Genomic DNA, 113,436 nt, shown 5'->3' on the forward strand with positions numbered 1-113,436 from the left:
GAGGAGCTCTCCACGGTCAACCCCCGCCTCGTGCTCGCCCGGGTCACCGGCTTCGGCCAGTTCGGGCCGTACGCCCACCGCCCCGGCTTCGGCACCCTCGCCGAGGCGATGAGCGGCTTCGCCGCGATCACCGGCGAGCCGGACGGCCCGCCCACCCTGCCCCCCTTCGGCCTCGCCGACTCGATCGCCGCCCTCGCCACCGCGTACGCGGTGATGACGGCGCTCGCCGCGAGGACCACCACCGGCCACGGCCAGGTCGTCGACATGGCCATCATCGAACCGATGCTCTCCGTCATCGGCCCCCACCCGCTCTGGTACGACCAGCTCGGCTACGTCCAGCCGCGCACCGGCAACCGCTCCCGCAACAACGCCCCCCGCAACACCTACCGGACCTCCGACGGCTCCTGGGTGGCCGTCTCCACCTCGGCGCAGTCCATCGCCGAACGCGTGATGCGCCTGGTGGACCGCGCCGAGCTGATCGACGAGCCGTGGTTCGCCGACGGCGCGGGCCGGGCCGCGCACGCCGACGTCCTCGACGAGGCCGTCGGCTCGTGGATCTCCCGCCACACCCGCGACGAGGCGATGGCCGCCTTCGAGAAGGCGGAGGCCGCGATCGCCCCCGTCTACGACGTCCGGGACGTCCTGGCCGACCCCCAGTACCAGGCGCTCGGCACGGTCACCGAGGTGCCCGACCCGGAACTCGGCCCGATCCGCATGCAGAACGTGCTCTTCCGGCTCTCCGAGACGCCCGGCGGGATCCGCTGGGCCGGCCGCCCGCACGGCGCCGACACCGACGAGGTCCTGACCGCGGCCGGCTTCGCCCCGGCCGAGATCAGCGCCCTGCGCGCCCAGGGGGCGGTATGAGCGCCCCCGGCGTCGTGGAGAACGGCCTGCGCCGGCGCGGCAGGCTCCCCCTCACCTGGCTGTACGCCCCCGGCGACCGCCCCGAGGTGGTCGGCAAGGCGCTCCGCTCGGGCGCCGACGTGGTCATCGTGGACCTGGAGGACGCGGTCGCCCCGGACCGCAGGGCGTACGCCCTCGACGCCACCGCCGATCTGCTCTCCGACGTCCACCCGGTCCCGGTGCACGTCCGCATCCACTCCCCGCGCGACATCCCCGTCCTGGCCTCCCTCCCCGGCCTCGGCGGTCTCCGTGTCCCCAAGGTGACACACCCCTCCGACATCCACCGGATCAGCGAGCTCGCGCCCGGCCTGCCGCTGTACCCGCTCCTGGAGAACGCCCTGGCCGTGGAGCACGCGTACGCCATCGCCACCGCCCATCCGGCGGTGCGCGGGCTCGCCCTCGGCGAGGCCGACCTCCGCGCGGATCTGGGGGTGCGCGAGGACGGCGGGCTCGACTGGCCGCGCAGCCGGATCGTGGTCGCCGCCCGGGCGGCGCGGCTGCCGCCGCCGGTGCAGTCGGTCCACGCCGACGTCGGCGACCTCGACGCGCTCGCCGCCGGCTGCGCCCGGGGCCGGGCGCTGGGCTTCCTCGGCCGGGCCGCCATCCACCCCCGGCAGCTCCCGGTGATCGAGCGGGCCTACCTGCCGACCCCGCAGGAGGTCGACGCGGCCCGCGCGGTGGTGGCGGCGGCCGAGACCGACCGGGGCGCGCTGGCCCTGGCGGACGGCCGGTTCGTGGACGCCGCGGTGGTGGCGGGCGCCCACCGGGTCCTGGCCCTCGCGGACCGGGTCCGCTGACCCGTACCGGGGCATGCGCGAGGGCCGCCGGGACCTGTTCGGTCCCGGCGGCCCTCGCGGCGTTCGGAAGGGGTGTCAGCCCCGTGAGGGAGCTCAGCCCTTGGCGGCCGACCCGGCGCCGTTCCCGGCGCCGTTCTCCACGTCGTCGGCGGCACCGGCGCCGTCGGAGCCCTCGGGAGCGGCGTCGGCGTCCCCGGCCCCGTCCGTCTTCTCGGTCTTCTCCGTCTTCACCGCCTGCTCGGACCGCCCGGCCTTCTCGGTCTCTTCCGTCTCCTCGGCCGTCACCGGCTTGCGGGAGCGCGGCTCGACGATCTCCTCGCGGCCCGGGCGCTTCCGCGCCGAGAGGACCATGTAGACGACGGCGAGGAGGAAGACGACGATCGCGGTCCACACGTTGAGCCGCAGGCCCAGGATGTGGTGGGCCTCGTCGACCCGCATGTACTCGATCCAGCCGCGGCCGGCGCAGTAGGCGGCCACGTACAGGGCGAAGGCGCGGCCGTGGCCGAGCGTGAAGCGGCGGTCGGCCCAGATGACGAGGAGGGCGACGCCGACGCACCAGAGGGACTCGTAGAGGAAGGTCGGGTGGTAGAGCCCGGCCTCGCGGTTGGCGCTCTCGGTGATCTTCAGGGCCCACGGCAAGTCGGTGGGCTTGCCGTACAGCTCCTGGTTGAACCAGTTGCCCCAGCGGCCGACGGCCTGCGCGAGGGCGATGCCGGGCGCGATGGCGTCCGCGTACGCCGGGAGCGGGATGCCCCGGCGGCGGCAGCCGATCCAGGCGCCGACGGCGCCGAAGGCGATGGCGCCCCAGATGCCGAGGCCGCCCTCCCAGATCTTGAAGGCGTCGACCCAGTTCTCACCCTCGCTGAAGTACAGCTGGTAGTCGGTGATCACGTGGTACAGGCGTCCGCCGACGAGGCCGAACGGCACCGCCCAGACGGCGATGTCGGCGACGGTGCCGGCGGTGCCGCCCCGGGCGATCCAGCGCTTGTTGCCGAGCCAGACGGCGACGAAGACACCGAGGATGATGCAGAAGGCATAGCCGCGCAGCGGGACCGGTCCGAGGTGGAGGACACCGGTCGACGGGCTGGGAATGTAGGCAAGGTCCATGGCAGGTCCGACGCTACCCTGCCGGGCGGGCGGACCGGCAGCCCGCCCGGCAACGTCTGGGTAACTAACCCGCCGGCACTACCCGGCCGAGGGGGAGGCCGTGCCCGGCTTCTTGCCCCGGTTGGCCTCGGCGACCCACTTCTTCAGGTTCTCCGGCGACATCTGCTCGCCGCCCTTGGTCGGGAAGATGGACTCCCCGTTGAGCAGCACGGTCGGTGTGCCGCGGAAGCCGCCGTTCTGGAAGGCCTCGTCGGACTTCTCCACCCAGCTGTCGTGCGTGCCGTCCTGGACGCAGGAGCGGAACGAGGGCGTGTCGAGGCCGGGGACCTTGGCGGCCAGCTCGATCAGCTTGTCGTTCTTGCCGAAGGCGTCGTCGGTCTCCTGCGGCTGGTTGGTGTAGAGCGTGTCGTGGTACGGGGTGAACTTGCCCGCGTCCTGGGCGCAGGCCGCCGCGTTCGCCGCGCGCAGCGAGCCGCTGCCGCCCATGTTGCCGTCGATGAGGGTGGCGAGGTGGTACTCGGTCTTGAGCGCCCCGGCGGCCTCCAGTTCGTGGATGGAGTCCCGCATCACGTTCTCGAACTGGGCGCAGGCCGGGCAGCGGAAGTCCTCCCAGATCTGGAGGGTGGACGGGGCGTCCGCCCTGCCGGTGGGGATGGCCGGCTTGTCGCCCTCCAGGGAGCCGGTGGGTGCGACGACGGGCCCGGCCTTGTCGGACCCGGAGTCCTTGTCGGCGCTGGCGGCGATCACGCCGACGACGGCGGCGAGGCCGAGGACGCCGACCACCCCCGCCGTCACGATCAGGACCCGCCGCTGCTTCTCGCGGGCCTTCTCGCGCTCGCGCTGCTGCTGGAGGCGCTCCCGCGCGCTCTTGTTACTACCGTCACGGTTGTTCTCGCTCACGCCCTCAGCAACGAACCGGGGAGGCGCGTCCGCGCCTCCCCGGTCCCAGTTCCACCCGAACGGACTACGTCGGGCGATCAGTCGCGGCGCACGCCGTCCGCCAGTTCGGCCGCCAGTTCCTTCACGGCGGCGAGTCCGGCGGCCTCGTCGCCGTCGGCGTCCAGGATCCGCTGGACGAAGGCCGAGCCGACGATGACGCCGTCGGCGAAGGCGGCGACCTCGCGGGCCTGGACGGCGTTGGAGACGCCGAGGCCGACGCAGACCGGGATCCTGGAGGTGACCCGGGTGCGGCGGACCAGGTCGGCCGCCTGCTCGCCGACCGACTCGCGGGTGCCGGTGACGCCCATGAGGGAGGCGGCGTAGACGAAGCCGGAGCCGGCCGCGGTGATGGTGGCGAGCCGCTCGTCCTTGCTGCTGGGGGCGACGACGAAGACGGTGGCCAGACCGTGTGCGTCGGCGTGCTCCCGCCACAGGGCGGACTCCTGGACCGGCAGGTCGGGCAGGATGCAGCCGGCGCCGCCCGCCTCGGCGAGCTCCCGGACGAAGCGCTCGACGCCGTACCGGTCGATCGGGTTCCAGTACGTCATGACGAGGACCGGCTTGCCGGTGGCCTCGTGGGCCTCCTTCACCGTCCGCATGACGTCGGCGATCCGCACGCCGCCGCGCAGGGCGATGTCGTCGGCGGTCTGGATGACGGGGCCGTCCAGGACCGGGTCGCTGTGCGGGAGGCCGACCTCGACGATGTCGGCGCCGCCGTCGAAGGCGGCCTTGACGGCCTTGATGCCGCCGTCCACGGTCGGGAACCCGGCCGGGAGGTAGGCGATGAGCGCGGCCCGGTCCTCGGCCTTCGCGCGCTCCAGGGTGTCGCCGAGCAGCTGGATGTTCCCGGTCACTTGGCGTCCCCCTCGATCTCGGCGGTGCCGGCCCGGTCGGCGGCCACCTCGGCGTCCGTCTCGTACAGGCCGAAGTAGCGGGCGGCCGTGTCCATGTCCTTGTCGCCGCGGCCGGAGAGGTTCACGACGAGGAGCGCGTCCTCGCCGAGCTCCCTGCCGACCTCCAGGGCCCCGGCGAGCGCGTGCGCCGACTCGATGGCCGGGATGATGCCCTCGGTACGGGAGAGGAGTCGCAGCGCCTGCATGGCGGCGTCGTCGGTGACGGCCCGGTACTCGCCGCGGCCGCTGTCCTTGAGGTACGAGTGCTCCGGGCCGATGCCGGGGTAGTCGAGGCCCGCGGAGATGGAGTACGGCTCGGTGATCTGGCCCTCGTCGTCCTGGAGGACGTACGACCGGGAGCCGTGCAGGATGCCGGGCTCGCCGGCGGTGAGGGTGGCCGCGTGCTCGCCGGTCTCGACGCCGTGGCCGGCCGGCTCGCAGCCGATGAGCCGGACGCCGGTGTCGGGCAGGAAGGCGTGGAAGAGGCCGATGGCGTTGGAGCCGCCGCCGACGCAGGCGATCGCCGCGTCGGGGAGGCGGCCGGCCCGCTCCAGGAGCTGGCGGCGGGCCTCGACGCCGATGACCCGGTGGAAGTCGCGGACCATCGCGGGGAAGGGGTGCGGTCCCGCGACGGTGCCGAAGAGGTAGTGCGTGCGGTCGACGTTGGCGACCCAGTCGCGGAACGCCTCGTTGATGGCGTCCTTGAGGGTGCGGCTGCCGGACTTCACGGCGACGACCTCGGCGCCGAGCATCCGCATCCGGGCCACGTTGAGGGCCTGACGTCGGGTGTCGACCTCGCCCATGTAGATGGTGCAGTCGAGGCCGAAGAGGGCGCAGGCGGTGGCGGTGGCGACGCCGTGCTGGCCGGCGCCGGTCTCCGCGATGACCCGGGTCTTGCCCATGCGCTTGGTCAGCAGGGCCTGACCGAGCACGTTGTTGATCTTGTGCGAGCCGGTGTGGTTGAGGTCCTCGCGCTTGAGGAAGATCCGGGCGCCGCCGGCGTGCTCGGCGAACCGGGGCACCTCGGTGAGGGCGCTGGGGCGGCCGGTGTAGTGGGCCATGAGGTCGCCGAGCTCGCGGGCGAACTCGGGGTCGTTCTTGGCCTTCTCGTACTCGACGGCGACCTCGTCGACGGCGGCGACGAGGGCCTCGGGGATGAACTTGCCGCCGAAGGCGCCGAAGTAGCCCTCGGGCGACGGGACCTGACCCTCCGGGTCCGGGATGAAGAACTCGCTGGTCATGCTGGTGCTGCTCCTCGCGGGGCGATGCGGTCGTGAAAGGACGTGACTCGCTTCGTACGCGCGCGGTGCGCCCCCTGCCGGGCCGAGGCCTTCCGGGCCTGGACCCGCACCCGAGGTACGGCTCCGTACGGGTGCGGTTTCGGGCACCGGTGCGGAGACACCCGCGAGGGGTGCCCCCGGAAGAGGTCCGTCAGAGGAGCGCGCGCGTCTCGCGGGCGCGCCATCGCATGCCCGGGATCGTGCCCGGTTCGGAGCCGATGCAGTGGCGGACCCGGCGGCCGTGGACCCGGCGGGCGGGCGCCCGGCAGCCGCGGGGCCGACAGCCCCGGGCGAGCCGCGCGTGGGCCGCCACGGCGACCGCGCGCACGCCGACGGGCCCGCGGGCTGCGGAGCCCGGGGCGGTCGGCACGGCGCGGCGCGGGGTCACGGGTCGGCTCAGCTCCGCCCGTGCCGCAGGGCGGGATGCGTGCCGGCTGCGACCAGGTCGGCGACGGCGGTCTTCGGGTCGCGGCCGGTGACCAGCGACTCGCCGACCAGCACCGCGTCGGCGCCGGCGTTGGCGTAGGCGATGAGGTCGTGCGGGCCGCGCACGCCGGACTCGGCGACCTTGACGATGCCGGCCGGGATCTCCGGGGCGACGCGCTCGAAGGTGGAGCGGTCCACCTTCAGGGTCTTGAGGTCGCGGGCGTTGACGCCGATGATCCGGGCGCCGGCGTCGACCGCGCGCTCGACCTCCTCCTCGTCGTGGACCTCGACGAGCGGGGTGAGCCCGATGGACTCGGCGCGCTCGATGAGGGAGACGAGGGCCTCCTGCTCCAGGGCGGCGACGATGAGGAGCGCGAGATCCGCTCCGTACGCCCGGGCCTCCCAGAGCTGGTAGGCGGTGACGATGAAGTCCTTGCGCAGGACCGGGATGTCCACCCGGGCGCGCACGGCCTCCAGGTCGGCGAGCGAGCCGCCGAAGCGGCGCTGCTCGGTGAGGACGGAGATGACGGCGGCGCCGCCCACCTCGTAGTCGGCGGCGAGCCCCGCCGGGTCGGCGATGGCCGCGAGGGCTCCCTTGGACGGGCTGGAGCGCTTGACCTCGCAGATCACCGTGACGCCGTCGCCGCGCAGCGCGGCGACCCCGTCCTTGGCCTGCGGGGCCTTGGCGGCCCGCTCCTTGAGCTCGTCGAGGGAGACCCGCGCCTGCCGCTCTGCGAGGTCGGCGCGCACGCCTTCGATGATCTCGTCGAGCACACTCACGCGAGAGGCCCCCTTCCGGGACGGTGACGGTTCCACGGAACCTGAATGAACACGGTTCAGCCATGTCGATGGTATCCGCAGCGGAGCCTCCGATCCGCATCGAGCGGCGCGGCGTCCCACGGGCTGGGACTTCAGGGGACCAGCGCGGAGCCGCCGGGGAGGTTCCGGACCACCGTGAAAAGGGCGGTCAGCGCCCCGGCCACCCACCACCAGGCCGGTTTCGGGGCGAACCGGGTCGGCCTGCCGCGGACGGCGTGAACCAGCCAGACCGCCATGAGGACCGCGCAGACGGCGTAGCCGGCGACGGCGACGGCGTTGGCACCGAGCGCGGTCGCGAGGTCGCCGTGGGCGACGGCGTGGGCGCTGCGCAGGCCGCCGCAGCCGGGGCAGTACAGGCCGGTGAAGCGGAGCAGCGGGCAGACCGGGTAGTGGCCGGGTTCGTTGGGGTCGACGAGGCCGACGTACGTGAAGGCGGCGCCGACGCCGGCGAGGGTGGCGAGCGGGGCGAGCAGCCGCCGGCCGAGCGGCCTGCGCCGGAACTCCTCGGCCTCGTGGGGCCGGGGGGCGGTCTGGGGGGTGGGCTCGGCGGTCACGCCGTGATTGTCGCCCGGGCGGCCCGGGGACGCACGACGGCGCGGCCCGGCCGTGCCGGACTGCGCCGTTCGCGTGGTTCGGGGCCCGCGCGTGTCACGCGGCGGGCCCGGGGACCGGGCCGGGGGTCAGGCGCGGGACCTGATCGCGGCGGTCGCGGACTCGCGGGCCGTGGCGACGGCCTCGGACTCCTTGGGCATGCCGAGGCCGGCGATCTTCATCGCGCCGCCGACGACACCGCCGAGGACGATGACGCCGATGCCGGCCCAGAAGCCGGGGATGTTCGCCGCCACCATGAAGACTCCGGCGATGCAGAAGCCGATGAAGGAGATGATGACACCGGTCCAGGCGGCCGGGGTGTGTCCGTGGGCGCTGCCCGCCATGAGTTGCTCCTCGTAGATGTTGCTCGGTGGTGACGGCTGTCGGTGATGACGGGCGTCATTCTTCCGCACATGACCCCGCCGAGGTGACTCGGGGGGGTCCCGGACGATCACGCGTCGCGCGTCGGGTCCTCGCCGCGGTCGAGCGCCTTCCACAGGTCCTCGGGGCGGTCGGGGTCGCCGGCGGCGGTCCGGCGGGCCGGCCGGGGGGCGCCGGAGCGCTCGTAGCGGCCGCCCATCGCGGGCCAGGTCTTGCCGTAACGGAGGGCGAAGAGGCCGGCGAGGAGGATGAGGAGGGCCCCGGCGGCGGCGACGTACGGCCAGGCCGTATGGGTGAGGCCGGCGACGGCCGCGGCGGTGTCGCCACTGATCCGGGCGGCCTCCGCGTCGAGGGCGGCGCTGTCGGAGGCGCCGAGGAAGGCGGCGACGGCGGCGCCGGCGCCGCTGAGCGCGAGCAGCCCGGCGACGAGGGTGCGGCCGGCGCGGCGGACGGCGAAGACGGCGACGAGGGCGGCGAGCCCGACGATCGCGAGGGCGGTCGGGACGCCGGTGACGGTGCCGCCGTCGGCTTCGACGGGGACGGTGCCCCCGGCGACCGACGCGGTGCCCTGGGCCCAGATCTGGCCGGCGGAGAGCAGTACGACGGTGGCCCCGAGGGCACCGAGGAGAAGGGCGAGGGCGAGGCTCCGCCGACCGCCGGAGGTGACGGCCGCGCGGGCGGCTCGGGGCTGGGGTACGGGTACGGCACTCACGTACCCCACTATCCCCTACGGCCTCGCCGAACCGTTCATCCGGTTGGCGGTGTGCACGGCGCGGAGCACGGCGGCGGCCTTGTTGCGGCACTCGGCGTCCTCGGCGGCCGGGTCGGAGTCGGCGACGACCCCCGCCCCCGCCTGCACGTACGCCGTGCCGTCGCGGAGCAGCGCGGTGCGGATGGCGATGGCGGTGTCGGAGTCGCCGGCGAAGTCGAGATACCCGACACACCCGCCGTACAGGCCGCGCCGGGAGGGCTCGAGCTCCTCGATGATCTGCATCGCGCGGGGCTTGGGCGCGCCGGAGAGGGTGCCGGCGGGGAAGCAGGCGGTGAGGACGTCGAAGGCGGTCTTCCCCTCGGCGACGCGGCCGGTGACGGTGGAGACGATGTGCATGACGTGGGAGTACCGCTCGATCGACATGAAATCGACGACCTCGACGGAGCCGGGGGCGCAGACCCGGCCCAGGTCGTTGCGGCCCAGGTCGACCAGCATGAGGTGCTCGGCGCGCTCCTTGGGGTCGGCGAGCAGTTCCTCGGCGAGGTCGTTGTCCTCCTGCGGGGTGGCACCGCGGTGCCGGGTGCCGGCGATGGGGTGGAGCATCGCCCGCCCGTCCTCGACCTTGACGAGGGCCTCGGGGCTGGAGCCGACGACGTCGAAGCCGTTCTCGAACCGGAAGAGGTACATGTACGGGGACGGGTTGGTGGCCCGCAGGACCCGGTAGACGTCGAGCGCGGAGGCGGTACAGGGGGTCTCGAAGCGCTGCGAGGGGACCACCTGGAAGGCCTCGCCCGCCCGGATCCGCTCCTTGATGTCCTCGACGGCGTCCTGGTAGGCCGGGCCGCCCCAGAGCGCGGAGTACTCGGGGAGCTCGGAGGGCGGGAGGGCGGTGGGGGTGGTGGCGACGGGGCGGGCCAGGTCGGCCTCCATCGCGTCGAGGCGGGCGACGGCGTGGGCGTACGCCTCGTCGACGCCGGTCTCCAGGTCGTTGTGGTTGATCGCGTTGGCGATCAGCAGGACCGAGCCGTCCCCGTGGTCGAGGACGGCGAGGTCGCTGGTGAGCAGCATGGTGAGCTCGGGGAGCTCCAGGTCGTCGCGGGTGGAGTCGCCGATGCGCTCCAGGCGGCGGACGACGTCGTAGCCGAGGTAGCCGACCATGCCGCCGGTGAAGGGCGGCAGGTCGCCGGCCAGGTCGCGCGGGGTGTGGAGGGTCTCGACGGTGGCGCGCAGCGCGGCGAGCGGGTCGCCGTCGACGGGGACGCCGACGGGCGGGGTGCCGAGCCAGTGGGCCTCGCCGTCCTTCACCGTCAGCGTGGCGTCGCTGCGGACGCCGATGAAGGAGTAGCGGGACCAGGTGCGGCCGTTCTCCGCGGATTCGAGGAGGAAGGTGCCGGGGCGTTCGGCGGCGAGCTTGCGGTAGAGCCCGACCGGGGTGTCGCCGTCCGCGAGGAGCCTGCGGCTGACGGGGATGACGCGGCGGTCGGCCGCCAGCTTGCGGAAGGTCTCGAGATCCATGGCGCCAGACCCTACTCGGATGCGGGGAGCCCTGCGGCGGGCAGCAGCACGTCGGCGTCGAAGCAGGTGCGGGCGCCGGTGTGGCAGGCGGCGCCGGTCTGGTCGACCCGGACGAGGATCGTGTCGGCGTCGCAGTCGAGCGCGACCGACTTGACGTGCTGGACGTGCCCGGAGGTGTCGCCCTTGACCCAGTACTCGTTCCGGCTGCGGGACCAGTAGGTGCAGCGGCCGGTGGTGAGGGTGCGGTGCAGGGCCTCGTCGTCCATCCAGCCCAGCATGAGCACCTCGCCGGTGTCGTACTGCTGGGCGATGGCGGGGACCAGGCCGTCGGCGCCGCGCTTGAGGCGGGCGGCGATGGCCGGGTCGAGGGCGCTGGGGGTCCGGGGCGTGCTGCTCATGCCGCCATTGTGCCGTGGCGCGGCGGCCCGTCCGGGCGGGCGTCCACTGGGCGGACGGCGCGGCGAGATCGTACGCTGGCGGACATGTCGACCCATGCCAAACGTGAACGGCTTCTGCTCGCTGATCTGTTGGAGGCGGCCGGTCCCGACGCCCCGACGCTGTGCGAGGGCTGGCGGACCCGGGACCTCGCGGCGCACGTGGTGGTGCGGGAGCGGCGCCCGGACGCGGCGGCCGGGACGGTCGTACCGGTGCTGAAGGACCGGCTGGAGCGGGTGCAGGAGGAGTTCGCCGCGAAGCCGTACGAGGAGCTGATCGGGCTCATCCGCACGGGGCCGCCGCGCTTCTCCCCGTTCACGATCAAGCAGGTGGACGAGGGCGCGAACGTCGTGGAGTTCTACGTCCACGCGGAGGACGTCCGGCGGGCCCAGGCGGGCTGGTCGGCCCGCGAACTGGACCCCGTCTTCTCGGACGCCCTCTGGTCCCGCCTGGAGAAGACCGCCCGCCTCCTCGGCCGCAAGGCCCCGGTGGGCCTGGTCCTGCGCCGCCCGAACGGCCAGACGGTCGTCGCCCACCGCGGCACTCCGGTCGTGACGGTCTCCGGGGAACCGGCCGAGCTGACGATGTACCTGTACGGACGCACCGACGTCGCGAAGGTCGGCCTGGAGGGCGAGCCGGACGCGATCGAGCTGCTGAACGCGACGAAGCAGCTGGGTCTCTAGGGCCTGTCGTCAAACTCCCGCCGTCGCCCGGAGGGCGGCCCCGCGGCGTCAGGTGCGTGCTCTCGGCGTGCCGGGCGCGAGGCCTCGTACGGGACGTACTCGGCCTTGTGCCCGGTGCGGCGAGAGCGCGTGCATGGCGTCGTGGGGCAGGCGAGAGTTTGACGACAGGCCCTAGGCCTTCGGGAGTTCGGCGCGGCGGTCGTCCACGTCGATCACCGTCCTGGCCATCCCAGCCTCCCGAGGGGTGCGGCTCGATGTACGACCCGGTATCAGGGGATCGAGCCGCACCCGACGGGCTCCGGGTTTCAGCGGACCTCGTGTCCCGCCTCCCGCAGGGCTCCCTTGACCTCGCCGATGCGCAGGTCGCCGAAGTGGAAGACGGAGGCGGCGAGCACCGCGTCCGCGCCGGCGGCGACGGCCGGGGCGAAGTCGGCGAGCTTGCCGGCGCCGCCCGAGGCGATGACCGGGATCGTGACGTGCTTGCGGACGGCCGCGATCATCTCGGTGTCGTAGCCGTCCTTGGTGCCGTCCGCGTCCATCGAGTTGAGCAGGATCTCGCCCGCGCCGAGTTCGGCGGCGCGGTGGGCCCACTCGACGGCGTCGATGCCGGTGCCCTGGCGGCCGCCGTGCGTCGTCACCTCGAAGGAACCGGAGGGCGTCCGGCGGGCGTCGACCGAGAGGACGAGGACCTGGCGGCCGAAGCGCTCGGCGATCTCCTGGATCAGCTCGGGGCGGGCGATGGCGGCGGTGTTGACGCCCACCTTGTCCGCGCCGGCCCGCAGCAGCTTGTCGACGTCCTCCGCCGAGCGGACGCCGCCGCCGACGGTGAGCGGGATGAAGACCTGCTCGGCGGTGCGGCGCACCACGTCGTAGGTGGTCTCGCGGTTGCCGGAGGAGGCGGTGATGTCGAGGAAGGTCAGCTCGTCGGCGCCCTCGGCGTCGTACAGCTTGGCCATCTCGACGGGGTCGCCGGCGTCCCGCAGGTTCTGGAAGTTGACGCCCTTGACGACCCGGCCGTTGTCCACGTCCAGGCAGGGGATCACGCGTACGGCGAGGCTCATGCCGTTTCACTCCTGTAGGCCTCGACCTCGACCTCGACCACCAGGCGGGGGTCGACGAAGCCCGAGACGATGATCATCGAGGCGGCCGGGCGGACCGCGTCGAACAGCTCCTTGTGGGCGCGGCCCACCTCGTCCACGTCCCGTGCGTGGGTGAGGTACATGCGGGTGCGGACGACGTCCTCGGCGCCGAGGCCCAGCTGCTTCAGCGCCGCGAAGGCGACGTCGAAGGAGTTGACGGCCTGCTCGTACGGGCCGCCGTCGGCGATCTGGCCGTCCACGACCGAGGTGCAGCCGGAGACCAGGACGGTGCCGTTGGGCAGCTCGACCGCGCGGGAGTAGCCGAACTGCTCCTCCCAGGGGGCGCCGGTGACGACCTTGCGCGGGGATCCGGTCATGCGGCGGCCACCGCCTGGAGGGCCTCCTCCAGGGTGAACGCCTTGGCGTAGAGCGCCTTGCCGACGATCGCGCCCTCGACGCCCAGGTGGGTGAGGCCGGCGAGGGCCCGCAGGTCGTCCAGGGAGGAGACGCCGCCGGAGGCGACGACCGGCTTGTCGGTGGCCGCGCAGACGTTCTTCAGCAGCTCGGTGTTGGGGCCGGTGAGGGTGCCGTCGCGGCCGATGTCGGTGACGACGTACCGGGCGCAGCCCTCGGAGTCGAGGCGGGCGAGGGTCTCGTAGAGGTCGCCGCCCTCGCTGGTCCAGCCGCGGCCCTTGAGGGTGGTGCCGCGGACGTCGAGGCCGACGGCGATCTTGTCGCCGTGCTCGGCGATGACCTTGGCGACCCACTCGGGGGTCTCCAGGGCGGCGGTGCCGAGGTTGACGCGGGTGCAGCCGGTCGCGAGGGCTGCGGCGAGCGAGGCGTCGTCGCGGATGCCGCCGGAGAGCTCGACCTTGATGTCCATGGCCTCGGTGATCTGCCGGACCAGCTCGCGGTTGTCGCCGGTGCCGAAGGCGGCGTCCAGGTCGACGAGGTGGAGCCACTCGGCTCCGGAGCGCTGCCAGGCCAGGGCGGCCTCCAGCGGGGAGCCGTAGGAGGTCTCGCTGCCGGACTCGCCGTGGACGAGCCGGACGGCCTGGCCGTCACGGACGTCGACGGCGGGGAGGAGTTCGAGAGTGCTCACAGGGTTCCGATCCAGTTGGTGAGGAGCTGGGCTCCGGCGTCGCCGGACTTCTCGGGGTGGAACTGGGTGGCCCACAGGGCGCCGTTCTCCACGGCGGCGACGAAGGGCTCGCCGTGGGTGGCCCAGGTGACCTTGGGGGCGCGGATGTTCGGGTTGCCGACCTCCAGGCTCCACTCGCGCACCGCGTAGGAGTGCACGAAGTAGAAGCGGGCGTCGGCGTCGAGGCCGGCGAAGAGCTCGGTGTCCTCGGGCGCGTCGACCGTGTTCCAGCCCATGTGGGGGACGACGGGGGCGTCCAGCGGCTCGACGGTGCCGGGCCACTCGTCGAGGCCCTCGGTCTCGACGCCGTGCTCGATGCCGCGCTCGAAGAGGATCTGCATGCCGACGCAGATGCCCATGACGGGGCGGCCGCCGGCGAGGCGGCGGCCGACGATCCAGTCGCCGCGGGCTTCCTTGAGCCCCTGCATGCAGGCGGAGAAGGCGCCGACGCCGGGGACGAGGAGCCCGTCGGCGTTCATCGCCTTCTCGTAGTCGCGGGTGATCTCGACGTCGGCGCCGACGCGGGCGAGCGCGCGCTCGGCGGAGCGGACGTTGCCGAAGCCGTAGTCGAAGACGACGACCTTCTTCTGCGGAGTCGTGCTCATGACCACACGTCCAGTCGCAGCACGCCGGCGGCGAGGCAGAGGGCGGCGCCGAGGGAGAGCAGCACGATGAGGCCCTTGGGCATCTGCTGCTTGACGAAGGAGTAGATGCCGCCGAGCAGGAAGAGCCCGACGACGATCAGGATGGTGGAGAGGCCGGTCACGGTTACAGCGCGCCCTTCGTGGAGGGGAGGATTCCGGCGGCGCGCGGGTCACGCTCGGAGGCGTAGCGCAGGGCCCGGGCGAGCGCCTTGAACTGGCACTCCACGATGTGGTGGGCGTTGCGGCCGTACGGCACGTGCACGTGCAGCGCGATCTGCGCCTGGGCCACGAAGGACTCCAGGATGTGGCGCGTCATGGTGGTGTCGTAGGAGCCGATCATCGGCGCCATGTTCTCCGGCTCGGTGTGCACCAGGTAGGGGCGGCCGGAGAGGTCGACGGTCACCTGGGCGAGGGACTCGTCCAGGGGGACCGTGCAGTTGCCGAAGCGGTAGATGCCGACCTTGTCGCCGAGCGCCTGCTTGAAGGCGGCGCCCAGGGCGAGGGCGGTGTCCTCGATGGTGTGGTGGGAGTCGATGTGGAGGTCGCCGTCGGTCTTGACCGTGAGGTCGAAGAGGCCGTGGCGGCCGAGCTGGTCGAGCATGTGGTCGTAGAAGCCGACCCCGGTCGACACGTCGACCTTCCCGGTGCCGTCGAGGTCTATCTCGACGACGACGGAGGTCTCCTTGGTGGTGCGCTCCACGCGGCCTACGCGGCTCATGCGTTCTGCTCCTTCTTCAGCTCACGAACCGCGTCGAGGAACGCGTCGTTCTCTTCGGGGGTGCCTGCGGTGACCCGCAGCCAGCCGGGTACGCCGTTGTCCCGGACCAGGACGCCCCGGTCGAGGATCTTCCGCCACGCCTCCCGCGTGTCCGGGAAGCGCCCGAACTGGACGAAGTTGGCGTCGGACTCGGTGACCTCGTAGCCGGCCGCCCGCAGCTCGGCGACGAGCCGGTCGCGCTCGGCCTTGAGCTGTTCGACGTACCCGAGGAGGGTGTCGGTGTGCTCCAGGGCGGCGAGCGCGGTGGCCTGGGTGACGGCGGAGAGGTGGTACGGCAACCGGACCAGCTGCACGGCGTCGACGACGGCCGGGTGGGCGGCGAGGTAGCCGAGGCGGAGCCCGGCGGCGCCGAAGGCCTTGGACATGGTCCGGGAGACCACCAGGTGGGGCCTGCCCTCCAGGAGCGGCAGCAGCGAGGCGCGGTGGCTGAACTCCACGTACGCCTCGTCGACCACGACCAGGGAGGGCTTCGCGGCCTGGGCGGCCTCGTACAGCCGCTCCACGACCGCGGCCTCGACCGCGGTGCCGGTGGGGTTGTTGGGCGAGGTGACGAAGACGACGTCGGGCCGGTGCTCGGCGATCGCGGCCTCGGCGGCCTCGACGTCGATGGTGAAGTCGTCGTTGCGCGGCCCGGAGATCCAACCGGTGCCGGTGCCGCGGGCGATCAGGGAGTGCATCGAGTACGAGGGCTCGAAGCCGATCGCGGTGCGGCCCGGGCCGCCGAAGGTCTGGAGGAGCTGCTGGAGGACCTCGTTGGAGCCGTTGGCGGCCCAGACGTTCCCGACGGCGACCGGGTGGCCACCGGTGCGGGTGAGGTAGCGGGCCAGCTCGGTCCTGAGTTCCACCGCGTCCCGGTCGGGGTAGCGGTTGAGGTTCCGGGCGGCCTCGGCGACCCGCTCCGCGATCCGGGCCACCAGGGCCTCGGGCAGCGGGTAGGGGTTCTCGTTGGTGTTCAGCTGGACGGGCACGTCGAGCTGGGGGGCGCCGTAGGGCGACTTGCCCTTCAGCTCCTCGCGGATCGGCAGGTCGTCGATCCCGATCTTGTCGTACGCGTTCACTTGTTCTCGGGCACCTTCCAGCCGAACCTGGCCTTGATCGCCGCGCCGTGGGCCGGGAGGTCCTCCGCCTCGGCGAGGGTGACCACGTGGTGGGCCACGTCGGCGAGCGCGTCGCGGGTGTAGTCCACGATGTGCACCCCGCGCAGGAAGGACTGCACGGAGAGGCCCGAGGAGTGGCAGGCGCAGCCGCCGGTGGGCAGCACGTGGTTGGAGCCGGCGCAGTAGTCGCCGAGGGAGACCGGCGACCACGGGCCGACGAAGATCGCGCCGGCGTTGCGGACCCGGTCGGCGAGGGCGGCGGCGTCGGCCGTCTGGACCTCCAGGTGTTCGGCGCCGTAGGCGTCGACGACCTTGAGGCCGTCCTCCAGGTCGGTGACGAGGACGATCGCGGACTGCTTGCCGGCCAGGGCCGGGGCGATCCGGTCGTCGACGTGCTTGGAGGCGGCGACCTGGGTCTCCAGCTCGGCCTCGACGGCCTCGGCGAGCGCCTCGGAGTCGGTGACGAGGACGGAGGCGGCCATCGGGTCGTGCTCGGCCTGGCTGATCAGGTCGGCGGCGACGTGCGCCGGGTCGGCGGTGGCGTCGGCGAGGACCGCGATCTCCGTCGGGCCGGCCTCGGCGTCGATGCCGATGCGGCCCTTGAGGAGGCGCTTGGCCGCGGCGACGTAGATGTTGCCGGGGCCGGTGACCAGGTTGACCGGGGCGCAGCCGGGCTCGTCCGCGGTGGCCTCGGTGCCGTAGGCGAACATGGCGATCGCCTGGGCGCCGCCGGCCGCGTAGACCTCGTCGACGCCGAGGAGGGCGCAGGCGGCGAGGATCGTCGGGTGTGGCAGGCCGCCGAACTCCTTCTGCGGGGGCGAGGCGACGGCCAGGCCCTCGACGCCGGCCTCCTGGGCCGGGACGACGTTCATCACGACGGAGGACGGGTAGACGGCGCGGCCGCCCGGCACGTACAGGCCGACGCGCTCGACCGGGATCCACTTCTCGGTGACCGTGCCGCCGGGCACGACCTGGGTGGTGTGGGTGGCGCGGCGCTGTTCGCGGTGGACCAGGCGGGCGCGCCGGATGGACTCCTCCAGGGCCGCGCGGACGGCCGGGTCGAGCTCGTCGAGGGCGCGGGCGATCGCCTCGGCGGGCACCCGGAGGGCCGGGACCCGCACGCCGTCGAATTTCTCCCCGTACTCGATCACCGCCGCCGCGCCATGATGCCGGACGTCCTCGCAGATGGGCCGCACCGTCTCCAGGGCGGCTTCCACGTCGAACTCGGCACGGGGCAGCAGGTCGCGCAGGGCGGAACCCTCGGGGAGGGCCTCGCCGCGCAGATCGATTCGAGAGATCACGGGTCAATTCTCGCAGACGGCCCACGGGGCCGGACTTCCGTATCACTGGCTGATACACCGCTTGCCGTACGTCGATACGCGCCACTGTGGCGTCTCCTCGCCACTCCTGACCGTTAGCGTTCAGCCCGTCACAGTGCGGGAAGAACGACTGTACGAATCCATCACTCCCGCTGAGCGGAGTGGTGGGAGCGCATCGGGGAGAGCGAGGGGGCGGCAGTGACCGAGCCGCACGAGGACGGGATGCCGGACGGTCTCACGGGCCCGGAGCGGGCCGTGTGGCAGGCGTTCCGGATCGGCAGGACCTGCGATCTGACGGAGGGGGTGCCGGAGCGGGACGACCCGTTCGGAGCGGCGGTGTGGGGGCCGGAGCGGAGCGTGCGCGCGGACGTGGTGGCGGCGCTGCTGCTGGGCGGGCCGGCCGCCCTGCCGGGCCGGGTGGCCGCGATGAAGCTGCGCGGGGTGCGGATCACCGGCGTGCTCGACCTGGCGGGCGGTTCCATAGGGCCGTACGTGGAGCTGCGGGGCTGCCGCTTCGACGACGAGGTGCTGCTGCCCGAGGCCAGGTTCGGCACGCTGCGGCTGGTCGACTGCGCGCTCCCCCGCCTGGAGGCGGCCCGGCTGCACACCGAGGGCGACCTCCACCTGCCGCGCTGCCGGGTGCTGCGCGGCATCCGGCTGACGGACGCGCAGATCGGCACGGACCTGCTGCTCAACCAGATCCAGGTGTGGCCGGACGGCCAGGGCCGGGCGATCGCGGCGGACGGCCTGTCGGTGGCGCAGGACCTCCAGGCCGAGCTGATCGAGACGCACGGCGAGTTCAGCCTGCGCGGGGCGAAGGTCGGGGTCTCGCTCAGCCTGCGGGGCAGCACGCTGCGCGGGGACCGCGGCCGGCGCGCGCTGAACGCTCCGCAGCTGACGGTGGAGCGGACCCTCCACCTCAACGCCGCCTGGGTGTACGTGGGCGACGGCCCGTCCACGGCGACCCCGCCGTACGGCGTGGCGCCGCTCCGGGACGCCCGGCGCCGGCCCACCGAGTTCCACGGCGGGGTGCGGCTCGACGACGGGCGGTTCGGGGACGCGGTGGACCTGAACCACGCCCGCTTCCTGCTGAGCGGGGCCGGCCGGGAGGAGCTGTCGCTGCGCCGGATCGTCACCCCGGAGCTGAGGTTCAGCGGCGAGCGGCCGGAGGAGGGCCGCGTGGTGCTGAACGGCGCGAAGGTGGTGACGCTGATCGACCTGTCGACCAGCTGGCCGGACCCCGGCGGCCTGGCGATGAGCGGCTTCGTCTACGAGAACCTGGTGCCGTACGGCCACTTCCCCCTGGCCCGGCGGATCGCCTGGGTCGCGGCGGCGACCCCCGAGTACGCCCCGGAGCCGTACGAGCGCCTCGCGGCCGTGCTGCGGGCCAGCGGGGAGGACGCCGACGCCCGGGAGGTGCTGCTGGCCAAGCAGCGGCGCAGACGGGAGACGCTGCCGCTCGCCGGGAAGCTGTGGGGGTACGTCCAGGACTGGACGGTGGCGTACGGCTACCGGCCCGGCCGGGCCGCGCTGTGGATGGCGGTGCTGTGGGCGGCGGGCACGCTGGCCTTCTCCCGGTACGACCCGGTGCCGATCAAACAGGGCGAGGGCCCGGCGTGGAACGGCACGCTGTACGCCCTGGACCTGCTCCTCCCGGTGATCACCCTGGGCCAGGACGGCTACTGGAAGCTGGAGGGCGGCTGGCAGTGGACGGCGGCCGTCCTGATCCTGCTCGGCTGGATCCTCGCCACCGCGGTGGCGGCGGGCGCGACCCGGCTGCTCAGCCGGGGGTGAGCCCCTCCGCCGGGCCGCCGCCGTGACGGCCGGGGGGAGAGCGGGTGTGCTCCGGGTGAAGGCGGGGCGGACGGCGGGCCTCCGGCCCCGTCCGGTGGGAAGATGCGAGCTGACATGTCCTTTCTCCGCGCCCTCGTCGGCACCGCCCGCTCGGCCCGGCACGCCCCGCGTCTCGCCGCCGGGCTCACGCCGGACGACGACGTGTTGCTGGACGCCCCCGACGGGCGGCTCTCCCCCGCCCTGGTGGCCGCCGCGCTCGGCGACCCGGAGCCCGCGGCGAAGCTGCTCGCGACCACCCGGGACGCCGCGGAGTGGGAGGACCGGGACCGCTACGTGGGCCGGCTCGCCGCCTTCGCGTACCACCGGGGCGAGTGGCTGGACCGGTGGCGGGAGGCCGCGCCGCGGGACCCGGACGCGCTCCTCGTGGCCGCGCAGCTCGCGGTGCGCCGCGCCTGGGAGTCGCCGGCCAGGGCCGAGCGGCTGCGCGAGCTCGACCCGCTGCTGCGGCCGCTCACCGAGGAGGCCGGACGGGACCCGGTGCCGTGGCGGCTCGCCCTCGACCACGCGCGCGGGGCGCACGCCGGGCACGCGGTCTTCGAGGGGCTCTGGGAGCAGGCGCTGCTCCGCTCCCCGCACCACTACGGCTGCCACGTCGCCGCCCTGAAGTACCTGTCGGCGCAGTGGTACGGCTCACAGCGGGCCGCCTTCGACTTCGCGGAGCAGGCCGCCGACGACGCGGCGCCCGGGTCGCTGGTGCGGGCGCTGCCGGTGCGCGCCGCCCACGAGGCGCTGCGCCCGCCGCCGGGTCCTGGCCGGGAGCGACCGGCCGGCTCCGGGACGGCGGGCACGGAGGCCGAGCCCGCGGCGGCGGACGGCGCGCGGATCGACCGGGCCGCGGACCGGGGGCTGGCGCTGTCGGCGGCGTTCGCGCCCGGTGACCCGTGGCCGGCGGAGGTGCGGAACCTGCTGGCGTACGTGCTGGTGGAGCGCGAGCGGTGGGAGGAGGCGCTGGCCGAGTTCGGCCGCGCGGGGCCGTACGCCACCTCCTTCCCGTGGGCGGTCGGCGGGCACGATCCGCTGCGCCGGTTCCTCTCCGCCCGGGACCGGAGCCGGGCGGAGCTGGCGCGCCGGACCCCGCTGTGGGGGCGGGCTCGGGCAATCCCCGGACGGAGCGGTCCGCGCGGCCATTAGGCTTGGCCGCTGTGACCTCCGCTCGCCTGCCCCTCTTCCCGCTCAACGCGGTGCTGTTCCCGGGCCTCGTGCTGCCTCTCAACGTCTTCGAGGAGCGATATCGCGCCATGATGCGCGCGCTCCTCGACATCGACGCCGCCGAGCCGCGCCGGTTCGCCGTGGTGGCGATCCGGGACGGGTCCGAGGTCGCGCCGACCGCGCCCGGGATGCCGGACCAGACGGCCCTGCCCGAGAAGGGACCGGCGGCCGGTTTCGGACCGGACCCGATCAAGAGCTTCCACCCGGTGGGGTGCGTCGCGGACGCGGCCAGCATCCGGCAGCGCGGGGACGGCTCGTACGAGGTGATGGTCACCGGCACCACGCGGGTGCGGCTGCTCTCGGTGGACGCGGGCGGCCCCTTCCTGACGGCCGAGACCGAGGATCTGCCGGAGGACCCGGGCGAGGAGGCGGAGGCGCTGGCCGAGGGCGTGCTGCGGGCCTTCCGCTCCTACCAGAAGCGGCTGGCGGGGGCGCGGGAGCGCTCGCTGACCACCACGGAGCTGCCCGACGACCCCTCGGTGGTGTCGTATCTGGTCGCGGCGGCGGCCCTGGTGGACGTGCCGACGAAGCAGCGGCTCCTGGAGGCGCCGGACACCGCGACCCGGCTGCGCGAGGAGCTGGCGCTGCTGCGCGCGGAGACGGCGGTGCTGCGCCACCTCCCGTCGCTGCCGGCGGTGGAGCTGACGCAGGCGCCGACCCACCCGAACTGACGGACCGAGGGAACGACCGAGGAAACCCCGTGGCGAAGAAGAAGCAGAAGAACGCCGGAGGCACCCCGGCGACGGTGGCGCTGGCCGCGGCCGGGACCGCGTACACCCTGCACGCCTACGAGCACGATCCGGCGACGCCCTCGTACGGCGAGGAGGCGGCGGAGGCGCTCGGCGTCACGCCCGACCGGGTCTTCAAGACGCTGGTGGCGGACGTCGACGGCGAGCTGACGGTGGCGGTGGTGCCGGTCGCCGGCCAGCTGGACCTGAAGGCGCTGGCGACGGCGGTCGGCGGCAAGCGGGCGGCGATGGCCGACCCGGCGGCGGCCGAGCGGACCACCGGCTACGTGCGGGGCGGGATCTCCCCGCTGGGGCAGCGCAAGCGGCTGCGCACGGTGCTCGACTCCTCGGCGTCGGGGCACGAGACGATCTGCGTCTCGGCCGGACGGCGGGGTCTGGAGGTCGAGCTCTCCCCCGCCGACCTGGCCGCGCTGACCTCGGCGGTGCTCGCGCCGATCGGCCGCGGCTGATCCCGGGTCAGCGCCGGTACGCGTCCCAGGGGCCCTGCTCCGGGTCGCGGGGGCCGAAGACCCCGGTCAGGAGCAGGTGGACGACGGTCGCGGCGAGCGGCCAGGCCAGCATCGCCGCGGCGCCCATGCGGAGCTTCAGCGGTGCGTCGAAGACCACGTTCGGGCCGACGGCCTTGGCGTGCGCGATCACGTCGGCGGTGGGCCCCAGCTTCGTCCCCAGCCACCAGGCGAGCAGCGAGCCGAGGACGCCGCCGATCGCCAGACCGAGGACGAGCGGCACCCCGCCCTTGCGGCGGGCCAGGAAGACGACGAGCCCGGCGACCGCGCCGAAGGCGAGCGCGAGGAGGACGAAGGTGCCGTCGGCGCCGATCGCGGCCTCCCCCTCGGAGTTCCGCAGATAGACCCCCTCGCCGTCGGAGATCAGCTGGACGGCGGGCGCCAGCCACACCCACAGCGCGCCGAGCACCGCTCCCGCGACCGCGGAGGCGGCCGTCACCACCAGTCCCTGGACGACCTCGGCCGCGGTGATCGGGTCTCCGGCGGGCCCCTGGTGCGGCGGGGGCGGGGGCCACCCGGAATCGTGCGGCGGCTGCTGGGAGGGAGTCAGGGGTGCGGTCACCCCGCCATGGTGCCAGGTGTCCCCGCGACCCGCCTCAGCGGACCGCCGCCCTGCGGTACGCCCAGGTCGCGAGGGCCAGCGACAGCACGCCGACGACGCCGCAGACGGCGAGGTCGAGGGCGACGGCCGCCCAGTCGGGGCGCGGGTCGAAGGCCCGGGCCAGGGCCTCGACGCCGTACGTGGACGGCAGCAGGTCCCGTGCCCAGGCGATCGGCTGGGGCATCCGCTCGGCCGGCAGCACCCCGAGGAGGAGGGCCGCGGACATGCCGAGCTGGCCGAGGAGGGTGGCCAGTTCCTGGCGGGGGGCGAGCAGGCCGAGGGCGGCGCCGAGACCGGACAGGGCGGCGCCGGAGAGCGGCACGACGGCGGCGAGCAGCCACAGGTGGCCGAGCGGCAGGCCGAAGAGGACGGCGCCCGTGACGGCGGTGACGAGCGTGCCGGGGACGGTGAAGGAGGCGTACGCCCCGGCGGCGCCGAGCACCACGGCGGCGGGCGGCACCGGCAGGGTGGCGTAGTGGTCGAGCCCGCCGTCGGCGCGGAGCCGCCCGAAGTACTGGGCGAGCAGGTTGAGGGCGACGAAGGCGACGACGAGGACCGTGGAGCCCGCCACGACGGCGCGGGCCTCGGAGCCGCCGTCGACGACCCCCCGCATCATGATCATGATGCCGATGGACTGGAAGGTGGCGACGAAGAGCAGCGGGATCCGGGCCACCCGGGCGCGGCTGAGCTGCGCCCGGTAGACGGCGGCGAGGGAGGGCAGCAGCCGGGCGGGCGGGGCGAGGGGCGCGGCCTCCTCGGCGCCCTGGGCCCGGGCGGCCTTCACGCCGGCCGGCAGGGCCTCGGCGGGCAGGGTGCTCAACGCGGACAGCTCCTGGGGGTGACGTGCGGCAGGTGGGGGGTCACGCCGGGGGCGGGAGGGGTGGGGCTCATGCCTTCACCAGTCCTTCGCGGGCGGCGCCGCCGAGGGCGAGGTAGACGTCCTCCAGGCTGGGCGTGGCGAGCGTGAAGTCGTCGAGGGCCGCGAAGGCGGCGCCGCCGGTGACGGTGGCGACGGCGGCGCGGGCGGCGTCGGGGGCGAGGCGGAGGACCCAGCGGCGGCCGGACTCCTGGGCGAGCCCGCGCAGCGCGGCGACCTCGGGGAGGTCGAGCGGGGCGGTCTCGCGCCACAGCAGCTCGACGCGGACCTCGTCGGCGACGCGTTCCTTCAGGCCGGCGGGGGTGTCACAGGCGATCACCCGGCCGCGGTCGAGGACGGCGACCCGGTCGAGGACGGTCTCGGCCTCGATGACGTTGTGGGTGACGAGGAGGACGGTGGTGCCGTCCTCGGCGCGGCGGCGGTCGACGGCGGCCCAGACGGCGCGGCGGGCGACCGGGTCCATGCCGGTGGTGGGCTCGTCGAGGACGAGGACGGGGCGGGGGCCGACCAGGGCGGTGGCGAAGCAGGCGAGTCGGCGCTGGCCGCCGGAGAGCTTCCGCAGCGGCCGGTCGGCGAGCTCGCCGAGGCCCAGCTCGTCGAGGACGGCGTCCCGGCCGGCGCGGGCGTCCGCGGCGCTCAGGCCGCGGAGGCGGCCGGTGGTCTCGGCGGCGAGCGAGACGGTCAGCTCGTCGAGGGCGGTGGACTCCTGGCCGAGGTGGGCGAGGAGGCGGGCGGCGCGTTCCGGGTGGCGGACGAGGTCGTGGCCGAGGAGGGTGACGGAGCCGGAGTCGGGGCGCATCAGCCCGGTCAGCTGCCGGACCAGGGTGGACTTGCCCGCCCCGTTGGGGCCGAGCAGCCCGAAGATCTCGCCGCCGCGCACGTCGAGGCTGATCCCGTCGGTGGCGCGCACCTCGGGAGTCGCGGGCGCTCCGCGCCTGCCGCGCGTGGCGGGGTACGTCTTGACCAGATCCCGCACCACGCACACCGTACTCACGGGGGGAGAGCCTACGGGGTCGCCGGCCCCGGGGCGGGCGCGGGGGCGGTTTCGGCGGCGGCGCGGACGTCGATCTCGCGCCAGAAGCCGGCGCGGATGGCGTAGCGGTCGTGCTCGTCGATCTGGTCGTCCTTGTGGGCGAGGAGACCGAACCGGGCGGCGTAGCGGAGGAGTTCGCCGTCGATGCGGTGCGGGATGCGCGGGTAGAGGACGGAGAGCCGCTGGACGTGGGACTGCTCGGGGAGCCTCTCCAGCCACCGGCGGGCGAACACCTGTCCGACTTCGAAGGGGTCGCCGCCGACGGTGGTGATGTCCTCCTCGCGGTCGGCCCAGCGCTGCTCGGCGCTGGTGAGGTGGGCCAGGGTGGGCAGCGAGGCGGTCTCGGCGGGCTCGCCGAGGGCGGTCGGGGGCCGCTCGACCCAGCCCCGGTCGGAGGACCAGCGCAGGGCGCTCGCGGGCTGGGGCGCGGCGGGGTGCGGGGCGGCGGCGGGCCGCAGGCCGGCGAGGTCCTTGGGGGTGGGGACGGGCTTCCCGGCGGAGGGCGGCGGGACGGCGGCGGGCCCCCGGCCGTCCGGGTGGCCGTCCGCGTGGCCGTCGGCGGCGGGGGTGCCGGTGGGGGCCGGGCCGCCGTTCCGCGCGGCGGCGGACTCGGCGGCGCGTTCGGCGGAGGCGAGGGCGGCCTCGGGCAGCGGCGCCGAGAGGATGGCGGCGATCTCGGGGCGGGGCGCCGGCGGGGGGGCGCAGAGACCGGCGAGGTCCTTGGCGCGGACCGCCCGGGTGATCCAGCTCCGGTCCAGGACGCGCCGCTCGTCGGCCTCGGCGACCAGGTCCTCCGACTGGTTGTAGTCGCCGTCGGCGGCCTGGACGGCCCAGAGGTGGACGGCGACGCCGTGCTCCTTGGCGGACATGAGGCCGGGCAGCAGGTCGCCGTCGCCGGTGACGAGGACGATGTCGGAGCAGGCGCGGTTGCGCGCCAGCTCGGTGAGCTCGGTGTGCATGGCCGCGTCGACGCCCTTCTGCGCCCAGCGGCCGTCGCTGCGGGTCAGGGCGCCGAGCCGGACGGTGACCCGGGGCATCACGCGCAGCCTGCGGTGCTCGGGCTGGGGCACCCGGTCGGGGGCGCCGTCGAACCAGTAGATCCGCAGCAGCGGGAGCCCGGTCTCGTCCTCGGCCCGCTCCCTGAGCTGCCGGATGAGGCCCGCGTGGTCGACGGTGATGCGGGAGCGGGCCGGTTCGCCGGCGAGCAGGCTGGCGGCGGCTCCCAGCAGATAGCCGGCGTCCACCAGGACGACGCATCGGTCCACGTGCTCCACCTTCTTTCGGATCTCGGCCCTGTCGGGATCTCAGGTGTTCCGGGTGCCTTCGAGTCTGCCCGACGGCCCGGGGGTTGACGGCCGGAACTGGATCATCGGCGTGGCGGAGCCGGAACCCTCCCCCGGGAGAGGCGGCCTCACGCGCCGTAATGATCCAACATGCGGTGGTTTCTCCCGTGTGTGAGTCTGACAGCGGCCCTGGCCCCTAGATCCCTTCGAGGAGGCATCATCCCCATGGCCAAGAACCGCAACCAGAACCGTCAGAAGCAGCAGTCGCCGGCCGAGCGCGGCGCCCAGCAGGCGCAGCAGTCGTCGATGGAGTCCCAGGCCGAGAGCCGCGCCGCCCAGGTCACCCCCGGTGACATGGCGCGGAAGGGCCGTCAGAAGCGCTTCGGGCACAACTGACGCCCGGCCGACGCCGGGAGTATCGGCAAAGGGGCGCGCCCGTGACGACGGGCGCGCCCCTTGCGCGTGCGGTGCGGGACCGGGTCAGCCGGCCAGGCAGGACGGGCCGAGCAGCACCTTCAGGTCGCCGAAGAGGGCCGGGTCGGGCTGGACCCGGTGCCGGTCGAGGCGGAGCACGGTGGTGGAGCGGGGGCCCTGGAGCTTGATCCGCACCTCGGTGTTGCCCTTGTGGTGGCGGAGGATCTCGTCCAGCCGGCTCACCATCGGCGGAGTGACCTTGAGGGCCGGGATGGTGAGGACCACGGGAGCGTTGGTCCCGGCGTTGGAGAGGTCGGGGACCATCAGTTCCATGGCGACGAGGCGGGGGACGTCCTCGCGCTTGTCGAGCCGGCCCTTGACGAAGACGACGGCGTCCTCGACCAGCTGGGTGGAGACCAGCTGGTAGGTGGCGGGGAAGAACATGCACTCGATGGAGCCGGCGAGGTCCTCGACGGTGGCGATCGCCCAGGCGTTGCCCTGCTTGGTCATCTTCCGCTGGAGGCCGGAGATGATGCCGCCGATGGTGACGACCGCGCCGTCGGCGTGCTCCCCGCCGGTGAGCTGGGAGATGCCCGCGTCGGTCTTGTCGGAGAGGACGTGCTCCAGGCCGAAGAGCGGGTGGTCGGAGACGTACAGGCCGAGCATCTCGCGCTCCTGCGCGAGCAGGTAGGTCTTGTCCCACTCGTCGTCGGTGAAGGTGACGTCGAGGCCGAAGCCGGGCTCGCTGCTCTCCTCCTCGCCCATGCCGCCGAAGAGGTCGAACTGTCCCTCGGCCTCCTTGCGCTTGACCGCGACCACGGTGTCGATCATGGGCTCGTGCTGGGCGACGAGGCCCTTGCGGGTGTGGCCCATGGTGTCGAAGGCGCCGGCCTTGATCAGCGACTCGATGGTGCGCTTGTTGCAGACCACGGCCTCGACCTTGTCGAGGAAGTCGGGGAAGGAGGAGTACTTCCCCTTGGCCTTGCGGGTCTTGATGATCGACTCGACGACGTTGGCGCCGACGTTACGGACGGCGGTGAGGCCGAAGAGGATGACGTCGTCGCCCTGGGCGGCGAAGTTCGCCTCCGACTCGTTCACGTTCGGCGGCAGGACCCTGATGCCCATGCGGCGGCACTCGTTGAGGTAGACCGCGGACTTGTCCTTGTCGTCCTTGACCGAGGTCAGCAGGCCCGCCATGTACTCGGCGGGGTAGTTCGCCTTCAGGTAGGCGGTCCAATAGGAGACCAGGCCGTACGCGGCGGAGTGCGCCTTGTTGAAGGCGTAGCCGGCGAAGGGGACCAGGACGTCCCAGAGGGCCTGGATGGCCTCGTCGCTGTAGCCGTTCTTCTGGGCGCCGGCCTGGAAGATGGTGAAGTTCTTCGCCAGCTCGTCGGGCTTCTTCTTGCCCATGACGCGGCGGAGGATGTCGGCCTCGCCGAGCGAGTAGCCGGCGATGATCTGGGCGGCCTTCTGCACCTGCTCCTGGTAGACGATGAGGCCGTAGGTGACCGCGAGCACCTCTTCGAGCGGCTTCTCCAGCTCGGGGTGGATCGGGGTGATCTCCTGCTGGCCGTTCTTGCGCAGGGCGTAGTTCGTGTGCGAGTTCATGCCCATCGGGCCCGGGCGGTAGAGCGCGGACACGGCGGAGATGTCTTCGAAGTTGTCGGGCTTCATCAGCCGCAGGAGGGACCGCATGGGGCCGCCGTCGAACTGGAAGACGCCGAGGGTGTCGCCGCGCTGGAGCAGTTCGAAGGTCTTCGGGTCGTCGAGCGGGAGGGCCAGGAGGTCGAGGTCGATCCCCTTGTTGGCCTTCACCATCTTGACGGCGTCGTCCATGATCGTGAGGTTGCGCAGGCCGAGGAAGTCCATCTTCAGCAGGCCGAGCGACTCGCACTGCGGGTAGTCCCACTGGGTGATGGTGACGCCGTCGGTGTGCCGCACCCAGATGGGGGCGTGGTCGACGATCGGCTCGCTGGACATGATCACGCCGGCGGCGTGCACGCCCATCTGGCGGACCAGGCCCTCGACGCCCTTGGCGGTGTCGATGACCTTCTTCACGTCCGGCTCGTTCTCGTACATCGCCCGGATCTCGCCCGCCTCGCTGTAGCGCGGGTGGGCGGGGTTGGTGATGCCGTCGAGGTCGATGCCCTTGCCGAGGACGTCGGCGGGCATGGCCTTGGTGAGCCGGTCGCCCATGGCGTAGGGGTAGCCGAGGACGCGGGCCGAGTCCTTGATCGCGTTCTTGGCCTTGATCTTGCCGTAGGTGCCGATCATGGCGACCTTGTCGGCGCCGTACTTCTCGGTCACGTACCGGATCACCTCGACGCGCCGGCGCTCGTCGAAGTCGATGTCGACATCGGGCATCGAGATGCGCTCGGGGTTGAGGAAGCGCTCGAAGATCAGGCCGTGCGGGATGGGGTCGAGGTCGGTGATGCCCATGGCGTACGCGACGATCGAGCCGGCCGCGGAGCCTCGGCCGGGGCCCACGGCGATGCCCTGCTTCTTCGCCCACATGATGAAGTCGGCGACGACGAGGAAGTAGCCGGGGAAGCCCATCGAGATGATGGTGTCCATCTCGTACTCGACCTGCTTGAGGCGGTCCTCCGGGATGCCGTCGGGGAACCGGCGGCGCATGCCGCGCATGGTCTCCTCGCGGAACCAGCTGACCTCGGTGTAGCCCTCCGGGATGTCGAACTTCGGCATGAGGTTCTTGGCCTCGAACATGCCGGTCGTGTCGATCTGCTCGGCGACCAGGAGGGTGTTGGCGCACCCCTCCTGCCAGGCGTCCGAGGAGTCGATGGCGTACATCTCGTCCGTCGACTTCAGGTAGTAGCCGGTGCCGTCGAACTTGAAGCGGTCCGGGTCGGAGAGGTTCTTGCCGGTCTGGATGCACAGCAGGGCGTCGTGGGCGGTCGCCTCGTGCGCGTAGGTGTAGTGCGAGTCGTTGGTGACCAGCGGCGGGATGCCGAGCTTCTTGCCGATCTCCAGGAGGCCGTCGCGGACCCGGCGCTCGATCTCGATGCCGTGGTCCATCAGCTCCAGGAAGTAGCGGTCCTTGCCGAAGATGTCCTGGTACTCGGAGGCCGACTTCAGGGCCTCGTCGAACTGGCCGAGGCGCAGTCGGGTCTGGAGCTCGCCCGAGGGGCAGCCGGTGGAGGCGATCAGCCCCTCGGACCACTGGGAGATGGTCTCCTTGTCCATCCGGGGCCACTTCTGGAGCCAGCCCTCGGCGTAGGCGTCGGAGGAGAGCTTGAAGAGGTTGTGCAGTCCGGTGGAGTTCGCCGCCCAGATGGTCTTGTGGGTGTAGCCGCCGGAGCCGGAGACGTCGTCCCGCTTCTGGTGCGGCTGGCCCCACTGGATCTTGCGCTTGTTGCGCCGGGACTCGGGGGCGACGTACGCCTCGATGCCGATGATCGGCGTCACGCCGGCCTTCTTGGCGCTGTGGAAGAAGTCGTACGCGCCGTGCAGGTTCCCGTGGTCGGACATGGCGATATGGGTCATGCCCATCTCGTTGCACGCGTTGAACATGTCCTTCAGCCGCGCGGCACCGTCCAGCAGGGAGTACTGGGTGTGGACGTGGAGGTGCGTGAAGGGCGGCTTGGTCACGGGGGAGGCCTCCGGCTGTGAACTTCTGGGGGGACAGCGTCGAAGTCTACGTCGGACGAGTGACAGGAGGCGGGCACCGGCGGCTAGGGTCGCGCGTGGTGAGCCGGTGAACACCTGCCCCATTTGTCCGGACCCTGTCATGCACCAGGAGGCGCCCCCGATGCCGGTCCCCCAGCCCCCCGCCGCCGAGCGCGGCGAGCGGATCCTCACCGTCTTCGACACGGCCTTCGGAGAGCTGCTCGCCGCCGACCCGGCGGCCTTCCGGGTCAAGTTCCGGAAGATGGCCGGCTCCGCCTTCGCCTTCTACCGGGGCACCGCCTGCCTCTTCTACGACGACCTGGAGGAGGAGGCCGACGGCGGCGGCCCCTTCCTGGACGCGCGGACCGCCCGGGTGTGGATCCACGGCGACCTCCACGCCGAGAACTTCGGCACGTACATGGACGCCAACGGGCGGCTGATCTTCAACGTCAACGACTTCGACGAGGCGTACGTCGGCCCCTTCACCTGGGACCTCAAGCGGCTCGCCGCCTCGCTCGCCCTGATCGGCTACACCAAGGCCCTCAGCGACGGACAGATCACCCGCCTGGTCCGGATCTACGCGGCGGCCTACCGGGAGCGGATACACGCCCTGGCCTCCGGCCCCGGCGGCGACGGCGGCACGCCCTTCACCCTGGAGACCGCCGACGGGGCGCTCCTCGGCGCGCTGCGCGAGGCACGGGCGAAGACCCGCTTCGGGCTACTCGACTCGATGACCGAGATCCGGGAGTACGAGCGCCGCTTCGCGCCCGGCGGCGGGTCGATCGAGCTGGACGCGACCACCCGCCACAAGGTGCTCGCGGCCTTCGACGGCTATCTGGAGACCCTGCCGGAGTCCAGCCTGGTCCGCCCGGACTCGTACCGGGTGAAGGACGTGGTCGGTCGGCGCGGGATCGGCATCGGCTCGGCCGGCCTCCCCTCGTACAACGTCCTCCTGGAGGGGCACAGCGACGCCCTGGAGAACGACGTGGTGATCTACCTCAAGCAGGCGCAGACCCCGGCGGTCTCGCGGCACGTCACGGATCCGGCGGTGCGGGGCTACTTCCGGCACGAGGGGCACCGCACGGTGATCTCCCAGCGGGCGCTCCAGGCGCACGCGGACCCGTGGCTCGGCTGGACGGAGCTGGACGGCGCGGGCCAGCTGGTCGCCGAGGTGTCGCCGTACGCGGTCGACCTGGACTGGTCGGACATCGACGACCCGGAGGACATCGCGGCGACCGTGGCCGACCTGGGCCGGGCGACCGCGACGATGCACGCGGCGGCGGACGAGTCCAGCGGCCACTCGCTGGTGCCGTTCTCCACCGAGCGGGCCATCGACGCCGCGATCGCGGCCGACGAGGACGGCTTCGTGGAGCTCCTGGTGGACTTCGCGCACACGTACGGCGCACGCGCGCGTGCCGACCACCAGATCTTCGTGGACCTCTTCCGCAACGGCCGGATACCGGGTCTGTGAGCCGCTCCCCCGAGCACGGCCCCGCGGTAACCGGAGCCACAGCTTCTTCTTAGGGACCCCTTATGACCGGCCATGGCACACTCGTTCACCGATGGACATGGCAGGGACGCGGCTGAGGGCGCTGCGGGCGGCGGTCTTCACGACACTGGTCGTGGCGCTGTCCGTGGCTTCCCATGTGCTGCTCTCCCGGGTACCGCTGCCGCTGGGCACGGTCGCCCCGGTCGCCGTCGGGGTCTTCGCCGCGGCGTACGCGCTGGCCGGCCGGGAACGCGGCTTCGGCCCGATCGCGGGGCTGCTCGTCCCGCTGGAGCTGGCCGCCGACACCCTCTTCACCTCCGGTCAGACCGTCTGTTACGGCCCCGCCGGCGGGCCGGTCGCGGGCGCGCTGCGGTCCTTGGGGGTGGAGGTGCTGTGCGGCGGGGCCGTCGGCGCCCCGCTGCCCGGGGTCGTGGCGCCGGAGGGCCGGGCCGTCACGGTGCTCGCCTCCTCCGACCCTGCGCTGCCGTGGCTGCTGCTCGGCGCCCATGTGGCGGTCGGCCTCGCGGCGGCCGGCTGGCTGCGCGGCGGGGAGCGGGCGCTCGCCCGGCTGCTCGGCGCCGCGGCGGCCTCGGCCTTCCGGCCGCTGGAGCTGCTCGCGGCCCTGGTGGGCGGGGAGCGTCCGACGGCGCCGGGTCCGGCGCGCCCCGCGCCCCGGCCGCGCCCGTCCCGTACGCGTCTCCTGGTGCACTCCGTGGGGCGGCGGGGACCGCCGCGGGCGGCGCTCGCTCTCGTCTGAGCGCCCCCCGGCCTTCCCCCTTTCCTTCACCTCTCCGGAGAACCACGATCATGAGTGCACGCAACAACCAGGCCAACAAGGCCGCCGCCCGCGAGCGTCTGCGCGCCGAGCGCGAGGCCCAGGCCAAGAAGGACCGGGCCCGCCGGCAGCTGGTCGTCGGCGTCTCGGCGGTGGCCGTGCTCGCCGTCGCCGGCGGCATCGGCTACGCCGTCGTCCAGGCCAACCAGCCCAGCGCGTGGGAGACCGCCGCCGACGCGAAGACGATCACGGCCCCGAAGAACACCGAGGGCGAGAACGGCACGACCGTCGTCATCGGCAAGGACTCCGCGAAGAAGACCCTGGAGCTGTACGAGGACTCCCGCTGCCCCGTCTGCGCGACCTTCGAGCAGTCGGTCGGCGCCACCGTCGAGAAGGACGTCGAGGCCGGCAAGTACAAGGTCAAGTACGTCGGCGCCACCTTCATCGACAAGTCCGACCAGGGCGAGGGCTCGAAGAACGCCCTGTCGGCGCTGGGCGCGGCGCTCGACGTGAGCCCGGAGGCCTTCCTCGACTACAAGGCGGCGCTCTACTCCGCGAAGTGGCACCCGGAGGAGAGCGAGGACAAGTTCGCGAAGGACTCCTACCTCCTGGAGGTCGCGGACACGGTCCCGGCCCTGAAGGCGAACGCCGCCTTCAAGAAGAACGTGGAGGACGGCACCTTCGACGCCTGGGCGATGAAGATGTCGAAGACCTTCGACGACAGCGGGGTGAAGGGCACCCCGACGCTGAAGATGGACGGCAAGACCCTCACGGCGGCGGGCTCGCAGAACCCGCCGCTGACCGTCGAGGAGTTCAACGCCGCCCTCGCTCCGGTCCTCGGCGGCTGACGCCTCTCCTCCGCTTCCCGGCCCGCGCGGGCCGGGAAGCGAGGGGCCGTCGGGAGATCGTCGTGAGCGGCGGGCGAAACTCCGGAGAACTTTCCGCTTCTGCCTGTCAACCTTTCATACCCGTCAGTAATCTGACTGGCCGTGACCAGTCACTCCATATCTCCCGCCCCCACGCGGCGCACGGTCGTCAAGGCCGCCGCCGCCACCGCCGTCGCCGCTCCCGCGCTCCTGGGCGCGGCCGCGCCGGCCCTGGCGGACGCCCCGGCGCCCGCCTTCCTGCACGGTGTCGCCTCGGGCGACCCGCTGCCCGACGGCGTCCTGCTGTGGACGCGCGTCACCCCCTCCCCCGAGGCCGTGCCCGGCTCCGGGCTCGGCGCGGACGTCCGCGTCGACTGGGAGGTGGCGGAGGACCGCTCCTTCGCCCGGGTCGTCGCCTCGGGTACGGCCACCGCCTCCGCCACCGCCGACCACACCGTCAAGGCCGACGTCCGCGGCCTGCGCCCGGCCACCTCCTACTTCTTCCGCTTCACCGCCGACGGCGCCGTCTCGGCCGCCGGCCGGACCCGGACCGCCCCGGCCGCCGACTCCGCCGCCCCGGGCGTCCGCTTCGGCGTGGTGTCCTGCGCCAACTACGAGGCCGGCCACTTCTCCGCGTACCGGCACCTCGCCACCCGGGGCGACCTGGACGCGGTCCTGCACCTGGGCGACTACATCTACGAGTACGCGAGCGGGGTGTACCCGGAGGCGAAGGACACCGTCCGGACCCACGAGCCGCGCCACGAGATCGTCTCGCTGGCCGATTACCGCACCCGGCACGGGCGGTACAAGACCGACCCGGACCTCCAGGCGCTGCACGCGGCCCACCCGGTGGTGGCGATCTGGGACGACCACGAGTTCGCCAACGACGCCTGGACCGGTGGGGCGGAGAACCACACCCCCGGCGCCGAGGGCGACTGGGCGGCCCGGGTGGCCGCCGCCAAGCGGGCCTACTTCGAATGGATGCCGGTCCGCGCCTCCACGGAGGGCACGGTCTTCCGCCGCCTCCGCTTCGGCAGGCTGGCCGATCTGCACCTGCTCGACCTGCGCTCCTTCCGCTCCGCCCAGGCGAAGACGGGCTCCGGCTCGGTGGACGACCCGGAGCGCACGGTCACCGGTCGCGCGCAGCTCGACTGGCTGAAGTCCGGCCTGGCCGGTTCGGACGCCGCCTGGCAGCTGGTCGGCACCTCGGTGATGATCTCGCCGGTCGCCTTCGGCTCGCTGCCCGCGTACCTCCTTGAGCCGCTGGCCGAGCTGATGGGGCTGCCGGCCGAGGGGATCGCGGTCAACGTCGACCAGTGGGACGGTTACACCGACGACCGCAAGGAGCTGCTCGGGCACCTGAGCGCGCGGGGGATCCGGAACACGGTCTTCCTCACCGGCGACATCCACATGGCGTGGGCCAACGACGTGCCGGCCAAGGCGGCCACGTATCCGCTCTCGGCCTCGGTGGCGACCGAGTTCGTGGTCACCTCGGTGACCTCGGACAACCTGGACGACCTGCTGAACGTGGCCCCGGGCACCCTCTCGGTGGTGGCGGCCGGCGCGGTGAGGACGGCCAACCGGCACGTGAAGTGGGTGGACATGGACCACCACGGGTACGGCGTCCTGGACGTGACCGCGGACCGCTCGCAGATGGACTACTACACGGTCTCCGACAAGCGCGATCCGGCCGCGACGGCCTCGTGGGCGCGCTCCTACCGGACCCTCAGCGGGACGCAGCGGGTCGAGCGGGTGTACCAGCCGGTCATCTGACGGACCGGTTGCCGTCTCCTGACGGCCTCCTGACCGACGATTTTCAGCCATGATCTTCTTTGTTAACAGCAGATCACATGGCTACGGCGGGTGGTGGATTCGGACAGGCGAATCCGGACACACCACCCGCCACTGGCACAGGTTTGATGACGTCCATGTCTCAAACTCCGGAAGTCACAAAAAACTTTCTTCCTGATGTACCCAATTGTCCTCCGATTGATTGGGCCTGATCACCGCTCAACGGTGTCTGACATGAACGCGTAATCTCCCCGCCGTGGCGAGGAAGTACCTCCCACAACCCCCCGCGAGGAGTCACCTGTGCGTGCTCTTGTCCGTATATCGCCGCGTACCTCACGTCGTGTACTCGGTACCGCCGTCCTGGCCGGAACCCTGGCCCTGGCCCCGTTCTCCGCCCCCGTCGTCGCCCAGGCCTCCCCGACCCTGGCCGGCGCCTCCGCGGAAGAGTGCGCCGACGACACGGCCGCCCTGTCCGGCGCCCGCAAGGTGAAGGGCGCCGACACCCACGCCCACGAGCCGAACGAGGTCTCCGCGACCCAGGCCAAGGCCATGGACGCCGATCTGAGCAAGAAGCTCTCGGCGCTGAAGTCGAGCGGCCGGCTCTCCGCCACCGCCGCCACCGCCGGCGCGACCATCCCGGTCTACTTCCACGTCGTCCACAGCGGCACGACCGGCAAGCTGAGCGCCACGGCCATCAGCAACCAGATGAACGTGCTCAACGCGGCCTTCGGCGGCCAGGGCTCCGGCAACGTGAACACCGGCTTCCAGTTCAGCCTCGCCGGCACCACCTACACGGACAACGCCTCCTGGTACAACCTGGCCTCCGGCTCCACCGCCGAGAAGCAGATGAAGCAGACCCTCCGCCAGGGCGGCGCCAACGCGCTGAACATCTACACCGCCAACCTCAGCGGCGGCCTGCTCGGCTGGGCGACCTTCCCGTCCTCGTACCAGTCCAACCCGTCCATGGACGGCGTGGTCCTCCTCGACGCCTCCCTGCCGGGCGGCTCGGCGGCCAACTACAACCAGGGCGACACCGCGACCCACGAGGTCGGCCACTGGATGGGCCTCTACCACACCTTCCAGGGCGGCTGCACCGGCAACGGCGACTACGTCGCCGACACCCCGGCCGAGAAGTCCGCGGCCTACGAGTGCCCCACCGGCCGTGACACCTGCGCCTCCAAGGCCGGCGTGGACCCGATCCACAACTTCATGGACTACACGTACGACGCGTGCATGTACCAGTTCACCACCGGCCAGGTGACCCGCATGAACGACCACTGGACCGCGTACCGCGCCTGACGGCCCGTCCGCGCACAGTGAACGGCCCCCGGGGGAATCCCCCGGGGGCCGTACCCGTCACTCGTCCCCGGCGAGCCCGTCGAGGAAGTCGAGGGCGATCGCCCAGGTCCGCTCCGCCGCGTCGGGGTCCCAGTCCGGCAGCTCCGGGTCCGTGTACACGTGCCCGGCCCCCCGGTAGCGGTAGACCTCCACGTCCGCGCCGGCCCTGCGCATCTGCAGGTACCAGGAGGACAGCCAGTCGTCCGTCTCGAACGGGTCCGGCTCGGCCACGTGCAGCTGGACGGGCAGCTCGTCCACCGAGGCGTTCGGCGCCAGGTCCGAGGTGCCGTGGAGCAGCAGCAGCCCGCGCGCCTTCTCGTCGCCGAGCGCCAGGGTCTGCGCGACCGAGGCGCCGAAGGAGAAGCCCGCGTAGACGAGACCGCGCTCCGAGTAGGGGGCGGCGGCCATGACCGCGCGCTTCAGCAGCTCGTCGGAGCCGATCTCGTCCTTCTTCGCCATGGCCACCTCCACCGAGTCGGTGGTCCAGCCGTCGAAGAGGTCCGGCACCCACACCTGGTGGCCGGCGGCCCGCAGCCGGTCGGCGGCGGCGTCCACGGCCGGGCGCTTCCCGTACACCGAGTGGAAAAGCATGATGTCCATCCCGCCATCCTGCCACCCGCCCCCGGAGACCCGCGGGAACCCCCAGGTCAGCGCAGCGAGCGGACGTCCAGGTGGCGCAGCACCCGGTCGACCACCTCCGGGTCGGCCCCCGGCTCGCTGCGCGCCGAGAGCACCGCGTGGCGCGCGGCGGACAGCATCTCGCGCTGGATCGCCTGCACCCGCTTCACCCGCGACGCCCGCTCGACGAAGGCGGCCCGCCGCTCCTCGTCGACCATGTCCGGACTGATCCGCGCCCCGATGTCGAAGGCCCCCCGCTGGAGCCGCTCGGCAACCTCCTCGGGCAGCTCCTCGACCTCCTCGATCTCCTTCAGGCGCCGCTTGGCGGCCTTGGCGGCCCGCAGCGCCAGCTCCCGCTCGAAGGCCCGCCCGGCGTCGGCGTCGGCCTCCACCCCGAGCCTGCGCACCAGCCACGGCAGGGTGAGCCCCTGCACCACCAGGGTGGCGAGGATCACGCAGAAGGCGAGGAAGATCAGCTCGTCCCGGCCGGGGAAGGGCGAGCCGTCCTCGGTGGTGCGCGGGATGGCGAGGGCCAGCGCGACCGAGGCCACCCCGCGCATCCCCGACCACCACATGACGACGGTCTCCCGCCAGCTCGTCGGGATCTCCTCGTCGACGTTCCGCCGGTCGTGCAGCTTCTGCGCCAGCCAGCCGGCCGGCAGCAGCCAGAGCAGCCGCACCCCGACGACCACGCCGACGACCACCGCCCCCCAGCCCAGCATCTCGCCCATGTGCCCCTCGGCGACGCCGAGGACGTGGACGAGCTCCAGGCCGATGAGGCCGAAGGCGATGCCGGTGACCAGGGTGTCGACGATCTCCCAGAAGGTCTGCCCGGCGAGCCGCCCCATCACGTCGTCGGCGTCGACCGCGTACTCGGCGAGGAAGAGCGCGGTGACGAGGACCGCGAGGACACCGGAGCCGTGCAGCTCCTCGGCCAGGACGTAGGAGACGAAGGGCACGAGGAGGGTGAGCCCGGTCTGCAGGGTGGCGTCGCCGAGGAAGCCCATCAGCTTGTTGGTGACCCAGCCGAGGGCGAGGCCGACCGCGATCGCCACCACCGCCGAGAGGACGAACTGCCCCAGTGCCTCGGGCAAGGAGAACTCGCCGCTCACCACGGCGGCGATGGCCACGTGGTACAGCACGATCGCGGTCACGTCGTTGAAGAGCCCCTCGCCCTCCAGGATCGACACCAGCCGCCGGGGCAGCCCGAGCGAGCCGGCCACGGCGGTCGCCGCGACCGGGTCGGGCGGGGCGACCAGGGCGCCGAGCGCCAGCGCCGCGGCCAGCGGGATGCCGGGCACCAGCACGTCCGCGACCGCGCCGACGGCGGCCGTGGTCACGAAGACCAGGGCCACCGCGAGCAGGAAGATCGGCCGCCGGTTCGCCGCGAACTGCCGCCAGGAGGTCCGCTGCACCGAGGCGTAGAGCAGCGGGGGCAGCACCAGCGGGAGGATGAACTCCGGCGGGATGTCGACGTCCGGCACGAAGGGCAGGAACGCCAGCACGATCCCGAGGAGCGTCATCAGGACGGGCGCGGGCAGCCCCAGCCGGTCACCGAGCGGGACGGTGAGCAGGGCTCCGAGGAGCAGCAGGAACAGGAGGGCCAATTGATCCACGGCCCCACCCTGTCACGTACGTCCGCTTTGGCCGCGATTGCCCCCCCTGCTCGGGGTCCATGTCCGCTGGGGTGCGGCGGGAGGGGAACCGCTAGAGCACGCGCCGCATCGCCCGGTGCGGGATCCCCGCGTCCGGGAACTCGTCGCCGTACGCCACGTAGCCCAGCCGCTCGTAGAAGCCGAGGGCATGGGTCTGGGCGTGCAGGTCGACGGCGGTGAGACCGCGCTCACGGGCCGCGTCCTCGATGGCCCGGACCAGCGCCGCGCCGACGCCGAGACCGCGCGCGGCCCCGGCGACCGCGAGCCGGCCGAGGGAGCCGACGGAGGCGTCCCCACCGGTCTTGCCGGTCGCGTCGGCGCCGTGCAGCAGCCGCCCGGTGCCCAGCGGCACGCCGTCCTCGCGGACCGCGAGGACGTGCACGGCGGTGGCGTCGTACGGGTCGTACTCGATCTCCGCCGGGACGCCCTGCTCCTCGACGAAGACCTCACGGCGCACCGCGAAGCACGCCTCGCGGTCCTCGGCGGCGACGGCCTCGCGGACCGTGTACGCCCCGCTCACCGGCTCTCCGCCTCGATGCGCTCCAGGGCGGTCCGCAGGTCGGCCGGGTACTGGGAGGAGAACTCGACCCACTGCCCGTCGCCGGGGTGCTCGAAGCCCAGCCGGACGGCGTGCAGCCACTGGCGGGTGAGGCCGAGGCGCTTGGCCATGGTGGGGTCGGCGCCGTAGGTGAGGTCGCCGACGCAGGGGTGGCGGTGGGCCGACATGTGCACCCGGATCTGGTGGGTGCGGCCGGTCTCCAGCTTGATGTCGAGCAGCGAGGCCGCCCGGTACGCCTCGATGAGGTCGTAGTGGGTGACGGACGCCTTGCCGTCGGCGGTCACGGCCCACTTGTAGTCGTGGTTCGGGTGCCGGCCGATCGGCGCGTCGATGGTGCCGCTCAGCGGGTCCGGGTGGCCCTGCACCAGGGCGTGGTAGCGCTTGTCGACCACGCGCTCCTTGAACTGGCGCTTGAGCGAGGTGTACGCGTACTCCGACTTGGCGACGACCATGAGGCCGGAGGTGCCGACGTCGAGGCGGTGCACGATGCCCTGGCGCTCGGCGGCGCCGGAGGTGGAGATGCGGTAGCCGGCGGCGGCGAGACCGCCGATGACGGTGGTGCCGGTCCAGCCGGGGCTCGGGTGGGCCGCGACCCCGACCGGCTTCATGATCACGACGATGTCGTCGTCGTCGTGGACGATCTCCATGCCCTCGACGGGTTCGGCGACGACCTGCACGGGCGCCGGGGCGCCGGGCATCTCGACCTCCAGCCACGCGCCGCCGCTGACCCGCTCGGACTTGCCGACGACGGAGCCGTCGACCTGGACCTTCCCCGACGCGGCGAGCTCGGCCGCCTTCGTACGGGAGAACCCGAACATTCGGGCGATGGCGGCGTCGACGCGCTCGCCCTCCAGGCCATCGGGAACGGGCAGGGTGCGGATCTCGGGACTCGTACTCACCCGTCGAGTATGCCTTGCCGCGAGGTGCCCGGGCCTCGCGGATGCCTCACCGCGAGGTCTCCGGGGCCTCGCGGCGAGGTGCCGGGGGGCTCGCGGCGAGGTGCCGGGGGCTCGCGGCGAGGTGCCGGGGGGGCTCGCGGCGAGGGGTGCTCAGTCCTTGTGGACGGTGCCGTCCGGGTCCAGGCCGCGGAAGGACAGGATGACGATCAGGATGCCGCCGCAGACGATCGCCGAGTCCGCGAGGTTGAAGACGGCGAAGTGGGCCGGGGCGATGAAGTCCACGACCGCCCCCTCGAAGACGCCCGGCGAGCGGAACAGCCGGTCGGTGAGGTTGCCCAGCGCGCCGCCGAGCAGCAGGCCGAGCGCGATCGCCCAGGGCAGGCTGTAGAGCTTGCGGGCCAGTCGGATGATCACCACGATGACGGCCGCCGCGATGCAGGTGAAGACGATGGTGAACGCCTCGCCCATGCCGAAGGCGGCGCCCGGGTTCCGGATCGCCTCGAAGCGGAGCAGGTCGCCGATGACCTTGATCGGCTCGCGGCCCTCCAGCTTCTCCACCACGACGATCTTGCTGCCGAGGTCGATCAGATAGGCGAGCACGGCCACGACGAAGAGCGCGACGATCCGGCGCCTGCCCCTGGGCCGCTCCTCGGCCTCCGCCGCATCCGGTGCTGAATCCGGCGTACCGATGACGCTCTCCGCCTCTGCCACGTGAGTGAGTCCCTCGTACCTCGTTGCCTGACCGTGCCCCGAGAGTACGGCACAGACGTACGAGACCGGCAGTCCGAGCCACCGGTCCCACCCTCGGGACCCGCTTCCCGGAGCGTGCCGAGCCCACGGCGCCCGACACCCGCTCCCCGGCGGGGCCCGACCGCGACGCGCCGGCCGCTCCCCGGGGACCCGACCTCGCCGCGCGAACGCCCGCACGGGACGCCAGGCCTGCCGCTCGCCAGAGACCCAGCCCCACCGCGCGACCGCGCACGCCGCCCCGTCCACGACTCGCGAGCACGCACGGGACGCCGCGCCTGCCACTCGCCAGGGACCCAGCCCCCACCGTGCGAGCGCGCGCCGGATGCCGCCCCTGCCGCTTCGCGGAGACCCCGCCCGCGCCTCGCGAGCCCGCACGGGACGGCGCGCCGCCGCTTCGCGGGGCCGCGACTCGCCGCGCGAGCGCACGCACCGGACGCGCGCCTGCCACTTCGCGGGGACCCCGACTCGCCGCGCCTACCTCGGCAGGCCCCGGCCGGCCCCGAGAGGCGCGGCCTAGCCGCGCCGCTCCTGCTTCTGCTTGTCCTCCACGCAGAGGGTGGCGCGGGGGAAGGCCTGCATCCTCGCCTTGCCGATGGGCTTGCCGCAGACCTCGCAGAGGCCGTACGTGCCCGCGTCCAGCCGCTCCAGGGCGTGCTCGGTCTGCTCCAGCATCTCCCGCGCGTTCGCCGCCAGGGCGAGCTCGTGCTCACGGGTGATGTTCTTGGTGCCGGTGTCCGCCTCGTCGTGCCCGGCCCCGTCGCCGGAGTCCCGCATGAGACCGGTCAGCTCCTCCTGGGAGTGGGCCAGCTCGCTGCGCAGCCGCAGCACCTCGGACTGCAGTTCGCTGCGGGCCTCGGCGACCTCCTCCGGCGTCCACGGGTCCTCGCCGGGCCGCACCGCGAGCTCACCGGTCCGTGCCGAGGGCACGGCCGCCTCGTCCTCGGCGGTCGTGACGCCACCCGCGGTCTTCTTCGCTGCCACCGTCCTGGCTCCTGTCTGCTGCTTCTTAGCGGCGGCCTTCCGGCCGACGGTCTTCTTCACGGACTTCTTCCCCGGCGGGTTCACATCCGCCCCCGCCACCTCCGCCCCGGCGTCCCCGGAAGCGCTCCCGGCCAAGGCCTCCCCGTCGACGGCCCGCTCCACCGGGCCCCCCGCGTCGGCCCCGGCGCCGACCGGCTTCCTCGAAGCCGTCTTCTTCGCGGGCGCCTTCTTCGCGGGCGGCTTTCGAGCGGTCGTTTCCTCCGAGGCCGCCTTCGGAGTGGTCGCTTCCTCCCCGGCCGCCTTCGGAACGGTCATTCCCTCCCCGGCCGGCTGCTCCGCAGCCGCTTCCTTGACGGCCGTCTTCTTCGCGGCCACCTTCTTCGCGGGCGCCTTCTTCGCTGCGGTCCTCTTCGCGGCCGCCTTCCGCGCAGGCTCCTTCCCGGCGACCGCCTTCCCCGTGGGCTCCTTCCCGGCCGCCGCCTTCTCCGCGGTCGAAGCGCCCGTGGCGGACCCCGCGCCGACAGGCGCCGCGTCCGCCGGGGACTGCGGCGCCCCACCCGCGGACGCGCCACCTGCGGACGCACTGCCCGCGGACGCCCTGGTCACGCGCGCCCCGCCCGCGGGCGCGCGTTTCGCCGTCCCGCGGGACCTGGCCGCCGCCTTCCGTTTCCCGGCCGGGCCGTCGGGGGCCTCGGGGTCGCCCCGGGAACCGGCGTCCCCGGGGTCCCCGGCGGCGGCCGGGGACTGCTTCGCGGCGGTCTTCTTCGCCACCATGTCGCGGCCCCTTCACATTTTGTGATCTTGCTCGCGCATCGTGCTGGGACGATAAATCGGCCCAAGGCGCGCGGCAACGGGGCACGCCGCCCATTTCGCCCGCCCCGCGGCCCCCGGCGCGGACCCGTGGGAAGTGGTGCCCAACTCCCCGCCGGGTTATCCGCCCCGCCGTTCCCCCGTACGGCCCCCGGGAACCCGCCGCGCGCCGTGTGCCCATTCGGGTCACCGGGAATCCGGTCGGCGGGCGCCCCCGCTCCCCGTACACTGGCCTCAGCGAGAGGCGTCGATGGGGACCAGTAGCGTCGTACGCGAGCCATGAGCGACCCGGGGACGGTGAGAGCCCGGGGGCGAGCCCGATGCGAAGCATCACCCCGGAGCTGCCGGAAGAAAGCCGCGTGGACACGCACCACGAAGCGCGGTGACTAGACCCGGTGTCGCGACCCCAATGAGGGGGCTTCGGACGGTCACGTCCGGGGCCAAGGAGGGTGGTACCGCGGGAGCACGGCTCTCGTCCCTCCGACGGAAGCACGCCACGTCCGTCCGGAGGAGAGTCCGCCGCATGACCACGCCGCAGTACCGCCAGGTGCCCGCCCAGGTCGACCTGTCCGCGCTCGAGCACGCCGTGCTCGACTTCTGGCAGGAGAACAAGGTCTTCGCGAAGACCCTGGAGCAGTCCGAGGGCCGCCCCGAGTGGGTGTTCTACGAGGGCCCGCCGACCGCCAACGGCATGCCGGGCGCCCACCACATCGAGGCCCGCGTCTTCAAGGACGTCTTCCCGCGCTTCCGCACCATGCGCGGCTACCACGTGGCCCGCAAGGCCGGCTGGGACTGCCACGGCCTCCCGGTCGAGCTCGCCGTCGAGAAGGAACTCGGCTTCTCCGGCAAGAAGGACATCGAGGAGTACGGCATCGCGGAGTTCAACGCGAAGTGCCGCGAGTCGGTGACCCGCCACACCGACGCCTTCGCCGAGCTGACGACCCGGATGGGCTACTGGGTCGACCTCGACGACGCCTATCGCACCATGGACCCCTCGTACATCGAGTCCGTCTGGTGGTCGCTCAAGCAGATCTTCGACAAGGACCTGCTCGTCCAGGACCACCGCGTCGCCCCCTGGTGCCCCCGCTGCGGCACCGGCCTCTCCGACCACGAGCTGGCCCAGGGCTACGAGACCGTCGTCGACCCCTCGGTCTACGTCCGCTTCCCGCTGACCTCCGGCCCGCTCGCCGGCAAGGCCGCCCTCCTCGTCTGGACGACGACCCCTTGGACGCTGGTCTCCAACACGGCCGTCGCCGCCCACCCCGAGGTCACCTACGTGGTCGCCACGGACGGCGACGAGAAGATCGTCGTGGCCGAGCCGCTGCTCGACAAGGCCCTCGGCGAGGGCTGGGTCACCACCGGCGAGTCCTTCACCGGAGCCGAGATGGAGCGGTGGACCTACCAGCGCCCCTTCGAGCTCGTCGAGTTCCCGGCCGAGGCCCACTACGTGGTCAACGCCGAGTACGTGACCACCGAGGACGGCACCGGTCTCGTCCACCAGTCCCCCGCCTTCGGTGAGGACGACCTCAAGGTCTGCAAGGCGTACGGCCTGCCGGTGGTCAACCCGGTCCGCCCCGACGGCACCTTCGAGGAGGACGTGCCGCTGGTCGGCGGCGTCTTCTTCAAGAAGGCCGACGAGGCGCTCACCGCCGACCTCGACGCGCGCGGCCTGCTCTACCGGCACATCCCGTACGAGCACAGCTACCCGCACTGCTGGCGCTGCCACACGGCCCTGCTCTACTACGCGCAGCCGTCCTGGTACATCCGTACGACCGCCGTGAAGGACCGTCTCCTCCAGGAGAACGAGAAGACCAACTGGTTCCCGGAGTCCGTCAAGCACGGCCGCTTCGGCGACTGGCTCACCAACAACGTCGACTGGGCCCTCTCCCGCAACCGCTACTGGGGCACCCCGCTGCCGATCTGGCGCTGCGAGGACGACCACCTGACGTGCGTCGGCTCGCGCGCGGAGCTCACCGAGCTGACCGGCACCGACCAGTCGGACCTCGACCCGCACCGGCCGTACATCGACGCGGTCACCTTCCCGTGCCCCAGCTGCGCGAAGACCGCCACGCGCGTGCCCGAGGTCATCGACGCCTGGTACGACTCGGGCTCCATGCCGTTCGCCCAGTACGGCTACCCGTACCGGAACAAGGAACTGTTCGAGTCCCGCTACCCGGCGCAGTTCATCTCCGAGGCCATCGACCAGACCCGCGGCTGGTTCTACACCCTGATGGCCGTCGGCACCCTCGTCTTCGACAAGTCCTCGTACGAGAACGTGGTCTGCCTCGGCCACATCCTCGCCGAGGACGGCCGCAAGATGTCCAAGCACCTCGGCAACATCCTCCAGCCGATCCCGCTGATGGACCAGCACGGCGCCGACGCCGTGCGCTGGTTCATGGCCGCCGGCGGCTCCCCCTGGGCGGCCCGCCGGGTCGGCCACGGCACCATCCAGGAGGTCGTCCGCAAGACGCTCCTCACCTACTGGAACACGGTCGCCTTCCAGGCCCTGTACGCCCGCACGTCCGGCTGGGCGCCGTCCGCCGCCGACCCGGCGCCGGCCGACCGCCCGGTCCTCGACCGCTGGCTGCTCTCCGAGCTGAACACGCTCGTCGCCGAGACGACCGAGGCGATGGAGGCGTACGACACCCAGCGCACCGGCAAGCTGATCTCGGCCTTCGTCGACGACCTGTCCAACTGGTACGTGCGCCGCTCCCGCCGCCGCTTCTGGCAGGGCGACAAGGCGGCCCTGCGGACCCTGCACGACGTCGTCGAGACCGTCACCCGCCTGATGGCCCCGCTCACCCCCTTCATCACGGAGCGGGTCTGGCAGGACCTCGTCGTCCCGGTGACGCCGGACGCCCCCGAGTCGGTCCACCTCGCGACCTGGCCGGAGGCCGACGCGGCGCTCATCGACGGCACGCTCTCCGAGCAGATGCTGCTCGTCCGCCGCCTGGTCGAGCTGGGCCGCGCCACCCGCGCCGAGTCCGGCGTGAAGACCCGCCAGCCGCTCTCCCGCGCGCTCGTCGCGGCGAACGGCTTCGCGGCGCTCTCCCCCGAGCTCCAGGCCCAGATCACGGAGGAGCTGAACGTCTCCTCCCTGGCGTCCCTCTCCGACGTCGGCGGCTCGCTGGTCGACACCACGGCCAAGGCGAACTTCCGCGCCCTGGGCAAGCGCTTCGGCAAGGGCGTCCAGGACGTGGCGAAGGCCGTGGCCGCGGCCGACGCGGCGGCGCTGGCGCTGGCCCTGCGGGACGGCGAGGCGCCCCTGGAGGTGAACGGCGAGACGATCACCGTCACCCCCGAGGAGATCATCATCACGGAGACCCCGCGCGAGGGCTGGTCGGTGGCCTCCGACTCCGGCGCGACGGTCGCCCTCGACCTGGAGATCACGCCCGAGCTGCGCCGCGCCGGCCTCGCCCGTGACGCGATCCGCCTCATCCAGGAGGCCCGCAAGAACAGCGGCCTCGACGTCGCGGACCGGATCGCGCTGCGCTGGACGACGACGTCCGCGGAGACGGCGGAGGCGCTGACGGTCCACGCGGGGCTGATCGCGGACGAGGTTCTGGCGACGGACTACGCGCAGGGTGAGCCCGACGCGTCCTACGGCCCGGCCTTCCAGGACGAGCCCCTCGCCCTCACCTTCCACCTCCACAAGTCCTGACCCCCCACCAGAAGGGCCCCCACCACCCGGTGCGGGGCCCTTCCCCATGACGTGCGCCCGCGCCGCCGCGGGAAACGGCGAAGGGCCAGGTGCCTGGGGTTTCCCAGGTCCTGGCCCTTCGGCTGCCGACGGCTACGTGCTCAACGCACGTTCAGGCGCCGCCTCAGTTGTCGTCCTCGTCGATCAGGAAGCCGCGCATCGGCGCCGGCGCCTGCTGCATCGGCTGCGGCGCCTGCGGCCGGACCGGAGCCATCGGCTGGGTCATCGCCGGGGACATCTGCTGCTGGCCGCCGTAGGACGGGGCACCGCCCATGGACGGACCGCCGCCCATCGGGCCGTTGCCGCCGTAGGACGGCGCGCCCGCACCGGCCGAGGCCATGGACGGGGCCGGCGGCAGCGAGGCCGTCGCCGGGGTCCGCGGCGGAGCCAGCGAGTCGTCCGCCTGGGTCTCCAGCTGACGCAGCTGGGACTCCAGGTAGGACTTCAGACGGGTCCGGTACTCGCGCTCGAAGCCCCGCAGGTCCTCGACCTTGCGCTCGAGGGTGGCGCGGGCGGACTCCAGGGAGCCCATCGCGACGCGGTGCTTCTCCTGCGCGTCCCGCTCCAGCGCGTCCGCCTTGGCGCGGGCGTCCCGCTCCAGGCCCTCGGCGCGGGAGCGCGCCTCGCCGACGATCTTGTTGGCCTCGGAGCGGGCCTCGGCGATCGCCTGGTCGGCGGTCTGCTGGGCCAGCGAGAGGACACGCGCGGCGCTGTCGCCACCGGGCTGCTGCGGCGGCTGCGGCTGCATCTGCTGCTGCTGCGGGTGGCCCATGGGGCCGCCCTGCATCGGGCCGGGACCCATCGGACCGCCCTGCATCGGGCCCGGACCCATGGGTCCGCCCTGCATGGGGCCGGCGGGAAGCTGAGGAGCACCGGAAGGCAGCTGCGGCGGGCCCATCTGCTGCGGCTGCTGCTGGACCGGCGGACCGGATATGGCGGCGGGCACGGGGGCGCCGGGTCCGACGGGGCGGTCCTGCGGCTCCGGGGGCTTGCGCATGGCCTGCTGCTGGTTCTGCGCGGCGGCACGCGTGGCCGCGGCCAGCTTGGCGCGCAGGTCCTCGTTCTCACGGAGGAGGCGGGTCAGCTCGGCCTCGACCTCGTCGAGAAAGGCGTCGACCTCGTCCTCGTCATAGCCTTCTCGCAGGCGGACGGTCGTGAACTGCTTGTTCCGCACGTCCTCAGGAGTCAGCGGCATCTCTTCTTCACCTCTACGTAGTCGTCGGCAGTCGGCAGGACCGTATCGTCCACACTCACCTCGCGAGGGAGTTCACGACGGAGATGAGGATGTAGACGATGATCATCAGAACGAAGAAGGACAGGTCGAGTGCCACGCCCCCGAGACGAAGCGGCGGGATGAGCCGCCGCAGAAGCTTGAGCGGTGGATCGGTGACAGTGTAGGTGGCCTCCAGAACGACCACCATCGCCTTACCGGGTTCCCATGAACGGGCGAACTGGAAGACGTAGTCCATGACCAGCCGGAAGATCAGGAAGACGAGGAAGCACATCAGCGCGATGTAGACCACCTGTAGTGCGACGCCCATCCCGCGGTTCCCTCTCCCCTGGCTCTCGTGTGCTCAGCTTGCTCCGACCGCCCTCGCGGCCGGTCCGTCCGGTCTCGTTTCTCAGCTCTGGTTGAAGAATCCGCCCTCTGCGATCCGGGCCTTGTCCTCCGCCGTGACATCGACGTTAGCAGGCGACAACAGGAACACCTTCTGCGTCACGCGCTCAATGCTGCCATGGAGCCCGAAGACGAGTCCGGCGGCAAAGTCGACAAGTCGCTTCGCGTCGGTGTCGTCCATCTCCGTGAGATTCATGATCACCGGGGTGCCCTCACGGAAGTGTTCCCCGATGGTACGGGCCTCGTTGTAGGTCCGGGGGTGGAGCGTGGTGATGCGGTACGGCTCCCGCTCGGACACGACCTTGGGCATGATCACCGGTGCGTTCTTCTCCAGGCTCGGGCGTTCGGGTGTGATGGATGCCACGGGGGCAATTCGGGCCGGACGTCCACTTTCGGCGAGTACCGGGGCAGAGTGGGCGACCGGTTCCCGGGGGGCCGGAGGGGCCACCACGCGCACGGGTTCCTCACGCTCGATCTGGCGCGGGGGGGTGTGGCGCCGCTCCCTCTCGGGCTCGGGCTCCAGCTCGGGTTCGAAGTCGTCATCGGGGTCGAAGCCCCGGCCGTCGTACCCATCGTCCTCCACGAGACCGAGGTAGACCGCCATCTTGCGCATCGCGCCGGCCATGCTCCGATTCCTCCGCTCTGTGGTGGATCGGCCTCGTCACCAAGTGCTCGCGATCCACGTGGCCACTCCGCCGTTCGCGGAATGACCATATTTTCTGCTGTGGTCCGACCTGCTTCGCGACGTTACCCGAGCTTCGGGCGGACTCCGAGTACCGCCGTACCGACGCGTACGTGTGTCGCCCCGGCGGCGATGGCGTCCTCGAGGTCCGCGCTCATTCCCGCTGAGACCATGTTCGCAGCCGGACGGGTCACGCGCAGGGCAGTCGACAAATCCATCAGCCGGTCGAAGGCCGCGCGTTGCCGTCCGGCGTACTCCCCGACGAGCGGGGCGACGGTCATCAGCCCGGCGAGCCGCAGCCCCGGGGCCTCGTCGAGGGCGGCGGCCAACTCCTCGATCCCGTCGGGCGAGACGCCGCCGCGGTCACCCCGGCCGCCGGCCTCGGCGTCGAGGGCGACCTGGATCAGACAGCCGAGCTCCCGCCCGGCCTTCTCCGCCGCCGTGGAGAGCGAGGAGACGAGCTTGATCCGGTCGACCGACTGCACCACATCGGCATAACCCACCACGGATCTGACCTTGTTGGTCTGCAACTGACCGACGAAGTGCCAGCTGAGATCGAGGTCGGCGCAGGCGGCCGCCTTGGGGGCGGCGTCCTGGTCGCGGTTCTCGGCCACGTGGCGCACCCCGAGTCCGTGCAGGATCCGCACGTCGCTCGCGGGGTAGGTCTTGGTGACGACGATCAGGGTGACCTCGTCGCGGGGGCGGCCGGCGGCGGCGCAGGCGGCGGCGATCCGCTCCTCCACCCGTGCCAGGTTCTCCGCGAGTTCGGCCTTACGGTCCGTCATTCCTCTTCCCTGCCCAACCAGACATATCCCGCGAGTCGCCCGGTGACGCGGTCGCGGCGGTACGAGTAGTGGTCGCCGGACTCCAGGGTGCAGACCCCGGCGTCCTCGATATCGGTCACCCCGAGCCGGGCGAGCTGGGCGCGGACCCCGGCGGCGACGTCGACGGCCGGGGTGCCCCAGGAGGTCTCCGCGTACGTGTCGGGTTCGACGGCCGCGACCTCGGCGCGCATCGCCTCGGGGACCTCGTAGCAGCGTCCGCAGACGGAGGGGCCGGTGCGGGCGGTGATCCGGCCGGGCTCCGCGCCCAGCTTCACCATGGCCTCGACGGCGGCGGGGACGACTCCGGCGATCATGCCGGGCCGCCCGGCGTGGGCGGCGGCGGCGACTCCGGCGACCGGGTCGGCGAGGAGGACGGGGACGCAGTCCGCGGTGAGGACGGCGAGGCCGAGTCCGCGGCGGGTGGTGACGATCGCGTCGACGGCGGGGACGGCCCCGCCGTGCTCCCAGGGGCCGTCGACCACGGCGACGTCGGCGCCGTGGACCTGGTTCATCCAGACGACGAGGTCCGGGTCGAGGCCGAGGCCTGCGGCGGCGCGGGCCCGGTTGGTCCGCACCGCCTCCGGGTCGTCGCCGACGGCGCCGCCGAGGTTGAGCTCCTCGTACGGAACGGCGCTCACCCCGCCCCACCTGTCGGTGAAGGCGAAGTGCGCGCCGTTCGTCGTGTGGCGGTGCCCTATCACTTCAGGAAGTCCGGCACGTCCAGCTCCTCGGCGGGGCTGTCCGCGTACGGACGGGCCGGCGGGACCACCGGCGGGGCGGGCGGCAGCGGGGTCTCGTTGACGACCGGGGCCGGCTCGGCCGGGGCGGGCGCGGGCTCCTCGCGCGGGGGGACCGTGCCGAGGCCGCCGAGCGGGCGGGAGGTCTCGGCGGTGCGGGGGGCCGGGGCCGGCTCCTCGCGCTTGGCGGAGACCGAGCCGATGATGTTGTCGCGGCGGGCCGGCGGCTGGCCGCCGTCGAAGCCGGCCGCGATGACGGTGACCCGGACCTCGTCGCCGAGGGCGTCGTCGATGACGGCGCCGAAGATGATGTTGGCCTCCGGGTGGGCGGCCTCGCTGACCAGCTGGGCGGCCTCGTTGATCTCGAAGAGACCGAGGTCGCTGCCGCCGGAGATGGAGAGCAGCACACCGCGGGCGCCGTCGATGGACGCCTCCAGGAGCGGCGAGGAGATCGCCATCTCGGCGGCGGCCACCGCGCGGTCGTCGCCGCGGGCGGAGCCGATGCCCATGAGGGCGGAGCCGGCCTCGGACATGACCGACTTGACGTCGGCGAAGTCGAGGTTGATCAGACCCGGGGTGGTGATGAGGTCGGTGATGCCCTGGACACCGCTGAGCAGGACCTGGTCGGCCGACTTGAAGGCGTCGAGGACGGACACCTGGCGGTCCGAGATGGACAGCAGTCGGTCGTTCGGGATGACGATGAGGGTGTCGACCTCTTCGCGGAGCTCGGCGATGCCGTCCTCCGCCTGGTTGGCGCGGCGCCGGCCCTCGAAGGTGAAGGGGCGGGTGACGACGCCGATGGTGAGCGCGCCGAGCGAGCGTGCGATGTTGGCGACGACGGGCGCGCCGCCGGTGCCGGTGCCGCCGCCCTCGCCGGCGGTGACGAAGACCATGTCGGCCCCCTTGAGGACCTCCTCGATCTCCTCGCGGTGGTCCTCGGCCGCCTTGCGGCCGACGGCGGGGTTCGCCCCGGCCCCGAGGCCGCGGGTCAGTTCACGGCCGACGTCGAGCTTGACGTCGGCGTCGCTCATCAACAGTGCCTGTGCGTCGGTGTTGATGGCGATGAACTCGACGCCCTTGAGACCGACCTCGATCATTCGGTTGATGGCATTGACACCACCGCCGCCGACACCGATGACCTTGATGACTGCGAGGTAGTTCTGCGGTGCTGCCACGTCGAAGGCCTCTCGCCTCGAGTTACGTGTCGTCATTGCGCGGTGGTTTGCGCGCCGCGACGACGGATGCCGATGGGGTGGTCCGTTGCGCCGACCCCAACCCTAACGTTGAAGTTTAGGGTTACCAGTGTCTCTGTTCGCTGGACTCTTCCGAACAGGACACTAAGTCGACAAGGTGCGCGCGTTCAACGAACACGCCGAACCTCCCGTTTTTCTTTTCACCCTATGTGATCACCCGTAGCGCTGGCCAACCAGGGTGCTGGCCAGCGCGGATGCGCGTCAACTCCTCGACGAGGCGGGCGCGCTGGGGGCACTTACATCGAAGTGCCCCGCTTTGGGGGTCGCCTTCATGAGAGCGGTCAGCACCCGGGCCTTGGCGGGCCCGTGTTCGGCGCTGCCCCAGAAGACGGTGCGATCGCGGGTGAGTTCCAGAGTGACGGAGTCGTACGAGGAGAGCCGTACGACACGAGTGTCCTTCGCGATCGCGTCCGGGAGTTCACTCCGTACGCGCACAGCCTCGGCGAGGAGGCGGTCCGCGTCGAACCGCCGCAGGCTGGGCGAAGCCGCCGCGTCGAGGACGAGCCGGGGGACGCCGCGGGGCGGAGTGGTGACGGTCGCGAACGGAACGGCCGCGGCGTCCACTTCGGTGAAGGATCCCCGTTTCTCCAGAAGGAGCACGGGTTTCCGTTCCGTCACCTCGATCCCGATTCCGTGCGGCCAGGACCGGATCACGTCGACCGAGGCGATGCGCGGGAATTCCTCCCGGAGGCGGGCCGCGATCGCCTCGGTGTCGACGGTGACGAGCGGGGCGCCGACCGGGACGGCGGCGACGGCCTCGACCTGGGCCGGGGTGAGCACCGCCGTGCCCGAAGTCTTCACACGTTCCACACGGAACCAGGCGGAGCCGTAGAGCGCCCAGACCGTGCCGCCGGCGAGCAGCAGCACGCCGGCGGCGATCAGGGCGAGCCTCAGCCCGGTCGGACGGAAGCGGCCCGACGCGCCATCCGGCCGGGGCTGCCGGTCCGACGACCCTTTGCGCTTCTCGGTGCCGCTCTTCTCCGCGGTCGTCGGTCCGGCTGCCACGCGCGCCTCTTCCCTCGGTCCTCCGCTACGCCTGTCGGCGGGCGGCGATCGCCTCGTACACCATGCCGACGAGGAGGTCGTCGGCGTCCCGGCGGCCGAACTCGGAGGCGGCGCGGGACATCTCGTACAGCCGGTGCGGATCGGCCAGTACGGGCAGGACGTTGGTCTGCACCCACTGCGGCGACAGCTCCGCGTCGTCGACGAGGAGTCCGCCGCCGGCCTTGACCACCGGCTGCGCGTTGAGCCGCTGTTCGCCGTTGCCGATGGGCAGCGGGACGTAGGCGGCGGGCAGCCCGACGGCCGAGAGCTCGGCGACGGTCATGGCGCCGGCGCGGCAGAGCATCATGTCGGCAGCGGCGTACGCGAGATCCATCCGGTCCACGTACGGTACCGGCACGTACGGCGGCATTCCGGGCATGTTGTCGACGCGCGGCAGCTCGTTCTTGGGGCCGACGGCGTGCAGGATCTGGATGCCGGAGCGCTGGAGCACCGGGGCGATCTGCTGGATGACCTCGTTGAGCCGGCGGGCGCCCTGGGATCCGCCGGAGACGAGCAGCGTCGGCAGGTTGGGGTCCAGGCCGAAGGCGGCGCGCGCCTCGGGCCTGACCCGGGCCCGGTCGAGGGTGGCGATGGTATGCCGCAACGGGATGCCGATGTAACGGGCGTTGCGGAGCTTGGAGTCCGGGGTGGCGACGCCGACCCCGGCGGCGTACCGGGAGCCGATCTTGTTGGCGAGGCCGGGCCGGGCGTTGGCCTCGTGGACCACGATCGGCACGCCGAGGCGCTTGGCGGCGAGGTAGCCGGGCAGCGCCACGTAACCGCCGAATCCGACCACGCAGTCCGCCTTGGTCCGCTCCAGGACCTGCTCGGCGGCCTTGATGGTGCCGCGCAGCCGTCCCGGGACGGTGATCAGTTCGGGGGTGGGCTTGCGGGGCAGCGGTACGGCGGGGATGAGCGCCAGCTCGTAGCCCCGTTCGGGCACGAGCCGGGTCTCCAGGCCCTTCTCCGTGCCCAGCGCCGTGATGCCCACGCTCGGGTCCTGCCTGCGCAGGGCGTCCGCGAGGGCGAGCGCCGGCTCGATGTGACCGGCGGTCCCCCCGCCGGCGAGTACGACATGCACCGAAATTCACCGCTCTCCGGACGGGCGCTTCTTGACGCGCCGTCGCATCGACTTCCATCTCACCCCGGCCCGTCTGCCCCATCCGGGGCGGCGCATGGCCAGGGCCGCTTTCGCGGCGGGTTCCTGTCGCGCGAAGGCGATCAGGAGCCCGACGGCGAACATGGTCGGCAGCAGGGCCGACCCCCCGTACGAGAACAGCGGGAGCGGGACGCCGGCGATCGGCAGCAGACCGAGCACCGCACCGATGTTGACCACGGCCTGGGCCGTGATCCAGGTGGTCACGCCTCCCGCGGCGAATCGAACGAAGGGGTCCTCCGTGCGTCCGGCCACGCGGATACCCGCATAGCCTAGGGCCGCGAACAGGGCGACGACCGACAGCGTCCCCGCGAGGCCCAGTTCCTCACCGGTGACCGCGAAGATGAAGTCGGTGTGCGCTTCGGGCAGTTGACCCCATTTTTCCACACTCGCACCGAGCCCGGAACCGAACCATCCGCCCGACGCCAGAGCATAGATACCGTGCGCGGCCTGGAGGCACGGGGCCCCCTCGCCACCCGGATCGGTGGCGCCGATGCACTGGAAGCGGTCCATCCGGTGCGGGCTGGTCTTGATGAGCAGCGCGCCGAGGGCGCCGGCCACCACGAGCACGCCGACGAAGAGCCGGGTGGGGGCGCCGGCCGTCCACAGCAGGCCGAAGAGGATCGCCGTGAGGATGATCGCGGTGCCCATGTCGCCGCCGAGCATGATGAGCCCGAGGAGCATGAAGGCGCCGGGGACCAGCGGCACGAGGATGTGCTTCCACTGGGTGAGGAGCTTCATGTCCTGCTTGCGGGCGAGCAGGTCGGCGCCCCACAGGATCAGCCCCAGCTTGCCGAACTCGCTGGGCTGCAGCATGAACGGGCCGCCCAGCGAGATCCAGTTCTGGTTGCCGCCGACGGAGTGCCCTATCCCCGGGATCTGCACGAGCACCATGAGGAAGATCGCGCCCACCAGGATCGGGTAGGCCAGCGCCCGGTGCAGCTTCACCGGGATCCGCGAGGCGACGAGCAGCAGTCCGGTGCCGAGGAGGGCCGCGAAGAACTGCTTGCGGAAGAAGTAGGACGGCACCAGCTCGTAGCGGAGCGCCGTGATCATCGAGGCCGAGTAGACCATCACCAGGCCGAGCGTGGTGATGAGCAGTCCCGCGCCGATGATCACGTAATACGCCGTCAGCGGCCGGTCCCAGGCCCGCTGCGCCCGCGTGTAGAGCCCGCGCACGCCTCCGCCGCGCGCCCCTCTCGGGGGCGCCGGGGCGCGCCCTCCGCCCGGTCGGGCGGAGGGCCGGCGTGTCCCGGCGATCTTGCTCGGCATGGTTCGCTGCCCCCTCCGGTCAGGCCCGGTAGGCCGGACCCTCGCAGTGGTCGGGTCAGGCGTCCCCGGTGGCGGCGAGGGCGCGGACCGCGTCCGCGAACGCCTCGCCCCGCTTGTTGTAGTTGGTGAACATGTCCATCGAGGCGCAGGCCGGGGCCAGGAGGACGGTGTCCCCCGGGCGGGCGAGCCGGGCCGCCTCGCGGACCGCCTCGGACATCGCCCCAGTGTCGGTCCGGTCGAGGTCCACCACCGGGACCTCCGGGGCGTGTCGCGCCAGGGCTTCGCGGATCAGCGCGCGGTCCGCGCCGATCAGCACGGCCCCGCGCAGCCGCTTCGCGGAGTTGCCCACCAGCTCGTCGAAGGTGGCGCCCTTGGCGAGACCGCCGGCGATCCAGACGATGGGGTCGTAGGCGGCCAACGAGGCTTCGGCGGCGTGGGTGTTGGTGGCCTTGGAGTCGTCGACGTACGTCACGCCCCCGACCTCCTCGACCAGTTCGATCCGGTGCGGGTCCGGCCGGAAGGCCCGCAGCCCGTCGCGTACGGCCTTGGCCTCGACGCCGAAGGCGCGGGCGAGGGCGGCGGCGGCGAGGGCGTTGGCGATGTTGTGCGGGGCCGGCGGCTGCACGTCGGCGACCTCGGCCAGCTCCTGGGCGTTCTTCTGCCGGTTCTCGACGAAGGCCCGGTCGACGAGGATGCCCTCGACGACGCCGAGCTGGGAGGGGCCGGGGGTGCCGAGGGTGAAGCCGATGGCGCGGCAGCCCTCCTCGACGTCGGCCTCGCGGACCAGGTCCTCGGTCGCCCGGTCGGCCACGTTGTACACGCAGGCGACCTGGTTGCCCTCGTAGATCCGGCCCTTGTCGGCGGCGTACGCCTCCATGGAGCCGTGCCAGTCGAGGTGGTCGGGCGCCAGGTTCAGCACGGCGCCCGAGTGGGCGCGCACCGAGGGCGCCCAGTGCAGCTGGTAGCTGGAGAGCTCGACGGCGAGCACGTCGTACTCCTCGTCGCCGAGGACGGCGTCGAGGAGGGAGACGCCGATGTTGCCGACGGCGGCGGTCCGCAGCCCGGCCGCCTCCAGGATGGAGGCGAGCATCCGGGTCGTGGTGGTCTTGCCGTTGGTGCCGGTGATCGCCAGCCAGGGGGCCGCTCCGGGGCCCCGCAGCCGCCAGGCCAGCTCGACGTCGCCCCAGATCTCCACGCCCGCCTCGGCGGCGGCCGTGAAGAGCGGCTTGTCCGGCTGCCAGCCGGGGGTGGTGACGACGAGTTCGGTGCCGGCGGGCAGGGTCGCGCCGTCGCCGAGGCGGACGGTGATCCCCTCCCCCTCCAGCTCCGCGGCCTGCGTCCGGGAGCGCTCGTCGTCGCCGTCGTTGACGACGGTCACCACGGCGCCCCGGGCGGCCAGGGCCCGGGCGGCCGGGATGCCGGACACCCCGAGGCCCGCGACCGTGACGTGCTTGCCCTGCCAGTCCAGCTCTTCGCTCACTTGTCGGCTGCCCATCCCGCGTAGAAGAGGCCCAGGCCCACGATGACGCACATGCCCTGGATGATCCAGAAACGGACGACGACCAGGACCTCGGACCACCCCTTGAGTTCGAAGTGGTGCTGGAGGGGGGCCATCCGGAAGACGCGCTTGCCGGTCATCTTGAAGGAGCCGACCTGGATGATCACGGAGAGGGTGATCAGCACGAACAGGCCGCCGAGCAGCGCGAGCAGCAGCTCCGTGCGGGAGCAGATGGCGAGACCGGCCAGCGCGCCGCCGAGCGCGAGGGAGCCGGTGTCGCCCATGAAGATCTTGGCGGGCGAGGTGTTCCACCACAGGAAGCCGAAACAGGCGCCCATGAGCGCGGAGGCCACGACCGCGAGGTCCAGCGGGTCGCGGACCTCGAAGCAGGCGTTCGGGTTGGTCAGGGTCAGCGCGTTGGCGCAGGACTCCTGGAACTGCCAGAGGCCGATGAAGGTGTAGGCGCCGAAGACCATCACGGAGGCGCCGGTGGCGAGGCCGTCCAGACCGTCCGTCAGGTTCACGCCGTTCGACATGGCCAGGATCATGAAGAGCGCCCAGACCACGAAGAGGACCGGGCCGATCGACCAGCCGAAGTCGGTGATGAAGGAGAGCTTCTCGGAGGCGGGGGTGAGCCCGCGCGCGTCCGCGAACTGGAGCGAGAGCACCGCGAAGGCGATGCCGACGATCAGCTGGCCGGCCATCTTCGCCTTGGCCCGCAGGCCCAGCGAACGCTGCTTGACGATCTTGATGTAGTCGTCGAGGAAGCCGACCAGGCCCATGCCGGCCATCAGGAACAGCACGAGGACGCCGGAGTACGTCGGGTCCTCGCCGGTGATGACCTTGGCCAGGGCGTACGCGATGAGCGTGGCCAGGATGAAGGAGATGCCGCCCATGGTGGGCGTGCCCTTCTTCCCGGCGTGGCCGCGGGGGCCGTCGTCCCGGATGAACTGTCCGTACCCCTTGCGGGCCAGCAGCTTGATGAGCAGCGGGGTGCCGATCAGGGTCAGGAAGAGGCCGATGGCCCCCGCGAAGAGGATCTGCCTCATCGGCCCGATACCTCGCCCTCACCGTCGAGCAGCGCGAGCGCGACCTGCTCGAGACCGACCGACCGGGAGGCCTTCACCAGGACCACGTCCCCCGGGCGCAGTTCCCTGCGCAACAGGTCGACAGCCGCCTGCGCGTCGGACACGTGCACCGACTCCTCACCCCACGAACCCTCGTTATAGGCGCCCAGTTGCAGCCAGGACGCTTCCCTGTCCCCGACCGCGACGAGCTTGCTGACGTTGAGCCGGACGGCGAGCCGTCCGACCGCGTCGTGCTCGGCGAGCGACGCGTCACCGAGCTCGGCCATCCTGCCGAGCACCGCCCACGTGCGGGCCCCCTGGGCCTGTCGGGCCCTGCCCATGGCCGCGAGCGCGCGCAGGGCGGCTCGCATGGACTCGGGGTTCGCGTTGTAGGCGTCGTTGACGATCGTCACGCCGTCCGGACGCTCGGTGACCTCCATGCGCCAGCGCGAAAGGGAGCCGGCCTCGGAGAGCGCGGTGGCGATCTCCTGGACAGGCATGCCCAGCTCGTGCGCGACGGCGGCCGCTGCGAGCGCGTTCGACACGTGGTGCTCACCGTACAGGCGCAAGGTCACGTCGCTGCACCCGGTGGGTGTGTGGAGCGTGAAAGAAGGCTGTCCGGTCCCTGTGAGACGGACGTTCTCGGCACGTACGGCCGCTTCGTCCGCTTCGCCGAAGAGGATCACGCGGGCCTTGGTGCGGCTCGCCATCGCGCGGACGAGGGGGTCGTCGGCGTTGAGGACCGCCACTCCGCCGTCCTCGGCGGACGGCAGGGACTCGACGAGCTCGCCCTTGGCCACGGCGATCTGCTCGCGTCCGCCGAACTCGCCGATGTGGGCGCTGCCCACGTTGAGGACGAGCCCGATCCGGGGCGGGGTGAGCCCGGTCAGGTAGCGGATGTGGCCGATGCCGCGGGCGCCCATCTCCAGGACGAGGTGCCGGGTCTCCTCGGTGGCCGTCAGCGCGGTGAGCGGCAGGCCGATCTCGTTGTTGAGGGAGCCGGGCGTCCAGACGGTGGGCGCGTGCCGGTCGAGAACCTGGGCGATCAGGTCCTTGGTGGAGGTCTTTCCGGCCGAGCCGGTGAGGGCGACGACATCGGTGCCGAGCCGCTCGACGACCGTGCGGGCGAGGGCGCCGAGGGCGCCCTGCACGTCGTCCACGACGATCGCGGGGACGCCGACGGGGCGGGTGGCGAGCACCGCCGCCGCGCCCGCCGCGACGGCGCGCTCCGCGTAGTCGTGGCCGTCGACGCGTTCGCCGGCGAAGGCGGCGAAGAGGCTGCCGGGCTTCACCTCACGGGAGTCGATGACGACGGGCCCGGTGATCCGGGCACCCGGATCCGGTATGTCGTGCGCCTGCCCGCCGACGATTTCGGCGATCTCGGCGAGGGAGAGGGCGATCACTGCTTCATCCCTGACTGTTCTGGTGACGGTGTTCGTTCGCTGCTTCGATCGCGGCGCGGAGGACCTGGCGGTCGTCGAAGGGACGGACCTGCCCGGCGGTCTCCTGGCCCTGTTCGTGGCCCTTGCCGGCGACCAGGACGGTGTCGCCCTGCCGGGCCCTGGCGACGGCGGCGGCGATGGCGGCGGCCCGGTCGGGTTCGACCAGGACGTCGCCGCGCTCGGCGGCGGGCACCTCGGCGGCGCCCGCGAGCATCGCGGTGAGGATCGCGAGCGGATCCTCGGAGCGGGGGTTGTCGGAGGTCAGTACGGCGGTGTCGGCGAGCCGGGCGGCGGCGGCGCCCATGGGGCCGCGCTTGGTGGTGTCCCGGTCGCCGCCGCAGCCGATGACCACGTGCAGCCGGCCCTCGGTGACCTCGCGGAGCGAGCGCAGCACCGATTCGACGGCGTCGGTCTTGTGCGCGTAGTCGACGACGGCGAGGTACGGCTGGCCGGCGTCGACGCGCTCCAGGCGGCCGGGGACGCCGGGGACGGCGGCGATGCCGTCGGCGGCGGTCCGCGGGTCGAGCCCGGCGGTCGCGAGGGTCGCGAGGGCGGCGAGGGTGTTGGCGACGTTGAAGGGGCCGGGCAGCGGGGCGGTGACGGGGATCCGCACGCCCTCGGGGCCGACGGCCGTGAAGGTGGAGTCGGCGGCGCCCAGGACGACGTCCTCGGCGCGCCAGTCGGCGTCGGCGCGGCCCTCGGCGGAGAAGGTGACGACCGGGACCCCGGCCTCCTTCACGAGCCGGCGGCCGTACTCGTCGTCGGCGTTGACGACGCCGACGCGGCTGCGTTCCGGGGTGAAGAGGGTGGCCTTGGCCCGGAAGTAGTCCTCCATGTCGGAGTGGAACTCCATGTGCTCCGGGCTGAGGTTGTTGAAGACGGCGACGTCGAAGACGCAGCCGTCGACCCGGCCGAGCACGAGGGCGTGGCTGGAGACCTCCATGGCGACGGCCTCGACGCCCCGCTCGCGCATGACGGCGAAGAGGGCCTGGAGGTCGGTGGCCTCGGGGGTGGTGCGCTCCGACTTGATGCGCTCGTCGCCGATCCGCATCTCGACGGTGCCGACGAGTCCGGTGTGCTTCCCGGCGCCGCGCAGCCCGCCCTCGACGAGGTAGGCGGTGGTGGTCTTGCCGGAGGTGCCGGTGATGCCGATCTGGAGGAGGCCCTCGCCGGGGCGGCCGTAGATCTCGGCGGCGAGTTCGCCCATCCGGCCCCGCGGGTCCTCGGCGACGAGGACGGGCAGGCCGGTGGCGGCGGCGCGGTCGGCGCCGGTCGGGTCGGTGAGGACCGCGGCGGCGCCGAGGCCGGCGGCCTGGGCGACGAAGTCGGCGCCGTGCAGACGGGCACCGGGCAGGGCCGCGTACACGTCCCCTGGGCGCACGGCCCGGGAGTCGTGGGTGATGCCCGAGACCGGGACGCCCTGTGCGGCGTCCGGGAGCTCGGTGCCCAGCCGTGCCGCGAGCTCGCCCAGGGGTGTGGGGCGGGCCCGCTCCGGGCGGGGCGGGGTGGTTCGGGACTGATCAGCGTGTGGCACGGCGGTGAGCGTACCGGGCGCACCCTGCGCGGGACCAAACGAGCCGCGGGCGTCGCCGGAGTTCGATTTCCGGTTCCCGGAATGGGGGGTGATCGTCGTCACTGGTGGTGCTCCCGGGGGTCACGGGGTGGGTTCGAAGGTGACCGGCAGCCGCGGGGGCGCGCTGCCGGTGGGTGCCACGTGGAGGGTCTTGAGCGCGAACTCCATGACCTTCTTGTAGATGGGGCCGCAGATCTGGCCGCCGAAGTAGCTGCCCTTGGTGGGGTTCTGGATGGCGCAGTAGACGGTGACCCGGGGCTGGTCGGCGGGGGCGAAGCCGGCGAAGGAGGCGGTGTAGCCCTTGTAGCGGCCGAGTTCGGGGTCGACGCGGTTGGCGGTGCCGGTCTTTCCGGCCACGCGGTAGCCGGGGATGGCTGCCTTGGTGCCGGTGCCCTCGCGGTCGTCGACGACCGACTCCAGCATCTGGGCGAGGGTCTTGGCGGTCCCCTCGCTGACCACCCGGTTCTCGGCGGGCTTCTCGGCGGGGGTGAAGCGCCCGTCGGGTCCCTTGGTGCCGCGGACCAGGGTGGGTTCGATCCGTACGCCTCCGTTGGCGATGGTCGAGTAGACGGAGGCGGCCTGGAGGGCGTTGACGGAGAGGCCCTGGCCGAAGGGGATCGTGTACTGCTGCGAGGTGGACCAGTCCTCGGGCTTGGCCAGGATGCCGGAGGTCTCGCCGGGGAAGCCGAGGCCGGTGGGGCTGCCGATGCCGAAGCGGCGGAGGTAGCCGTCGAGGATCCGGTTGGACTCGGCCTGATCCTTGCCGAGCTGGCCGGTGGCGAGGATGGTGCCGATGTTGCTGGACTTGGCGAGGACGCCGTTGAGCGTCAGGTACCAGGTCGGGTGGTCGATGTCGTCCTTGAAGAGCCGGTCGCCGCGGTGGAGCCGGTTGGGGACGGTGACGTGGGTGTCGGCGGCGGCCTTGCCCTCCTCCAGAACGGCGGCCATGGACATGACCTTGCTGGTGGAGCCGGGCTCGTAGGCGTCCTGGAGGGCGGCGTTGCCCATGGCGGCGGCGTTGGCGGCGGAGAGGTCGTTGGGGTCGAAGCCGGGGGCGTTGGCCATGGCGAGGATCTCGCCGGTGCGGGTGTCCTGGACGATGACGTAACCGCGGTCGGCCCTGGACTTGCGGACCTGCTCGCTGATGGCCCGCTGGGCGGCCCACTGGATGTCCCGGTCGATGGTGAGCTCGATGTCGGAGCCGGGGACGGCGGGGGTGCCCTGGGAGCCGGCGGTGGGGACCTGTCGGCCGCCGGAGGCGGTGAAGCGGATCTTCCCGTCCTGGCCCGCGAGTTCGGGGTCGAGCATGGACTCGACGCCGCCGGCGCCGCGGCCCTCGGCGTTGACGAAGCCCAGTATCCCGGCGCCGAGGTCCCCGTTGGGGTAGACCCGCTTGGTGCTGGGCTCGCTGAGGACGCCGCCGAGGAGGTTGACGCCGGTGCCGCCGGCGGCCTGGGCCTTCTGCCCGTAGACCTTCTTGAGGTCCTTGATCTGGTTCCAGACCTGCGGGGTCTGCTTGCGGGCGAGCAGGGTGTAGCGGGACTTGGGGGTACGGAGCTTCTTGACCAGCTCGGCCGGTTCCTTGCCGAGGATGGGGGCGAGGAGCGCGGCGGCCTGCTCGGGCGCGTCGGGGACCTTGGACTCCTCGGGGGTGAAGAGCTTCGGGTCGGCGGTGATGTCGTAGGCGTCGACGCTGGTGGCGAGGGCGATGCCGTTGCGGTCGGTGATCTCGCCGCGCTCGGCGGAGAGCGTGTACTCCTGGTAGCGGTACTTGTCGGCCTTGGCCGCGTAGGCGCTGGCGTCGACGGCCTGGACCTGGAGCAGCCGCACCACGAAGACCAGCATGACGAGGGTGAGGCCGACGGAGATCAGGCGCAGCCGGGGCCGGGGGTCGCCGAGCTTGATGGTGCGGGGCCTGCGGGCGGGCGGCCGGGGCGGTGCGGGCCGGCGGGCGGCGGGGCGGGCCGCGGGCCGCGGGGTCCGCCCGCCGCTCCGGGCGCCGGATCCGGCGGAGGCGGCGGGCCGGGGGCGGGCGGCCGGGCGGGCGGGGCCGGGAACGCGGCGGCGCGGGGGCTCCTTGGAGGGCACTGCTCGGTCACCTGCCGGAGGTCGTGGGAGTGGGCGCGGTGGGTTCCGCCGCGGGGGCCGCGGAGCGGGGGTCGGCGCCGGGGGCGGTATCGGTGCCGGGGACGGTGCCCGTAGGGGGGACGGTGCTCGGGTCGGCGGCGGCGCCGGGGTCGACGGCGGTGCTCGCGCCGAGGGCGGTGTCCGTGCCGGGGGCGGTGCTCTGCCCCCCGCCGGGCCCGGCGGGGTCGGCGGTGCTGCCGTCCGGGGCGAGGGCCGGGGTGCGGGTGGGCGTCGGCGAGGGCTTGGGGGACGGCTTCGGGGAGGGGGCGACGGTGGGCTCGCCGAGGACCTTGCCGTCGGGGCCGAGGAAGGCGGGGCTGCCGCCGGGGACCATCCCGAGCTCGCGGGCGCGGCGCTCCAGCGCGTCGGGGGCGGCGTCGGCGTCGACGTCGCGCTGGAGGGCCTGCTCCTCGTCGGTGAGCTCGGTGGTGCGGTCCTTGAGCTCGCGCAGCTTGAAGGAGCCCTGGTTGAGGGCGGAGTTGAGCAGCAGCAGGGTGATGAGGCCGCCGCCGAGGAGGAGGACGACGAGCAGGACGAAGGGGGTGCGGGCGGCCGTGCTGGGACCGGACGGCATCAGCCGTCCGAGCCGCGCGGCCCGGCCTTTGAGCGGCCCCCTCGCCGCGCTCACAGCACGTCCTCCCGGATGCGCTCGACGCCCCGGAGGCGGGCGGGGGCGGCGCGGCGGTTCTCGGCCACCTCCTCCTCGGTGGGGAGTTCGGCGCCGCGGGTGAGGAGCTTGAGGCGGGGCTGGTACTGCTCGGGGACGACCGGGAGGCCGGGCGGGGCGGTGGTGGCCGCACCGGCCGCGAAGACCTGCTTGACCAGCCGGTCCTCCAGGGAGTGGTACGAGAGGACGGCGACGCGGCCGCCGACGGCGAGGGCCCGCACGGCGGCGGGGATGGCCCGCTCCAGGACGCTCAGCTCGCCGTTGACCTCGATGCGCAGGGCCTGGAAGGTGCGCTTGGCGGGGTTGCCGCCGGTGCGCTTGGCGGCCTGCGGGAGGGCGTCGCGGATGAGCTCGACGAGCCGGGCGCTGTTGGTGAACGGCTCCTTCTCGCGCTCGCGGACGATGGCCGAGACGATCCGCTTGGCCTGCTTCTCCTCGCCGTAGGCGCGGAGGATGCGGACGAGTTCGCCGGCCGGGTAGGTGTTGAGGACCTCGGCGGCGCTCATGCCGGTCGTCTGGTCCATGCGCATGTCGAGAGGGGCGTCCTGCGCGTAGGCGAAGCCGCGGTCGGCCTCGTCCAGTTGCATGGAGGAGACGCCGAGGTCGAAGAGGACGCCCTGGACCTTGTCGATGCCGAGCCGGTCGAGGACCTCGGGCAGTTCGTCGTAGACCGCGTGGACGAGGGTGGCGCGGTCCCCGTAGGGGGCGAGCCGCTCGCCGGAGAGGCGCAGGGCCTCCTTGTCGCGGTCGAGGGCGACGAGCCGGGCCTCGGGGAAGGCGCGCAGCAGGGCCTCGCTGTGTCCGCCGAGGCCCAGGGTGCAGTCGACGACGACCGCTCCCGGGTTCTGGAGGGCAGGGGCCAACATGTCCAGGCATCGCTGGAGCATCACCGGGACGTGTCGGTCGTTGCTCAACGCACCCTCTCAGAACGGGCACGGCGAGCGGGATGGAGGCCGAGCCCTGGGTGCCGCCGCGCACACGGGGGAGAAACCGCTTCAAATCGCTCGATTGTCTCCAGGAACTCCGCGTCACTCTAGTCCACGGAGGGGGTCGGTCAATCAACCGGCTGGCGCGTCGCGCGGTGGGGGACGCGGTGACGGACATTCCGGACGGTTCACTCGATCGGCGCTACGCGACGGCCGCTGTGGGGTGGCTCACACGGGGGTTCATCGGCGCCCTTTGTCCGCTTCTCACCGCGGGTCCGCGGGGGCGGTGCCCCCTACGGTCGAGCCATGACGAACTCCGCACATCCCTCCCCCGACGCCGGCGCCTCGGTCATCGAGCGGCTCGTCGAGGCGAACGCGCGGTACGCCGCCGGCTTCACCGACCCGGGCACGGACGCGCGGCCGGTGCTCCGCGTCGCCGTCGTGGCCTGCATGGACGCCCGGCTCGACCTGCACGCCGCGCTGGGTCTCGAACTCGGCGACTGCCACACCATCCGCAACGCGGGCGGGGTCGTCACCGACGACGTGATCCGCTCCCTCACCATCAGCCAGCGGGCCCTCGGCACCCGCGCCGTGATGCTGGTGCACCACACCGGCTGCGGCCTGGAGACGCTCACCGAGGACTTCCGGCACGAGCTGGAGGACGAGGTGGGCCAGCGGCCGGCCTGGGCGGTCGAGGCCTTCCGGGACGTGGACCAGGACGTGCGGCAGTCGATGCGGCGGGTCCGGACCTCGCCGTTCCTGCCGCACAAGGACGACGTCCGGGGCTTCGTCTTCGACGTGACGACCGGCCTGCTGCGCGAGATCCACCCTGTGGAGAATGGTTCCGGCGCCGGCACGAGCACATCTTCTGCCGCCACGTAAGACGACAAACCCCGGCATTCCGTCCACGGTTGTCCACAGGCGAGTGACACGGCCCGGCCAACCCCACAAGAATGCCCGGGTGACACCCCCCGTCCATCCCGGCGGGGGCAGGTGTCCGTGTTCCTGCAAGGCCGAGGAGGGCCGGGGTGACGACCTATGACGACCGAGCGAGCCTCACAGACTTGACCACCACCGCGGAGCGCGTCCGCGGATCGGTGGAGAGCGTGATCGAGGGCAAGCCCGAGGTCGTACGTCTCGCGCTGACCGTGCTGCTCGCCGAGGGCCACCTCCTCATCGAGGACGTGCCCGGCGTCGGCAAGACCATGCTCGCCAAGACGCTCGCGCGGTCCATCGACTGCTCGGTGCGCCGCATCCAGTTCACCCCCGACCTGCTGCCGTCGGACGTCACCGGCGTGTCGATCTTCGACCAGCAGCGCCGGGAGTTCGAGTTCAAGCCGGGTGCGATCTTCGCCCAGATCGTCATCGGCGACGAGATCAACCGCGCCTCGCCGAAGACGCAGTCCGCGCTCCTGGAGTCCATGGAGGAGCGCCAGGTCACCATCGACGGGCACACCTACGAACTGCCCAGCCCCTTCATGGTCGTGGCCACCCAGAACCCGGTGGAGATGGAGGGCACCTACCCGCTGCCCGAGGCCCAGCGCGACCGCTTCATGGCCCGCGTCTCCATCGGGTACCCGAGCGCCGAGGCCGAGTTCCAGATGCTCGACGTGCACGGGGCGGTCAACCCGCTGGACGACCTCCAGCCGGTCGCCCACGCCCACGAGATCCTCAAGCTGATCGAGGCGGTCCGCACGGTGCACGTCGCCGACACCGTACGGCGGTACGCGGTCGACGTCGTGGCCGCCACCCGCACCCACCCCGACCTGCGGCTCGGCGCGTCCCCGCGCGCCACGCTCCACCTGCTGCGGGCCGCCAGGGCCTCCGCCGCCCTCGCCGGCCGCGAGTACGTGCTGCCCGACGACCTCCAGGCGCTCGCCGTGCCGGTCCTCGCGCACCGGCTGCTGCCCACCGCGCAGGCCCAGCTGAACCGGCGCAACGCCGAGCAGGTCGTCCTCGACATCCTCCAGCGGACCCCCGTCCCGTCCGCGGCCCCGCCCGCGGGACCGGTCTACGGCCGGCAGCCCGGGGGCCGACAGCTGTGAGGGCGACCCCCGCCGCACCCGAGGGGCAGCGGGCCGACGACCGCGAAGGCCCCCGGGCCGAGGACGGCCGGGGCGGCCTGCGGGCCGCCCTCGGCGGGCTCACCACCCGCGGCCGGTCCTTCCTGGCCGCCGGGGCGGCCGCCGCCGTCTGCGCCTACGTGCTCGGCCAGGCCGACCTGCTCCGGGTCGGCCTGCTGCTCGCCAGCCTGCCGCTGATCTGCGCCTTCGTCCTGCACCGCACCCGCTACCGGGTCGCCACCTCCCGCCGGCTCACCCCGCAGCGGGTCGAGGCGGGAACGGAGGCCCGGGTCCAGCTCCGCATGGAGAACGTCGCCAAGCTCCCCACCGGGCTGCTGATGCTCCAGGACCACGTGCCGTACATGCTCGGCCCCCGCCCCCGCTTCGTCCTCGACCGGGTCGAGGCCGGCGGCCGGCGCGAGGTCTCCTACCGGGTCCGCTCCGACCTCCGCGGCCGCTTCCCGCTCGGCCCGCTCCAGCTCCGGCTGAGCGACCCCTTCGGGATGTGCGAGCTGACCCGCTCCTTCCACGCGTACGACACCCTGACCGTCGTCCCGCGCACGACCCCGCTGCCCGCGGTCCCGCTGGGCGGCGAGGCCTCCGGCTACGGGGAGGGACGCCAGCGCGCGCTGGCCCTCGCCGGCGACGACGACGTCATCCCGCGCGCCTACCGGCACGGCGACGACCTGCGCCGGGTCCACTGGCGCTCCACGGCCCGGTACGGCGAGCTGATGGTCCGCCGCGAGGAGCAGCCCCAGCGCTCCCACTGCACGGTCCTCCTCGACACCCGCCGGGCCGGCTACCAGGGCTCCGGCCCGGACTCCGCCTTCGAGTGGGCCGTCTCCGGAGCCGCCTCCGTCCTCACCCACATGCTGGAGCGGGGCTACGCGGTCCGGCTGCTCACCGACACCGGCACCGCGGTCCCCGGCGAGGGCTCCGACGGCGGGTACGCCGGCACGGCCACCGGCGACTCGGCGGAGACCGCCGGGCTGCTGATGGACACGCTCGCGATCGTCGACCACTCCGACGGGGCCGGGCTCTCCCGCGCCTCCGACGTGCTGCGCGCCGGCGGCGACGGGCTGCTGGTCGCCTTCCTCGGCGACCTGGACGAGGAGCAGGCCGCGCTGGCCGGACGGATGCGGGCCCGCGCCGGCGCGGCCGTCGCCTTCGTCCTGGACTCCGGCGCCTGGCTCACCGGCGGCGCCGTCACCGGGGCCGTCGAAGCCCGGATCCGGCAGCTGCGCGAGGCCGGCTGGACCGTGGTGTCCGTACCGCCGGGCGGCCGGATGGCCGACCTGTGGCAGCAGGCCGCCGGGGCGCTGCGGGACACCGCCGCCGCAGACAGCTACGGAGGATGGGCATGAGCGGGCTCACCCGCCTGACACTGGCCGCCTGGGCGGCCTCCCTGATGGCCGCCGGGGCGCTGCTGCCGCTGGTCAAGCCGGCCACCTGGATCTTCACCGCCGCGTTTCTGCTCGCCCTGCAGAGCGGCACCGGCATGCTGTGCCGGCGGGTGCCGCTGGCCCGGGCGCTGACGGTCGGCGCCCAGCTGCTCGTCGGCGTGCTCGCGCTGACCGTGGTCTTCGCCCGTGAGCAGGCGCTCCTCGGCTTCCTGCCGGGGCCGCTCGCCGTCCAGCACGTGGCCGAGCTGTTCCGGCTCGGCGCCGAGGACGTGGGCACCTACGCGATCCCCGCCCCGGACACCGAGGGCATCCGGCTGATGCTGGTCGCCGGCGTGCTGGCGATCGGCCTGCTCGTGGACGTCCTGGCGGTCACCTTCCGCCGCGCCGCCCCGGCCGGGCTGCCGCTCCTCGCGCTGTACTCGGTGGCCGCCGGGCTCTCCGGCGGCGGCGCGGGCCGGCTCTGGTTCGTGCTCGCCGCCGCCGGCTACCTCCTGCTGCTCCTCGCCGAGGGCCGCGACCGGCTCTCGGCCTGGGGCCGGGTCTTCGGCGGCGCCCAGCGCACCGGCCGGTCCGGCGCGCTCGTGGGCACCGGGGCATCCTTCGCGCCGGTGCGCACCGGCCGCCGGATCGGCGCCGTCGCCCTGGGCACCGCCCTGGTCGTGCCGCTCGTCCTGCCGGGCTTCTCCGGCGGGCTCCTGGGCACCGGCGGCGGAGGGACCGCGGGCGGGGGCGGCGGGGGCGGCGGCACCATCGCCGCGGTGAACCCGCTGGTCTCGCTCCAGGACAACCTGCGGCAGCCGGAGGACTTCGAGGTCCTGCGCTACCGCACCAACGCCCTGGACAACAGCGACCTCTATCTGCGGCTCGTCGCCCTCGACCAGTTCGACGGCACCTCGTGGAAGTCCTCGGTCCGGCCGATCGAGGCCGTCCCGAAGTCGCTGCCGTGGCCCGACGGCCTCGCCCAGTCGGTCCGCACCGCCGAGGTGACCAGCAACTTCGTCGCCTCGGAGGGGTACGACCAGAAGTGGCTGCCGATGCCGTTCCCGGCGGCCCGGGTCGACATCGAGGGACGCTGGCGGTTCGAGCCGGCCGGCCGGATGCTCGTCGGCGACGACAAGCAGACCACCAAGGGCGTCCGCTACCAGGTGACCAGCCTCGACGTGCAGCCCACGGCCGAACAGCTCGCCCGGGCGGGCCTGGCGCCGGACGCGCTGCTCCGCGAGTACACCAAGGTCCCGGGCAGTCTGCCCGCGGACGTGAGGGCGACGGCCCTGGAGGTCACCAAGGACGCGACCAACGACTACGAGCGGGCGGTCCGGCTCCAGGACTGGTTCTCGGAGGACGGCGGCTTCCGGTACGACATCGACGTGACGTCCGGGACGGGCACGGAGGCGATCTCCCGCTTCCTGAAGGACAAGAGGGGCTTCTGCATCCACTTCTCCTTCTCGATGGCGGCGATGGCCCGCACGCTGGGCATCCCGGCACGGGTCGCGGTCGGCTTCATGCCCGGCACCAGCCAGTCCGACGGTTCGGTCTCGGTCGGCATCCGGGACGCCCACGCCTGGCCCGAGCTGTACTTCGAGGGCGCCGGCTGGACCCGCTTCGAGCCGACGCCGTCCCGGGGCTTCACCCCGGACTACACCCGGCAGGCCTCCCCCACCAGCGGTCCGACCGGTCCGGCGCGGCCCTCGGCGGCGGCCTCGGCCCGGCCCTCGGCGGCACCCAGCGCCACGGAGAGCTGCCCGCCGGACATGCGGCGCCTCGGCGAGTGCGGGCTGCCCGCGACGGCGGCGGGCGACGCGTCCTCCGGCGGCGGCACGGACGTCCTGAAGGTCGCCGCCTGGACGCTGGGGATCCTGCTCGTCCTGGCCCTGCCGCTCACCCCGCTCCTCTGGCGGACCCGGGTACGGGCCCGCAGGCTCGGCCCCTCGGGCGGAGCACTGGCGGTGTGGCGGGAGATCGGTGACACGGCCTGGGACTACGGGCTCGAACCGGACGACGCGCAGACGCCGCGGCGGACGGCGGAGCGGATCGTCCGGGCGGGTGAGCTGACGGGCGCGGCGGCGGAGTCGGTCCACCGGGTGGCCCGGGCGGTCGAGGAGACGCTCTACGCCCCGACCCCCCGGCCGGGCCCGGGGCTGGCCGAGGACGCGGGTCGGGTGCGCGCCGCGTTCCGCGCCCACGCCTCCCGGGGGCTGCGCCTCCGGGCGCTCCTGGCCCCGCGCTCGGCCGTCCGCCTCCACTGGTCCGCCTCGACCCGCTGGACCACCCTCAAGTCCCGGGCCCCCCGCCTCCGCGGCACGCCGTAGAACGGGGAGGGCGGCAGGGGCGTCGCACACCGCGGCGCCCTTGCCGGGCCCAGGATCCAGGCGCCTGAACCCGCTCCCGGGGGACGGCTCCGTACGGGGTGGAGGTACGGCCCCGGCTCCGTACGGGATGGAGGCACGGCTCCGTACGGGGCTGCGGGTTCAGGCGACAGGCGACAGGCGGCGCCGCGCCTGGGAAAAAGCTGCGCCCCGCCGGGGCTCGGGGCCGGCGGGGCGCGGGGGTATGCGGGGTGCGGGGTCTCCGCTCAGCGGCGCGTCAGTGACCGCCGCCCTGCTGCTCGTCACGGCGTCGCTGCCACCGTGTCTCGATCCGGTCCATCATCGAGCGTCGCGCCCGGACCTGCCGGCCCCGGCCCGCCTGCTGCTGCGCCTGCTCACCCGGCTTCGGCGCCTTGCGCCATCCGGTGACCGCCAGAACCGCACAGCCCAGCATGACGAGGAACCCCACCACGCTGATCCAGATCTGCTGGGCGACCATTCCGGCCATGAGGAGCGCGATACCCACCAGGAAGCCGGCGACTGCCTGATACACCCGTCGCCGGGTGTACGTGCGCAGCCCGCTTCCTTCGAGCGCTGTCGCGAACTTGGGGTCTTCGGCGTACAGCGCTCGCTCCATCTGCTCGAGCATTCGCTGCTCGTGCTCCGAGAGCGGCACGGAGTCCTCCTAGTCGTCGGTCGCGGGGGCGACCGGTTGCGGCCCTTTCAGGATAGGCAGGGAATCGCCCCCGTGAAACCCGCCCTCAATGCCGATCAGCCCATCCGGGCCGCCACGCGGTTCGGTTGGTGAGGCGTTGATTCCCCACCCGCCCGTCCGTCATGCCGGATGGTTCCCTCGATCATACGGCGCGAAGCCGCATATGGGGCGGCCTGTCGCGGAGCGATGCCCCCACCTCCGAACGGGTGGCGGGGCCCCGGAGTTCCGCCCGATCAGGCGGGCTTCTCGGCGAGCACGTGGAGCTGGGTGGCGACGGCGTGGAAGGCGGCCAGCTCGGCGGCCGCGGCCTCCAGCTTCAGCAGCGCCTCGGCGGCACCGGGCTCGGTGTCGACGAGGACGCCGGGGACCAGGTCGGCGAAGATCCGCACGCCGTGGACGGCGGTCACGGAGAGGCCGGCCTCCTCGGCCAGACCGGTGAGCTGCTCGGCGGTGAACCGCCGGGGCACCGGGTCGCCGGCCCCCCAGCGCCCGTCGGGGTCGCCGAGCGCGGTCCGGGCCTCGGTGAAGTGTCCGGCGAGGGCGCGGGCGAGGACCGCGCCGCCGAGACCGGCGCCGAGGAGGCTGAGCGCTCCGCCGGGGCGGAGCGCGGCCTCCGTGTTCCGTACGCCCTCGGCCGGGTCGTCCACGTACTCCAGGACACCGTGGCAGAGCACCGCGTCGTGGGCGCCGCGCTCGACCACGTCGAAGAGTCCCCGGACGTCACCCTGGACACCGGTCACCAGGTCGGCGACGCCGGCCTCGGCGGCGCGGCGCTCCAGCGCGAAGAGCGCGTTGGGGCTGGGGTCGACGACGGTGACGCGGTGGCCGAGGCGGGCCAGGGGCACGGCGAAGTTGCCGGAGCCGCCGCCGGTGTCCAGGACGTCGAGGACGGCCCTCCCGGTGCCGGCGACCCGGCGGTCGAGGGCGTCCTTGAGGACGTCCCAGACGACGGCGGTGCGCAGGGAGGCTCGCGACGGGCGCGACGACGCCTCACGGCCGAAGACAGCGGAAGGGTCCGGCACGGCTCTTGACTCCTCGGTGACGGGGTCGGACCTCCCCACCCTATGGCCTCGGCGCTGTGGCGCGGATCAACCGGCGGCGCCGTCCGCCGGGGGCTGCCGGGGGAGCACCGGCTGGAGCACGAGCAGCCGCTCGACCAGGCGCAGGAAGTGGGCGGCGTCCCGGACGAGGTCGTCGGCCTCGCGGGCGCTCGCGGCGGCGGCGACGCCCGCCTCGGCGAGGGCCCGGCGCGGGGCGCCCGCGGCGAAGAGGGCGCTCCATTCGGTGAGCTCGGGGGCGAGCTGGGGCAGCAGCTCCCAGGCGCTCCTTATGGCCTGGCGCCGGCGGGTGCGGGGCACGGGGCGGGCGCGGGCGGCGAGGACGGCGGCCGCGGCGCGCAGGGCGGCGAGGTGCGCGGTGGCGTACCTCTCGTGGGGGCGGTCGAGGGCCGCGGCCTCGTCGATCCCGGCGCGGGCCTTGGCGAGCAGGTCGAGGGCGGCGGGCGGGGCGCCGGTCCTGCGGGACACGGGGTGGACGTCGGCTGCTGCGAAAGGACTGGCCATGACGAGCCTCCTGTCGTCGGGTGACGGTCTTGTCGCCGTCTGTATCCATGGTGGAGGCACCCACTGACAACGCGTCCGAGCTGGGGTTTTGCCAGTCGGACGACTCGCGGGTAACTTTTGGACTGACCAGTCAGTCCAAAAGTGGGAAGCGGGGGGTGGATCCATGGGATCCGACGACCTGACCACACGACCGTCTCCGGAGGGGGCCGGGCTCGTCGTCGACGGGCTCGGGCTCAAGGGCCCCCGGGGCTGGGCCTTCCGGGACGTGTCCTTCCGCGCCGGGGCCGGGTCCCTGGTGGCGCTCGAAGGCCCGTCGGGCAGCGGCCGCACCTGCCTGCTGCTCGCGCTCACCGGCCGGATGCGGACCAAGGAGGGCACCGCCGAGATCGGCGGGCTGCCGCTGCCGCGCCGGATGGCCGCCGTGCGGCGGATCGCCGCGCTCGGCCAGGTCCCCGGCGTGAGCGAGCTCGACCCGTCCCTCACGGTCGCCGAGCACCTGCGCGAGCGGGCACTGCTCCAGCGCCGGTTCGACGGCTCCGTCCGCGCCCTGCTGCGCCGCCCCGGCAGCCGGGCGGCCGAGGCCCGGGCCCGGATCGACGAGGCCCTCGCGGCCGCCGGGCTCGACCTCGCCGTCCTGCCGAAGGGCGAGCGGACCTCCGTACGCGACCTGGAACGCCTGGAGGCGCTGCGGCTGTCCGTCGCGCTGGCCCTGATCGGCCGGCCCCGGCTGCTCGGCGTGGACGACACGGACCTGAAGCTGTCGGACGCCGACCGGGCCGAGGCCTGGGCGCTGCTGCGCGCGGTGGCCGACACGGGCACCACCGTCCTGGCCGTCTGCAGCGAGGCCCCGGCCGACGTCCTGCGGATCACCACGGTCGCGGCGGACCCGGAGGCGCGGGACACGGACACGGCCGAGGGCACCGCCGAGGAGACGGCGGCAGACACCGCCGGAGACACCGCCGGAGACGACGACACCACCGAGGAGGGGGCGGACGATGCGCTCGCCGAAACTGGCCGCGCTTGAGCTGAGGCGCTTCGGCAGGGGGAAGCTGCCGCGCGCCGCGCTCGTCGCGGTCCTGCTGCTGCCGCTGCTGTACGGCGCCCTGTACCTGTACTCGTTCTGGGACCCGTACAGCAGGCTCGACCGGCTGCCCGTGGCCCTCGTCAACGAGGACCGCGGCGCCACCGCCGACGGCAAGCGGATCACCGCCGGCGCGGACATCACCGAGGGCCTGCTCGACAGCCGGACCTTCGAGTGGCACCGGGTGAGCGACGCCGAGGCGCGCGAGGGCGTCGAGGACGGCCGGTACTACCTGTCCCTGACCGTGCCCGGCGACTTCAGCGAGCGGATCGCGTCCAGCTCCGGGGACTCCCCCGAGACCGGCGCCCTGAAGGTGCGCACGAACGACTCCAACAACTACATCGTCGGCCAGATCTCGCGGACGGTCTTCTCCGAGGTGCGCACCGCCGCCTCCACCAAGTCCTCCCGCACCTTCCTCGACAAGATCTTCATCTCCTTCTCCGACATCCACGAGGCCACCGCCGAGGCCGCCCAGGGCGCCGCCGACCTGAAGAAGGGCGTGGACAAGGCCAAGAAGGGGTCCAAGGACCTCTCCGACGGGCTCACCGACGCCAAGAGCGGCAGCAGCGACCTCGCCTCCGGCCTGAAGAAGCTGGACAAGGGGTCCAAGGACGTCCAGACCGGTACGCGCAAGGTCGCGAACGGCACCCAGGCGCTCGCCGACAAGGTGAACGGCACCGCCGACAAGGTCCGCCCCTACCTGGCGAACAACGGCACCTCCATCCGCGACACCGCCAAGCTCGTCTCCGACTCGGCCACCGCCGCCCGCAACGACCTGGCGGACCTGGTCCGCCGCGCCCCGCTGCTGCGCGCCGCCGCCCACAAGGCGGACGACACGCTCTCCCGGCTGCACCGCGAGTCCTGCGCGAAGCCCGGCACCACCCCGCCGATCGAGCTGCCGGAGGGCGTGACCCTGCCCGAGGGGTTCGCCCTCCCCGACAACAAGGAGTTCTGCGCCGCCCTGAAGGAGGCGTCCACCAACGCCGGGGACGTCGCGACCGTCGCGGACGACGTGCACCGGCTGACCAAGGGCAGCAACGGCGACCTGAAGACGCTCGACGAGCGGCTGAAGAAGCTGAAGAAGGAGGCCGACGAGCTGGCCGCCCGCGCCCCGCACCTGGACGAGGACGTCGAGGGCGCCATCCGCAAGATCAACGAGCTCAACAGGGGCGCGAAGAAGGTCGCCGACGGCGCCGCGCAGCTGCACACCGGCGTCTCGGGCGCCCGCGCGGGCTCGGTCAGCCTGGACACCGGCGTCGGCAAGCTGAAGAAGGGCGCGGGCGACCTCGACGGCGGCCTGTTCAAGCTCGCCGACGGCTCGGGCTCGCTCGCCACCGGCCTCAAGGACGGCGTCGACCAGATCCCGGACTACGACAAGGCGGAACGCGACCGGCGCACGGAGGTCATGGCCGACCCGGTGCGGCTCGCCGCCCAGTCCCTCCACAAGGCGCCCAACTACGGCACGGGCTTCGCCCCGTACTTCATCCCGCTCTCCCTCTGGGTCGGCGCGATGGTCGCCTACATGATCATCCAGCCGATGAACCGGCGGGCCCTCGCCGCGGGCGCCTCCTCCTGGCGGATCGCGCTGGCGGGCTGGTTCCCGGTCGCGGCGATCGGCGTCCTCCAGGTCGCCGCGCTCCTCTCCGTCCTGCACTGGGGCCTCGGCCTCGAAATGGCCAGGGCGGCCGGCACGGTCGGCTTCCTCGCCCTCGTGACCTGCTGCTTCGCCGCGATCATCCAGTGGCTCAACGCCCGCTTCGGCGCGGCGGGCCGGATCCTGGTGCTGGCCCTCCTCATGGTCCAGCTGACCTCGGCGGGCGGCACCTACCCGGTGCAGACCAGCCCGGGCTTCTTCAACGCCGTCCACCCCTTCCTGCCGATGACCCACGTGGTCGAGGCGCTGCGCCGGCTCATCTCCGGCGGCGGACTCGCCCCGGTCTGGGAGGCCGTCGCCGTCCTCTCGGCGTTCACCCTGGGCGCGCTCGCCCTGACCGCGGTCACCGCGCGCCGCAAGCAGGTGTGGACGCTGGACCGGCTCCACCCCGAGCTGTCGCTGTGACCGGCCCGGCCTCTGTGAGAATCGACCCCATGGACAGCAGCAGCACCCGCCGCCAGGCCACCCGCGCCAAGCTCTACGAGGCGGCCGTCACCCTCATCGCCGAGCAGGGCTTCTCGGCCACGACGGTCGACGAGATCGCCGAGCGGGCCGGGGTGGCCAAGGGCACGGTCTACTACAACTTCAAGAGCAAGACCGAGCTCTTCGAGGAGCTGCTGCGCCACGGCGTCTCTCTCCTCACCGCCTCCCTGCGGACGGCGGCCGAGGAGACGGCGGCGAGCGGCGGCAGCCGGGTCGCCGCGCTGGACGCGATGATCCGCGCCGGCCTCGTCTTCATCGACCGCTACCCCGCCTTCACCCAGCTGTACGTGGCCGAGCTGTGGCGCACCAACCGGGCCTGGAACTCCACGCTCCTGGTGGTCCGGCAGGAGGCCGTCGCCGTCGTCGAGGGGGTCCTGCGCGAGGGCGTCGAGGCGGGCGAGCTCAGCGACGAGATCGACGTCCAGCTCACGGCGGCGGCCCTGGTCGGCATGGTCCTCGTCGCCGCCCTGGACTGGAAGGCCTTCCAGAGCGAACGCTCCCTGGACGACGTCCACGCGGCCCTGTCCCTGCTGCTGCACGGCCGCGTGGGCGGAGGCCGCTGACCCGGATCCGAAATATTGGATCCAGGAGGCCGGATCCAGGAGGCCGGATCCGCACACGCGAAAGCGCCGGTCCGCGCGAGGCTCGATCCCCCCGAGCCACGCCGGACCGGCGCTTCCTTTCGTACACCCCCGTGCACGTCCCCCGTGCCGGCAGGCGCGCGGCCCCGCTCCGCCGCCCCGTGTCGGCGGTTCGGGAGCCGCGCCCCTTCCGTGGGCACCACTCTCTCCTCCGGACGGCTCCGGGCCCATCCGCGCGGGTACTCATCTCGGTGCCTAGGTACGGATACTCAGCCGGCGCCGTGACGGACGGGCGCGGCCTCGTTACGATCACGAACGTGTCCGTACTCCCCCTGGTCTTCACGAGCGGCTGGGCGAGCGGGATCAACGCCTACGCGGTGGTCCTGCTCCTCGGCGTCTTCGGCGCGACCGGGCTCAGCGACGAGGTGCCCGAGGCGCTCCAGCGCACGGACGTCCTGATCGCGGCCGCCGTGCTGTTCCTCATCGAGGCGGTCGCCGACAAGGTGCCGTACGTGGACAACGTGTGGGACTCCGTCCACACGGTGGTCCGGCCGGTGGCCGGTGCCGTGGTGGCCTCCCTGCTGGCCGGTGAGAGCGGTTCGCTGCCGGAGCTGGCGGCGGGCGCGATCGGCGGGTCGACGGCGTTGCTGAGCCATCTGGTCAAGGCGGGGACGCGGATGGCGGTGAACACCTCGCCCGAGCCGTTCTCCAACATCGCGCTCAGCACGGGCGAGGACCTCGCGGTCGCCGGTGTCATCACGTTCGCGATGTTCCATCCGGTGGCGGCGGCGGTGATCGCCGCCGTGCTGCTGGCGCTCGGCGTCTGGCTGCTGGTCTTCCTGGCCTCCCGGATCCGGCGGTTCCTGCGCCGCCGGGCGCAGCGCCGCGAGGAGCGCAGGCTGGCGGCGGCGGAGGGCGGCCCACCTGCGGACCGGTCCGTCGGCGGGGGCCGATAAAGTCCCTGGCATGGGACGGATTGTGGTGATCGGCGCGGGTCTCGGCGCCCTGGCGGCGGCGGCCCGGCTCGCGGTCGCGGGGCACACGGTGACGGTGTACGAGCGGACGTCGACGTACGGCGGGGCCGTGGGCCGCTTCGAGCGCGACGGCTTCGCCTTCGACACCGGGCCCGGCCTCCTGCACCTGCCGGCCGTCTACCGCGATCTGTTCGTGAAGACCGGGAAGAAGCCGCTGGAGGAGTGCGTCGGGCTGAGCCAGGTCGATCCGGCCGCCCGGCACGTCTTCGCCGACGGCACGCGCGTGGACCTGCCGAACGCCTCCCGGGCCGGCACGGTCGCCGCCCTGGACGCGGCGCTCGGCGCGGGCGCGGGCGAGCGCTGGGGCGACTTCCTGGTGCGGGCCCGCGAGGCGTGGGACCGGACCCGCCGCCCGCTCCTGGAGGAGCCGCAGCCGGCCGATCCGAGGACGCTCGCCCGGGAGCCGTACCCGGCGCTGAAGGCGGGGCTGCTGCGCCGCGCGACGCGGACGCTCGCGCAGGTCGGCGAGCGGGAGCTGCGCGACCCCCGGCTGACCGCGCTCCTGGCGGCGTACGCGGAGGCGTACGGCTTCCCGGCCGCGTCCGCCCCGGCGTCGGCCGCCGTGCTGCCCTACATGGAGCAGACCTTCGGCAGCTGGTACGTGGCCGGCGGGATGCGGGCGCTCGCGGACGCGGTGTACGAGCGCTGCCGGGAGCGGCGGGTGGAGTTCGTCTTCGACGCGCCCGTGGACGAGGTCGTGACCGAGGGCGGCCGGGCGGTCGGGGTGCGGCTGGAGTCGGGCGAGAGGGTGGCGGCGGACCACGTGGTCGCGGGCGCTCCGCTGCCGGCGCTCTACCGCGAGCAGGTGGTGCCGTGGGAGCGCGCCGACGAGTGGCCCGCCTTCCAGGGTCACGGCACGAGCCGGCTGACGGTCCTGCTGGCGCTGCGCGGCGCCCGCGAGGAGGGCGCGGTCCACCGGACGGTCGTGCACGGGGGCGGGCGCCGGCCGACGGCGACGGTGCTGCGGCCGGACGACCCGGCGCTGCGGCCCGACGACGACCACGAGTCGGTGACGGTCTCCGCGCTCGTGGACCCGGCGCCGGGGCAGGACCGGGCGGAGCTCGCCGGGTGGCTGGTGGAGGCCGCCGGCCGGGCCGTCCCCGGCCTGGCGGAGCGGCTGCTCTGGCAGGAGGTCCGCACCCCGGAGGACGTGCGGGAGGCGACGGGCGCGCCCGAGGTGCCGGGCCCGGCGCTGGCGGACGGCGGCGGGGGCTGGCTGCCGGCCGCCAACCTCTCCCCCGTCCCCGGCCTGTACTTCGTCGGCGGCTGGTCGCATCCGGGCGGCGGGCTCGCCCACGCGGGCATGTCGGGGGCGCTGGTGGCCGGGCTGATCGTGGAGGGCGCGGAGTTCCGCGGCTCGCGGTGAGCCGCCCCTCCCGGTCGGCTCAGTGGCGGTACGGGAACTGGTCGTCCTGCTGCTGCGGGTCGTAGCCGTACTGGTTCGGCGGGTAGGTCTGGGGCGGCTGCTCGTCCGTGTCGCGCTGCTGCGGGACCCAGACGCCGCCGGGCGGGGTGTCGTAGGCGTACGAGGGGGCGTAGGGGTCGCCGTAGTACTGGGTGTACTGCTGGCCGTCGGTGGCGGGGCCGATGTACGGGTCGGAGTAGGCGGCGTACTGCTGCGGGGCGCCCGCGGTGCCGTAGTCGTAGGCGGGCTGCTGCCCGTAGCCGGTGGCGTAGGTGTCGTAGCCGTAGCCGGTGGTGTCGTACCCGGGCTGGGCGTGGCCGGCCGGCTGCTGCTCGTAGACGCCGTACTGGCCGGTGTCCTCGGGCAGCGGCTGCGGTGCGTGGACGGGGGCCTCGCCCGCGAGGGGTGCCTCCGCGTCGGGGGCGTGGGCGGGGGCCGCGTCGGGCTCGTCATAGGAGAGGGCCGTGACCTCCAGGGTGGGGCCGGCCTCGGGGGCCCGGCCCGCCTTGCGGCGGCGGCTGGCGCCGGGGGTGCCGCCGATCGCCCAGCCCGTGGAGAAGCCGCGGCGGAACGAGAGGGTCACGAAGGTCTGGCCGACGGCGAAGGCGACCGCGCCGGCGATGATGACCGCCACGGAGGGCAGCAGCACGCCGGCGACGACGCCGAGGAAGCCGCTGAAGGCGAGGACCCGCCAGCGCAGCCGCGCCTTGTACTGCAGGAGCACCTCGCCGAGCAGCCAGAGCGCCACCAGGCCGAACGCGATGTAGAGGACCGTCCACCCCATGCCCCGCCGCCCCTCTCTACGGCCTCCGCCGCGGGTCGGGGCGGGTACGACCGGTCAGGACTGCTGGTGCAGTCCGAGATTCTCGTAGATCTCGAGCGTCGCGGTGGAGCTGTTGAGCGTGATGAAGTGCAGTCCGGGGACACCCTCGGCCAGCAGGCGCGCGCAGAACTCCGTCGCGAACTCGATACCGATGGAGCGTACAGCGGCGGGGTCGTCCTTGACCGCGAGGATGCGTTCTTTCACGTCCGCGGGGAAGGAGGCGTTGCTGAGCTGGGGCAGCCGGTCGAGCGTCTTCACGTTCACGACGGGCATGACCTCGGGGATGATCGGGGTCTCGCAGCCGGCCTTCTCGACGCTGTCGCGGAGCCGCAGGTAGTTCTCGGGGTCGAAGAACATCTGGGTGACGGCGTAGTCGGCGCCGGCCCGGCACTTGTCGACGAAGTGGCGGATGTCGGTGTCCCAGTCCGTGGACCGGGGGTGCATCTCGGGGAAGGCGGCGACGCCGACGCAGAAGTCGCCGGACTCCTTGATGAGCCGGACCAGGTCGGCCGCGTACCGGACGCCCTCGGGGTGCTCGACCCAGTCGCCCAGCGGGTCGCCGGGCGGGTCGCCGCGCAGCGCCAGCATGTTGCGGATGCCGGCGTCGGCGTACTGCCCGAGGACGTTGCGCAGTTCGGCGACGGAGTGGTCGACGGCGGTGAGGTGCGCGACCGGGGTGAGGGTGGTGTCCGAGGCGATCTTCTGGGTGGCCTTGACGGTGCCGCCGCGGGTGGAGCCGCCGGCGCCGTAGGTCACGGAGACGAAGCTGGGGCCGACGGCCTCGACGCGGCGCATGGCGTTCCAGAGGACCTGCTCGCCCTTGGCCGTCCGGGGAGCGTAGAACTCGAAGGAGTACGACGTCCCGGCGGCGAGGATCTCGCGGACCGTACGGGCGCGGTCCGAACGGACGGAAGCGGTTCCAAGGGCCATACCGGCAGGTTAGACGGGGTCCAGCGGGGCGCGTACCCCGCGTCCGAGGAGTGGACACCTTTTCGGACAGCGGTGCGGGGGCCGCCGCGGCGGGCCGTCCGCGTCAGGCGTCGGCCCGCTCCCGGACGCGCTTGGCGAGGGAGGCGGCGGCCGCGGCCGGGTCCTCGGCCTCGGTGAGCGCGCGGACCACGACGATGCGCCGGGCGCCGGCGTCGAGGACCTGGTCGAGGTTGGTCTCGTCGATGCCGCCGATGGCGAACCAGGGGCGGTCCTGGGCGAGCCCCGCGGCGTACCGCACCAGGTCGAGGCCGGGGGCGTACCGCCCGGGCTTGGTGGGGGTGGGCCAGCAGGGGCCGGTGCAGAAGTAGTCGACGCCGGGTTCGGCGGCGGCCGCGGCGACCTCGGACTCGGCGTGGCAGGAGCGGCCGATCAGGACCTCGTCGCCGAGGATGGCGCGGGCGGCGGGGACGGGCAGGTCGCCCTGGCCGAGGTGGAGGACGTCGGAGCCGATGGCGTGGGCGACGTCGGCCCGGTCGTTCACGGCGAGGAGCTTGCCGTGGCGGCGGCAGGCCTCGGCGAGGACGGCGAGGTGCTCCAGCTCCTCGCCGGCCTCCATGCCCTTGTCGCGGAGCTGCACGATGTCGACGCCGGAGGAGAGCACGGCGTCGAGGAAGGCGGGCAGGTCGCCCTGGCGCTTCCGGGCGTCGGTGCACAGGTAGAGCCGGGCGTCGGCGAGCCGCTCACGAGGCGTGGGCATGGTGGTTCCCCCCGTCGGGTGGTGCCGGTGCCGCGGCGCGGGGGCCGCGGCACCGGCGGTGGTGGTTCGGTGTCCGGAGGCCGGTGTCCCGGGCTCCGGGGTGTCTCGGACCCGGCGCTCCCACGCCGGGGCCCCGGGCGCCGGAGTCACGGACTCGGCGCCCCGGTCTCCGGCGGGTCAGACGGCGAGCGCCTGGGCGCGGCGCTTCACCTCCGTACCGCGATTCTCGCCGAGGGCCTGCGCGGGGGTGCCGGGCAGGGTCGGGTCGGGGGTGAAGAGCCACTCCAGCATCTCCGCGTCGGAGAAGCCGTCGTCCCGCAGGAGCGTCAGGGTGCCGGCGAGGCCCTTGACGACCTTGTCGTCCTGGATGAAGGCGGCGGGCACCTGGAGCGCGTTGTTCTCGCCGCGGCGCACGGCGATCAGCTGGCCCTCGTTCACCAGCTGCCGCACCCGCGTCACCGGGACGCCGAGCATCTCCGCGATGTCGGGGAGGTGGAGCCATGCGGGGACGAGAGCATCGATGTTTGCGTCAATCTCGGTCACGGGACAAGCCTGCCATCCGGGACCGACAGTCGGTAGTCGGGCCCGCCCCGGCCGCCGCCGTCCGGGTTGTCACCGGACGGCGGACTTCAGCGGCACGGTGGGATCGGCGGCCCGCTCGGGGTCGACGGGGGTGCCGGCCTCGATGAGCTTGCGCCCCTGGGCGAGGTCGCGCGGGCGGCCGACGGCGAGCAGGGCGACCGGCACCCCAGCGCGCAGCCAGAGCACCGCCCAGGAGCCGCCGGACGCGTCCCCGCGCCGGACGAGGGTGTCGGCGCCGGCGTGGTGGCCGGCGTACTGGACGAAGCGGCCGAACTGCTCGGACCAGAAGTACGGGACGGGGTCGTACGGCTCCGGGGCGGCGGCGTCGGCTCCGGTGAGGTCGGCGGCGACCGTGCGGGGGCCCTGGAGGGCGTTGTCCCAGTGGTGGACGAGGAGCCGCTCCCCGTAGCGGGCGGAGGGGAAGGAGGCGCAGTCGCCGACCGCGTACACGTCGGGCAGGGAGGTGCGCAGCCGCTCGTCGGCGGTGACGGCGCCGCTGGGGTCGAGGGCGATGCCGGAGCCCGCGAGCCAGTCGGTGGCGGGGCGGGCGCCGATGCCGACGACGACGGCGTCGGCGGGGAGTTCGCGGCCGTCGGCGAGGACGACGGCGCCGGGGCGGACGGCGGCCACGCGCGCGTGCGTGAGGAGTTCGGCGCCGCTCTCGGCGTACCAGCCGGCCATGGCGGTGGTGACCTCGTCGGGCAGGGCGCCGGCGAGCGGGAGGGGTGCGGCCTCGACGACGGTGACGGCGCAGCCGGCCTCGCGGGCGGCGGTGGCGAACTCGGCGCCGATCCAGCCGGCGCCGACCACCACGACGGAGCCGCCGCCGGCCAGGACGGGGCCGAGGCGGACGGCGTCGTCGAGGGTGCGCAGCAGGTGGACGCCGGGGACGCCCTCGGCGCCGGGGAGGGTGAGCGGGTGGGCGCCGGTGGCGAGGACGAGGGCGTCGTACGCGACGGGACCCGCCTCGGTGTCGAGTGCCCGGTCGGCGGGGCGCAGCCCGGTGACGGCGACGCCGAGGCGGAGGTCGACGCCGAGGGAGGCGAAGTCGATGTCAAAAGCGGAGTGCTCGGCCTTTCCGAGGAGGACCGCCTTGGAGAGCGGGGGCCGGTCGTAGGGCTGGTGGGGTTCGGCGCCGATGAGGGTGACGGGGCCCCGGAAGCCCTGCTCGCGCAGGGCGACGGCGGTCTGCACGCCCGCCATGCCGGCGCCGACGATCACCACGTGCCGCTGGGTCTGCTTCTGCTCGCTCACCCGTCCACCATACGCATCTGACGACCCGTCAGGCAGGAGGCCCCCTGTGGAGCTCCGCCGGCGGAGGCTAGGGTGGCGGGCACACACCACTCGCGGGAGCCCGGACGCACCGGGCTGAGAGGGAGGCTGACCGGCCTCCGACCGTACGAACCTGATCCGGGTCATGCCGGCGAAGGGAGGGGCGGGAACGCCCATGCGTCCTTCCGTAGGAACAGAAGACCGTCAGGTCGCCGACGTCCTCGTGGTCGGCGGCGGCGTCATCGGCCTCGTCACGGCCTGGCGGGCGGCCCTGCGCGGCCTGACCGTCGCGGTCGTCGACCCCGAACCCGGCGGCGGCGCCGCGCGGGTCGCGGCCGGCATGCTCGCCGCCGTCACCGAACTGCACTACGGCGAGGAGACCCTCCTCGGGCTCAACCTCGCCTCCGCCGCGCGCTACCCGGCCTTCACGGCCGAGCTGGAGGAGGCCACCGGCCTCGACGTCGGTTACCGCGCCTGCGGCACCCTCGCCGTCGCCCTCGACGCCGACGACCGCGCCCACCTGCGCGAACTGCACGCCCTCCAGACCCGCTGCGGACTCGCCTCCGAGTGGCTCAGCGGCCGGGAGTGCCGGCGCCTCGAACCCATGCTGGCGCCCGGCGTGCGCGGCGGGCTCCGGGTGGACGGCGACCACCAGGTCGACCCGCGCCGGCTGGCCGCCGCGCTGCTCACCGCCTGCGAGCGGGCCGGGGTGGTCTTCCACCGGGCGCTCGCCGAGCGGCTCACGGTGGCGGGCGACCGGGCGACCGGAGTCGTGCTGCGCGACGGCACGGCGCTCTCCGCCGGCCGGACCGTCCTCGCCGCCGGCAGCCTCAGCGGCCGGCTCGCGGGCGTGCCTCCGTCGGTCCTGCCGCCGGTCCGCCCGGTGAAGGGCCAGGTCCTGCGGCTGCGGATCCCCGCCCCGTACGCCCCGTTCCTCTCCCGCACCGTGCGGGCGGTGGTGCGCGGCAGCCACGTCTACCTCGTGCCGCGCGAGAACGGCGAGCTGGTCGTCGGCGCCACCAGCGAGGAGCTGGGCTGGGACACCACGGTCACCGCCGGCGGGGTGTACGAGCTGCTCCGCGACGCCCACGAGCTGGTCCCGGGCCTCACCGAGCTGCCGCTCACCGAGACCCTCGCCGGGCTGCGCCCCGGCTCCCCCGACAACGCCCCGATGCTCGGCCCGACCGCCCTGCCCGGCCTCGACCTGGCCACCGGGCACTACCGCAACGGGATCCTCCTCACCCCCGTCACCGGCGACGTCATGGCGGAGGTGCTCACCACCGGCGTCCTGCCCGACGAGGCGCGCCCCTTCTCGCCCCGCCGCTTCCCCACCGCTCTCTCCGCACGTCAGGAGCAGCCCGCATGAACGTGTCCGTGAACGGCGAGCCGCGCGTGCTCGCCGCCCCCGTCTCCCTGGAGGCCCTGGTCACCGGCCTCACCACCGCCCCGTCCGGGGTGGCCGCCGCCGTCAACGAGACGGTCGTGCCGCGCGGCGAGTGGGCGGCGACGCTGCTCGCCGACGGCGACCGGGTCGAGGTCCTCACCGCGGTGCAGGGGGGCTGAGCGCGATGTCCGACGACGTGTTCACCCTCGGCGGCACGGAGTTCTCCTCCCGGCTCATCATGGGCACCGGCGGCGCCCCCAGCCTGGACGTCCTCGAACGGTCCCTGGTGGCGAGCGGCACCGAGCTCACCACGGTCGCCATGCGCCGCCTCGACCCCACGGTGCAGGGCTCGGTCCTCTCCGTCCTGGACCGGCTCGGCATCCGCGTCCTGCCGAACACGGCCGGCTGCTACACGGCCGGCGAGGCCGTCCTCACGGCCCGGCTGGCCCGGGAGGCCCTCGGCACGGACTGGATCAAGCTGGAGGTCGTCGCCGACGAGCGGACCCTCCTCCCCGACGGGGTCGAGCTCCTCGACGCCGCCGAGACCCTGGTGGACGACGGCTTCACCGTCCTCCCCTACACCAACGACGACCCGGTCCTGGCCCGGAAGCTGGAGGACGTGGGCTGCGCGGCGATCATGCCGCTGGGCTCCCCCATCGGCTCCGGCCTCGGCATCCGCAACCCGCACAACTTCGAGCTGATCGTGGAGCGGGCCGGGGTGCCGGTGATCCTCGACGCCGGCGCGGGCACCGCCTCGGACGCGGCGCTCGCGATGGAGCTGGGGTGCGCGGCGGTGATGCTCGCCTCGGCGGTGACCCGGGCCCAGGAGCCGGTCCTGATGGCCTCGGCGATGCGGCACGCGGTCGAGGCGGGCCGCCTCGCGCACCGCGCGGGCCGCATCCCCCGCCGCCGCTTCGCGGAGGCGTCCTCGCCGACGGAGGGCCTGGCCCGGCTGGACCCGGAGCGTCCCGCCTTCTGAGCCCGCCGCCGGAAGCGGCCCCGAGCGGGGTACGTCACAAGCGTGCTGCGGTCGGGGCCCGGAGGGCGGGCCGGGCCCGTACCGGCTCGTAGACTCGACGCCGTGGACACGACCCTTCAGGACCCCCTCGTCGGGCGGCTGCTCGACGGCCGCTACCGCGTCGACGCGCGCATCGCCGTCGGCGGGATGGCCACGGTCTACCGGGCCGTCGACACCCGCCTCGACCGCGTCCTCGCGCTCAAGGTGATGCACCCCGCCCTGGCGGCCGACGCGGCCTTCGTCGAGCGTTTCATCCGCGAGGCGAAGTCCGTCGCCCGCCTCGCGCACCCGAACGTGGTCTCCGTCTTCGACCAGGGCGCCGAGGGCGCGTACGTCTACCTGGCGATGGAGTACGTCTCCGGCTGCACCCTCCGGGACGTGCTGCGCGAGCGCGGCGCCCTCCAGCCCCGCGCCGCCCTGGACATCCTGGAGCCGGTCCTCGCCGCGCTGGGCGCCGCCCACCGGGCCGGGTTCGTGCACCGGGACATGAAGCCGGAGAACGTGCTGATAGGGGACGACGGCCGGGTCAAGGTCGCCGACTTCGGGCTCGTCCGCTCCGTCGGCTCGGCGACCGCCACCACCGGCGCGGTCCTCGGCACCGTCGCGTACCTCGCCCCCGAGCAGATCGAGCACGGCACCGCCGACACCCGGGCCGACGTGTACGCCTGCGGCGTCGTCCTGTACGAGATGCTGACCGGCGGCAAGCCGCACTCGGGCGACACCCCCGCCCAGGTCCTCTACCGGCACCTCCACACCGACGTGCCGGCCCCGTCCGCCGCCGTCCCCGGACTGCCGCTCGAACTGGACGAGCTGGTCGCCGCCGCGACCGCCCGCGACCCCGAGGTCCGGCCGCACGACGCCGTGGCCCTGCTCGCCCTGCTCCGGGAGGCGCGGGCGGCGCTCACCGACGAACAGCTGGACGCGCTGCCGCCGCACGCGACGACCGGGCAGCGGGACACCGGCGAGGACCGCACCAGCGTGATCGCCCGCCCGGTGCCCGCGCCGGCGACCGCCGACCCGCACGCCGTCCAGCACACCAGCCGCCTCACCACGCCCGAGCCCCCGCCGCCCGGGCCCCGCCGCCGCGCCCTCCGCCCGGTGCCGCGCCGCCCGCTCCTGATCGTCCTCGGCGTGCTGCTCGCCCTGGGCCTCGGCGGCGGCGTCTGGTACATCAACTCCGGCCAGTTCACCCGCGTCCCCGCCGTCCTCGGCCAGACCGAGCAGGCGGCGCGCGACCGGCTCGCCGACGCGGGCCTGGAGCCGGGCACGACGAAGCGCGCCTTCAGCGACGCGTACGAGCGCGGCACCGTGATGGCCGTCGACCCGGCGCCCGGCGCGCGGGTCCGCAGCCACGCCGCCGTCACGCTCACCGTCTCCCGGGGACCCGAGACCGTGAAGGTCCCCAACCTCAAGAACAAGCCGCTCGACGAGGCCAAGCGGATCCTCACCGCGCAGGGCCTCGCCCCCGGCATGGTCACCTCGGCCTTCAGCACGACCGTCGCCCAGGGCGCGGTGATCGGCTCCGACCCGGAGCCGGGCACCGAGCGGGCCCCCGACTCGGCCGTGGCGCTGGTGGTCAGCAAGGGCGCCCCGGTCGACGTCCCGGACGTGACCGGCGAGACCGTCGCCGACGCCACCGCCATCCTCCAGGAGGCCGGCCTCAAGGTCTCCGTCGCGCCGGAACGGGTGCACTCCGCCGAGGACGCCGGATCGGTCGCCGCCCAGTCCCTCGCCGAGGGCAGCCGGGCCGCGAAGGGCGACGCGGTCACCCTGACCGTCTCCAAGGGCCCGCGCCCGGTCGAGGTGCCGGACGTCGTCGGCCTGTCGACCGACGAGGCCCGCGAGGAACTGGAGGCGGCGGGCTTCGAGGTGAAGGTGGAGAAGAGCTTCCCCTTCCTCGGCGACGAGGTCACGGGCCAGTCCGTGGCGGGCGGCCTGACCGCCCCCGAGGGCTCCACCGTCGCCATCACCATCAAGGGAATCTGAGAGAACATGCGCAACCCCGTCGGCGGCCACGTCCCCGTGGCCGGCGGTCTCGCCACCACCGGCCTCGGCTACGCCCGCGAGCTCGGCGCCGAGACCGTCCAGGTCTTCGTCGCCAACCCGCGCGGCTGGGCCACCCCGGTCGGCAACCCCGCCCAGGACGAGCGGTTCCGGGAGGAGTGCGCCGAGGGATCGATCTCGGCCTGGGTGCACGCCCCCTATCTGATCAACTTCGGCTCCCACACCGAGGCCACCGTCGAGAAGTCGGTGGAGTCGCTGCGGCACTCGCTGCGGCGCGGCCGGGAGATCGGCGCGCGGGGCGTGGTCGTGCACACCGGCTCCGCCACCGGGGGCCGCCCGCGGGAGGAGGCGCTGGCGCAGGTGCGGGAGCGGATGCTGCCGCTGCTCGACGAGCTGACCCACGAGGACGACCCGTACCTCCTCCTGGAGTCCACGGCCGGCCAGGGCTTCTCGCTCTGCTCCAAGGCGGAGGACTTCGGCCCGTACTTCGACGCCCTCGACCACCACCCCCGGCTGGGGATCTGCCTCGACACCTGCCACATCTTCGCGGCGGGCCACGACCTCACCGCGCCGGGCGGGGCGGTGGGCACCCTGGACGAGCTGGTCGCCACGGTCGGCGAGGGCCGGCTCCGGCTGATCCACGCCAACGACTCGAAGGACGTCGTCGGGGCGCACAAGGACCGGCACGCCAACATCGGCGTCGGCCACATCGGCCAGGAGGCGTTCCGGCAGCTGCTGCGCCACCCGGCCACCGACGGCGTGCCGCTGGTCATCGAGACCCCGGGCGGCAAGGAGGGCCACGTCGCCGACATCGAGCTGCTGAAGAAGCTCCGGGACTGATCGACTTCTGATCGTTCCCGATTGAGTAATACCCCAAGGGGGTATACGGTTCCTGAGGAAGCAGGAACCGCTACCCGAGGTTGGGGGCCCTCATGGAACACGGGACGCACGACCACCACACCGGACACGGGCACCACGCCGGTCACGACCACGGCGGGCACGACCAGGTCGGCGGGCACCACCACGCCGGCGGGCACGAGCACGCCGGACACGGGGGCGGAGGGCCGGCGTCCTGGGGCATGGCGGCGAAGGCCACCCTCCACTGCCTCACCGGCTGCGCCATCGGCGAGGTCCTCGGCATGATCATCGGAACCGCGCTCGGCTGGGGCGACGCGCCGACGATGGTCCTCGCGATCGCCCTCGCGTTCTTCTTCGGCTACGCGCTCACGCTGCGCGGCGTCCTCGCCGCCGGCCTGGACTTCGCGTCCGCCTTCAAGGTCGCGCTCGCCGCCGACACCCTCTCCATCCTCGTGATGGAGATCGTCGACAACGGCGTGCTGCTGCTGGTCCCGGGCGCCATGGACGCCCATCTGGACGACGCCCTCTTCTGGGGCGCGCTCGCCTTCGCCTTCCTCGTCGCCTTCCTGGTCACCACGCCGGTGAACAAGTGGCTGATCGGGCGGGGCAAGGGCCACGCGGTGGTCCACCGGTACCACCACTGACCCGCCGTGCGCGACGGCCCGGGGCCGCTGCGGGCCCACGGGGGCTCCGGGCGCGTCACAGCTCCGGGCCGTCGCCCGGTTCCTCCTGGTAGGAGTAGCGCTGTTCGGTCCAGGGGTCGCCGATGTTGTGGTAGCCGCGCTCTTCCCAGAAGCCCCGGCGGTCGGCGGTCATGTACTCCACGCCCCGGACCCACTTGGGGCCCTTCCACGCGTACAGGTGCGGCACCACGAGCCGCAGCGGGAAGCCGTGCTCGGCGGTGAGCAGCTCGCCGTCCTTGTGGGTGGCGAAGATGGTGCCCTCGGCGGCGAAGTCGGCGAGCCGCATGTTGGCGCTGTAGCCGTACTCGGCCCAGACCATCACATGGGTGACGTGCGGCGCGGGAGGCGCCAGCTCCAGGACCGTGCGGGCGGCGACCCCGCCCCACTCGGCGCCGAGCATGCTGAACTTGGTGACGCAGTGGAGGTCGGCGACCACCGTGGAGAACGGCAGGGCCGAGAACTCCTCGTGGTTCCAGCAGCGCTTGTCGCCGTCGGCGGTCGCGCCGAAGACGCGGAACTCCCAGCGCTCCGGCTTGAACTTGGGCACGGGCCCGTAGTGGGTGACCGGCCAGCCGCGCTGGAGCCGCTGCCCCGGCGGAAGCTCGGGCGACGTCTCCGGCGTCCCCCCGTCCCGGTGTACCCCGCTCTCCGGCTGAACCATGTCCTCCATGGTGACAGACGGCGAGGGGTGGTCATGACCAGCCACCCACCCGGACGCACCCATTCGGGCAACTCCTACTAAGCCTGCACTTACTGGACGACCCCCATTCGGAGTGCGAGGATGCGGCCATCCTGCCCCGTGAGGGGCCGGGCACCTACCGTGACGGAAGGAACCTGGAGCGATGCAGGGCGACCCCGAGGTCCTGGAGTTTCTGAACGAGCAGCTCACCGGCGAGCTCACGGCCATCAACCAGTACTGGCTGCACTACCGCATCCAGGACAACAAGGGCTGGACGAAGCTCGCGAAGTACACCCGCGAAGAGTCCATCGACGAGATGAAGCACGCGGACAAGCTGACCGAGCGCATCCTCATGCTCGACGGCCTGCCCAACTACCAGCGGCTCTTCCACGTGCGCGTCGGCCAGACCGTCACCGAGATGTTCCAGGCGGACCGCCAGGTCGAGGTGGAGGCCATCGACCGCCTCAAGCGGGGCATCGAGGTCATGCGCGCCAAGGGCGACATCACCTCGGCCAACCTCTTCGAGGAGATCCTCGCGGACGAGGAGCACCACATCGACTACCTGGACACCCAGCTGGAGCTGATCGAGTCCCTGGGCGAGGCGCTCTACCTCTCGACGCTCATCGAGCAGCCGAGCTGACCGAGTAGCCGAGCCGACCGACCAGCCGAGCTGATCGAGCCGACGGGCCGAGGGGCTAGGCGGCCTCGGACAGTTCGGAGGTCTCCGGCGCGAGGGCCGGCATGCCCTGGTCGAGGAGCTCACGGCGCGGGCAGTTCCCGCGTCCGAGGATGGCCTGGATGCGCCGGACGCACGAACCGCAGTCCGTGCCCGCCTTGCAGGCGGAGGCGATCTGGCGGGGCGTGCAGGCGCCGGCCTCCGCGTGCTCCTTGACCTGCTTCTCCGTGACACCGAAGCATGAGCAGACGTACACGCGGATCACCTCCCGCCGAGATCGATTAGGCTAACCTAACCTTACCCGGCGGCCGGGGAGCGCAAAAGCCTTCGCTACGACGATGGGGCGCGGATCACAAGGATCCGCGCCCCATCGTCGTAGGTATCTACTTACTGATCGCGGTACATCTCGGCCACGAGGAACGCCAGGTCGAGCGACTGGCTCCGGTTGAGGCGCGGGTCGCAGGCCGTCTCGTAGCGCTGGTGCAGGTCGTCGACGAAGATCTCGTCGCCGCCGCCCACGCACTCGGTGACGTCGTCACCGGTGAGCTCGACGTGGATGCCGCCCGGGTGGGTGCCCAGCGCCTTGTGGACCTCGAAGAAGCCCTTCACCTCGTCGAGCACGTCGTCGAAGCGGCGGGTCTTGTGGCCCGAGGCCGCCTCGAAGGTGTTGCCGTGCATCGGGTCGGTCACCCAGGCGACGGTGGCGCCCGAGGCGGTGACCTTCTCGACCAGCTCGGGGAGCTTGTCCCGGACCTTGTCGGCGCCCATGCGGACGATGAAGGTCAGCCGGCCCGGCTCGCGGTCAGGGTCGAGGCGCTCGATGTACGTCAGCGCCTCCTCCGGAGTCGTCGTCGGGCCCAGCTTGATGCCGATCGGGTTCGCGATCTGCGAGGCGAACTCGACGTGGGCGTGATCCAGCTGGCGGGTGCGCTCGCCGATCCACACCATGTGGCCGGAGGTGTCGTACAGCTTGCCGGTGCGGGAGTCCGTCCGCGTGAGGGCGCCCTCGTAGTCGAGGAGCAGCGCCTCGTGCGAGGCGTAGAACTCCACCGCCTTGAACTCGGCCGGGTCGGTGCCGCAGGCCTTCATGAAGTTCAGCGCGTTGTCGATCTCGCGCGCCAGCTGCTCGTAGCGCTGGCCGGACGGGGACGACTTCACGAAGTCCTGGTTCCAGGCGTGCACCTGGCGCAGGTCGGCGTAGCCACCGGTGGTGAAGGCGCGGACCAGGTTGAGCGTGGAGGCGGAGGCGTTGTACATCCGCTTCAGGCGCTCGGGGTCCGGGACGCGGGCCTTCTCGTTGAAGTCGAAGCCGTTGACGGAGTCGCCCCGGTAGGTGGGGAGCGTCACACCGTCACGGGTCTCGGTGCCCTTGGAGCGGGGCTTGGAGTACTGCCCGGCGATGCGGCCCACCTTCACGACGGGCACGGAGGCCGCGTACGTCAGGACGGCGCTCATCTGGAGCAGGGTCTTCAGCTTGGCCCGGATGTGGTCGGCGGACACCGCGTCGAACGCCTCGGCGCAGTCGCCGCCCTGGAGCAGGAACGCCTCGCCACGGGCGACGGCTCCCATGCGGGCGCGCAGCTGGTCGCACTCGCCGGCGAAGACGAGCGGAGGATACGACTCGAGGTCCGCGATCACATCGCGCAGAGCCTCGGCATCGGGGTACTCGGGCTGCTGCGCCGCGGGCAGGTCTCGCCAGGTCGCCTTGGCGACGGCGTGGGATTCGGCGTTCACGGTCACGCCGTCCACAGTACGGGGTTCTTCGTCCTGTCCTGTCCCCTGCCCAGTGGCTGAGACACGAGCCCCCTTTGTCTGGACGCGATCTTCACGCCATCGGGTGGTGTTACCCTCACCCGCGTTTGGCAAACGAGCAAACCTGCTCGCCAAGTAAACAGCTGACACACCAGGGGTGGGCGTGACCCAGAGGCACCGCAGGGACCGCAAGAAGAAACGACTCTTGTACGGAGCGGCGGCCGCGGTCGTCGCCACGGCCACGATCGGCACCCTCGCGGTCGCCTCGCCGAGCCTCCTCGGCTCGACCGGCGACGCGAAGCCCGGCGGCACGGCCACCCTCCAGGAACAGTTCGCGGCGGCGGCGGCCGAGTTCGACGTCCCGCAGAGCGTGCTGATGGCGGTGTCGTACCGCCAGACCCGGTGGGAGTCCCACGACGGGCTGCCGAGCACGACCGGCGCGTACAACGTGATGGGCCTGACGGACGTCGACGCCGAGGACATCGAGCTGCCCTCCGACGAGGAGCGCCTCGCGCACCTGAACGCGAGCGGCAAGGCCGAGATCGAGAAGACCTTCGACGAGGCCAAGGCGCTGGCGTCGCCGCCGGAGACCGTCGACACCGACGACCCTCGGCTGCACACCCTGGACAAGGCCGCCGGGCTGATCGGCAGCTCCACCGAGGCCGTCCAGAACGACACCGCCGCCTCCATCCGCGCCGGTGCCGCACTGCTCGCCGAGTACCAGAAGCAGGCGGGCGCGGAGCTCTCCGACGACCCGGGTGCCTGGTACCCGGCCGTGGCGCGCTACAGCCAGTCGCCGAACCGGAAGAGCGCCGACCTCTTCGCGAAGCGCGTCTTCGAGTCGATCCGGACGGGTGAGCGCGCGCTCACCGCGGACGGCGAGTCGGTCGCCCTCTCGGCGGACCCGGCGGTCGAGCCGGTCAAGCCGTCGAACGTGCCGCTGGCCACCGACTTCGCGAGCACCACGGCGCTCCCGACCCCCGAATGTCCGCCCACCGGCCTCGTCTGCGACTTCCGCCCCGCCGAGGTCCCGAGCACCGGGCAGCGGAACTACACCCTCGCCGATCGCGCCAAGGGCACGCAGCTGGACATCCGCCGGATCGTCATCCACGACACCGAGGGCAGCTACGAGGGCACCATCGCGGAGTTCCAGAAGCCGACCGCCAAGGGCAGCGCCCACTACCTGATCCGCGCGAGCGACGGTCTGGTGACCCAGATGGTCGAGAACAAGAACATCGCGTGGCACGCGGGCAACTGGTCCGACAACATGCACGACATCGGCGTCGAGCACGAGGGCTTCGCCATCAGGGAGGGCTACTGGTACACCGAGCCCCAGTACGAGTCCTCCGCCAAGCTGGTGAAGTACCTCGCGAACCAGTACGGGATCCCGCTGGACCGCGAGCACATCATCGGTCACGACGAGGTCGCGGGCCACGTCAACGCCAAGGTCGCGGGGATGCACTGGGACGCCGGTCCGTTCTGGGACTGGAACCACTACATGTCCCTCCTCGGCGCGCCGACCGGTGCCGGCGGCGCCGGCGGTCTGCTCCAGCCCGGCCAGCTGGTCCGCGTCGTCCCGCCGTTCACCTCCGCGAACCAGCAGGCGATGAAGTACAGGGAGCAGCTCCCCGACGAGACGGTGGTCACCAAGACGACCGCCCCGCTTCCGGTGAACTTCGGCTACCTGTACTCGGAGCCCGTGGCCGACCAGACCAAGGCGCTGACCGATCCGTACTTCTCGGACGGCTGGCAGTACGGTTCCAACTGGGCGAACAAGGTCCCGGCCGGCGGCACCTACGTCGTCGCCGAGGCCCGGATCAACTGGACCGCCATCTGGTACCGCGGTCAGAAGGCCTGGTTCCACAACCCGGGCGGCCAGTACACGTCCGTCGTCAAGGACAGCGCGCAGCGGGTCCTCAAGCCCGCCCCCGGCAAGACCCCGCTGATCTACGGGCGGGCCTACCCGGAGAGCTCCGCCTACCCCGGCACCAACGGTGTCACCGCCCCGACGGACAACCCCAACTACCTGTCGAAGTACTCCTTCGGCACGGGCGCCGCGTACGTCAAGGCCGGCCCGGCGGTGAAGGGCGACGACTACTTCGGCTCCGCACAGACGAACGTCGTCGGCACCGACACGTACATCCCGATCCGCTACAACCACCGCATGGCGTGGGTGAAGGCCTCGGACGTCGTCGAGTCCCCCGCGGCCCCGGCGGTGGACGCCACGAACCGCAACAACATCATCGCCCGCGACGCCGCCGGTGTGCTCTGGCAGTACCAGGGGTCCGGCAACCCGGCCGCGCCGTTCCTGACCAAGTACCGGGTCGGTGCCGGATGGCAGGCCTACAACGCCCTCACCGCGATGACGGAGCTGCGGGCCGACGGTACCGGTGACGCGGTCGCCCGGGACAAGGACGGCGTGCTCTGGTACTACAAGGGCTCCGGGAACCCGAACACTCCGTTCAAGACCCGGCTCCGGGTCGGCGCCGGGTGGCAGGTCTACGACAAGATCCTCGGTGCGCGGGACATGAACGCCGACGGCCGGCCGGACCTGATCGCCCGCGACAGGACCGGCGTCCTGTGGCTGTACCAGAACACCGGCGCCTCCCCGAACCCGTTCGCGACCCGCGTCAAGGTCGGCGGCGGCTGGCAGGTCTACAACGAGCTGATCAGCACCGGCGACATGAACGGTGACGGCCGACCGGACCTGATCGCCCGCGACAAGACCGGCGTGCTGTGGTTCTACAAGAACACCGGCGGCCACCCCAACCCCTACGCCACGAAGGCGCAGGTCGGCGGCGGCTGGCAGGCCTACAACGTGATGGTCGGCCCGGGTGACCTGAACAAGGACGGCAAGCCGGACCTGATCGCCCGCGACGCCTCCGGCGTGCTGTGGTTCTACAAGAACACCGGCGGCTACCCCAACCCCTACGCCCCCAAGGCGCAGGTCGGCGGTGGCTGGCAGGGCTTCAACCTGATCGTCTGATCCGGTCGCGCCCGACGGACGGGGCCCGTTCCACGCCTTCCACGGTGTGGAACGGGCCCCGTCCCCGCGTCCGGCTGGGTTACAGTGCTCGCATGTACGCGCCTTCGACCCAGAACTGGTGGTGGACCGTCCCTCCGGCGGCCCACTGACTGCGCGTACCCGAAGACCACGCGAAGGCCGCCCGAGGGGCGGCCTTTCTCGTATCCGCGAGGCCGTTCCTCTCCGCTCTCCGTACTCCGACCGGAAGGAACCCACTGCCATGGACTTCGACGTCTCCCGCCTCCTCGACGACTCCGCCCCGCCCTTCGCCCTGCTGCGCCGCCGCACCCCCGGCCGTGACCACGACACCGTCGAGGTGCTGATCGGCGCCGTGCACGAGGCGGAGCGGCTGGCCGACCTCCCGGTGGGCGAGCGGCCCGCGCTCGCGCTGGTGCCGTTCCGGCAGATCCGGGAGCGCGGCTTCGACGTGCGGGACGACGGGACGCCGCTGTCGGTGCTGGTCGCCGAGGAGACGTACGAGCTGCCGCTCGCCGCGGTGCTCGACGCGCTGCCGGCCCACCGGGTCGAGGTCTCCGGCGGGGCCTTCGACGTCTCCGACGAGGAGTACGCGGCGACCGTGCGGCGGGTGATCGAGGAGGAGATCGGCGGCGGCGAGGGCGCGAACTTCGTCATCCGGCGGACGTACACCGGCGAGATCCCGGGCTTCGGGCGGGCCGACGCGCTGGCGCTGTTCCGGCGGCTGCTGGTGGGCGAGCGGGGGGCGTACTGGACCTTCGTCGTGCACACCGGGGAGCGGACGCTCGTCGGGGCCAGCCCGGAGGTGCACGTCCGGATGGCGGGCGGGACCGTGGTCATGAACCCGATCAGCGGCACGTACCGCTACCCGGACGGGGTCGCGCCGACCGCCGAGGGGCTGCTGGGCTTCCTCGCCGACCGCAAGGAGACCGAGGAGCTCTCCATGGTGGTCGACGAGGAGCTGAAGATGATGTGCACGGTCGGGGACATGGGCGGGGTGGTGATCGGCCCCCGGCTGAAGGAGATGGCGCACCTCGCGCACACCGAGTACGAGCTGCGCGGCCGGTCCTCCCTCGACGTGCGGGAGGTGCTGCGGGAGACGATGTTCGCGGCGACCGTGACGGGCTCCCCGGTGCAGAACGCCTGCCGGGTCATCGAGCGTCACGAGGCCGGCGGGCGCGGCTACTACGCGGGGGCGCTGGCGCTGCTCGGCACGGACGGCGGCGGGGCGCAGACGCTGGACTCGCCCATCCTGATCCGGACCGCCGACATCGCGGCCGACGGGCGGCTGCGGGTGCCGGTGGGGGCGACCCTGGTGCGGCACTCGGACCCGGCGGGCGAGGTCGCGGAGACCCACGCGAAGGCGGCGGCGGTCCTGGCGGCGCTGGGGGTGCGGGAGGGGCGTCCGGCGGACGGCTCCCCCGCCCGGCCGCGGCTGGCGGACGATCCGCGGGTGCGGGCCGCGCTGGACGCCCGGCGGGCGGACCTGGCGCCGTTCTGGCTGCGCATGCAGACCCGGTCGGCGGAGCTCTCGGGGCACGCGCTCGTGGTCGACGCGGAGGACACCTTCACCGCGATGCTGGCGCACCTGCTGCGCTCCTCGGGCCTGGAGGTGTCGGTGCTGCGGTACGACGAGCCGGGGCTGCGGGAGCTGGCGCTCGCCCATGAGGGCCCGGTGGTCCTCGGCCCCGGCCCGGGCGACCCGATGGACGCGGCCGACCCGAAGATGCGGTTCCTGCGCGGGCTCACCGCCGAGCTGCTGCGCGGCCACCGGCACGGCCTCCTCGGCGTGTGCCTGGGGCACGAGCTGATCGCGGCGGAGCTGGGCCTGGACATCGCGCGGAAGCGGACCCCGTTCCAGGGCGCGCAGGTGCGGATCGACCTGTTCGGCCAGGAGCGGACGGTCGGCTTCTACAACAGCTTCACGGCGCGCTGCGACGAGCGGGAGGCGACGGAGCTGGCGCTGCACCGGATCGAGGTGAGCCGGGACGCGGAGACGGACGAGGTGCACGCGCTGCGCGGCCCCGGTTTCGCGGGCGTGCAGTTCCACCCGGAGTCCGTGCTGTCGCTGGAGGGCGCCTCGGTGACGGCCTCGCTCCTCGCCGGGGTGCTGGTCTAGGAGGCGGCCCGCGGGACCAGGACGTTCTCGCCGCGCCGGCCCCGGGTGTAGTCGAGGACGTTCTGGAGGGTGGTGTCGATGATCTGGCCGACCGCGTCCTCGGTGTAGTAGGCCTGGTGGCTCGTCACCACCACGTTCGGGAAGGTGACGAGGCGGGCGAGGGTGTCGTCCTCGACGCCCGCGAGGGACTTGTCGAGGAAGAAGAGGCCGGCCTCGGCCTCGTAGACGTCGAGGCCGACGCCGGCGAAGCGGCCGGCGCGGAGTTCGGTGACGAGGGCCTCGGTGTCGACGAGGCCGCCCCGGCTGGAGTTGACCAGGATCGCGTCGTCCTTCATGGACGTGAGGGCGCCGGCGTCGATGAGGTGGTGGGTGGCCGGCAGCAGCGGCACGTGGAGGCTGACGAGGTCGGCCTCGGCGAGGAGCCGGTCCTTCTCGACGTACTCCATGCCGAGGGCGACGCAGGCGGGGTTCTCGGCGACGTCCCAGCCGAGCAGCCGCATGCCGAAGCCGTGGGCGATCCGGGCGAAGGCCTCGCCGATCTTCCCGGTGCCGAGGACGCCGGCGGTACGGCCGCGCAGGTCGCGGCCCATCAGCCCGTCGAGCCGGAAGTCGAAGTCGCGGGTGCGGTTGGAGGCGCGGACGATCCGCCGGTTGACGGCCATGGCGAGGGTCCAGGCGAACTCGGCGACGGAGTAGGGGGAGTAGTACGAGACCCGGGCGACGGTGAGGCCGAGGCGCTCGGCGACCTCCAGGTCGATGTTGTTGAAGCCGGTGGAGCGCTGGGCGATCATCTGGGTGCCGCCGGCCGCCAGGGTCTGCAGGACCCGGTGGTCGAGGATCGCGTTGACGCTGGTGGAGATGACCTCGTAGCCGGTCGCGATGGGGGCGGTGTCCTCGGTGAGGAAGACGTCAAGGCAGCGGACGTCGTGGTGGCCCTCGAACGCCTTCTCGATCAGTGGCTTCTCGTCCGCCTGCACGCCGAATGCCAGGATCTCCACGACAGTCCTCTCGCCGAAAGGCCGCATATGCGCCCGAATATACGGCCGGGTCCGGCGCCGCGCTCGGCCACGCGGCCACCCCGCGGGTCAGCCCTCGTCGAGGCCGCGCTCGATCGCGTACCGGACCAGCTCGACGCGGTTGTGCAGCTGGAGCTTGCCGAGGGTGTTCTGGACGTGGTTCTGCACGGTGCGGTGCGAGATGACGAGCCGCTCGGCGATCTGCTTGTAGCTGAGGCCCTTGGCGACGAGCCGGAGGACCTCGGTCTCGCGGTCGGTGAGGCGCGGCGCCTCGGGCTCCCCGGCGCCCGCCGCGGGCGCGGGCTCGGAGGCGAGGCGGCGGTACTCGCCGAGGACCAGGCCGGCGAGGCCCGGGGTGAAGACGGGGTCGCCGACGGCGGTGCGACGGACCGCGTCGATCAGCTCCTCGGCGCCCGCCGACTTCAGCAGGTAGCCGGTGGCACCGGACTTCACCGCCTCCAGGACGTCGGCGTGCTCGCCGCTCGCCGACAGGACCAGGACCCGCAGGCCGGGCAGCGAGCCGACGAGTTCCTTGCAGACCTGGACGCCCGGCTTGGCCGGCAGGTTCAGGTCGAGGACGAGGACGTCGGGGGCGACGGCCGGGGCGCGGCGGACGGCCTGCTCGCCGTCGCCGGCGGTGGCGACCACGTCGAAGCCCGCCTCGGCCAGGTCGCGGGCGACCGCGTCCCGCCACATGGGGTGGTCGTCGACGACCATCACCCTGATGGTGCGGTCCTGCTCCGCCGGGCTCTGCGCCTCGTTCACTTCTCTCCTGCCTTCCCCCGTGCGTCCCGCGCGGGTCGCGGGACCTTCAGTTCGACTTCGGTGCCCTGGCCGGGGACCGAGACCAGCTCGGCCGTGCCGCCCAGGTCGCGCAGGCGCCCCCGGATGGACAGCGCGACGCCCATCCGGCCCTCGCCCTCCGCCTCGGCGAGCCGGCCCTCCGGGATGCCGGGGCCGTCGTCCCTGACGGTGACGATGACCTCGTCGTCCCAGTCCTCGACCAGGATCCACGCGCGCGCGTCCGCGCCCGCGTGGACCCGCACATTGTCCAGGGCGGCGCCGACGGCGGCGGCCAGTTCGCGGGCGGCCGCGGCGGGCAGCGGCACGGGGACCCCGGGGTCGGAGAGGGTGACCCGGGCGCCGGCCCGCGGGGCGAGCAGGGCGCGCAGGTCGACCGGGGTGTCGTCGGCGGGCTCGTCGTCGACCTCGACGACCCGGACGACCGCTCCCTCGGACTCGTCCTCGGAGACGTGGCTGGCACGGGTGAGACCGCCGGCGACCAGGGTCCGCAGGGCGACCTCCTGCTCGCCGGCCATCCGGCCCAGCTCGGCGGCCTCCCCGCCGAGGGCGGTGCCGCGGCGCTGCACCATCGCGAGGACCTGGAGGACGCTGTCGTGGATGTCGCGGGCGAGCCGCTCCCGCTCCCGGGTGGCGGCCTCGATCTCCAGGGCGCGGGCGAGGGTGCGCTCGGAGGCGCGGGCGACCTCGACGACGTATCCGATGGCGATGGAGGCCACCCAGACCAGGATGACGTTGTGGACGGTGTCCCGGCTGGGGTGGCCCCGCTCGATGATGTTGGCGACGGCGACGAGGGAGGAGGCGAGGCCCGCCCAGCGCCAGCCGCCCTTGATGGCGTAGGCGAGGACCGAGCCGGCCGTCCATATCGTCGGCAGCGTGGGGCCGTCCACGGACTGGGCGTGGGCGTCGGCGAGCGGGGTGAGGAGGATGCCGGTGAGGGCGAGGGTGAGGTCGGCGACGAGGAAGCGCTTGGTGCAGCTGGCCGCGTTCGCCACCTTGGGGAGGGTGGCGAGGGTCCAGACGCAGAGCACCGCGAGGTAGCCGACGGCGATCCAGGGCCGCTCGTAGCGGTCCCGGCCGGTGGCGAAGATCAGCACCGCGTAGACCATCGTCAGGACCCGGTAGCCGGTCAACGCACGCCACAGCGGCTGCTCCACCGACATGCGCACGACACGCTCGCGCTTGGCCATCTCCCCCACCCCCCGCCGGCGCTCCCTCGCGGGAGGGTCAGGCGCCGGACTCTTCCCGTGCGGCGATCTCCGCCTTCACGGCCTCCTTGGCGGCCTTCTCGGCCTCCGCGATCTGCCGCTTGGCGGCGGTCGCGTAGATGTCGACGTACTCCTGCCCGGAGAGCTTCATGATCTCGTACATGACCTCGTCGGTCACCGAGCGCAGGATGAAGCGGTCGCCGTCCATGCCGTGGTAGCGGGAGAAGTCCAGCGGCTCGCCGATCCTGATGCCGGGGCGCATCAGCTTCGGGACGACCTTGCCGGGCGGCTGGATCTTCTCGGTGTCGATCATGGCGACCGGGATGACCGGGGCGCCGGTGGCCAGCGCCACCCGGGCCAGGCCGCCGGGCTTGCCGCGGTAGAGCCGGCCGTCGGGCGAGCGGGTGCCCTCGGGGTAGATGCCGAAGAGGCCGCCGCCCTCGATGACCTCGATGCCGGCCTTGATGGCGGCCTCGCCGGCGCCGCGGGCGCCCGAGCGGTCCACCGGGAGCTGGCCGACGCCCTTGAAGAAGGCGGCGGTCAGCCGGCCCTTCAGGCCCGGCGTGGTGAAGTACTCCGCCTTCGCGATGAAGGTGACCTTGCGGTCCAGGACCGCCGGGAGGAAGAAGGAGTCCGAGAAGGACAGGTGGTTGCTGGCGAGGATCGCGGGGCCCTCGGCGGGGATGTTCTCCAGGCCCTCCACCCAGGGCCGGAAGGCAAGCTTCAGGGAGCCTCCGATGGAGAACTTCATTGCGCCGTAGATCAACTCGCCATGCCTTCCGTGTGCCGTCGTGACGACTTTATCCCGTACCGACGTGCCGCCCCCGCTGCGGCCCTGGTCGGTGTCGGTCCGGTCGCGTACCGTGAAGGTCCCTTCCCCCATTCTCCGCACCGGTTCCGGCGCCCCGGCGCACCGGAGCCGCAAACCGAACAGGAGACCCCGGTGCCGGTCCTTCCCGGAGCCGAGCCGTACCGCCATGACGGCGGAGAGGTCGGCGTCCTTCTCTGTCACGGATTCACCGGTTCCCCGCAGTCGATGCGCCCGTGGGCCGAGTACCTCGCGGACCGCGGCCTGACGGTGTCCGTGCCGCTGCTGCCCGGGCACGGCACGCGCTGGCAGGACATGCAGCTCACCACCTGGCACGACTGGTACGCGGAGGTGGACCGGGCGCTGCGCGAACTGACCGCCCGCTGCTCCACCGTCTTCGTCTTCGGCCTCTCCATGGGCGGGGCGCTGACCCTGCGGCTCGCCGCCCGCCACGGCGACGCGGTCCGCGGCCTCGTGCTCGTCAACCCGGGCAACAAGGTGCACGGCCTCGCCGCGCACGCCCTGCCCGTGGTGCGGCACCTGGTGCCCACGACGAAGGGCATCGCCAGCGACATCGCGAAGGAGGGCGTGACCGAGATCGGCTACACCCGGGTGCCGCTGCACGCGGCGTACTCGCTGCGCCGATTCTTCCGGCTGGTCGACGGCGAGCTGCCGCAGGTCACGCAGCCGCTCCTGCTGCTGCACAGCCCGCGGGACCACGTGGTCCCGCCGGCCGACTCGGCCCGGATCCTCAGCCGGGTCTCCTCCACCGACGTGACGGAGATCCTGCTGGAACAGAGTTACCACGTCGCGACGTTGGACCATGACGCGGAGAGGATCTTCGAGGAGAGTCTGGCGTTCGTCGAGCGTCTCGCCCCGGGACTCGTGGGCGGGAAGGGAAGCAGGAGCGGTGGCTGACCAGCAGGACGGTGGCGAGCGGGAGCCGCAGCCCATCGACGAGGAGGCGGCGTGGGCCGCGATCGTCGCGGGGTACGGCGAGGAGCCCGCGGATCCGCCGGGGACCCGGCCCTACCGGCCGATCGAGAACCTGCGGCTCCCGGAGCCGGAGGAGCTCGACGCCCGCGAGGCCCTGGCGGCCTCCGCCTCGGGCGCGGACGTGCCGAAGCCGGACAAGACCCGGCGGGAGCCGGTCGCGGCGGAGCCGGAGGACGACGGGGGCGACGCCGGGGACGGCCCCGGTGACGTCAAGCCGGCCCTCGGAAGCTCGATCACCTTCGCGCCGGGGGTGCGCCCGAGCGCCGGGCCGCGCGACTACAGCCCGCCCGAGCCCGAGGAGGGACCCGGGAGCTCGGACGAGGGCCACTTCGTGCCGCCGGAGCCCCCGCCGCTCCCCGAGGCCGACACCACCACCAAGTTCGCCTGGCTCGCGGTGGTCGGCGGCCCGGTCCTGATGCTCCTCGCGGTCCTCTTCCGCTGGGACATGACCTGGTGGCTCACCACCCTGTCCGTCGGCGGCTTCCTGGGCGGCTTCGTGACCCTGGTGGCCCGCATGAAGGGCGACGACGAGGACGACGACGGCTACGACGACCCGGGCCGCGGCGCGGTGGTGTGACCCGCGCACCGGGCCTCGGGCCGCCGGGTCCGACGGCGCCCGGAGCCTGACCGCCGCCGGCACCGGAAGGCGGGCTGTGCCGCCCGACGCCGCCCTCGCACCACTCGGCGCCGGAGCGCCTCCCGGGCCTCGGCCGGCCGCGGCGGACTCCGCCCGCCGGTCGCGGCCCGGGCCGGTCGTCAGGCCCGCGCCCGGAGCCTGACCGCCGCCAGCACCGGAAGGTGATCGGTGGCGGCGGTCAGGTCGGTGGCGGGGATCCCGGTGGGGACGCCGCAGCCGAGGAACTCCACGGCGGGCGTCGCCAGGATCGCGTCGATGCGCTGGTGCGGGCGCTCGGCGGGGTGGGTGTGCTCGGTGCCCCGCGGGGCCGTCGTCCAGCCGTCCCGGAGGGTCGCGGTGAGCCGGGTGTGGGCCGGCCCGCCGGGGCGTTCGTTGAGGTCGCCGGCGACGATCGTGTACGGGGTGTCCAGGGCGGCGACCCGGTCGAGGACCAGACCGGCCTGGGCGTACCGCTCGTCCTTCCGCAGGCTCAGGTGGCAGCTGACGAGGCCGAGCCGGGCGGCCCCGAAGCGGACGACGGCGGTGGCGAGGCCGCGCCGGTGGAGGCCGGGGGTGAGCGGCAGCAGCACGTCCTCGGTGCGTTCCACGGTGGCGCGCAGCGAGCAGAGCAGCAGCGGTCCCGCGGCGGTCGCGCCGCCGGAGAGCACGACCAGTCCGCTCCTGGCGGCGAGCCGGGCCGCGTGCTTGCGCCAGCGGAAGAAGCGCGGCGCCTCCTGGACGAGGGCGACGTCGGGCGCGCAGGCCCGGATCACCCGGGCGAGGGCGTCCTCGTCGTCGCGCATCGAGCGGATGTTGTAGCTGAGGATCCGGACCACGGCGGAGCCGTCCGGCTCGGTACGGGAGGCCGGCAGCGCGCCGGTCGCGTCGGGGGCCATGGCCCCAACATAAGGCGGATGCCCGCCCCGCCCCGGGGGGCGCGACGGGCATCGACCCGTGGGAACGCGGCGGTTCAGCCCTGGCGGGCCAGGTCCGCGGCGCCCACGAGACCGGCCTTGTTGCCGAGCTGCGCGGCGAGGACCTGCGCGTGCGGGCGGTAGCTGCCGCCGATCAGCCAGCGTCGGAAGGACTTCCGGATCGGGTCGAGCACGAGCTCGCCCTCGTCGGAGACGCCCCCGCCGACGATGAACGCGGACGGGTCGAAGAGCGAGGCGAGGTCGGCGAGACCGGCGCCGGCCCAGCGGGCCAGCTCGCGGAACGAGTCGACGGCGACGAGGTCGCCGGCGCGCGCGGCCTCGCTGACGTGCTTGCCCTGGATGCCCTCGGGGGTGCCGTCGCCGAGCGAGAGCAGGACCTTCGCGTTCTCGGGGGTCGCGGCGGCGCGCTGCCGGGCGTAGCGGACGAGGGCACGGCCGGAGGCGTACTGCTCCCAGCAGCCCTGGCTGCCGCAGCCGCAGAGCAGGCCGTCCGGGACGACCCGGATGTGGCCGAACTCGGCGGCGACGCCGAAGCGTCCGCGGCGGAGCTTGTTGCCGATGATGATGCCGCCGCCGAGGCCGGTGCCGAGGGTGATGCAGATGACGTCCTCGTGGCCCTGGCCGGCGCCGAAGCGGTACTCGCCCCAGGCCGCCGCGTTGGCGTCGTTCTCCACGACGACGGGGAGGCCGACGCGCTGTTCGACCTTGTCCTTCAGCGGCTCGTGGCGCCAGTCGATGTTCGGGGCGAAGAGGACGGTGGCCCGCTTGTCGTCGACGTAACCGGCCGCGCCGATGCCGACGGCCTCGATCCGGTGGCCCTTGCCGGCCTCGGACACGGCGGCGCAGATGGCGTCGACGATGCCCTCGGAGGTCGACGGGGTGGGCACCGTGTGCGTGTCGAGGATGCTGCCCTCCTCGTCGACCACGCCGGCCGCGATCTTCGTGCCGCCGATGTCGACGCCGATGGTGAGTCCCATGTGTCCCTCAGTTTTCGGTCGAGCCCCGCTAGGGCCCACCGTACCCGAGGGGAGGCGCCGTACCGATCAGTCCAGGTCGATGGGGCGGCCGGTGGCCGGGCCCTCGCCGCGGTCGTCGCGGTCCTCGGCCCCGGGCTCGGGCTTCGGCTCGCGGGGGGCGTCGGCCGCCTGGCGGGGGTCGTCCTCGTCGAGGCCGGGGCCGCGGGTCCAACGGGTCTCGTGGCCCTGGACGGCCGACCGGTAGGCGGCGAGGAGTTCGCTGCCGGCGGCGGCGAGGTGGTCGAAGACCTGCGGATTGCGCTCGATGACCGGCTCGACGGCGGCCTTGGCCTGGTCGACGAGGCCCCTGACGGTCTCGGCCGCCTGGGCGGCGGCGCCCGCGGCCTGGCCTCCGAAGAGCGGGGCGGCGGCGCCGAGACCTCCGGTGAGCTTCTCGGCGACGGCCTCGAAGAGCTTGCGGAACTCCTCGGCGGGCGAGCCGGGTTCCTCCCCGTGCCGCGCGCGGCGGCGGGCCCTCTCCGCCTCCAGGTCCTCGGCACACGCGTCGGCCCAGGGGTCCGGATCGCTGCTCATGGCGTACTCCTCCGTCGCTTCCCTTCCTTCGACGGTACACGCCCGGGGGCGGCGGTCAGGAGGGCTTGGGCCACAGTCCGGGGTCGGGGGCGAAGCGGATCGCGAGGTCGCCGTCGACGAGGCCCGCCCCGGTGACGGTGCAGCGGCGCAGGACGGGCGGGAGGGGCAGGGTGCGGCGGAAGGGTCCGGCGCCGAGGAGGAGTTCGTCGCCCCTGCGGACGAGGGAGAGGTCCTGCTTGGCGGCGCCGGGCAGCGGCACGTGCCAGACGAGGACGCCGTCCCGCTCGCGCCGGTCCTCGACGGTCGGGGCGGGCGCGGGGGCGGGCGGCGGGCCGGGGCGGGCGGTGGCGAGCAGGGCGAGGTCCTCGGGGCCGCGCGGCTCGCGGCCGAGGTGCGGCAGTTCGTGCAGGAGCTCTCCGGCGTCGGCGCGCAGGGTCGCGAGCCGGCGGTGCTGCTCGGCGGTGAGGGCGGCGAGCCAGGGGTCCTCGGAGGCGGCGGGCAGGAGCCGGTTGGCGATCACCGCGTCGAGGGCGAGGCCGTGCAGGGCGAGGCCGAGGCGGGCCTCGCGGAGGGCGGCGGTGGCGGCCGGGCCCGGTTCGAGGACGAGCCGGACGGTGGTACCGGGGGCTTCGACGACGGCCTGGACGGCGGCGAGTTCCCGCTCCCAGCGGGCGGTGGTCTCGTACAGCCACTGGGCGGGCATGGGGACGCCGGCGAGCTGGGCGAGCATCGGGCGCAGCGCGCGGGCAGCCTGGCGCTCGGGCGGCAGCAGTCGGCGGAGGTAGCGGCGGAGCTGTTCCGGGAGGGCGAGGACGGTCAGCGCCTCCCGCACGGGCGGGAGGTCGACGACGGCGAGGTCGTGGTCGCCGGCGGCGGCCTCGCGCAGCGCCCGGAGCAGGGCGAACTGGCGGCTGCCGGGCAGTTCGGTGAGTTCGGCGTCCTCGAAGGGCGCGGCGCCGAGGAGGTCGAGGACGGTCCCGGAGCGGGCCTGGAGGGCGAGGAACTCGCGCCGGAAGTCGCCGGCGGGGTCGGTCCGCAGCACGGTGAGCGTCGCGGGGGTGTCGTCCACGGCCGGGCCGGGGTCCGTGTCACCGGGGACGAGCAGGACGCGGCGGCCGGCGTGGGCCTCGGCGAGCGCGGTCGCGGCGGCGACCGTGCTCCGCCCGGCGCCGCCGGTTCCGGTGACGAGGATGATCCGCATACGGGTGACGCTATCGCGGCCCGGCCGGGGCCCGGTCTCCGGCCGGACGGCCGGGCGGGGCGGTGGGGTTCAGGCCTGGGACTCGACGCGCTTCTTCAGGCCGGCGAGGGCGCGGTCGATGATGACCTTCTCGGCCTTGCGCTTGATCATGCCGAGCATGGGGATCTTGACGTCGACGGTCAGCTGGTAGGTGACCTCGGTGCGGTCGCCGGCGAGCGGGGTGAGGCGGTAGGAGCCGTCGAGGGAGCGGAGCATCTGGGACTTCACGAGCGTCCAGCTGACCTCGTGGGCGCCGGTCCAGGTGTACGCGAGGGTGTGGTCGTCCTTGATCGCGCCGGCGTCGAGGACGAGCCGGACCTTCTCCGCGCGGCCGGCCTCGTCGGTGGAGAGGACCTCGGCCTGGGTGACCTCGCCGGTCCAGTCGGGGTAGCGGTCGAAGTCGGCGATCACGCCCATGACGTCGGCCGGCGCCGCCTCGATGGTGATGCTCGAGCTGGTGTGTTCGGCCATCGCGGTGGCTCCTCCACTGTGCGGTCCGGCGGAAGTCAAGGGGCACGGACACGTGCCGGGGGAAGGCTATCGCGCCCCCGTGCCGGCCCCGTCACCACTCCAGGGCGAAGGGGCGGCCGGTGGCGGCGAAGTGCCCGACGTTCACGCACTCGGTGGCGCCGATCCGCATGCGGCGGGCGAGCGGCTGGTGGACGTGGCCGAAGAGGGCGTAGCGGGGCCGGGTGCGGCGGATGGCGTCGAGGAGGGCGCGGCTGCCGCGTTCGAAGCGGCGGGCGACGGTGTCGTAGGTGAGGTCGGGGACCTCCGGCGGGATGTGGGTGCAGAGGACGTCGACCTCGCCGAGGGCCTCGACCTTGGCGGCGTACTCCTCGTCGGAGATCTCGTACGGGGTGCGCATCGGGGTGCGCAGGCCGCCGCCGACGAAGCCGAAGACGAGGCCGCCGATCTCGACGCTCCGGCCGTCGAGGACGGTGGTGCCGGGGCGGGCGTACTCGGGCCAGAGGGTGGGGAGGTCGACGTTGCCGTAGGTGGCGTAGGTGGGGGTGGGGAGGGCGGCGAAGAGTTCGGCGTACTGGCGGCGGACGGCGGCCTCGATGGCGGTGTCGCGGTCGACGTCGAGCCCGGCCCAGAGGCTGCGGCCCAGGTCGCGGGCCTCGTCGAAGCGGCGGGCGGTGCGCAGCTCGACGAGCCGGTCGGCGTTGGCCGTGCCGAAGAGGTCGGGGAAGATGCCCCGGCTGTGGTCGGCGTAGTCGAGGAAGAGGACCAGATCGCCGAGGCATATGAGGGCGTCGGCACCGTCCCCCGCCCGGGCGAGGGCGTCGGTGTTGCCGTGCACGTCGCTGACCACGTGGACTCGCATGGATCCCACCTTAGGGCGTCGGACCTGCGGTTACTTGGGAGTCCTGAAAGCCGTGGATTACTGTGCGGGGAGGGCCGTCACGCTGGTGTGACGCAGAGAACATCTGGCCGGAACCCCCTATCGGGAACCACGTACTGGTGGGTAACGTCCGGGCAGTCCACAGTCGTGCTCGCCCCCACCGAGCACCTGCCCGATCATGGACCGCACTGGTGCATCCACACAGAGCCGTGGCACCGGAGCCCGATGAGGAGCAGCAGTCTTGCGCGAGTTCAGCCTTCCGGCCCTGTACGAGGTCCCCTCGGACGGCAACCTGACGGATCTCATCCGCCGCAACGCCTCCCAGCACCCAGACGTCGCCGTGATGGCCCGCAAGGCCGTCGGCGGCGGGTGGACGGACGTGACCGCCAAGGAGTTCCTCGCCGAGGTCCGCGGGGCCGCCAAGGGGCTGATCGCCGCCGGGGTCGGGGTGGGCGACCGCGTCGCGCTGCTCTCCCGCACCCGCTACGAGTGGGTGCTGCTGGACTTCGCGATCTGGAGCGCCGGCGCGGTGACCGTGCCGGTGTACGAGACCAGCTCGCCGGAGCAGATCCAGTGGATCCTCGGCGACTCGGGCGCCTCGGTGGCGATCGTGGAGTCGGCCGCGCACCAGGCGTCGGTGGAGTCCGTGCGCGGCGAGCTGCCGGCGCTGACGGGACTGTGGCAGATCGAGGACGGCGCGGTCGCCGCCCTGACCGCCTCCGGCGCGGAGGTCTCGGACGAGGCCCTGGACGCCCGGATGTCGGCGGCGAACGCCGACGACCCGGCCACCATCGTCTACACCTCGGGCACCACCGGCCGCCCCAAGGGCTGCGTGCTGACCCACCGGGCCTTCTTCGCCGAGTGCGGGAACGTGGTGGAGCGCCTGAAGCCGCTCTTCCGCACCGGGGAGTCCTCGGTGCTGCTCTTCCTGCCCGCCGCGCACGTCTTCGGCCGGCTGATCGAGGTGGCCTCGGTGATGGCCCCGATCCGCCTGGGCTGTCTCCCGGACATCAAGACCCTCACGGACGAGCTTGCCTCCTTCCGGCCGACGCTGATCCTCGGCGTCCCGCGCGTCTTCGAGAAGGTCTACAACTCGGCGCGGGCCAAGGCGCAGGCCGACGGCAAGGGCAAGATCTTCGACAAGGCCGCGCACACGGCCATCGCCTACAGCCGCGCGCTCGCCACCCCGCAGGGTCCTTCGCTCGGCCTGCGGCTCAAGCACAAGCTCTTCGACAAGCTGGTCTTCTCCAAGCTGCGGGCGGTACTCGGCGGCCGGGGCGAGTACGCGATCTCCGGCGGCGCGCCGCTCGGCGAGCGGCTGGGCCACTTCTTCCGCGGCATCGGCTTCACCGTCCTGGAGGGCTACGGCCTGACGGAGTCGTGCGCGGCCACCGCCTTCAACCCGTGGGACCGCCCGAAGATCGGCACCGTCGGCCAGCCGCTGCCCGGTTCGGTGGTGCGGATCGCGGACGACGGCGAGGTGCTGCTGCACGGCGAGCACATCTTCACGAAGTACTGGAACAACGAGGCCGCGACCGCCGAGGCGCTGGCCGACGGCTGGTTCCACACCGGTGACATCGGCACCCTCGACGAGGACGGCTACCTCGCGATCACCGGCCGCAAGAAGGAGATCCTGGTGACGGCGGGCGGCAAGAACGTCGCCCCCGCGGTCATCGAGGACCGGATCCGCGCCCACGCGCTGGTCGCGGAGTGCATGGTGGTCGGCGACGGCCGCCCGTTCGTCGGCGCCCTGGTCACCCTGGACGAGGAGTTCCTGGGCCGCTGGGCGGGCGAGCACGGCAAGCCGGCCGGCGTCACCGCCGCCGTCCTGCGCGACGACCCGGACCTGCTCGCCGAGGTCCAGCGGGCGGTCGACGACGGCAACGCCGCGGTCTCCAAGGCGGAGTCGGTCCGCAAGTTCCGCGTCCTGGCCGCCCAGTTCACCGAGGAGGCGGGCCACATCACCCCGTCGCTGAAGCTGAAGCGGAACGTGGTGGCGAAGGACTTCGCGGACGAGATCGAGGCGCTCTACACGAAGTGAGTCCACGCGGAAGGGGCCCGGCGCACCCGCGCCGGGCCCCTTCCGCGTGCCTCACGGCAGGCTCCCCCCGAGGGGGGTCACAGCAGTTCCCTCAGCCGTTCCGCCAGCAGGTCCCAGCGCCACTTCTCCTCCACCCAGGCGCGGCCCCGCTCGCCCATGCGGGCGCGGAGCTCGGGGTCGAGCAGGAGGGTGGTGACGCGGTCCGCGGTGTCCTCGACGGACTCGCCGCGGACGACCCAGCCCGTCTCGCCGTCGAGGACGGCGTCGGGAGCGCCGCCGGAGTCGCCGGCGACGACCGGCAGTCCGGTCGCGGAGGCCTCCAGGTAGACGATGCCGAGCCCCTCGACGTCGAGGCCGCCGCGGCGGGTGCGGCAGGGCATGGCGAAGACGTCGCCGGCGCCGTAGTGGGCGGGCAGCTCCGACCAGGGCACGGCGCCTGTGAAGCGGACCGAGGCGGCGACGCCCGTCTCGGCGGCGAGCCGGCGCAGCTCCTTCTCGTACGGGCCGCCGCCGACAATCAGCAGGACGGCGTCGGGCACCCGCCGCAGGATCCGGGGCAGGGCGCGGATCAGGGTGTCCTGGCCCTTGCGCGGGACGAGCCGGGAGACGCAGACCACGACGGGCCGGTCGGTGAGGCCGAGGCGGGCCCTGACCTCGGCCCCGCCGGAGCCGGGGTGGAAGGTCTTCTCGTCGACGCCGGGCGGCAGCTGCACCATGCGGGCGGCGGCGGCCGGGGTCAGCGCGGACGCGATGCGGGAGCGGGTGTACTCGCCGAGGTAGGTGATCGTGTCCGTGCCCTCGCCGATCCGGCGCAGCAGCTGCCGGGCGGCGGGCAGCTGGGCCCAGCCGGCCTCGTGCCCGTGGGTGGTGGCGACCAGCCGCCGCGCACCGGCCCGGCGCAGCGCGGGCGCCATCAGACCGAGCGGGGCCGCGGCCCCGAACCAGACCGACTCGCAGCCGTGCTCGCGCAGCAGCGCGGTGGCCCGGGCGGTCACGCGTGGTGTGGGCAACAGCATGGTGGTGCGGTCCCGGACAACCGTGAAAGGCTGTTCCGCGTCGAACAGAGCGGTGGCCTCCGCGCCTTCGCGGCCGCGCTTCCAGGTGGAGGCGTAGACCACGAGCCGGTCGGGGTCCAGTCGCAACGCCATGTTGTGCAGGAACGCCTGGATTCCGCCGGGACGCGGCGGGAAGTCGTTGGTTACGATCAGGGTCTTGTGCATCGTGACAGACAGTACGTGATGGCCTGCGATCGCACCCCACGCCCGGCACCACCCCTCTCCGCGCGAGCGGACCGACAGGACAGGAACAGGACAGGTATGACGGGCGCAGTGGAGACGGGCTCGCGCACGGCCGGGCGACTGCGGGACATGCGTCTTCCGCTGGGACTGTGGGCGCTGACCAGGATCATCCTGCTGATCTGCGTCTTCAAGATCGTGGTGGTGCCCGGCCCCGACGTCACCAGCGACGTGGAGCAGATCTACCAGAGCTGGTACGAGGTCCTGAAGACCGGCACGTACCCGCAGGACGACGTCACCTGGCAGTACCCGCCGGCGGCGGCCCTCGCGATCCTCTCCCCCGCCCTGCTGCCGTTCCTGAACTACGCGGCCGCGTTCTTCGTGCTGGCCTTCCTCTGCGACGCCGCCGTCTTCGGGCTGCTCCTGTACACGGGCGGGCGGCCCGGCCGGTCGCCGCGCGGCGCCTGGCTGTGGCTGGCGGCGGTGCCGCTGATGGGCCCGACCGCGTACGCCCGCTACGACATCATGGTCACCGCCGTGGCCGTGGCGGGGCTGCTCGCCGCGATCCGCAGCCCGCGGGTGCTGGGCGCGCTCGCCGGTTTCGGCGCGGTCCTCAAGGTGTGGCCGGCGCTGATCCTCGCGGGCACCCCGAAGGGCCGGGCGACCTGGCGCTCCTGGCCGGTCGCGGCCGGCACGGCGGTGGGCGTCCTGGCGCTGTGCATGGTGTGGATGCCGGGCGGGCTCGCGTTCCTCTCCTTCCAGAGCGAGCGGGGCACCGAGGTCGAGTCGCTCGGTGCGATGGTCTTCCACGTGGCCCGGCACTTCGGCTGGGACGGCGAGGCGCGGATGAACTACGGCTCGATCGAGTTCCTCGGCCCGTACGTCTCCTGGGTGTCGAAGGGCGCGATGGCGCTGACGGTGGCGGCCTTCGGCTGGCTGCTGCTGTGGCGCTTCAAGGCGCGCCGTTTCACCTCCTCGACGGTCGCGGACGCGGCCTTCGTCGCCGTGCTGCTCTTCACCGCGACGAGCCGGGTGATCTCCCCCCAGTACATGATCTGGCTGGTCGGCCTGGCGGCGGTCTGCCTGGTGTACCGCTCCAGCCGGATGCGGACGCCGGCGTACCTGATCCTGTGGGCGACGGCCGTGACGCAGTTCGAGTTCCCGGTCTGGTTCTCGCACGTGACCCAGAGCGACTGGCTGGGGATCGGCGTGCTGTTCCTCCGCAACGGCCTGCTGATCGCGGCGACCCTCATGGCCTGCCGGATCCTGTGGAAGCACACCGTCACCGAGGCCGGCACGGTCATCCCGGTCCCGGAGGGCCGGCCGGAGCGCGAGAAGGTCCTGACGGGCTCGGCCTGAGCGCCCCGAGCCGCGTCGCGGTCCCGGCGACGGCCGCCCTCCCGTCGGCCGGGGCCGGGGAGGGCCGGCTCGCCGAGCCCGGCGCCCGCCCTCAGCCGAGCTGAGCCCGCAGATACGTCCGCCACTCCGCGGTGAATCGTTCCGGCGTCGTCGCCAGGACCTTGTGCAGGGCGTTCTCCACCGCGCCCTCCCTGCCCGGGTGCGCGCCCACCTCCCGGTAGAAGGCGGTGAGGCGGTCCTCGCCCCAGCGGTCGGCGATCATCGCGCAGGCGAGCCAGCCGCTCTCGTACGCGCGGGCCAGGGCCTCCCCGTCGCCGCCGAAGCCGAAGTCGGCGTCCTCGGGGAGCGCGGCGGGCGCGTCCCCCGCCCGCACGGCACGGCGCAGCTCGGGGGCGGCCTGGGCGGGGGTGCGGCCGGCGCCCCGGTAGGCGACCCAGTCGGCGAAGCCCTCGGAGAGCCAGACCGGGGTGGACGGCGAGGTGTGGGCGCGGGTGGCGACGTGGACGGCCTCGTGGGTGAGGATCAGCTCCCGGCCGAAGTCGCCGAGCATCCCGTACGCCTCCGGATTGACGATCACGCGGTCCGCGGGCGCGTCCGGCCGGCGCCCGGTCTCGCCGGTGGTGACGGCCGCTATCCCCCGGTACTGCGCGCCGTCCACCGCGAGCAGCCCGCCCATGTCGTCGAGCGAGGCGGGGACGAGGACCAGCACCCGGCGGGCCCAGCCGGGGCTCCAGACGGCGTCGACGGCGGGCACCGCCCGGTCGGCGAGCCGGGCGATCTCGGCGAGCCGCTTCCGGTCCTGGCCGACGCCGAGGACGAGGGAGCGGGCGCCGCGCACCGCGGTGACCTCGCCCTGCTCCCAGAGCCGCACGGGGGCGCCCTCGGCGGGCCGCTCCCCCGTCACGTACCAGCGCCCGTCCCGCTCGGTGAGGTCGACGAGCCGGCCGGCGGCGGAGGGGCCGGGGTCGTAGCCCTCGACGCGGTGGCCGCGCTCGACGCGGGCGGTGAGCCGGCCCTCGCCGGTCCGGTCGACTCCGGTGACGCGGTAGGACCAGCCGGCGAGCGGGACGGCGGCCAGCCGGCGGAACTCGGTGCGCGCCTCGGCGCGGTACGAGGGGGCGACGGCCGCCAGCCAGGCGGTCTCGTCACGGTCGAGGAGGGCCTCGGCGTGCCGGTCGAGCAGGGCCCGCACCTCGCGGAGGGCCGGGTCGGCGGGCGGGCCGGCGGTGGAGCAGCCGACGAGCGCGGCGAGGGCGAGGACGAGCGCGAGCAGCGCGGCTCCCGGCCTCCGTGTCCCGCTCCCCTGTTCCCGCACGGGTCCGATCGTACGGAAGGGTGGCGGCGCGGCGCCTCCCGATGGGGGCGCCGGGCGGGCTCAGGGCCGGGTCACCGTCACGTGCGACATCATGTTCACCGGGTCGTAGCGGACCCGGGCGCCCGGGTAGGGGGCGTGGATGACCTGCCCGTTCCCGGCGTAGATGGCGACATGGCTGGCGTCGCCGCGGTAGGTGACGAGGTCGCCGGGCTGCGCCTGGGAGAGCGGCACCTGTCGGCCCGCGTGCCGTTGGGCGGCCGAGGTGCGCGGCAGGCTGATCCCGGCCTGCCGGTACGACCAGACCATCAGTCCCGAGCAGTCGAAGGCGGTCGGGCCG

Annotated in this window: 107 protein-coding genes and 1 riboswitch (2 of these 108 only partly in view); of the genes, 37 read left to right on the top strand and 70 right to left on the bottom strand. The window is 73.2% G+C overall.

From position 1 onward, the window contains the following. Positions 1-864: the 3' portion of a CoA transferase gene (locus tag ACFZCF_RS01050; protein ID WP_391283777.1), read on the top strand. 396 nt of this gene lie to the left of the window's left edge; the window shows 864 of its 1,260 coding nt (coding positions 397-1,260); its start codon lies off the left edge, out of view; its stop codon occupies positions 862-864. Continuing rightward, positions 861-1,700, top strand: a complete 840-nt coding sequence (locus ACFZCF_RS01055) for an aldolase/citrate lyase family protein (protein WP_391283779.1) — start codon at positions 861-863, stop codon at positions 1,698-1,700. The genes ACFZCF_RS01050 and ACFZCF_RS01055 overlap by 4 nt, the downstream gene beginning before the upstream one ends. A gap of 93 nt (positions 1,701-1,793) precedes the next feature. On the opposite strand, the gene lgt is transcribed toward ACFZCF_RS01055, so the two are convergent. The 11 genes from lgt to hisI all read right to left on the bottom strand — a co-directional run bounded on the left by lgt (position 1,794) and on the right by hisI (position 10,761). Further along, on the bottom strand, positions 1,794-2,807 hold the full coding sequence (gene lgt, locus ACFZCF_RS01060) for a prolipoprotein diacylglyceryl transferase (protein WP_388439544.1): 1,014 nt from the start codon (positions 2,805-2,807) through the stop codon (positions 1,794-1,796). A gap of 78 nt (positions 2,808-2,885) precedes the next feature. Then, positions 2,886-3,707, bottom strand: a complete 822-nt coding sequence (locus ACFZCF_RS01065; protein WP_388439547.1) for a DsbA family protein — start codon at positions 3,705-3,707, stop codon at positions 2,886-2,888. Between the two features lie 77 nt (positions 3,708-3,784). Continuing rightward, positions 3,785-4,600 (bottom strand): tryptophan synthase subunit alpha, encoded by an 816-nt coding sequence (trpA, locus tag ACFZCF_RS01070; RefSeq protein WP_391283782.1) that lies wholly within the window; start codon positions 4,598-4,600, stop codon positions 3,785-3,787. After that, on the bottom strand, positions 4,597-5,880 hold the full coding sequence (gene trpB / locus ACFZCF_RS01075) for a tryptophan synthase subunit beta (RefSeq protein ID WP_388439553.1): 1,284 nt from the start codon (positions 5,878-5,880) through the stop codon (positions 4,597-4,599). Before trpB ends, trpA begins: the two co-directional genes overlap by 4 nt. Positions 5,881-6,070: 190 nt before the next feature. Continuing rightward, positions 6,071-6,247, bottom strand: coding sequence for a tryptophan biosynthesis modulator TrpM (trpM, locus tag ACFZCF_RS01080; protein WP_391284754.1), 177 nt, complete (start codon positions 6,245-6,247; stop codon positions 6,071-6,073). A 68-nt stretch (positions 6,248-6,315) separates the two neighbouring features. Next, positions 6,316-7,125: an indole-3-glycerol phosphate synthase TrpC gene (gene trpC / locus ACFZCF_RS01085; RefSeq protein WP_391283784.1), complete on the bottom strand. Its 810-nt coding sequence runs from the start codon at positions 7,123-7,125 to the stop codon at positions 6,316-6,318. 131 nt (positions 7,126-7,256) lie between these two features. Further along, positions 7,257-7,718: a DUF2752 domain-containing protein gene (locus ACFZCF_RS01090; protein ID WP_391283786.1), complete on the bottom strand. Its 462-nt coding sequence runs from the start codon at positions 7,716-7,718 to the stop codon at positions 7,257-7,259. 126 nt (positions 7,719-7,844) lie between these two features. Beyond that, positions 7,845-8,099, bottom strand: coding sequence for an HGxxPAAW family protein (locus tag ACFZCF_RS01095; protein WP_391283788.1), 255 nt, complete (start codon positions 8,097-8,099; stop codon positions 7,845-7,847). Positions 8,100-8,206: 107 nt separating this feature from the next. Next, positions 8,207-8,857 carry a TIGR02234 family membrane protein gene (locus ACFZCF_RS01100; protein WP_388439566.1) on the bottom strand — a complete coding sequence of 217 codons (651 nt, stop codon included), beginning with the start codon at positions 8,855-8,857 and terminating at the stop codon, positions 8,207-8,209. Positions 8,858-8,863: 6 nt separating this feature from the next. Next, complete coding sequence (locus ACFZCF_RS01105) at positions 8,864-10,363, bottom strand: anthranilate synthase component I (RefSeq protein ID WP_388439569.1); 1,500 nt, start codon at positions 10,361-10,363, stop codon at positions 8,864-8,866. Between the two features lie 11 nt (positions 10,364-10,374). After that, a complete protein-coding gene (gene hisI / locus ACFZCF_RS01110; protein ID WP_388439572.1) occupies positions 10,375-10,761 on the bottom strand; it encodes a phosphoribosyl-AMP cyclohydrolase in 387 nt (128 codons plus the stop codon). An 84-nt stretch (positions 10,762-10,845) separates the two neighbouring features. Between hisI and ACFZCF_RS01115 the strand changes: the two genes are divergently transcribed. Further along, positions 10,846-11,481 carry a TIGR03085 family metal-binding protein gene (locus ACFZCF_RS01115; protein ID WP_388439575.1) on the top strand — a complete coding sequence of 212 codons (636 nt, stop codon included), beginning with the start codon at positions 10,846-10,848 and terminating at the stop codon, positions 11,479-11,481. A 305-nt stretch (positions 11,482-11,786) separates the two neighbouring features. Here ACFZCF_RS01115 and hisF read toward each other — a convergent pair whose 3' ends face one another. The 8 genes from hisF to hisD are packed head-to-tail and all read right to left on the bottom strand — an operon-like array spanning position 11,787 to position 17,521. Further along, positions 11,787-12,542, bottom strand: coding sequence for an imidazole glycerol phosphate synthase subunit HisF (gene hisF, locus ACFZCF_RS01120; RefSeq protein WP_388439586.1), 756 nt, complete (start codon positions 12,540-12,542; stop codon positions 11,787-11,789). Next, positions 12,539-12,937 carry a Rid family hydrolase gene (locus tag ACFZCF_RS01125; RefSeq protein WP_391283791.1) on the bottom strand — a complete coding sequence of 133 codons (399 nt, stop codon included), beginning with the start codon at positions 12,935-12,937 and terminating at the stop codon, positions 12,539-12,541. Before ACFZCF_RS01125 ends, hisF begins: the two co-directional genes overlap by 4 nt. Beyond that, positions 12,934-13,662, bottom strand: coding sequence for a bifunctional 1-(5-phosphoribosyl)-5-((5-phosphoribosylamino)methylideneamino)imidazole-4-carboxamide isomerase/phosphoribosylanthranilate isomerase PriA (gene priA, locus ACFZCF_RS01130; protein WP_388439592.1), 729 nt, complete (start codon positions 13,660-13,662; stop codon positions 12,934-12,936). The genes ACFZCF_RS01125 and priA overlap by 4 nt, the downstream gene beginning before the upstream one ends. Next, positions 13,659-14,306: an imidazole glycerol phosphate synthase subunit HisH gene (gene hisH / locus ACFZCF_RS01135; protein WP_388439595.1), complete on the bottom strand. Its 648-nt coding sequence runs from the start codon at positions 14,304-14,306 to the stop codon at positions 13,659-13,661. The genes priA and hisH overlap by 4 nt, the downstream gene beginning before the upstream one ends. Next, a complete protein-coding gene (locus ACFZCF_RS01140) occupies positions 14,303-14,467 on the bottom strand; it encodes a hypothetical protein (protein WP_388439598.1) in 165 nt (54 codons plus the stop codon). Before ACFZCF_RS01140 ends, hisH begins: the two co-directional genes overlap by 4 nt. A gap of 2 nt (positions 14,468-14,469) precedes the next feature. Then, positions 14,470-15,063: an imidazoleglycerol-phosphate dehydratase HisB gene (gene hisB / locus ACFZCF_RS01145; protein WP_030492957.1), complete on the bottom strand. Its 594-nt coding sequence runs from the start codon at positions 15,061-15,063 to the stop codon at positions 14,470-14,472. Next, positions 15,060-16,181: a histidinol-phosphate transaminase gene (locus ACFZCF_RS01150; RefSeq protein WP_391283795.1), complete on the bottom strand. Its 1,122-nt coding sequence runs from the start codon at positions 16,179-16,181 to the stop codon at positions 15,060-15,062. Before ACFZCF_RS01150 ends, hisB begins: the two co-directional genes overlap by 4 nt. Continuing rightward, positions 16,178-17,521: a histidinol dehydrogenase gene (hisD, locus tag ACFZCF_RS01155; protein WP_391283796.1), complete on the bottom strand. Its 1,344-nt coding sequence runs from the start codon at positions 17,519-17,521 to the stop codon at positions 16,178-16,180. The genes ACFZCF_RS01150 and hisD overlap by 4 nt, the downstream gene beginning before the upstream one ends. Positions 17,522-17,737: 216 nt before the next feature. Here hisD and ACFZCF_RS01160 point away from each other — a divergent pair, with 216 nt between their 5' ends. The 4 genes from ACFZCF_RS01160 (at position 17,738) to ybaK (ending at position 21,800) form a co-directional block, all read left to right on the top strand. After that, a complete protein-coding gene (locus tag ACFZCF_RS01160; RefSeq protein ID WP_388439607.1) occupies positions 17,738-19,333 on the top strand; it encodes an oxidoreductase in 1,596 nt (531 codons plus the stop codon). 114 nt (positions 19,334-19,447) lie between these two features. Then, a complete protein-coding gene (locus ACFZCF_RS01165) occupies positions 19,448-20,524 on the top strand; it encodes a hypothetical protein (RefSeq protein ID WP_391283798.1) in 1,077 nt (358 codons plus the stop codon). Positions 20,525-20,535: 11 nt separating this feature from the next. Further along, on the top strand, positions 20,536-21,273 hold the full coding sequence (locus ACFZCF_RS01170; protein WP_388439613.1) for an LON peptidase substrate-binding domain-containing protein: 738 nt from the start codon (positions 20,536-20,538) through the stop codon (positions 21,271-21,273). Between the two features lie 29 nt (positions 21,274-21,302). Beyond that, positions 21,303-21,800 carry a Cys-tRNA(Pro) deacylase gene (gene ybaK / locus ACFZCF_RS01175; protein ID WP_359526462.1) on the top strand — a complete coding sequence of 166 codons (498 nt, stop codon included), beginning with the start codon at positions 21,303-21,305 and terminating at the stop codon, positions 21,798-21,800. Between the two features lie 7 nt (positions 21,801-21,807). Here ybaK and ACFZCF_RS01180 read toward each other — a convergent pair whose 3' ends face one another. The 4 genes from ACFZCF_RS01180 to ACFZCF_RS01195 all read right to left on the bottom strand — a co-directional run bounded on the left by ACFZCF_RS01180 (position 21,808) and on the right by ACFZCF_RS01195 (position 25,642). Next, positions 21,808-22,419, bottom strand: coding sequence for a DUF2567 domain-containing protein (locus tag ACFZCF_RS01180; protein WP_388439616.1), 612 nt, complete (start codon positions 22,417-22,419; stop codon positions 21,808-21,810). A 34-nt stretch (positions 22,420-22,453) separates the two neighbouring features. Further along, positions 22,454-23,278, bottom strand: coding sequence for an ABC transporter permease (locus ACFZCF_RS01185; RefSeq protein ID WP_388439619.1), 825 nt, complete (start codon positions 23,276-23,278; stop codon positions 22,454-22,456). 67 nt (positions 23,279-23,345) lie between these two features. Continuing rightward, on the bottom strand, positions 23,346-24,329 hold the full coding sequence (locus ACFZCF_RS01190) for an ABC transporter ATP-binding protein (RefSeq protein ID WP_388439622.1): 984 nt from the start codon (positions 24,327-24,329) through the stop codon (positions 23,346-23,348). Between the two features lie 11 nt (positions 24,330-24,340). Continuing rightward, positions 24,341-25,642, bottom strand: a complete 1,302-nt coding sequence (locus tag ACFZCF_RS01195) for an NYN domain-containing protein (RefSeq protein ID WP_391283802.1) — start codon at positions 25,640-25,642, stop codon at positions 24,341-24,343. A gap of 234 nt (positions 25,643-25,876) precedes the next feature. On the opposite strand from ACFZCF_RS01195, the gene ACFZCF_RS01200 reads away from it, so the two are divergent. Further along, on the top strand, positions 25,877-26,047 hold the full coding sequence (locus tag ACFZCF_RS01200; protein WP_388439628.1) for a hypothetical protein: 171 nt from the start codon (positions 25,877-25,879) through the stop codon (positions 26,045-26,047). A gap of 84 nt (positions 26,048-26,131) precedes the next feature. Here ACFZCF_RS01200 and dnaE read toward each other — a convergent pair whose 3' ends face one another. Then, complete coding sequence (gene dnaE, locus ACFZCF_RS01205; RefSeq protein WP_388439630.1) at positions 26,132-29,671, bottom strand: DNA polymerase III subunit alpha; 3,540 nt, start codon at positions 29,669-29,671, stop codon at positions 26,132-26,134. A 160-nt stretch (positions 29,672-29,831) separates the two neighbouring features. Here dnaE and ACFZCF_RS01210 point away from each other — a divergent pair, with 160 nt between their 5' ends. The 5 genes from ACFZCF_RS01210 (at position 29,832) to ACFZCF_RS01230 (ending at position 35,909) form a co-directional block, all read left to right on the top strand. Further along, entirely contained in the window at positions 29,832-31,160 is a 1,329-nt protein-coding gene (locus tag ACFZCF_RS01210; RefSeq protein ID WP_391283805.1) for a DUF2252 family protein, read from the top strand. A 91-nt stretch (positions 31,161-31,251) separates the two neighbouring features. After that, positions 31,252-31,935: a hypothetical protein gene (locus ACFZCF_RS01215; RefSeq protein ID WP_391283807.1), complete on the top strand. Its 684-nt coding sequence runs from the start codon at positions 31,252-31,254 to the stop codon at positions 31,933-31,935. 50 nt (positions 31,936-31,985) lie between these two features. Then, entirely contained in the window at positions 31,986-32,801 is an 816-nt protein-coding gene (locus ACFZCF_RS01220) for a DsbA family protein (RefSeq protein WP_388439639.1), read from the top strand. Positions 32,802-32,942: 141 nt separating this feature from the next. After that, positions 32,943-34,592, top strand: a complete 1,650-nt coding sequence (locus ACFZCF_RS01225) for an alkaline phosphatase D family protein (protein ID WP_388439642.1) — start codon at positions 32,943-32,945, stop codon at positions 34,590-34,592. Between the two features lie 318 nt (positions 34,593-34,910). After that, entirely contained in the window at positions 34,911-35,909 is a 999-nt protein-coding gene (locus tag ACFZCF_RS01230; protein WP_388439645.1) for a zinc metalloprotease, read from the top strand. A gap of 57 nt (positions 35,910-35,966) precedes the next feature. Here ACFZCF_RS01230 and ACFZCF_RS01235 read toward each other — a convergent pair whose 3' ends face one another. The 6 genes from ACFZCF_RS01235 to ACFZCF_RS01260 all read right to left on the bottom strand — a co-directional run bounded on the left by ACFZCF_RS01235 (position 35,967) and on the right by ACFZCF_RS01260 (position 42,184). Then, positions 35,967-36,548, bottom strand: coding sequence for a dienelactone hydrolase family protein (locus tag ACFZCF_RS01235; RefSeq protein ID WP_388439648.1), 582 nt, complete (start codon positions 36,546-36,548; stop codon positions 35,967-35,969). A gap of 47 nt (positions 36,549-36,595) precedes the next feature. Continuing rightward, positions 36,596-38,182 (bottom strand): Na+/H+ antiporter, encoded by a 1,587-nt coding sequence (locus tag ACFZCF_RS01240; protein WP_391283811.1) that lies wholly within the window; start codon positions 38,180-38,182, stop codon positions 36,596-36,598. A 91-nt stretch (positions 38,183-38,273) separates the two neighbouring features. Further along, positions 38,274-38,741: a GNAT family N-acetyltransferase gene (locus ACFZCF_RS01245; protein ID WP_391283813.1), complete on the bottom strand. Its 468-nt coding sequence runs from the start codon at positions 38,739-38,741 to the stop codon at positions 38,274-38,276. Further along, complete coding sequence (locus ACFZCF_RS01250; RefSeq protein WP_388439657.1) at positions 38,738-39,679, bottom strand: RluA family pseudouridine synthase; 942 nt, start codon at positions 39,677-39,679, stop codon at positions 38,738-38,740. The genes ACFZCF_RS01245 and ACFZCF_RS01250 overlap by 4 nt, the downstream gene beginning before the upstream one ends. 150 nt (positions 39,680-39,829) lie before the next feature. Then, on the bottom strand, positions 39,830-40,390 hold the full coding sequence (gene lspA / locus ACFZCF_RS01255; RefSeq protein ID WP_391283815.1) for a signal peptidase II: 561 nt from the start codon (positions 40,388-40,390) through the stop codon (positions 39,830-39,832). Positions 40,391-40,942: 552 nt separating this feature from the next. Further along, positions 40,943-42,184, bottom strand: coding sequence for a histone H1-like repetitive region-containing protein (locus tag ACFZCF_RS01260; protein ID WP_391283817.1), 1,242 nt, complete (start codon positions 42,182-42,184; stop codon positions 40,943-40,945). A gap of 559 nt (positions 42,185-42,743) precedes the next feature. Between ACFZCF_RS01260 and ileS the strand changes: the two genes are divergently transcribed. Beyond that, the gene (ileS, locus tag ACFZCF_RS01265) at positions 42,744-45,881 is read left to right on the top strand and encodes an isoleucine--tRNA ligase (RefSeq protein ID WP_388439664.1); all 3,138 of its coding nucleotides are present in this window, start codon (positions 42,744-42,746) and stop codon (positions 45,879-45,881) included. A gap of 163 nt (positions 45,882-46,044) precedes the next feature. Here ileS and ACFZCF_RS01270 read toward each other — a convergent pair whose 3' ends face one another. The 16 genes from ACFZCF_RS01270 to rsmH form a co-directional block, all read right to left on the bottom strand. Continuing rightward, positions 46,045-47,115, bottom strand: coding sequence for a DivIVA domain-containing protein (locus ACFZCF_RS01270; protein ID WP_388439668.1), 1,071 nt, complete (start codon positions 47,113-47,115; stop codon positions 46,045-46,047). 55 nt (positions 47,116-47,170) lie between these two features. Next, positions 47,171-47,461, bottom strand: coding sequence for a YggT family protein (locus ACFZCF_RS01275; protein ID WP_189945168.1), 291 nt, complete (start codon positions 47,459-47,461; stop codon positions 47,171-47,173). A gap of 81 nt (positions 47,462-47,542) precedes the next feature. Further along, positions 47,543-48,163 (bottom strand): cell division protein SepF, encoded by a 621-nt coding sequence (locus tag ACFZCF_RS01280; protein WP_030748389.1) that lies wholly within the window; start codon positions 48,161-48,163, stop codon positions 47,543-47,545. A 122-nt stretch (positions 48,164-48,285) separates the two neighbouring features. Further along, the gene (locus ACFZCF_RS01285) at positions 48,286-49,005 is read right to left on the bottom strand and encodes a YggS family pyridoxal phosphate-dependent enzyme (protein ID WP_391283821.1); all 720 of its coding nucleotides are present in this window, start codon (positions 49,003-49,005) and stop codon (positions 48,286-48,288) included. Next, a complete protein-coding gene (pgeF, locus tag ACFZCF_RS01290; protein WP_391283823.1) occupies positions 49,002-49,745 on the bottom strand; it encodes a peptidoglycan editing factor PgeF in 744 nt (247 codons plus the stop codon). Before pgeF ends, ACFZCF_RS01285 begins: the two co-directional genes overlap by 4 nt. Then, positions 49,742-50,956, bottom strand: coding sequence for a cell division protein FtsZ (gene ftsZ / locus ACFZCF_RS01295; protein ID WP_388439679.1), 1,215 nt, complete (start codon positions 50,954-50,956; stop codon positions 49,742-49,744). The genes pgeF and ftsZ overlap by 4 nt, the downstream gene beginning before the upstream one ends. A 279-nt stretch (positions 50,957-51,235) precedes the next feature. Continuing rightward, positions 51,236-52,039 carry a cell division protein FtsQ/DivIB gene (locus ACFZCF_RS01300; RefSeq protein WP_388439682.1) on the bottom strand — a complete coding sequence of 268 codons (804 nt, stop codon included), beginning with the start codon at positions 52,037-52,039 and terminating at the stop codon, positions 51,236-51,238. A 25-nt stretch (positions 52,040-52,064) separates the two neighbouring features. Continuing rightward, complete coding sequence (gene murG / locus ACFZCF_RS01305) at positions 52,065-53,159, bottom strand: undecaprenyldiphospho-muramoylpentapeptide beta-N-acetylglucosaminyltransferase (protein WP_388439685.1); 1,095 nt, start codon at positions 53,157-53,159, stop codon at positions 52,065-52,067. 6 nt (positions 53,160-53,165) lie between these two features. After that, positions 53,166-54,506, bottom strand: coding sequence for a putative lipid II flippase FtsW (gene ftsW / locus ACFZCF_RS01310; RefSeq protein WP_388439688.1), 1,341 nt, complete (start codon positions 54,504-54,506; stop codon positions 53,166-53,168). Between the two features lie 55 nt (positions 54,507-54,561). After that, entirely contained in the window at positions 54,562-56,001 is a 1,440-nt protein-coding gene (gene murD / locus ACFZCF_RS01315; protein ID WP_388439691.1) for a UDP-N-acetylmuramoyl-L-alanine--D-glutamate ligase, read from the bottom strand. Continuing rightward, the gene (gene mraY, locus ACFZCF_RS01320) at positions 55,983-57,053 is read right to left on the bottom strand and encodes a phospho-N-acetylmuramoyl-pentapeptide-transferase (RefSeq protein WP_388439694.1); all 1,071 of its coding nucleotides are present in this window, start codon (positions 57,051-57,053) and stop codon (positions 55,983-55,985) included. Before mraY ends, murD begins: the two co-directional genes overlap by 19 nt. After that, a complete protein-coding gene (murF, locus tag ACFZCF_RS01325; RefSeq protein ID WP_388439697.1) occupies positions 57,050-58,474 on the bottom strand; it encodes a UDP-N-acetylmuramoyl-tripeptide--D-alanyl-D-alanine ligase in 1,425 nt (474 codons plus the stop codon). Before murF ends, mraY begins: the two co-directional genes overlap by 4 nt. A 4-nt stretch (positions 58,475-58,478) precedes the next feature. Continuing rightward, complete coding sequence (locus ACFZCF_RS01330) at positions 58,479-60,149, bottom strand: UDP-N-acetylmuramoyl-L-alanyl-D-glutamate--2,6-diaminopimelate ligase (protein ID WP_388439701.1); 1,671 nt, start codon at positions 60,147-60,149, stop codon at positions 58,479-58,481. Between the two features lie 18 nt (positions 60,150-60,167). After that, positions 60,168-62,174, bottom strand: a complete 2,007-nt coding sequence (locus ACFZCF_RS01335; protein WP_391283828.1) for a penicillin-binding transpeptidase domain-containing protein — start codon at positions 62,172-62,174, stop codon at positions 60,168-60,170. 7 nt (positions 62,175-62,181) lie between these two features. Beyond that, positions 62,182-62,841 (bottom strand): hypothetical protein, encoded by a 660-nt coding sequence (locus ACFZCF_RS01340; RefSeq protein WP_388439707.1) that lies wholly within the window; start codon positions 62,839-62,841, stop codon positions 62,182-62,184. Continuing rightward, positions 62,838-63,794 carry a 16S rRNA (cytosine(1402)-N(4))-methyltransferase RsmH gene (gene rsmH, locus ACFZCF_RS01345; protein ID WP_388439710.1) on the bottom strand — a complete coding sequence of 319 codons (957 nt, stop codon included), beginning with the start codon at positions 63,792-63,794 and terminating at the stop codon, positions 62,838-62,840. Before rsmH ends, ACFZCF_RS01340 begins: the two co-directional genes overlap by 4 nt. A 318-nt stretch (positions 63,795-64,112) precedes the next feature. Here rsmH and ACFZCF_RS01350 point away from each other — a divergent pair, with 318 nt between their 5' ends. The 4 genes from ACFZCF_RS01350 to ACFZCF_RS01365 all read left to right on the top strand — a co-directional run bounded on the left by ACFZCF_RS01350 (position 64,113) and on the right by ACFZCF_RS01365 (position 69,581). Beyond that, on the top strand, positions 64,113-64,688 hold the full coding sequence (locus ACFZCF_RS01350) for a beta-class carbonic anhydrase (RefSeq protein ID WP_388439713.1): 576 nt from the start codon (positions 64,113-64,115) through the stop codon (positions 64,686-64,688). A 146-nt stretch (positions 64,689-64,834) separates the two neighbouring features. Further along, positions 64,835-65,851, top strand: a complete 1,017-nt coding sequence (locus ACFZCF_RS01355; RefSeq protein WP_388439716.1) for an AAA family ATPase — start codon at positions 64,835-64,837, stop codon at positions 65,849-65,851. A gap of 77 nt (positions 65,852-65,928) precedes the next feature. Beyond that, positions 65,929-67,233 (top strand): DUF58 domain-containing protein, encoded by a 1,305-nt coding sequence (locus tag ACFZCF_RS01360; protein ID WP_388441730.1) that lies wholly within the window; start codon positions 65,929-65,931, stop codon positions 67,231-67,233. Then, the gene (locus ACFZCF_RS01365) at positions 67,230-69,581 is read left to right on the top strand and encodes a transglutaminaseTgpA domain-containing protein (protein ID WP_391283831.1); all 2,352 of its coding nucleotides are present in this window, start codon (positions 67,230-67,232) and stop codon (positions 69,579-69,581) included. Before ACFZCF_RS01360 ends, ACFZCF_RS01365 begins: the two co-directional genes overlap by 4 nt. 274 nt (positions 69,582-69,855) lie before the next feature. Here ACFZCF_RS01365 and ACFZCF_RS01370 read toward each other — a convergent pair whose 3' ends face one another. The 3 genes from ACFZCF_RS01370 to ACFZCF_RS01380 all read right to left on the bottom strand — a co-directional run bounded on the left by ACFZCF_RS01370 (position 69,856) and on the right by ACFZCF_RS01380 (position 71,855). Next, on the bottom strand, positions 69,856-70,254 hold the full coding sequence (locus ACFZCF_RS01370) for a DUF3040 domain-containing protein (protein ID WP_388439723.1): 399 nt from the start codon (positions 70,252-70,254) through the stop codon (positions 69,856-69,858). Positions 70,255-70,526: 272 nt separating this feature from the next. Further along, complete coding sequence (locus ACFZCF_RS01375) at positions 70,527-71,315, bottom strand: methyltransferase domain-containing protein (protein ID WP_391283833.1); 789 nt, start codon at positions 71,313-71,315, stop codon at positions 70,527-70,529. A 66-nt stretch (positions 71,316-71,381) separates the two neighbouring features. Next, positions 71,382-71,855, bottom strand: a complete 474-nt coding sequence (locus ACFZCF_RS01380; protein ID WP_169085679.1) for an SAV_6107 family HEPN domain-containing protein — start codon at positions 71,853-71,855, stop codon at positions 71,382-71,384. A 163-nt stretch (positions 71,856-72,018) separates the two neighbouring features. On the opposite strand from ACFZCF_RS01380, the gene ACFZCF_RS01385 reads away from it, so the two are divergent. The 5 genes from ACFZCF_RS01385 (at position 72,019) to ACFZCF_RS01405 (ending at position 78,054) form a co-directional block, all read left to right on the top strand. After that, the gene (locus ACFZCF_RS01385) at positions 72,019-72,879 is read left to right on the top strand and encodes an ATP-binding cassette domain-containing protein (protein WP_391283836.1); all 861 of its coding nucleotides are present in this window, start codon (positions 72,019-72,021) and stop codon (positions 72,877-72,879) included. Continuing rightward, positions 72,851-74,995, top strand: a complete 2,145-nt coding sequence (locus ACFZCF_RS01390) for a YhgE/Pip family protein (protein WP_391283838.1) — start codon at positions 72,851-72,853, stop codon at positions 74,993-74,995. The genes ACFZCF_RS01385 and ACFZCF_RS01390 overlap by 29 nt, the downstream gene beginning before the upstream one ends. Positions 74,996-75,024: 29 nt before the next feature. Further along, positions 75,025-75,636 (top strand): TetR/AcrR family transcriptional regulator, encoded by a 612-nt coding sequence (locus ACFZCF_RS01395; RefSeq protein ID WP_189945146.1) that lies wholly within the window; start codon positions 75,025-75,027, stop codon positions 75,634-75,636. A gap of 335 nt (positions 75,637-75,971) precedes the next feature. Next, positions 75,972-76,610 (top strand): DUF4126 family protein, encoded by a 639-nt coding sequence (locus tag ACFZCF_RS01400; RefSeq protein WP_391283841.1) that lies wholly within the window; start codon positions 75,972-75,974, stop codon positions 76,608-76,610. Between the two features lie 10 nt (positions 76,611-76,620). Continuing rightward, on the top strand, positions 76,621-78,054 hold the full coding sequence (locus tag ACFZCF_RS01405) for an FAD-dependent oxidoreductase (protein ID WP_391283843.1): 1,434 nt from the start codon (positions 76,621-76,623) through the stop codon (positions 78,052-78,054). A gap of 19 nt (positions 78,055-78,073) precedes the next feature. On the opposite strand, the gene ACFZCF_RS01410 is transcribed toward ACFZCF_RS01405, so the two are convergent. The 5 genes from ACFZCF_RS01410 to ACFZCF_RS01430 all read right to left on the bottom strand — a co-directional run bounded on the left by ACFZCF_RS01410 (position 78,074) and on the right by ACFZCF_RS01430 (position 82,439). Continuing rightward, positions 78,074-78,877 carry a hypothetical protein gene (locus ACFZCF_RS01410; protein WP_391283845.1) on the bottom strand — a complete coding sequence of 268 codons (804 nt, stop codon included), beginning with the start codon at positions 78,875-78,877 and terminating at the stop codon, positions 78,074-78,076. Positions 78,878-78,931: 54 nt separating this feature from the next. After that, positions 78,932-79,846: a methylenetetrahydrofolate reductase [NAD(P)H] gene (gene metF / locus ACFZCF_RS01415; protein WP_388439744.1), complete on the bottom strand. Its 915-nt coding sequence runs from the start codon at positions 79,844-79,846 to the stop codon at positions 78,932-78,934. 103 nt (positions 79,847-79,949) lie between these two features. Next, positions 79,950-80,603, bottom strand: a complete 654-nt coding sequence (gene thiE, locus ACFZCF_RS01420) for a thiamine phosphate synthase (RefSeq protein WP_388439747.1) — start codon at positions 80,601-80,603, stop codon at positions 79,950-79,952. A gap of 177 nt (positions 80,604-80,780) precedes the next feature. Continuing rightward, complete coding sequence (locus tag ACFZCF_RS01425; protein ID WP_388439750.1) at positions 80,781-81,146, bottom strand: Rv2175c family DNA-binding protein; 366 nt, start codon at positions 81,144-81,146, stop codon at positions 80,781-80,783. A 69-nt stretch (positions 81,147-81,215) separates the two neighbouring features. Next, positions 81,216-82,439 carry an NAD(P)/FAD-dependent oxidoreductase gene (locus ACFZCF_RS01430; RefSeq protein ID WP_388439752.1) on the bottom strand — a complete coding sequence of 408 codons (1,224 nt, stop codon included), beginning with the start codon at positions 82,437-82,439 and terminating at the stop codon, positions 81,216-81,218. Positions 82,440-82,521: 82 nt separating this feature from the next. Further along, positions 82,522-82,635, top strand: a riboswitch (TPP riboswitch). On the opposite strand from ACFZCF_RS01430, the gene thiO reads away from it, so the two are divergent. The 6 genes from thiO (at position 82,633) to ACFZCF_RS01460 (ending at position 88,365) form a co-directional block, all read left to right on the top strand. Next, positions 82,633-83,823 carry a glycine oxidase ThiO gene (gene thiO / locus ACFZCF_RS01435; RefSeq protein ID WP_391283849.1) on the top strand — a complete coding sequence of 397 codons (1,191 nt, stop codon included), beginning with the start codon at positions 82,633-82,635 and terminating at the stop codon, positions 83,821-83,823. (Overlaps the previous riboswitch by 3 nt.) After that, on the top strand, positions 83,820-84,020 hold the full coding sequence (thiS, locus tag ACFZCF_RS01440) for a sulfur carrier protein ThiS (RefSeq protein ID WP_169085659.1): 201 nt from the start codon (positions 83,820-83,822) through the stop codon (positions 84,018-84,020). The genes thiO and thiS overlap by 4 nt, the downstream gene beginning before the upstream one ends. Before the next feature lie 5 nt (positions 84,021-84,025). Then, a complete protein-coding gene (locus ACFZCF_RS01445) occupies positions 84,026-84,820 on the top strand; it encodes a thiazole synthase (protein WP_391283852.1) in 795 nt (264 codons plus the stop codon). Positions 84,821-84,922: 102 nt separating this feature from the next. Then, on the top strand, positions 84,923-86,845 hold the full coding sequence (gene pknB / locus ACFZCF_RS01450) for a Stk1 family PASTA domain-containing Ser/Thr kinase (protein WP_391283854.1): 1,923 nt from the start codon (positions 84,923-84,925) through the stop codon (positions 86,843-86,845). A gap of 6 nt (positions 86,846-86,851) precedes the next feature. Next, positions 86,852-87,703, top strand: coding sequence for a deoxyribonuclease IV (locus ACFZCF_RS01455; RefSeq protein WP_391283856.1), 852 nt, complete (start codon positions 86,852-86,854; stop codon positions 87,701-87,703). A gap of 92 nt (positions 87,704-87,795) precedes the next feature. Next, complete coding sequence (locus ACFZCF_RS01460) at positions 87,796-88,365, top strand: DUF4396 domain-containing protein (RefSeq protein ID WP_388439767.1); 570 nt, start codon at positions 87,796-87,798, stop codon at positions 88,363-88,365. A gap of 55 nt (positions 88,366-88,420) precedes the next feature. On the opposite strand, the gene ACFZCF_RS01465 is transcribed toward ACFZCF_RS01460, so the two are convergent. Continuing rightward, entirely contained in the window at positions 88,421-89,065 is a 645-nt protein-coding gene (locus ACFZCF_RS01465) for a sulfite oxidase-like oxidoreductase (RefSeq protein WP_388439770.1), read from the bottom strand. Positions 89,066-89,246: 181 nt separating this feature from the next. Between ACFZCF_RS01465 and bfr the strand changes: the two genes are divergently transcribed. Further along, on the top strand, positions 89,247-89,723 hold the full coding sequence (bfr, locus tag ACFZCF_RS01470; RefSeq protein WP_030493020.1) for a bacterioferritin: 477 nt from the start codon (positions 89,247-89,249) through the stop codon (positions 89,721-89,723). A gap of 55 nt (positions 89,724-89,778) precedes the next feature. Here bfr and ACFZCF_RS01475 read toward each other — a convergent pair whose 3' ends face one another. Continuing rightward, on the bottom strand, positions 89,779-90,024 hold the full coding sequence (locus ACFZCF_RS01475) for a bacterioferritin-associated ferredoxin (protein WP_388439776.1): 246 nt from the start codon (positions 90,022-90,024) through the stop codon (positions 89,779-89,781). 122 nt (positions 90,025-90,146) lie between these two features. Next, a complete protein-coding gene (locus tag ACFZCF_RS01480) occupies positions 90,147-91,499 on the bottom strand; it encodes a class II 3-deoxy-7-phosphoheptulonate synthase (protein WP_388439779.1) in 1,353 nt (450 codons plus the stop codon). Positions 91,500-91,674: 175 nt separating this feature from the next. Here ACFZCF_RS01480 and ACFZCF_RS01485 point away from each other — a divergent pair, with 175 nt between their 5' ends. The 3 genes from ACFZCF_RS01485 to ACFZCF_RS01495 all read left to right on the top strand — a co-directional run bounded on the left by ACFZCF_RS01485 (position 91,675) and on the right by ACFZCF_RS01495 (position 96,631). Next, on the top strand, positions 91,675-94,497 hold the full coding sequence (locus tag ACFZCF_RS01485; protein WP_388439782.1) for an N-acetylmuramoyl-L-alanine amidase: 2,823 nt from the start codon (positions 91,675-91,677) through the stop codon (positions 94,495-94,497). A 92-nt stretch (positions 94,498-94,589) separates the two neighbouring features. Next, positions 94,590-94,646 (top strand): trp operon leader peptide, encoded by a 57-nt coding sequence (locus tag ACFZCF_RS01490; RefSeq protein WP_189850365.1) that lies wholly within the window; start codon positions 94,590-94,592, stop codon positions 94,644-94,646. Between the two features lie 110 nt (positions 94,647-94,756). Further along, positions 94,757-96,631 carry a chorismate-binding protein gene (locus ACFZCF_RS01495; RefSeq protein WP_391283860.1) on the top strand — a complete coding sequence of 625 codons (1,875 nt, stop codon included), beginning with the start codon at positions 94,757-94,759 and terminating at the stop codon, positions 96,629-96,631. On the opposite strand, the gene ACFZCF_RS01500 is transcribed toward ACFZCF_RS01495, so the two are convergent. From ACFZCF_RS01500 to ACFZCF_RS01515, 4 genes are all read right to left on the bottom strand, one after another. Next, complete coding sequence (locus ACFZCF_RS01500) at positions 96,628-97,629, bottom strand: NAD(P)-dependent oxidoreductase (RefSeq protein WP_391283862.1); 1,002 nt, start codon at positions 97,627-97,629, stop codon at positions 96,628-96,630. The two genes, ACFZCF_RS01495 and ACFZCF_RS01500, sit on opposite strands and share 4 nt — an antisense overlap. Positions 97,630-97,716: 87 nt before the next feature. Further along, on the bottom strand, positions 97,717-98,364 hold the full coding sequence (locus tag ACFZCF_RS01505) for a response regulator transcription factor (RefSeq protein ID WP_360600811.1): 648 nt from the start codon (positions 98,362-98,364) through the stop codon (positions 97,717-97,719). A gap of 44 nt (positions 98,365-98,408) precedes the next feature. Next, positions 98,409-99,638, bottom strand: a complete 1,230-nt coding sequence (macS, locus tag ACFZCF_RS01510) for a MacS family sensor histidine kinase (protein ID WP_391283864.1) — start codon at positions 99,636-99,638, stop codon at positions 98,409-98,411. A gap of 37 nt (positions 99,639-99,675) precedes the next feature. Continuing rightward, positions 99,676-100,407, bottom strand: coding sequence for a lysophospholipid acyltransferase family protein (locus ACFZCF_RS01515; protein WP_388441733.1), 732 nt, complete (start codon positions 100,405-100,407; stop codon positions 99,676-99,678). Between the two features lie 192 nt (positions 100,408-100,599). Here ACFZCF_RS01515 and ACFZCF_RS01520 point away from each other — a divergent pair, with 192 nt between their 5' ends. Together ACFZCF_RS01520 and ACFZCF_RS01525 are read left to right on the top strand one after the other, a co-directional pair. Beyond that, on the top strand, positions 100,600-101,382 hold the full coding sequence (locus ACFZCF_RS01520) for an alpha/beta fold hydrolase (RefSeq protein WP_391283867.1): 783 nt from the start codon (positions 100,600-100,602) through the stop codon (positions 101,380-101,382). Next, positions 101,375-102,037: a hypothetical protein gene (locus ACFZCF_RS01525; protein ID WP_388439795.1), complete on the top strand. Its 663-nt coding sequence runs from the start codon at positions 101,375-101,377 to the stop codon at positions 102,035-102,037. Before ACFZCF_RS01520 ends, ACFZCF_RS01525 begins: the two co-directional genes overlap by 8 nt. 179 nt (positions 102,038-102,216) lie before the next feature. Here ACFZCF_RS01525 and ACFZCF_RS01530 read toward each other — a convergent pair whose 3' ends face one another. From ACFZCF_RS01530 to ACFZCF_RS01555, 6 genes are all read right to left on the bottom strand, one after another. Continuing rightward, complete coding sequence (locus ACFZCF_RS01530) at positions 102,217-102,972, bottom strand: endonuclease/exonuclease/phosphatase family protein (protein WP_388439797.1); 756 nt, start codon at positions 102,970-102,972, stop codon at positions 102,217-102,219. Positions 102,973-103,046: 74 nt separating this feature from the next. After that, a complete protein-coding gene (locus tag ACFZCF_RS01535) occupies positions 103,047-103,988 on the bottom strand; it encodes an ROK family glucokinase (protein WP_388439799.1) in 942 nt (313 codons plus the stop codon). A 66-nt stretch (positions 103,989-104,054) separates the two neighbouring features. Then, a complete protein-coding gene (locus ACFZCF_RS01540) occupies positions 104,055-104,561 on the bottom strand; it encodes a DUF5304 domain-containing protein (protein WP_388439801.1) in 507 nt (168 codons plus the stop codon). Between the two features lie 55 nt (positions 104,562-104,616). Next, positions 104,617-105,762 (bottom strand): ArsA-related P-loop ATPase, encoded by a 1,146-nt coding sequence (locus tag ACFZCF_RS01545; protein WP_391283871.1) that lies wholly within the window; start codon positions 105,760-105,762, stop codon positions 104,617-104,619. A gap of 69 nt (positions 105,763-105,831) precedes the next feature. Beyond that, on the bottom strand, positions 105,832-106,272 hold the full coding sequence (locus ACFZCF_RS01550; RefSeq protein ID WP_388439806.1) for an SRPBCC family protein: 441 nt from the start codon (positions 106,270-106,272) through the stop codon (positions 105,832-105,834). A 91-nt stretch (positions 106,273-106,363) separates the two neighbouring features. Further along, complete coding sequence (locus ACFZCF_RS01555) at positions 106,364-107,131, bottom strand: metallophosphoesterase (protein ID WP_391283873.1); 768 nt, start codon at positions 107,129-107,131, stop codon at positions 106,364-106,366. Between the two features lie 259 nt (positions 107,132-107,390). On the opposite strand from ACFZCF_RS01555, the gene ACFZCF_RS01560 reads away from it, so the two are divergent. Then, positions 107,391-109,190 (top strand): AMP-dependent synthetase/ligase, encoded by a 1,800-nt coding sequence (locus tag ACFZCF_RS01560; protein ID WP_388439811.1) that lies wholly within the window; start codon positions 107,391-107,393, stop codon positions 109,188-109,190. Between the two features lie 77 nt (positions 109,191-109,267). On the opposite strand, the gene ACFZCF_RS01565 is transcribed toward ACFZCF_RS01560, so the two are convergent. Continuing rightward, positions 109,268-110,410 carry a glycosyltransferase gene (locus ACFZCF_RS01565; RefSeq protein WP_391283876.1) on the bottom strand — a complete coding sequence of 381 codons (1,143 nt, stop codon included), beginning with the start codon at positions 110,408-110,410 and terminating at the stop codon, positions 109,268-109,270. Between the two features lie 96 nt (positions 110,411-110,506). Here ACFZCF_RS01565 and ACFZCF_RS01570 point away from each other — a divergent pair, with 96 nt between their 5' ends. Then, positions 110,507-111,784, top strand: coding sequence for a glycosyltransferase 87 family protein (locus ACFZCF_RS01570; RefSeq protein WP_388439817.1), 1,278 nt, complete (start codon positions 110,507-110,509; stop codon positions 111,782-111,784). Between the two features lie 91 nt (positions 111,785-111,875). Here ACFZCF_RS01570 and ACFZCF_RS01575 read toward each other — a convergent pair whose 3' ends face one another. Both ACFZCF_RS01575 and ACFZCF_RS01580 read right to left on the bottom strand, forming a co-directional pair. Continuing rightward, entirely contained in the window at positions 111,876-113,099 is a 1,224-nt protein-coding gene (locus ACFZCF_RS01575) for a hypothetical protein (RefSeq protein WP_391283879.1), read from the bottom strand. A gap of 60 nt (positions 113,100-113,159) precedes the next feature. Continuing rightward, positions 113,160-113,436, bottom strand: the 3' end of a protein-coding gene (locus ACFZCF_RS01580; protein ID WP_388439824.1) for an NlpC/P60 family protein. Its footprint extends 749 nt past the window's final position; the window shows 277 of its 1,026 coding nt (coding positions 750-1,026); its start codon lies beyond the right edge, outside the window — the gene reads right to left on this strand; its stop codon occupies positions 113,160-113,162.

The organism is Streptomyces sp. NPDC007945 (assembly GCF_042958885.1).
Taxonomy (GTDB): Bacteria; Actinomycetota; Actinomycetes; order Streptomycetales; family Streptomycetaceae; genus Streptomyces.

What these genes read in the sequence shown, in the direction of transcription:
- ACFZCF_RS01515 (WP_388441733.1), bottom strand. Translation starts at nt 100,407, where the DNA reads ATGAAGTTCTCCATCGGAGGCTCCCTGAAGCTTGCCTTCCGGCCCTGG.
- ACFZCF_RS01390 (WP_391283838.1), top strand. Translation starts at nt 72,851, where the DNA reads ATGCGCTCGCCGAAACTGGCCGCGCTTGAGCTGAGGCGCTTCGGCAGG.
- ACFZCF_RS01455 (WP_391283856.1), top strand. Translation starts at nt 86,852, where the DNA reads ATGCGCAACCCCGTCGGCGGCCACGTCCCCGTGGCCGGCGGTCTCGCC.
- ftsW (WP_388439688.1), bottom strand. Translation starts at nt 54,506, where the DNA reads ATGCCGAGCAAGATCGCCGGGACACGCCGGCCCTCCGCCCGACCGGGC.
- ACFZCF_RS01200 (WP_388439628.1), top strand. Translation starts at nt 25,877, where the DNA reads ATGGCCAAGAACCGCAACCAGAACCGTCAGAAGCAGCAGTCGCCGGCC.
- ACFZCF_RS01555 (WP_391283873.1), bottom strand. Translation starts at nt 107,131, where the DNA reads ATGCGAGTCCACGTGGTCAGCGACGTGCACGGCAACACCGACGCCCTC.
- hisB (WP_030492957.1), bottom strand. Translation starts at nt 15,063, where the DNA reads ATGAGCCGCGTAGGCCGCGTGGAGCGCACCACCAAGGAGACCTCCGTC.
- ACFZCF_RS01565 (WP_391283876.1), bottom strand. Translation starts at nt 110,410, where the DNA reads ATGCACAAGACCCTGATCGTAACCAACGACTTCCCGCCGCGTCCCGGC.
- ileS (WP_388439664.1), top strand. Translation starts at nt 42,744, where the DNA reads ATGACCACGCCGCAGTACCGCCAGGTGCCCGCCCAGGTCGACCTGTCC.
- hisF (WP_388439586.1), bottom strand. Translation starts at nt 12,542, where the DNA reads ATGAGCCTCGCCGTACGCGTGATCCCCTGCCTGGACGTGGACAACGGC.
- ACFZCF_RS01380 (WP_169085679.1), bottom strand. Translation starts at nt 71,855, where the DNA reads ATGGCCAGTCCTTTCGCAGCAGCCGACGTCCACCCCGTGTCCCGCAGG.
- ACFZCF_RS01235 (WP_388439648.1), bottom strand. Translation starts at nt 36,548, where the DNA reads ATGGACATCATGCTTTTCCACTCGGTGTACGGGAAGCGCCCGGCCGTG.
- thiE (WP_388439747.1), bottom strand. Translation starts at nt 80,603, where the DNA reads ATGCCCACGCCTCGTGAGCGGCTCGCCGACGCCCGGCTCTACCTGTGC.
- ACFZCF_RS01365 (WP_391283831.1), top strand. Translation starts at nt 67,230, where the DNA reads ATGAGCGGGCTCACCCGCCTGACACTGGCCGCCTGGGCGGCCTCCCTG.
- ACFZCF_RS01395 (WP_189945146.1), top strand. Translation starts at nt 75,025, where the DNA reads ATGGACAGCAGCAGCACCCGCCGCCAGGCCACCCGCGCCAAGCTCTAC.
- thiO (WP_391283849.1), top strand. Translation starts at nt 82,633, where the DNA reads ATGCGTCCTTCCGTAGGAACAGAAGACCGTCAGGTCGCCGACGTCCTC.
- ACFZCF_RS01445 (WP_391283852.1), top strand. Translation starts at nt 84,026, where the DNA reads ATGTCCGACGACGTGTTCACCCTCGGCGGCACGGAGTTCTCCTCCCGG.
- ACFZCF_RS01350 (WP_388439713.1), top strand. Translation starts at nt 64,113, where the DNA reads ATGACGAACTCCGCACATCCCTCCCCCGACGCCGGCGCCTCGGTCATC.
- ACFZCF_RS01105 (WP_388439569.1), bottom strand. Translation starts at nt 10,363, where the DNA reads ATGGATCTCGAGACCTTCCGCAAGCTGGCGGCCGACCGCCGCGTCATC.
- mraY (WP_388439694.1), bottom strand. Translation starts at nt 57,053, where the DNA reads ATGAGGCAGATCCTCTTCGCGGGGGCCATCGGCCTCTTCCTGACCCTG.
- ACFZCF_RS01270 (WP_388439668.1), bottom strand. Translation starts at nt 47,115, where the DNA reads ATGCCGCTGACTCCTGAGGACGTGCGGAACAAGCAGTTCACGACCGTC.
- ACFZCF_RS01215 (WP_391283807.1), top strand. Translation starts at nt 31,252, where the DNA reads ATGGACATGGCAGGGACGCGGCTGAGGGCGCTGCGGGCGGCGGTCTTC.
- ACFZCF_RS01535 (WP_388439799.1), bottom strand. Translation starts at nt 103,988, where the DNA reads ATGGGACTCACCATCGGCGTCGACATCGGCGGCACGAAGATCGCGGCC.
- ACFZCF_RS01275 (WP_189945168.1), bottom strand. Translation starts at nt 47,461, where the DNA reads ATGGGCGTCGCACTACAGGTGGTCTACATCGCGCTGATGTGCTTCCTC.
- ACFZCF_RS01280 (WP_030748389.1), bottom strand. Translation starts at nt 48,163, where the DNA reads ATGGCCGGCGCGATGCGCAAGATGGCGGTCTACCTCGGTCTCGTGGAG.
- ACFZCF_RS01115 (WP_388439575.1), top strand. Translation starts at nt 10,846, where the DNA reads ATGTCGACCCATGCCAAACGTGAACGGCTTCTGCTCGCTGATCTGTTG.
- ACFZCF_RS01055 (WP_391283779.1), top strand. Translation starts at nt 861, where the DNA reads ATGAGCGCCCCCGGCGTCGTGGAGAACGGCCTGCGCCGGCGCGGCAGG.
- hisH (WP_388439595.1), bottom strand. Translation starts at nt 14,306, where the DNA reads ATGAGCACGACTCCGCAGAAGAAGGTCGTCGTCTTCGACTACGGCTTC.
- ACFZCF_RS01465 (WP_388439770.1), bottom strand. Translation starts at nt 89,065, where the DNA reads ATGGTTCAGCCGGAGAGCGGGGTACACCGGGACGGGGGGACGCCGGAG.
- ACFZCF_RS01460 (WP_388439767.1), top strand. Translation starts at nt 87,796, where the DNA reads ATGGAACACGGGACGCACGACCACCACACCGGACACGGGCACCACGCC.
- ACFZCF_RS01505 (WP_360600811.1), bottom strand. Translation starts at nt 98,364, where the DNA reads ATGGTCGTCGACGACCACCCCATGTGGCGGGACGCGGTCGCCCGCGAC.
- lgt (WP_388439544.1), bottom strand. Translation starts at nt 2,807, where the DNA reads ATGGACCTTGCCTACATTCCCAGCCCGTCGACCGGTGTCCTCCACCTC.
- ACFZCF_RS01220 (WP_388439639.1), top strand. Translation starts at nt 31,986, where the DNA reads ATGAGTGCACGCAACAACCAGGCCAACAAGGCCGCCGCCCGCGAGCGT.
- ACFZCF_RS01210 (WP_391283805.1), top strand. Translation starts at nt 29,832, where the DNA reads ATGCCGGTCCCCCAGCCCCCCGCCGCCGAGCGCGGCGAGCGGATCCTC.
- ACFZCF_RS01125 (WP_391283791.1), bottom strand. Translation starts at nt 12,937, where the DNA reads ATGACCGGATCCCCGCGCAAGGTCGTCACCGGCGCCCCCTGGGAGGAG.
- ACFZCF_RS01405 (WP_391283843.1), top strand. Translation starts at nt 76,621, where the DNA reads ATGGGACGGATTGTGGTGATCGGCGCGGGTCTCGGCGCCCTGGCGGCG.
- hisI (WP_388439572.1), bottom strand. Translation starts at nt 10,761, where the DNA reads ATGAGCAGCACGCCCCGGACCCCCAGCGCCCTCGACCCGGCCATCGCC.
- ACFZCF_RS01530 (WP_388439797.1), bottom strand. Translation starts at nt 102,972, where the DNA reads ATGGCCCCCGACGCGACCGGCGCGCTGCCGGCCTCCCGTACCGAGCCG.
- trpB (WP_388439553.1), bottom strand. Translation starts at nt 5,880, where the DNA reads ATGACCAGCGAGTTCTTCATCCCGGACCCGGAGGGTCAGGTCCCGTCG.
- ACFZCF_RS01545 (WP_391283871.1), bottom strand. Translation starts at nt 105,762, where the DNA reads ATGCGGATCATCCTCGTCACCGGAACCGGCGGCGCCGGGCGGAGCACG.
- bfr (WP_030493020.1), top strand. Translation starts at nt 89,247, where the DNA reads ATGCAGGGCGACCCCGAGGTCCTGGAGTTTCTGAACGAGCAGCTCACC.
- ACFZCF_RS01095 (WP_391283788.1), bottom strand. Translation starts at nt 8,099, where the DNA reads ATGGCGGGCAGCGCCCACGGACACACCCCGGCCGCCTGGACCGGTGTC.
- ACFZCF_RS01540 (WP_388439801.1), bottom strand. Translation starts at nt 104,561, where the DNA reads ATGAGCAGCGATCCGGACCCCTGGGCCGACGCGTGTGCCGAGGACCTG.
- ACFZCF_RS01385 (WP_391283836.1), top strand. Translation starts at nt 72,019, where the DNA reads ATGGGATCCGACGACCTGACCACACGACCGTCTCCGGAGGGGGCCGGG.
- metF (WP_388439744.1), bottom strand. Translation starts at nt 79,846, where the DNA reads ATGGCCCTTGGAACCGCTTCCGTCCGTTCGGACCGCGCCCGTACGGTC.
- ACFZCF_RS01570 (WP_388439817.1), top strand. Translation starts at nt 110,507, where the DNA reads ATGACGGGCGCAGTGGAGACGGGCTCGCGCACGGCCGGGCGACTGCGG.
- murD (WP_388439691.1), bottom strand. Translation starts at nt 56,001, where the DNA reads ATGGGCAGCCGACAAGTGAGCGAAGAGCTGGACTGGCAGGGCAAGCAC.
- thiS (WP_169085659.1), top strand. Translation starts at nt 83,820, where the DNA reads ATGAACGTGTCCGTGAACGGCGAGCCGCGCGTGCTCGCCGCCCCCGTC.
- macS (WP_391283864.1), bottom strand. Translation starts at nt 99,638, where the DNA reads ATGGCCAAGCGCGAGCGTGTCGTGCGCATGTCGGTGGAGCAGCCGCTG.
- ACFZCF_RS01260 (WP_391283817.1), bottom strand. Translation starts at nt 42,184, where the DNA reads ATGGTGGCGAAGAAGACCGCCGCGAAGCAGTCCCCGGCCGCCGCCGGG.
- ACFZCF_RS01550 (WP_388439806.1), bottom strand. Translation starts at nt 106,272, where the DNA reads ATGGCCGAACACACCAGCTCGAGCATCACCATCGAGGCGGCGCCGGCC.
- ACFZCF_RS01410 (WP_391283845.1), bottom strand. Translation starts at nt 78,877, where the DNA reads ATGGGGTGGACGGTCCTCTACATCGCGTTCGGCCTGGTGGCGCTCTGG.
- ACFZCF_RS01495 (WP_391283860.1), top strand. Translation starts at nt 94,757, where the DNA reads ATGGACTTCGACGTCTCCCGCCTCCTCGACGACTCCGCCCCGCCCTTC.
- ACFZCF_RS01165 (WP_391283798.1), top strand. Translation starts at nt 19,448, where the DNA reads ATGTCCTTTCTCCGCGCCCTCGTCGGCACCGCCCGCTCGGCCCGGCAC.
- ACFZCF_RS01285 (WP_391283821.1), bottom strand. Translation starts at nt 49,005, where the DNA reads ATGACGGACCGTAAGGCCGAACTCGCGGAGAACCTGGCACGGGTGGAG.